The following is a 111,135-nucleotide window of genomic DNA, read 5'->3' as shown; positions in this document are numbered from 1 at the left end:
ATCTGCCCGGCGGCAGCGCCGGTGTATTCGGTCAGAAACGCCTGCATCGCCTGGGGCTTGGGCGGCAGCACCACGTCGGTTTCGGTGGACATCACCAACTGCGCCGCCTTGGAAATCAGGAAGTGCACCTCGCGGTCTTCTCGCACCAGGCAGTCCAGCAGACGCAGGCCATATTGCGCCCCCGAAGCGCCGGTCATCGCCAGGGTGATGCGTTCCGGCCCGTTCACCGCAGCGCCTCGGCCAGTTTGCCGTGCAGGCCGCCGAAGCCGCCGTTGCTCATGATCACCACCTGGGTGCCGGCGCGGGCCTGGCTTTTGACCCGTTCGATGATGGCTTCGAGGCTGTCGGCGACAATGGCCGGCACAGCGCACTGCGCGGCGGTCGCCGCCAGATCCCAGCCGAGGTTCGGCGGGGCGTACCAGATCACCTGGTCGGCATCGCGCACGCTTTCCGGCAGGCCATCACGGTGGGCACCGAGTTTCATCGAGTTGGAGCGTGGTTCGATCACCGCGATCACCGGTGCATCGCCAACACGCTTGCGCAGGCCGTCGAGGGTGGTGGCGATGGCGGTCGGGTGGTGGGCGAAGTCGTCGTAGATGGTGACGCCGTTGACCTCGGCGACCTTCTCCATCCGCCGCTTGACGCTCTTGAACGCGCTCAGCGCAGCGATGCCCATGGCCGGGACGACGCCAACGTGGCGGGCCGCAGCCAGGGTCGCCAGGGCGTTGGCAACGTTGTGCTGGCCGGTCAGTTCCCACTCCACCACGCCTTGCACCTCGCCGTCGAAGCTCACTTCGAAGCGCGAACCGTCGTCGCTGAGCAGGCGCACCTGCCATTGGCCGCCTGCGCCGGTGGTCTGCACCGGGGTCCAGCAGCCCATCTCGATCACGCGCTTCAATGCGGGCTCGGTGGTGGGGTGGACGATCAGGCCTTCGCTCGGAATGGTGCGCACCAGATGGTGGAACTGCCGCTCGATCGCCGCGAGATCAGGGAAGATATCCGCGTGATCGAACTCAAGGTTGTTCAGGATCGCGGTGCGCGGGCGGTAATGAACGAATTTCGAACGCTTGTCGAAGAAGGCGCTGTCGTATTCATCCGCCTCGACCACGAAGAACGGCGTGCCGCCCAGACGCGCCGACACCGAGAAGTTCTGCGGCACGCCGCCGATCAGGAAGCCCGGGCTCATGCCGGCATGTTCCAGCACCCAGGCCAGCATACTGCTGGTGGTTGTCTTGCCGTGGGTGCCGGCGACCGCCAGGACCCAGCGCCCCTGCAGGACATGGTCGGCCAGCCACTGCGGGCCGGACACATAAGGCAGGCCCTTGTTCAGCACATATTCCACCGCCGGATTACCCCGCGACAGCGCGTTGCCGATCACCACCAGGTCAGGTGCGGGATCCAGTTGCGCGGCGTCATAGCCCTGGGTCAGTTCGATGCCCTGGGCTTCGAGCTGGGTACTCATGGGCGGATAGACGTTGGCGTCGGAACCGGTGACGCGGTGGCCGAGCTCCTTGGCCAGAACCGCCAGCGAGCCCATGAAAGTGCCACAGATACCAAGAATATGAATGTGCATGGTCAACCTCGGAAAACGTGCTGGCAGGGTAGCTTAGGGTTGGAAAAATCTCACCCTGTGTTTCGCTCAGGCACCCCGGGAAAGACCGTGTTTGCGCAGTTTCCGATACAACGTGTTACGACTCACCCCGAGCTGCGCCGCCACCTGGGTCATGTGCCAGCGCTTCTGTTCCAGTGCCGCCAGCAGGGCCTGGCGCTCGGCGTCGTCCAGTGGCGCCCGAGGGTTATCCACAATCGCGCTGGCCACGGCTTTCAATGGCGCGGCGTTGCGCACCAGCGGCGGCAGGTCGAGCACGCCGATATGCCCGTCTTCGCACAGCGCCACCAGGGTTCGCAGCACATTGCGCAATTGGCGCACGTTGCCCGGCCAGGAAAAACCCAGCAGCAGACGGCGCGCGGCCGGCTCCAGTTGCACGGGTTGTCGCCCGGCTTCCTCGGCGAGGATGAAGTCGAGCAACTGGCCCTTGTCGCTGCGTTCGCGCAACGCCGGCAGGGCGATTTCCAGGCCATTGAGGCGGTAATAAAGGTCTTCGCGGAAACTGCCGTCCTCAACCCGGTTCAGCAGATCGCGGTGCGTGGCACTGATGATGCGCACGTCCACCGCCTGCGGCTCGCCGCCGATGGGCACCACCTGGCGCTCTTCGAGCACCCGCAGCAGGCGGGTCTGCAAGGCCAGCGGCATGTCGCCGATCTCGTCCAGCAGCAATGTGCCGCCATCGGCCTGTTGCAGCTTGCCGCGCATGCCTTCCTTGCGCGCACCGGTGAAGCTGCCGCCGCGATAACCGAACAGCTCGCTTTCGATCAGGCTTTCCGGAATCGACGCACAGTTGAGCGCGACAAACGCCTTGCCCGCGCGCTGACTGGCCTGGTGCACGGCCTTGGCGAACGCCTCCTTGCCGGAGCCGGTCTCGCCGTTGAGCAACAGCGGCACATCGCGCTCGAACACCCGCAGCGCCCGACGAAAATCGTTCTGCAGGGCCGGGTCGAGCAGGCAGATATCCGCAGCCTTGCTCGGCGCCGGCACACGCACCGGCGCAATCGGCTGGACCAGCGCCCGGGCCTGCCCGCGCAGGCTGGCGAACAGCAACCGGCCATCACGGGTACGCAGCGGCCAACTGGTGCTGGCCATCGCGGTAGCGCGGCCCAGCAACTCGTCGAGGTGGCAGTCGAAGAACATCTCCACCGGCTTGCCCAGCAGGCCGCCACGGACATTGCCCAACAGATTCAGCCCGCTCTGGTTGACCGCCTGGATCCGCCCTTCGCCGTCGAAGGCCAGCAGCCCCTCGCTGAACAGCCCGACGGATTCGGCCTGCAGGTGAAAGCGCAGCAACCAATGGTTTTCGAAACAGCGCAGGAAATAACAGCTCTCGATCATCTTCGCCGAGAGATTGACCAGGGCCATGGTGTGGAACTGGCTCTGCCGCGAGACCTCCGCCCGCGCCGAGGACACGTCCAGCACCGCCAGCAGTTCACCGTGCGGGTCGAAGACCGGGCTCGCCGAGCAGGTCAGGCCGGTGTGGCGTCCGCGAAAATGTTCTTCCTGATGGATGGTCAGCGCCTGGCGCTCCACCAGGCAGGTGCCGATGCCGTTGGTGCCTTCGCGGGCCTCGCTCCAGTCGGCCCCCAGCCACAGCCCGGCACGCTCGAAAATGCGCCGCTCGGTGGGTGCGGTCACGCAATTGAGGATCACCCCGCGAGCATCCGTCAGCAGGACCGCATGACCGGCGCCGGAGAGTTGCTGGTGCAGGCTGTTCATCTCGCTGTCGGCGATACGCAGCACCTGATGCAGGCGATCGCGGCTTTCCATGACCCGCTCGTGTTCGAGCACGGTGGGCGCCATGGCGAGGGCCGGATCGAGGTGGTAGTCCTCCAGGCAGCGCAGCCAGGAGCGGGCGATCGAAGGATCGCTGCCCGGCCCCTGCAAACCGCCTTTGCCCTGGGTCACCGTAAGCACTTGCCGGGCGTGCCGGCTCAGATGATTGCCCTGCACTTTTATTGTTCTCCGCGGGTGAGAGAAACCCAGCATCCTCCTCGCACTGGCGCTTTGCAATGGCGCCTTGACCACCGGGTCGCTGGCTGTACCGCCAGCGGTACAAAGTGTCACCCAGGCTGTACCGAAGGTGTCGCAGTCTGCGCTGAAACCCTCGGCAAAACTGCGCCAAGTCATTGATCCGACGTGGCCTGCGGGCACTGGCCCGACCTTTGCTCTACGCTTGGAATCCTCCCCAACAAAACACATAAGCCAGGAGAGACACCATGCGTTACGCACATCCAGGTACCGAAGGCGCAAAGGTTTCGTTCAAGAGCCGCTACGGTAACTTCATCAATGGCGAGTTCGTGGCTCCGGTCAAAGGCGAGTACTTCACCAACACCTCGCCGGTGAATGGCCAACCCATCGCCGAATTCCCCCGCTCCACTGCCGAAGACATCGATAAAGCCCTGGACGCCGCCCACGCCGCCGCCGACGCGTGGGGCCGCACCTCGGTTCAGGACCGCTCCAATGTTCTGCTGAAAATCGCCGACCGCATCGAGCAGAACCTCGAAGTGCTGGCCATCACCGAAACCTGGGACAACGGCAAGGCCGTCCGTGAAACCCTGAATGCCGACATCCCGCTGGCGGTCGATCACTTCCGCTACTTCGCCGGCTGCATCCGCGCCCAGGAAGGCGGCGCCGCAGAGATCAACGAAGGCACCGTGGCCTATCACATCCACGAGCCGCTGGGCGTGGTCGGGCAGATCATCCCGTGGAACTTCCCGATCCTGATGGCCGCCTGGAAACTCGCCCCGGCGCTGGCCGCCGGCAACTGCGTGGTACTCAAGCCGGCCGAGCAGACGCCGCTGGGCATCACCGTGCTGGTGGAACTGATCGCTGACCTGCTGCCGCCAGGCGTGCTCAACGTGGTGCAAGGCTACGGCCGCGAAGCCGGTGAAGCGCTGGCCACCAGCAAGCGCATCGCCAAGATCGCCTTTACCGGCTCGACGCCGGTCGGCTCGCACATCATGAAATGCGCCGCCGAAAACATCATTCCGTCCACCGTCGAGTTGGGCGGCAAGTCGCCGAACATCTACTTCGAAGACATCATGCAGGCCGAACCGTCCTTCATCGAGAAGGCTGCCGAGGGCCTGGTGCTGGCGTTCTTCAACCAGGGCGAAGTCTGCACCTGCCCGTCCCGCGCACTGGTGCAGGAATCCATCTATCCGAAGTTCATGGAAGTGGTGATGGAGAAGGTGAAGAAGATCAAGCGCGGCGACCCGCTGGACACCGACACCATGGTCGGCGCCCAGGCCTCGCAGCAGCAGTTCGACAAGATCCTGTCGTACTTGGAAATCGCCGAGCAGGAAGGTGCTGAACTGCTCACCGGCGGCAAGGTGGAAAAACTCGAAGGCGACCTGTCGACCGGCTATTACATCCAGCCGACCCTGCTCAAGGGCAACAACCGCATGCGCGTGTTCCAGGAAGAAATCTTCGGCCCGGTGGTCAGCGTCACCACCTTCAAGGACGAAGCCGAAGCCCTGGCGATCGCCAACGACACCGAGTTCGGCCTGGGTGCCGGCGTCTGGACCCGCGACATCAACCGCGCCTACCGCATGGGCCGCGGGATCAAGGCTGGCCGCGTGTGGACCAACTGCTACCACCTGTATCCGGCGCATGCCGCGTTCGGTGGCTACAAGAAGTCCGGCGTTGGCCGTGAAACCCACAAGATGATGCTCGATCACTATCAGCAGACCAAAAACCTGCTGGTGAGCTACGACATCAATCCATTGGGCTTCTTCTAAACCCGTGATCGCGAGCGAGCTCGCTCCTACAGAGAAAAACGCGCCGCCCCTGTAGGAGCGAGCTTGCTCGCGATCTGAACACCCTAAAACCCAGAGCAACCCCTCTGGCCCGCTTCATGCACCGCATTCACCACTCAAAAAAAACAACAGGTGACTTCATGCCAAGCGATCACTCCGCCGGGACACCGGCAGGTTCTTCCGTCGACTTCGAAAAGGTCGGCTCCGACTACTTCCAACAACGTGAACTGAAAAAAGGCGCCGCCGGCTGGGTCCTGCTGGTCGGCCTCGGTGTGGCCTACGTGATTTCCGGCGACTATGCCGGCTGGAACTTCGGCCTGGCCCAAGGCGGCTGGGGCGGGATGTTCCTCGCCACGCTGCTGATGGCAACGATGTACCTGTGCATGTGCTTCTCGCTGGCCGAGCTGTCCTCGATGATCCCCACCGCCGGCGGCGGCTACGGCTTCGCCCGCAGCGCCTTCGGCCCCTGGGGCGGTTTTCTCACCGGCACCGCGATCCTCATCGAATACGCCATCGCCCCGGCGGCGATCGCCGTGTTCATCGGCGCCTACTGCCAGTCGCTGTTCGGCATCGGCGGCTGGATCATCTACCTGGTGTTCTACATCATCTTCATCGGCATCCACATCTTCGGGGTCGGTGAAGCGCTGAAGCTGATGTTCGTCATCACTGCGGTGGCGGCCATTGCCCTGGCGGTGTTCCTGATCGCGATGGTGCCGCACTTCGAGACGAAGAACCTGTTCGATATCGTCCCGACCCAAGCCGTGGGCGCCAGCGACTTCCTGCCGTTCGGTTACGTCGGCGTCTGGGCGGCGATTCCCTATGCGATCTGGTTCTTCCTCGCCGTCGAAGGCGTGCCGCTGGCGGCCGAGGAAACCAAGAACCCTCGTCGCGACCTGCCGCGCGGCCTGATCGGCGCGATGCTGGTGCTGCTCGGTTTCGCCCTGTTGATCCTGATCATTGGCCCGGGCGCTGCTGGCGCCGAAGCGCTGAAAAGCTCCGGCAACCCGCTGGTCGAAGCCCTGGCCAAGGCCTACGGCGGCTCGACCTGGATGGGCAGCTTCGTCAACCTGGTGGGCCTGGCTGGCCTGATCGCCAGCTTTTTCTCGATCATCTACGCCTATTCGCGGCAGATCTTCGCCCTTTCCCGCGCCGGCTACCTGCCGCGCGTGCTGTCGCAGACCAACAAGAGCAAGGCCCCGGTACTGGCGCTGATCATCCCCGGCATCATCGGCTTTGGTCTGTCGCTGACCGGCCAGGGCGACCTGCTGATCCTGGTGGCGGTGTTCGGCGCTACGCTGTCCTATGTGTTGATGATGGCGGCGCACATCACTCTGCGTATTCGTCGCCCCAAAATGGAGCGTCCGTATCGCACACCGGGCGGTATCTTCACCTCCGGCGTGGCCCTGGTGCTGGCCTGCCTGGCCGTGGTGGCGGGCTTTCTGGTGGATCCGCGGGTGGTGATCGGCGCCGCGATCATCTATGGCATCTTGATTGCGTACTTCGCCCTGTATAGCCGCCATCACCTGGTGGCCGGTACGCCGGAAGAAGAGTTCGCCGCAATCCAGAAGGCCGAAGAAGCCTTGCACTGACCGCCTCACCGCGCCGCCGGCCGGCCCGGCGGCGCTCTGGAGATTCCGAATGGCAAGTTTCGTACACACGGCAGGCAACCAGACCTACCGTTTCGACAGCCTCAAAGAGGTCATGGCCAAGGCCAGCCCGGCCCGTTCCGGCGACTTCCTCGCCGGGGTCGCCGCCAGCAACGACGGCGAACGGGTCGCCGCGCAGATGGCCCTGGCCGATATTCCACTGAGTCATTTCCTCAATGAAGCGCTGATTCCTTACGAAGATGACGAAGTCACCCGGCTGATCATCGACACCCATGACAAACAAGCCTTCGCAGCGGTCAGCCACCTGACCGTCGGCGGCCTGCGCGACTGGCTGCTCGGCGATCAGGCCGACGAAAACAGCCTGCGTGCCTTGGCACCGGGCCTGACGCCAGAAATGGCGGCGGCGGTATCGAAAATCATGCGGGTGCAAGACCTGGTGCTGGTGGCGCAGAAGATCCGCGTGGTCACGCGCTTTCGCGGCACCATGGGCCTGCGCGGCCGGCTCTCGACCCGGCTGCAGCCCAACCACCCCACCGACGAACCGGCCGGCATTGCCGCGAGCATCCTTGACGGCCTGCTCTACGGCAACGGCGACGCCATGATCGGCATCAACCCGGCCACCGACAGCATCGCCTCGATCTGCGCGCTGCTGGAAATGCTCGACGCCATCATCCAGCGCTACGACATCCCCACCCAGGCCTGCGTGCTGACCCACGTCACCACCTCCATCGAGGCGATCAATCGCGGCGTGCCGCTTGACCTGGTGTTCCAGTCCATCGCCGGCACCGAGGCGGCCAACGCCAGTTTCGGCATCAACCTCAATGTGCTGAAGGAAGGCTACGAGGCAGGCCTGAGCCTGAACCGCGGCACCCTCGGGCAGAACCTGATGTATTTCGAGACAGGGCAAGGCAGCGCGCTGTCGGCCAACGCCCACTTCGGCGTCGACCAGCAGACCTGCGAAACCCGCGCCTACGCCGTGGCCCGGCACTTCAAGCCATTTCTGGTCAACACCGTGGTCGGATTCATCGGCCCCGAGTACCTGTACAACGGCAAGCAGATCATCCGCGCCGGCCTCGAAGACCACTTCTGCGGCAAGTTGCTGGGCGTGCCCATGGGCTGCGACATCTGCTACACCAACCACGCCGAAGCCGACCAGGACGACATGGACATGCTCCTGACCCTGCTCGGCGTCGCCGGGATCAACTTCATCATGGGTATCCCCGGCTCCGACGACATCATGCTCAACTACCAGACCACCTCCTTCCACGACGCCCTCTACGCCCGCCAGACCCTGGGCCTGAAGCCGGCACCGGAGTTCGAGGCCTGGCTGGCGCGCATGGGCATCTTCACCCAGGCCGACGGCCGCGTGCGCTTCGGCGACAACCTGCCACCGGCCTTCCGCCAGGCCCTGGCGCAACTGGGATAAGCGAGCGACCTCATGGACAAGCAACCGACGCCCACCGACAACCCCTGGCTGGAACTGCGCCGCCTGACACCGGCGCGCATTGCCCTCGGCCGTTCCGGCACCAGCCTGCCGACCCAGGCGCAACTGGACTTCCAGTTCGCCCACGCCCAGGCCCGCGACGCCGTGCACCTGCCCTTCGACCATGCCGGCCTGCGCGAGCAACTGCAGGCCCGCGGCCGCGACAGCCTGCTGCTGCGCAGCGCCGCCAATGACCGCCATCACTACCTGCAGCGCCCGGACCTCGGGCGGCGCCTGCATGAAGACTCCGCGCAGGTACTGCGCGAGCATGCTCTGGGCAATCCCGGCGGGGTCGACCTGGCCATCATTGTCGCCGACGGCCTGTCGGCATTGGCCGTGCACCGCCACACCTTGCCGTTTCTCAATCGCCTTGAAGAGCAGACCGCCGCCGATGGTTGGTCCACCGCGCCCGTGCTGCTGGTGGAACAGGGCCGGGTCGCCGTGGCCGATGAAATCGGCGAGCTGCTGGGGGCGCGCATGACCGTGATCCTGATCGGCGAACGCCCCGGCCTCAGCTCGCCGGACAGCCTGGGGCTGTATTTCACCTACAACCCGAAGGTCGGGCTGACCGATGCCTACCGCAATTGCATCTCCAACGTTCGCCTGGAAGGCCTGAGTTACGGCATGGCCGCGCACCGCTTGGTCTACCTGATGCGCGAAGCCTGTCGCAGACAGCTTTCCGGGGTGAACCTCAAGGACGAAGCGCAGGTCCAGACCCTTGATTCGGAAACGGACGTGCAACAAAACGGAAACTTCCTGCTTGGAAAACCCTGAATGACGGCCGCTTTTTCGACGATTGCGATTTTTTTCCGCTTTAGGCAGCATCTGGGGCGACGGCTGCCCGAGATTCGCCGCCATTCCCTTCGAAACACGAGGCCTGCTTATGCGAATCATCCAAGCCACCCTTGAGCACCTGGACCTGCTTGCCCCGCTGTTCGTGAAGTACCGCGAGTTCTACGGGCAACTGCCCTACCCGGACTCGTCCCGCGCTTTCCTGGAAAAACGCCTGGAACGCGGCGAATCGATCATCTACCTGGCGCTGCCGGATGATGACGACAGCAAGCTGATGGGCTTCTGCCAGCTCTACCCGAGTTTTTCTTCGCTGTCGCTCAAACGCGTGTGGATCCTCAACGACATCTACGTTGCCGAAGATTCGCGGCGCATGCTGGTGGCCGACCACCTCATGCGCGAAGCCAAACGCATGGCCAAGGAAACCAACGCCGTGCGCATGCGGGTATCCACCAGCAGCGACAACAAAGTGGCGATGCAGACCTACGAGTCCATCGGTTTTCGCGAGGACACCGAGTTCAAGAACTACGTTCTGCCGCTCAACTGACGACAACACGATCACTGTGGGAGCGCCGCCCGGTCAGCTCCCACAGTGGTTTGCCGCTCAGCACATTCAGCTACAAACTGCGTAAGCAGAAATCTCTCGTCGCCGTATAATGGCGCCCTTCGTATTGTGTGAATTCTTACCCTTCCTTGTGGGGTAACTTTGCGCTCCTCGCACTGCCAGCCAACGTATTGAACACAGGTGTCGTACATGGACTTCAACCCGCTGGACCTCATTCTGCATCTCGACGCTTACCTCGATTTGCTGGTCAACAACTATGGTCCATGGATCTACGCCATCCTCTTCCTGGTGATCTTCTGCGAAACCGGTCTGGTGGTGATGCCGTTCCTGCCGGGTGACTCCCTGCTGTTCATCGCCGGCGCCGTGGCCGCAGGCGGCGGCATGGACCCGGTACTGCTTGGCGGCCTGCTGATGATCGCGGCCATCCTCGGCGACAGCACCAACTACGTGATCGGGCGAACAGCCGGGGAACGCTTGTTCAGCAACCCGAACTCGAAGATCTTCCGCCGCGACTACCTGCAGCAGACCCACGACTTCTATGAGCGCCATGGCGGCAAGACCGTGACCCTGGCGCGCTTCCTGCCGATCCTGCGGACCTTCGCACCGTTCGTCGCGGGCCTGGCGAAAATGCCTTACCCACGCTTCTTCGGCTTCAGCGTCGCCGGCACCATCCTCTGGGTGGGCGGCCTGGTGACCCTCGGTTACTTCTTCGGCAACGTGCCCTTCATCAAGCAGAACCTGTCGCTGATGATCGTCGCCATTATTCTGCTGTCGCTGGTGCCGGTGATCATCGGTGTAGTCCGCGGCCGCATGAACCGCGGTCCGGCCAAGGCGCACTGATCCGCCGACATGTGGAGCCTGAGCGACTGGCGTCGCCGCCGGACCCTGGCCCGGCACCCGATCGATCCACAACTGTGGCAGCAGGTGCGCGAGCGCCTGCCGATCCTCGACGGCCTGAACGACGAGGAAGACCAGTGGCTGCGCGAGGCCTGCATCCTGTTTCTGCGGGACAAGCACCTCACCACACTGCCCGGCGTCGAGTTGAACGACGGCGAGCGCCTGTTCCTCGCCGCCCAGGCGCAATTGCCGCTGCTGCACCTGGGGCCGCTGAACTGGTACCAGGGTTTTCACGAAATCATTCTTTACCCGGATGACTTCCTCAGCCCCCAGCGTCACCGCGACAGCAGCGGCATCGAACATGAATGGGACGCCGAGCACAGCGGCGAAGCCTGGCAGCAAGGGCCGGTGATCATGGCCTGGCCCGGCGTGCAGGCCAGCGGCGTGTGGGAAGGCTACAACCTGGTCATCCACGAGCTGTCGCACAAGCTGGACATGCTCAATGGCGACGCCAACGGCCTGCCGCCGCTGCACGGCGACATGCGCGTCAGCGACTGGGCCGAGGCCATGCAGCACGCCTACGACGACCTCAACCGCCAGCTCGACCGCAACCCCGATGCCGAGACCGCCATCGACCCCTACGCGGCGGAAAACCCCGCCGAATTCTTCGCCGTGACCAGCGAATACTTCTTCAGCGCTCCCGATCTGCTGATGCAGGCGTACCCTGCGGTTTACGCGCAGCTTCGCGGCTTTTATCGCCAGGATCCCCTGGCGCGCCTTCAGCAACTCCAGCTCAGCCACCCGCACTACAAAGATGCGGTGGAGTGAATCGGTCAAGCATCGGGGCGGGCATGGCAAGCGTTTCCGAATGTGCCTATAATCGCGGCCAATTTTTGGTCAAACACGGGGGCAACGCCCAATGAGCTACAGCAAGATTCCAGCTGGCAAAGACCTGCCGAACGACATCTACGTCGCCATCGAGATCCCGGCCAACCACGCGCCGATCAAATACGAGATCGACAAGGACAGCGACTGCCTGTTCGTCGACCGTTTCATGGCCACCCCGATGTTCTACCCGGCCAACTACGGTTTCATTCCGAACACCCTGGCCGACGACGGTGATCCCCTGGACGTGCTGGTCGTGACCCCTTACCCGGTTGCTCCAGGTTCGGTAATCCGCGCCCGTCCAGTCGGCATCCTGAACATGACCGACGACGGCGGCGGCGACGCCAAAGTCATCGCCGTACCGCACGACAAGCTGTCGCAGCTGTACGTCGACATCAAGGAATACACCGACCTGCCAGCCCTGCTGCTGGAACAGATCAAGCACTTCTTCGAGAACTACAAAGATCTGGAGAAAGGCAAGTGGGTCAAGATCGATGGCTGGGGCAACGCTGACGCTGCCCGCGCAGAGATCACCAAAGCAGTTGCCGCCTACAAAGGCTAAGCACCTCGCTTGACGAAAAAGCCCCGCACTTGCGGGGCTTTTTCATGGGTGTGTGGAAAGTGAGCCGTGGAGAGTTAGCGACAATTCCTACGCAGTCATAGGCAATTACTGTAATTCCGACCATCAACATGCCGAAATATCTCAACCCAATGTTTATAGGAAGCCGTGTTCCTGCCCTCTAGAATCAGTCCCCATGAATACATCCGGTGATCGACTGAAGACACTGCTGAACGAGTGCAACCTGAGCGCTTCGGACTTCGCAGCCCAGCGCAAGGTGACTCCTCAACACGTGAACAACTGGTTCCATCGCGGAGTGCCCCAGGCCCGGCTCGATGAAATCGCCGAACTGCTGTGCGTACGCAGCAAATGGCTGCGCACGGGCGAAGGTCCCAAGCACATCAACCCATTACCGCGAATACACCGCCCCCGCACGCAGCCAAGAAGCGAGGTGCCGGACCACAGCGCCCTCACCACCTATGGCGAAGGCGATGCGCAACTGCCATTTCACAGCCTGCGCAACCGCCAGCTTGAACCCATCGACAACCGCTACCTGCGCCTGCCGCGCCAGGCCCTCGACCGCCTCGGCGTCGACCCGACCCAGGCGCTGTGCCTGAGCATGCCGGACTACAACATGATGCCGCTGATCCCGTTCGGCGCCCCACTGGCCATCGACCGTGGCCTGACGCGTGTGGTCGAGGGCGAGCTGTACGCGGTCCTGCACAACGGACGCTTGCGCATTCACAGCCTGAGCAAACGCACCAACGGCGTCTTGCGCCTGCACAGCCATGACAGCGAAGGGTTTCCCTGCGAAAGCTACAGCGTCAGCCAGGCTCGCAGCCAGCAACTGGAGATCCTCGGCTGGGTGTTCTGGTGGGCCCAATACCGCAGCGAAAGGCCCGACTGACGCACAAAAGCGTGCATTTTCCGCTGGGCATTGCGAGCCATTCCCAGTATGCTACGGCCCACCTCCACCCTGGCTGCCGCTTGCATGCCATGGGCGGGCGAGGCCTCACACAGCCCTCGCCTATCGACACCTCGTGTCGACCAACGATTTGAAGGCGGTTGCGGCTTACCAAAAGTCAGCCAAGACTGTCCCCGAGAAGCCGGCCACAAGCCGGCTTTTTAATCCCCGCCCTGCCCAACAATTCCCGCCGCCGCCGCTCCAAGTTCACCTGCCGCTTGGCAATATCCGCCGCCAGAATCTCCAGTCGTCGTTCGCCTTCGGCAATGGCTTCGTCCTTTGACGGATAGAGCTCGCTGATCGGGTAGTTGTGCCCGGTTTCGGTGCGGTCGTAGGCGCTGCCGTAGATGCCGCCCGCCACCAGTTCGACCTTCACGACCTGGAATGTGCGGGTCAGTCGCCAGGCGACGTAGGGGTATGTGCGTTGCTGCATCGGGGAAATCCTGCTGCTCGATCAGACTGCGGTGGTCACCGCCGGCAGAAGGCTACGCGCTTCGTTATATAGAATTCAATACAGCGGACTCGCACCAGCGCTGTATATTTTTGTATATTCCGAATCCCGACTCCAACGCGGACCTCTCGCCGGGCTTGGGCACAACAAGGAATTCGCGATGTACATCATGCCGTTCGATCCCCGCCTCGATACGCCGCGGGGCGCCAGAAAACCTCGGCCCCGCACCGACGACGCGCCAGACTCGGTGTGCCGGACCATTCTCGACGCGGCGAGCGAAGCCTTCGCCGAGAAGGGCTACGCCGCCACCACCGTTGCGACCATCGCGCAACGGGCCGGCTTGCCCAAATCCAACGTGCACTACTACTTCAAGTCCAAGGAAAACATCTACGCCAAGGTGCTGGAGGACATCGCGCCCTCGTACCTGAGCGCCTGCATGCCGTCGCTGGACGACGATGAGACGCCGATCGAGGCGCTGACCCAGACGCTGATCCGCATGATCCGTCTGTTCGAGCGCCAGCCCTGCGCCTCGAAAGTGTTCATGGCTGAACTGCGTGAAGGTGCGCGGCGCCTGCCTCGGGAGTTTTTTGCCCGCTGGACGACGCAGACCCAGCAAAGCCTCGCCGGCATTCGCCAGTGGGTCGATCGCGGCCTGCTGGCGCCCATCGACCCGGAACACGCGCTGCTGACCATCTGGGCCATCGCGCAATCCTGCGTCAGCCGTGGCTGGCAACTTCCGGGCCTGCGCAGCGAAGCGATGGACTACGACATCGCGGTCAGCAACGCCGCGCGCCTGCTGCTCAGCGGTCTGGCACCGGCAGGCCGGGCAGCCCGCTGAGACGGGCTTCAGGGCCTCCGATCAGACGGCACTCAGGTGCTCATAGAGAATCGTCGCGCCCACCAGCATCAATACGACACCGCCAACAATCTCCGCACGTTTGCCCACTACCGAACCGAGTACACGGCCGAGCATCACACCGAGGGTGACCATGACGCAGGTGGCCAGGCCGATGCAGGCGGCGGCAACCAGGATGTTGACGTTGACGAACGCCAGGCCCACACCGACCGCCATCGCATCAATGCTGGTGGCAAATGCGGTCACCGCGAGAATCAAGAAGGAATGCTGGCTGGTTTTTTCTTCGGCTTCGTCTTCGTCCTTGAGGCCGTTCCAGATCATGTGCAGACCCAGCACCAGCAGCAGGCCGAAAGCGATCCAGTGATCCCAGTTCTCGACGAACTGGACGGCAACCTGGCCGATGCCCCAGCCGATGATCGGCGTAATGGCTTCGATCACGCCGAAGATCAGACCGGTGCGCAGGGCCTCGGTGAAACGCGGTTTATGCAGGCTGGAGCCTTTGCCTATCGCTGCCGCAAAGGCATCGGTCGACATGGCGAGCGCGAGGAAGAGGAGGGAAATGGGATTCACGGTTACAGTCCAGTCGGGCTATGAGTCAACGACGCAACCACACGCCCGACTTTAGGCATGGATGCATCGTTGGTCTCGCCAACCAGAAAGGTGTTCACGCCACGGCTGCTGCCGAGAATGTTGACGTGAACGCTCGCTGACCGGGGTCAGGAGCAGGCTACTCCCCAACAAGGGCGGCCACTATAGTGGCAAAAACGTGAAAAAAACATCACGCGCTGTCAGTTTTTTCCCGCGGGCACCCAGCCTTCTCCCGATACGCCATCGGAAAACTCAGGCCCGCAAAGGGCCGCAGCGCGGCCCCAGGTCAACGCGAAATCAGAGATTCTCGTCGAGGAAGTTCACCACGGTGCCCATGCACGCGACCCGCTCTTCCACATGCGGCATGTGGCTGGAGTTCTCGAAGATCGCACTCTGGATACCCGGAATCAGGTCCAGGAATGGCTGGATCACCCGCGGCGTGGCCTCATCATAGCGACCGGAAATCAGCAGGCAGGGCGCGTTGATCTCAGGCAGGTAGTTGGCGATGGTCCAGTCTTTGGTGCTGCCGGTGATGGTGAATTCATTCGGGCCGGTCATCGCGTGGTACACGGTCGGGTCGGCGTCGACCTGGGCAAAGGTGCGCTCGACCTCTTCCGGCCATGGGCTTAGGCGGCATACGTGCTTGTTGTAGAAGAAGCGGGTCGCCGCCAGATAGTCAGCAGCAAGGTAATCACCGGTGGCTTCGTGCTTGAGCAAGGTGGCCTGAACGTCCTCGGGCAGTTCTCCGCGCAGGCGATTGGCTTCTTCCATCCAGGTGCCCATGTCGACCGGCGAGTTGGCGATTATCAGGCAGCGCAGGCCGGCCGGCCTTCTCGCGGCATGAACACTGCCGAGCATGCCGCCCCAGGATTGACCGAGCAGCGCGTAGCGCTCGCTGATGCCAAGGTGCTCCAGCAGGTTGTCGAGTTCTTCGAGAAACAGGCTCACCGTCCAGAACGACGGCGGCATATCGGGCAGGTGCGTCGAATGGCCGTTGCCCAGTTGGTCATAGTGAATGACCGGATACCCGCCGGCAGCGACATCCTTGTAAGCGTCGACGTAGTCATAGGTGCAGCCTGGCCCGCCGTGGAGGATGACCAGGGGAGTGCGACCGCTTTCGAGATCACCGGTAATGCGGTACCAGGTCTGGTGGCTGCCAAACGGGGCAAAACCTTCACGCGATTTGATGAGTTCCATTTCATCCGGCTCCGTGCGAATTGTGGCACTCACCATAACTGCTGCCCCGTCGGCGCATAACTAGAGAATTCTCTAGGTTTTCGGGATTTTTCCGGCAGCTAACCCTCCAAAAGCCGGTAATGCACGGCACGGGCCACCGCTTGCACACGGTTTTTTGCACCCAGCTTGTGCATCGCCGAGGTCAAATGCAGGGAAATCGTGGCCAGTGAGCGGTTCAATTGCTCGGCGATCTGCGCGGCGGTCAGGCCATCGGCGGCCCAACGCAGGCATTCACGCTCACGCCGCGTCAGGCGAACGGTCTGCACGGCCGCTTCCTTGCCAAGCAAGGGATACGCCGCCTCCTGAAAGGCATGGGCGATCAGGCCAAAATCGGCAAGGCTGTGGCGCGCCTCCTCCAGGTCGCTGTCGCGGACCTCCGAGCGCAGCGCAGTCATGGTCGCCAGCCCGCCACGCGGCATGTGGATGGGCACGGTAACGCCGCAGGTGAGTTGGGCATCTCTGAGGTAACTGGCCACCGGGGCGTGGCGACGGTCGATGTGCTGCTGCAGGACCGTCTTTCGCTTCGCCTCATAAGACCAGACGAACGGCGCGATGGCGGAAAGGGCGAGGTGCTGGACCGGATCGATCTGGTAGAAGCCTGAAACCCAGAGGTCTTCCCAGTCTTTCGGTGTATGACGCACGCGCACGACGGCGGGGGTGATCAATTCGCCGACGTGATCCAGCGGAACCGCGCTGTAGTCATACACCAGCGTATCGAAACCGAGTTGCGTCGCCATGTCGGCAACGCTGTCTATCTGTTCGTCCAGGCTCCTGCCAGACAACAGACGGGTATTGAGGTCAGCCAGCTTGGCCTGCATTCCTTGCACTCCCTGTGTGTATACCCCTGTTGGATTTCCATCTTGAAGTCCGGCAAGTAGAATGCCACGGCTCGGCGCGGGACTGCCAGATGAAACCTATAAGAAATACTAGCTTGTAGGCGGCGCATTCTCCTGCGCAGGGTATAGCGGTAAGCCATTGCCAACAGGAGAGTAGCGATGTGGCGTGAGATGCAACCGGACCAGCAGTTCAACCTTTCGGTCGATGGCCACAATCTCGTGGTGTACAGCTATGGCGAGGGCGACGAGGTGCTGTTGTGCCTCAACGGCGGGCCCGGCCTGCCCTGCGACTACCTTCGTGATGCCCATTCCTGGCTCAAGGACAAAGGCCTGCGGGTCGTGGCGTTCGACCAACTGGGCACCGGCGCCTCCGACCGGCCCGACGATCCTTCCCTGTGGGACATCACCCGCTACGTCGCCGAAGTCGAAACAGTGCGCGAAAGCCTCGGCCTGGGCCGCGTGCACATGCTCGGCCATTCCTGGGGCGGCTGGCTGGCGATCGAATACGCCATCCATCACCCGCAGGCACTGAAATCTCTGATCCTGGAAAACACCGTCGGCGACATCCCGCACCTGTCCAGCGAGCTGGATCGCCTGCGCAACGCCCTCGGCAGCGAAACCGTGGCGATGATGCAGCGTTATGAAGCCATCGGTAACCTCGATCATCCCCAGTACCAGGCTGCCATCACCCTGCTCAACTACCGCCATGTCTGCCGCCTGGAAGAATGGCCGGCGCCGGTCCAGCGTTCGCTGGGCGACTGGAACATGGCGCCGTACGTCGCCATGCAGGGGCCCAACGAGTTTCTCTATACCGGCAACCTCAAGGACTGGAATCGCCTGAAGGAAATGGCCGACTTCCGCATGCCGGTGCTGATCCCCCCCGGCCAGCCCGACGAACCCCCCCCCGCCTGTGCCCTGCGCATGAAGCTCGCGCTCGACAACGCGGCCGAGCTGCATGTGTTCCCCAACAGCAGCCACATGCCGTTCTACGAAGAACCCCAGGCCTATTTCCCGGTGTTGCTGGATTTCCTGCAACGTCACCGGGGCTGATCGATGAATCTGGCGCGCTACCGGTTTGTCCTGACCCGTCCGTTGCAACTGCTGCCCGTGCTGCTCGGTATCAGCCTCATCACCTTCGTGCTGGTCCGTTCGATTCCCGGCGACCCGGCGCGGGCGCTGCTCGGCGCCCGCAGCACGCCGGACGCGATCCAGAAGATCCGCGCCCAGTACGCGCTGGACGAGCCGATCTGGACCCAATACCTGTACTTCCTGAAAAACCTGCTCAACGGCGACCTCGGCCAGTCCCTGCTGTACAAGATCGACGCGCTGAAGCTGATCACCACGCGCATCGAGCCGACCCTGATGCTGGTGTTCGGCAGCGTGCTGCTGGCGCTGATCATCGCCGTGCCGCTGGCCACCATCGCCGCACGCAACAAGGGCGGCTGGGCCGACAACCTGATTCGCCTGTTCACCACCGCCGGCCTCGGCCTGCCGGCGTTCTGGCTGGGGCTGATGCTGATCCTGCTGTTCAGCGTGCACTGGGGGCTGTTTCCGGTGTCCGGTTATGGCCGCACCTGGGACGACAAACTGCACCACCTGGTGCTGCCCTGTCTGACCATCGCTTTGGCGCTGTCCGCCGTGCTGGTGCGCAACCTGCGCGCCAGCATGCTGCTGGAAATGCAGGCTGATCACGTCACCGCCGCCCGCGCCCGCGGCCTCTCGGAAAATGCGGTGTTTCGCCGCCACGTCCTGCCCAACTCCATGGTGCCCACGGTCAACCTGCTGGCGGTCAACATCGGCTGGCTGATCAGCGGCACGGTGGTGATCGAAAGCCTGTTTTCCCTGCCCGGCATCGGCCAGTTGCTGGTCCGCGGGATCTTCACCCGCGACTACATGGTGGTTCAGGGCGTGGCGATGGTGCTGGCCTGCGCCACGGTGGCGGTCAACTTCATCGCCGACGTGGTGACCACCGCCATCGACCCAAGGGTGACGATCCAATGAGCGGCAGCCCGAGCGTCGCCGCCCCCGCTCGCTGGCGCCTGCGCTGGCAACTCGGCAATGGCCGCCTGACCTTGTATTTCGGCCTCGCCATCGTACTCGGCTGGATCCTGTTAGCGCTGTTCGCGCCCTGGGTCGCGCCCTACGACCCGCTGCTGCAAAACGGCGACATGCGCCTTGCCGCGCCAAGCCTGGCGTACCCCTTCGGCACCGACAATTTTGGCCGCGACATCCTTTCCCGGGTGATCTGGGGCGCGCGCATCGACCTGCAAATGGCGTTGATCGGGGTGATCTTCCCGTTCCTGCTCGGCACCTGCATCGGCGCCATCTCCGGTTATGTCGGCGGGCGTCTGGACGCGCTGTGCATGCGCCTGATCGATATCGTCCTGGCCTTCCCTTTTCTGGTGCTGATGCTGGCGATCATGGCCATTCTCGGCCCTGGATTGAGCAGCTTCTATATCGCCATGGCGCTGGTCGGCTGGGTGTCCTACGCGCGGCTGATCCGCTCGCAGATCCTCGTGCTCAAGGAAAGCGACTTCGCCCTGGCGGCCAAGAGCCTGGGTTTCAGCCACCGGCGCATCCTTTTCGGCCACCTGATGCCCAACGCCCTGTTCAGCTCGGTGGTGTTCTGCATGTCCGACGCCGTGCTGGTACTGCTCAATGGCGCGGCGGTCAGCTACCTCGGCCTCGGCGTGCAACCGCCCACCGCCGAGTGGGGCACGATGGTTGCAGAAGGACAGAGCTTCATCACCAGCGCCTGGTGGATCTGCACCTTCCCGGGCCTGGCCGTGGTGACCCTGGCGATGGGCTTCAGCCTGTTGGCCGACGGCGTCGCCGAACGTCTGGGAGACCGTTCATGAGCGCACCGCTGCTTCAGGTCGAAGACCTCAGCGTGATCGCCCGCCTCGAGGGGCGTGATGTCGCGGTGGTCGATCGGCTGTCGTTCAGCCTCGGCGAAGGCGAGATTCTTGGTCTGGTGGGCGAAAGCGGCTCGGGCAAGACCATGGCCTGCCGCGGCCTGATGCGCCTGCTGCCGTCGCCGAAGCTGCGGGTCGAAGGCAAGGCCGTGCACCTGGCCGGAAACAACCTGCTGCACCTGGACGAGGCCGGCATGCGCCGCATGCGCGGGCGCGAGTTGGGGATGATTTTCCAGAACCCCAGCAGCCACCTCGACCCGCTGATGCGCATCGGCGAGCAGATCGCCGAAGGCATCCGCCTGCACCAGGGCGCCTCGCGCCGCGAAGCGCGGGCGCAGGCCATCGACGTGCTGCGCCAGGTCGGCATTCCCGATCCGCAGTCGCGGGTCGACAACTACCCGCACGAATTCTCCGGCGGCATGCGCCAGCGGGCGATGATCGCCGTGGCCCTGGGTTGCAACCCGAAAGTGCTGATCGCCGACGAGCCGACCACTGCGCTGGACGTAACGGTGCAGGCGCAGATCCTCCGCCTGCTGCTGGAGCTGCGCGACAGCCGCGGCTTGTCGATCATCCTCATCAGCCACGACCTCGGCGTAGTGGCGCAAACCTGCGACAGCATCGCCGTGATGTACGCCGGCCGCCTCTGCGAACTCGGCAGCAAGCAAGACCTCCTGGCAAACCCGCAGCATCCGTACAGCGCCGGCCTGCTCGCCTGTCACCCGGCGGCCGAGAGCACTCAGCGGCTGATGAACACCATTCCCGGACAACCGCCCTTGCTCGACGCCATGCCCCAAGGCTGTCGCTTCGGCCCGCGTTGCGCGCACGCCGCGCCTACCTGCCGCGAGCAGTTGCCGGAACTGCGGGAAACCGCGCCCGGCCACCGTCTCGCCTGCCACACGCCGCTGTTTGCCGGAGGTCTGTCATGACCACGCTGTTGCAGGTCAAGGACCTGCACGTGCAGTTTCCCGCCGCGGGCAGCGGCCTGTTCGGCTTGCGCCAGCGCAAGGTCAGCGCGGTCAACGGCGCCTCGCTGGAACTGAGGGCCGGCGAAACCCTCGGTCTGGTCGGCGAGTCCGGCTGCGGCAAAAGCACCCTGGCCCGGGCCATCCTGCACCTGAACCAGACGGCCGGCGGGCAGATCCTCTTCGACGGCATCGACATGGCCCACGGCAGCAAGGCCGACATCGCCCGCCTGCGCCATGAAACCGCGATGATTTTCCAAGACCCGTACACCGCCCTGAACCCGCGCCAGAGCATCGGCCAGATTCTCGCCGAAGTGCTGCGGGTGCAGCGCAAAGTGCCGGCGCAGCAGGTCGAGGCGCGAGTGGCCGAACTGCTCAATCTGGTCGGCCTGCGCCCGGAACTGGCCGATCGCAAACCGCGCTCGCTCAGTGGCGGCCAGTGCCAGCGGGTCGGCATCGCCCGGGCGCTGGCCATCGAGCCGCGGCTGATCGTCGCCGATGAATGCGTCGCCGCGCTGGACGTGTCGATCCAGGGCCAGATCATCAACCTGCTGCTGGAACTGCGCGAACGCATGGACCTCGCGCTGCTGTTCATCACCCACGACCTGACCGTGGTGCGCCGGCTGTGCGACCGGGTGGCGGTGATGTACCTCGGGCGCATCGTCGAGGAAGGTCCGGTCCGCGACGTCTTCGACGCGCCGCGTCACCCGTATACCGCCGCGCTGATCCAGTCGATCGCCGATATCGACCCGGCGCGCCGCCTGCCCGAGCAACCACTGCCGGGCGAACCGCCAAGCCCGCTGCACCTGCCGTCGGGTTGCGCGTTCCATCCGCGGTGCCGGCACGCCCTGCCGGCGTGCCGCGAAACCTCTCCACCCACCCATTCGCTGGGCGCACGACGCTACACCTGCGTCCACCCGGAGCCGTTGTACTGAAGAAATAACCATCATCAAAAGGAGCTTGAGCATGAAACCCGGAGCACTGAAGTTACTCACCGCAGCATTGCTGGCCGCCAGCGCCCTGACCAGTGGCCTGGCCCACGCGGCGGGGGTATTGACCATCGGCTGCCGTGAAGAAAGCACCACCTTCGATCCGATTCGGAGCGCGCAGAACCGCGACAGCTGGGTCTTCGCCAACGTCTACGACGTGCTGATCCGCGTGGACAACAGCGGCACCAAGCTGATCCCGGGGCTGGCGGAAAGCTGGAAGGTCTCCGATGACGGCCTGACCTACACCTTCAAGATCCGCGATGCCAAGTTCTCCGACGGCTCGCCGCTCACCGCCAGCGACGCCGCCTTCTCGCTGCTGCGCATCCGCGACAACCCCGCGTCCTTGTGGGCCGACTCCTACAAGATCATCGACAAGGCCGAAACGCCGGATGACCGCACCCTGGTCGTGACCCTGAAGAACAAGTCGGTGCCGTTCCTTGCGCAACTGGGCACCGCCAACGTCTCGATCCTGTCGAAGAAAGCCATGGACAAGATCGGCGAGGAAGCCTACGCCCAGGACCCGGTGACCTCCGGTGCGTTCAAGGTCAAGGAATGGCTGCGTGGTGACCGGGTAACTCTTGAAAAGAACCCCAACTACTGGGAAGCCGACAAGGTCAGTCTGGATGGCGTGGAGTGGATTTCCATCCCTGACGACAACACCCGCATGCTCAAGGTGCAGGCCGGTGAGCTGGACACGGCGATCTTCGTGCCGTTCTCCCGCGTCGACGCGCTGCAGAAAGACCCGAACCTGAACATCCACATCGACCCATCGACCCGTGAAGATCACCTGCTGATCAACCACTCGAAAGGCCTGCTGGGCAAAACCGAAGTGCGCGAGGCGATCGACCTGGCGATCGACAAGAAAGCCCTGGTCAGCACCGTGACCTTCGGCCATGGCGAAGTGGCGTATTCCTACATTCCGAAAGGCGCGCTGTACCACAACGCCAACAACCTGCAACGCCCGTACGACCCGGCCAAGGCCCGCGAGCTGCTGAAAAAGGCCGGCGCCGAAGGGCTGAAGGTCAACTACGTGGTCAACGCCGGCAACGAGGCCGACGAGCAGATCGCCGTGCTGGTACAGAAGCAACTGGCGGACGTCGGCATCACCGCCACCCTGCAGAAGGTCGACCCGACTGCAAGCTGGCAGATGCTGGTGGACGGCGACTACGACCTGTCGGTGATGTACTGGACCAACGACGTACTCGACCCGGACCAGAAGAGCACCTTCGTGCTGGGCGATGACACCAACCAGAACTACATGACCCGCTACAAGAACGAGAAGGTCAAGGACCTGGTCGCTGCGGCGCGGGTCGAGACTGATCCGGTCAAGCGTGGACAGATGTATCAGGAACTGCAGAAACTGGCGAAACAGGACGTGCACTGGATCGACCTGTACTACAGCCCGTACATCAACATCTCACGCAGCAATATCCAGAACTTCCTGCAGAACCCGTTGGGGCGGTTCACTCTGGAAGAGACGGTGAAGCTGGAGTCTGGGGTTAAAACGGCGAAGAACTGAGGCAGGGCCTCATGGCTGCATGACGGCCATGAGGCGCCAGTCCGGAGATCGGGTAGTGGCTACCAGGTGCTAGCCGACAGTTTTTCAGCGTGCTTGGGATCGAGCGCCGCCCGCGCGGCGCATCGCGAGCAAGCTCGCTCCTACATCGGTTGCAACGTGCCATGGCCTTTGAGAGTTGGGTTGCCAGCCCTTGGCGCCTGACGAAGAATCGCTGGGAAGCTGTTGAGGTCGACTCGATACCGCGTCGTACAAACAAGGCGCCAACCATGGCCTGACAGACATAGGTACGTTGCAAACCACTGTAGGAGCGAGCTCGCTCGCGATGCGCCGCGCGGGCGGCGCTCGATCTGAAGGACGCTGGAAAGCTTACGACATGCACCTGATAGCCATTGCCCGGCTTTATGACAAGCGCCTTCCAATCACCACATGATCGAAAGATGCGAGCCAGCGATGCTTCACCTCACCCCAAGCTGCGCCCGCAAGAACCCATACAACCCGCCCGCACTGCGCCGATACCCTTCGGCGCTCAGGTGAATCAGATCGCCCCGCGCCAAGCCGCTTGCCTGCCACTGCAGGATCGAGCACTCGCCGCCCATGAACGCCTGCCAATCCCAGAACAACGCCCCGGACGCCTTGGCCACCTCCCGCTGAATGCCGATGATTGCCGGCAACGGCCCCGGCATCCGCGCCGCGCAGCCTTGGGCATTGCGCTGTTTGATGGAGTCAGGCGGGCCGACCAGCAGCAACACCGCCCGCGGCATCTGCCGGCGCAGTTCGGCGAGGGTGTGGGTCAGTTGCTGGCGGTACTGGTCCAGGTCCAGCCGAGGGTCAAAGGCCTCGTTGGTGCCGTAGGCCAGAATCACCAGATCCGGCCGCAGCGCCTTGAGGCTCTCCTGCCAGCCGGCCTGCCACTTGTTCATCACCTCCAGTTGCGCGCCATTGATACCCAGCGCGGACAGGGTCACCCCGGCATTCTTCTGGCCCTGGATATACCAGCCGCCCAGCGCCTCGCCCGCTGGCGCCTCGACGGACAGCTCCAGCGGCAGCCGTGCGTTGTTCAGCACCGGACTGAAACGCCATTGCCCGCCGGTGGCGGCGAGCATCAGACGGCGGTCGGGGTTGGTGCCGTCGCGGGCGTTGAGGCTGGCATGTTGTTGCGCCTGGTACAGCGCCGAGACCCGGTAACGCTTGTCGTCCGGCTGGCGCGCTTCGATGCGCACCTTGGCCTTCGATGCCTGCGGCAGTGACAAGTAACCGCCCAGCGGGAACTGCTCACTGTGCTGATTGCGTGCCGACACCAGTTGCCACTGCGACTCCGCCGCCTTGAGCACCACCTGCTCGTAACGGGTGCCGGGCACCGGCGTCGCCGCCACCAAGCCAATCCCGCCATCGCCATACTCGGCCTGGAACAACCGGCGCAGCTCGCCACTGAAGATATCGGCGGCCGTGTGCGAGTCGCCGAACTGGACGATGTTCACCGGCGACCGCGCCGCGGAACGCAGCTTGCCGGCCAGCACGCCGAGGTTGCCATCGCGGCTGACCGGCGCGGCGCGCGGTACGTCCATCGCCGCCTTCGGGCTGCAACCCGGCAACAGGCAACTGAGCACGAGCAGGGCGAAAAAACAGGGGGCTCGGCGCATCTCAATGTCCCGTCACGGTGGGGCCGGGAAACGCGATCAGCGACAACACCTGGTTGGCGATCAGCTTTTGCCCGGGAATGGTGAAGTGAATCCCGTCGTCAGCGCGAGTGCGGAGCTGGCCGCCCTGGCTGTTCTGCACGGTATAGGAAAATTCGTCAGCCCTGTAACCCAGCACGGCATTGGCCGACACATAGTGCTGGCGGTGCAGCAGCGCCTGCTGTCGGTACAGGCCGCTGAGATAGCTCATTGCCGTGGACAGCCGCGCCTGCTGCATGTTCGGCGGTCCGACCCAGATCACTTGCACGCCATGGGCCTGCGCCTGTTCGAACATCGTGTCGATGCGCTGGCGGTAGGCCTGCTCCCAGGGCGCCGTCCTGAAACGCAGAAACGGTTTGCCCTTGCCTTGCGGCATGTCCCACGGATCGTTGGGACCGAGGAACACCACCATCAGACGGATCTTCGGGCGTTCATTCAAGGTCCGGCTCACCGTCTGCGGCCAGTTGAAGAAGCCCGGATAGGCCAGCCCCGTACTCTGCCGGCTAAGGTTGACGCTGCGAATGCCGTAGCGCTTGAGCAAGGTGTTGGACAGGTGCGGCGCCACACCCTGCATCATCGAGTCACCCACCAGAAACACTTCATCAGCGCTGCTCAGGGTGACGACCGGCGACCCCGTCGGAACGGGCATCGGCACGGGCATCGCGGGCGCCGGCGCTACAGGCGGCGCCTTCACGGCTGGCGGCGCAACCGCAGCGGCGACCACCACTGGCCTGGCTTTTGCCGGTGGCGGCGAGGGCAGCGGCGCAGGCGCGGGCTTCGGGGCTGTCGTCGCGATATCCACGGTCACCACCGGCATGGTCGGCGGCAGTTCGACCATCACCGGCGCTTCCACCACGGGCGCTGACGGTGCTGGCGGCGCCTCGGCCAGTTGCTCGCGGAGGCTGTCGACAAAGCGCTCGCGGGCGTCGGCCAACGCCTGGTTCAGGTTGCCGCCCAAACGCCACAACGTGCTTTGTCCAACACCGGGCAGTTCACAGCTCTGATGGTATTTCTGCTGGCAATACAGAGCGATGGATTGCTGGTTCAGCCAGACCAGCAGCACGCTGGTCAACAGCAGCGCATACAGCACCCGCGCCGCGCCCAGTTGCGTGTTGAACAGGTGACGGATATCAGAAGCCGGCATAGATGAACCCCGGCACACCCGACGGCGCGGCGAAGATGACCAGCGCGAGGAACAGCGCCAACGGCAGCGGATAAAACTGCCACGGCAAGCGGCTGCTGGCGGCGAAGCCCCGGCGCATCAGCAGCAGTGCCTGTGGATAAATCGCCAGCGCGGCAATGCAGGCCAGCAACAGCGCGCCGGTAGCGCCGGACAAACCAGCAACGGACAGGCCGCCAAGTCCGGCGAGCATATCCAGCGCGCCATCCAGGCTGGTGCTGCGGAAGAAGATCCAGGCGAACGCCACGTAATGAAACGTCAGCAGCCGCGCCAGCAAACCCGCGCCCGGCCAGCGCGGCGCCTGCGGCAGCCAGTGATGCGAGAGCTTGTACACCGCCAGCCCGACACCGTGCAGCGCGCCCCACACCAGGAAGTTCACGCTTGCGCCATGCCAGAGCCCGGAGATCAGCATGGCCAGGAACATGTACAGCGTGGCGAACCAGGCGCCGTGGCGGTTGCCGCCCAGCGGGATATAGATGTAGTCGCGGATGAAGGTGGACAGGCTGATATGCCAGCGGCTCCAGAACTCCCGCAGGTTGCGCGCGGCATACGGAGCATCGAAGTTGACCGGCAGACGAAAGCCCAGCAGCAGGGCGATGCCGGTGACCAGATGGGTGTAGCCGCTGAAGTTGAGATAGATCTGCACGCTGTAGCCATACACCGCCAGCAGGATGCGCTCGGCGGAGAAATTACCGGGTGTCTCGAACACCGGGTCCACCCACTCGCTGGCCAGCCAGCCGCTGAGCAGGAACACCTTGACCACCGCCAGGGCGATCAGCCCGAGGGCGCGCTGCGGTTCCAGCAACTGGCGCATCTGTGGCGGACGAATCTGCGGCAGCAGGTGCGTGGCGCGATTGACCGGCCCGGCCACCAGGCTGGGGAAGAACGCCAGGTACAGCGCAAGGTCCAGCAGCGGAGCCGGCGCCAACTCGCGGCGGTTGATCGACACCAGGTAGCTGACCGAATGGAAGGCATAGAAGGAAAAGCCGATCGGCACCAGCAACTGCAACACCGGCAGCGAGACGCTCAGGCCAAGCCCAGTCAGCGCGGCCTGCACGCCACCGACGAAGAACTCCTGGTACTTGAACCAATAGAAGCCGCCAAGCACCAGCACCAGGAGCAACAGCGTGTTGAAGCTGCGCCCCGGATAACGCCCCGCCAGGCGCCCGAGCAACCACACCGCCGCCGTATACCCCAGCAGCACATAAAGCGCCCACGGGCTGAAACTGAAGACCAGGCCGTAGCTGGCCGCCAGCAACACGGCGTTCTGCAACCGGAGATTCCAGCACAGGCTCCAGTACAGGGCGAAGAACAGAATGAAGGCGAGACCGAACTCGATCGAAAGAAAGCTCACAACGTAGTCCATTACGCAACGACGGGAGGGGCGCGGACACGACAGGAACGTCTGGGCGCAGAGCGGCGGCGATTATGGCAGAGAGCCATAAGCCCCCACAACGCGCCGGACGGTGTTCGAATACGACAAAAGAAGCGGCCCCTGATTTGCCCCCACTGCCCTGCTCTGCTAGTGTCGCGCCGTTCCGACAGCCACCGAGACAGCCGCCATGGCCCGAAAAAAAGCCGCCATCGATTTCGAGCAATCCCTCGCTGACCTGCAAGCCCTGGTCGAGCGTCTGGAGAACGGCGAACTGTCGCTGGAAGACTCGTTGACCGCCTTCGAACAAGGCATCCGCCTGACCCGTGACTGCCAGGGCGCCCTGACCCAGGCCGAGCAGAAAGTGCAGATCCTGCTGGAGCGCGACGGCGAACTCGCCGCGGAGCCCTTCGACGCGGAACAAGAACAATGATCAAGGCGTACCAGGACAGTTGCCAGGCCCGTGTCGATGGCGCATTGGAGCATCTGTTCCAACCACCTTCGGTCGAACTGACCCGCCTCTACGAAGCCATGCGCTACAGCGTGATGAACGGCGGCAAGCGGGTCCGCCCGCTGCTCGCCTACGCGGCCTGCGAAGCGCTGGGCGGCGCGGCCGAACAGGCCAACGGCGCGGCCTGCGCGGTTGAACTGATCCACGCCTACTCCCTGGTCCACGACGACCTGCCGGCCATGGACGACGACGACCTGCGCCGTGGCCAGCCGACCACCCACAAAGCCTTCGATGAAGCCTGCGCGATCCTCGCCGGCGACGGCCTGCAGAGCCTGGCCTTCAGCGCCCTGCTCGACCCGCGCCTGAGCCCGCAGAGCGATGCCATCCGCATCGCCATGGTGCAGACCCTGGCCAGCGCCGCAGGCCCTGCCGGCATGGTTGGCGGCCAGGCCATCGACCTCGGCTCGGTGGGTTTGAAACTCGACCAGACTGCCCTCGAATTCATGCACAGGCACAAGACCGGCGCGCTGATCGAAGCCAGCGTGCGCGTTGGCGCACTGGCCAGCAACCGCGCTGGCGAAGCTGAACTGCAGGCCCTGCAGCAGTACGCCCAGGCGATCGGCCTGGCCTTCCAGGTGCAGGACGATATCCTCGACGTCGAAAGCGACACCGAGACCCTCGGCAAGCGCCAGGGCGCCGATATCGCCCGTGACAAACCGACCTACCCGGCCCTGCTCGGCCTCGACGCGGCCAAGGCCTACGCTCTGGAACTGCGCGACCAGGCCCTCGACGCCTTGCGGCCGTTTGACGCAGCCGCCGAGCCGCTGCGGGCGCTGGCACGGTATATCGTCGAACGACGTAACTGACGCGCTGAGCCAATCGCCGGCTCCCACAGGTATCGCGCACACCGCTGAACCCTGTGGGAGCTGGCGTTGCCAGCGATGAGGCCCTCGCGTCCAACCGAACCCTACACCTGGCCCGCTGAATGGGCAGTCACTCCCCAATGGGGTAAACTTCCGCGTCTTCAAACCTATAACGACTCGCCTGATGCCCACGACGTTTCAAGAGATCCCCCGCGAACGCCCGGTCACGCCGCTGCTTGACCGTGCCGATACGCCAGCCGGCCTGCGTCGTCTGGCCGAAGCCGACCTGGAGAACCTGGCTGACGAACTGCGTCAGGAGTTGCTCTATACCGTTGGTCAGACCGGTGGCCACTTCGGTGCCGGCCTGGGCGTCATCGAGCTGACGGTTGCCCTGCACTACGTCTTCGATACCCCGGACGACCGCCTGGTGTGGGACGTCGGGCATCAGGCCTACCCGCACAAGATCCTCACCGGCCGTCGCCAGCGCATGAACACCCTGCGCCAGAAAGACGGCATCGCCGCCTTCCCGCGCCGCAGTGAAAGCGAGTACGACACCTTCGGCGTCGGTCACTCCAGCACCTCGATCAGCGCTGCGCTGGGCATGGCCATCGCCGCCCGCCTGCGCAACGAGTCGCGCAAGTCCATCGCGGTGATCGGCGACGGCGCCCTGACCGCCGGCATGGCCTTCGAGGCGTTGAACCACGCCCAGGAAGTCAACGCCGACATGCTGGTGATCCTCAACGACAACGACATGTCGATCTCGCGCAACGTCGGCGGGCTGTCCAACTATCTGGCCAAGATCCTCTCCAGCCGTACTTACGCGAGCATGCGCGAAGGCAGCAAGAAAGTGCTGTCGCGCCTGCCTGGCGCCTGGGAAATCGCCCGCCGCACCGAAGAATACGCCAAGGGCATGCTGGTCCCCGGCACCCTGTTCGAAGAGCTGGGCTGGAACTACATCGGCCCGATCGACGGCCACGACCTGCCGACCCTGATCGCCACCCTGCGCAACATGCGTGACCTCAAGGGCCCGCAGTTCCTGCACGTGGTGACCAAGAAGGGCAAGGGCTTCGCCCCGGCCGAGGTCGATCCGATCGGCTACCACGCCATCACCAAACTGGAACCTGCCGACAAACCGGCCGCGCCGAAAAAGGCTGGTGGTCCGAAGTACTCGGCGGTGTTCGGTCAGTGGCTGTGCGACATGGCCGCCGCTGACGAGCGCCTGGTGGGCATCACCCCGGCGATGAAGGAAGGCTCCGACCTGGTGGCCTTCAGCGAACGTTATCCACAGCGCTACTTCGACGTCGCGATCGCCGAGCAGCACGCCGTGACCCTGGCCGCGGGCATGGCCTGCGAGGGCTCCAAGCCGGTGGTGGCGATCTACTCGACGTTCCTCCAGCGTGCCTACGACCAGTTGATCCACGACGTCGCGGTGCAGAACCTCGACGTGCTGTTCGCCATCGACCGCGCCGGTCTGGTGGGCGAAGACGGCCCGACCCACGCCGGCAGCTACGACCTGTCCTTCCTGCGGTGCATCCCCGGCATGCTGGTGATGACCCCGAGCGACGAAAACGAGCTGCGCCGCATGCTCAACACCGGCCACCTCTACAACGGCCCGGCGGCGGTGCGCTACCCACGCGGCAGCGGCCCCAACGCCACCATCGAGAACAGCCTCGAACCGCTGGAAATCGGCAAGGGCGTGATCCGCCGCCAGGGCAGTAAGGTCGCCCTGCTGGTGTTCGGCGTGCAGTTGGCCGAAGCCCTCAAGGTCGGCGAAACCCTCGATGCCACCGTGGTCGACATGCGCTTTGTCAAACCGCTGGATGAAGCACTGGTGCTGGAACTGGCCGCCGGCCACGACCTGCTGGTGACCATCGAAGAAAACGCCATCATGGGTGGCGCCGGTGCTGCGGTCAGCGAATTCCTCGCCCGCGAAGCCGTGCTCAAGCCGGTGCTGCATCTGGGCCTGCCGGACATTTATGTCGAGCACGCCAAGCCGGCGCAGATGCTCGCTGAATGCGGGCTGGATGAGGCCGGAATCGAAGATGCGGTGCGCCAGCGTCTGCAACGGCTCGGTCTGTAAGGACCTCATCGCTGCATGGGTATCTACACATCCCGCAGACAATCGCTAGCCGTCAGTAACTTGCAATCCTGTGGGAGCGGATTCATCCGCGAAGGGCCGCAAAGCGGCCCCAAATCCATCCAGCACCCTGTTCCTGCCTGGCCCGGATCTCACATTCATGCGTCTGGGCAGGCAAAAGAAATGCCGGACATAGACAGCCACCTCGTGCGGGATGGTTTTGGGGCCGCTTTGCGGCCCTTCGCGGATAAATCCGCTCCCACAGTACGTGACCTGACGCCGTGGATTGCCTACGAGATGTGATACCCATGAACATCCCCCGCCTTGCCCCACTCCTGCTCTGCCTCCCCCCCGCTCCTCGCCGAACCGCTGAACCGCGACGCCGCCCTGCAACTCCCTGACGTGGTTATCAGCGCCAACCGCCAGGTCGAGGACCGCAATCAGTCCGCCAGCGCCAGCACCGTCTTCACCCGCGACGACATCGAGCGCTTGCAGCCAGCAACGTCACCGACCTGCTGACCCGCGTCCCCGGCGTGCAAGTTGCCCGCACCGGCGGTCGCGGCAGCCTGCCGGGGATCTTCATTCGCGGCACCAAGTCGGCCCAGAGCCTGGTGCTGGTAGATGGCCAGCGCATCGCCAACACCTCGTCCGGCGACAGCGGCCTGCAATACCTGGATATCGGCCAGATCGAGCGGGTGGAGGTGCTGCGCGGGTCGCGTTCGGCGATCTACGGCAGCGATGCCATGGGCGGGGTGATCCAGATCTTCACCCGTCGCGGCAGCGAGCAGAACCTGCACGCCAACATGCGTCTGGCCGTGGGCAGCCAGCAGACTGTCCAGCACAGCCTCGGCCTGTCCGGCGGCGACGAGCGCACCCGCTTCAGCCTCGGCGCCAGCCTCGATGAAAGCGCCGGCATCGACGACACCCGGCAGTCCTACGCGAGCGACAGCGACCACGATGCCTACCGCAACCGCTCCGTCAGCCTGAGCCTGTCGCACCAGCTCGGCGAGAACCTCGAAGTCGGCGCCAACCTGCTGGACAGCCGTGGTCGACGGGAATTCGACAATCCCTTCGGCCGCTACATCGAGGAAACCGGCGCGGTCGTGCCGCAGGCCCCGTACAGCGACTTCACCGTCAGCAGCGCCGGCACCTGGCTCGCCGCCCAGATCACCGAGCAATGGCACAGCCGCGTGGACCTGGCCCACAGCGAAAACCGCGACCGCAGCCGCGACAAACTCAGCAGCCAGTCCGACGTGCTCAACACCTACCGCGACGCCATCACCTGGCAGAACGACCTGAACCTCAACGACCGGCACAGCCTGATGCTCGGCGGCGACGCCTATGTCGACCGCCTGCACGCCAACGTGGACTTCGCGGAAGACAGCCGCTGGAACCGCGCGGCCTTCGTCCAGCACCGCTACCAGGGCGAACACTTCTCGACGGAACTGGGCGTGCGCCGCGACCGAAACCAGCAGTTCGGCGGGCAAAACACCTGGAGCGCCAGCCTGACGCTACCGGTAAACGTCGATAACGATGTGCTGCTGTCCTACAGCGAAGGCTTCCGCGCACCGACCTTCAACGACCTGTATTACCCGAACTACGGCAACCCGAACCTCAAGCCGGAACACTCGAAAAGCTATGAGCTGCAATGGCGCAGCCAGTTGAGCGAGGACAGCCGCCTGGAAACCTCGCTGTACCGCACCGACCTGCGTGACGCGATCATCTTTCGCGACATTCCCTACAACGTCAGCCAGGCGCGAATCATCGGTTTCGAAGCTGCTCTGAAGCAGGACTGGGACGGCTGGCAGAGCCAGTTGGCCGTGGCGCTGATGGACCCGCGCGACCGCGACAGCGGCCACACCCTGGAGCGCCGTGCGCGGCGCACCCTGAGCCTGGATCTGGACCGCCAGTTCGACCGCCTTGGCCTTGGCGCTTCGTGGCAGGCGGTGAGCAGCAGCTACGCCGACGACAAGAACCAGCGCCAGCTCGGCGGCTACGGCCTGCTGGGTGCGCGGGCCAGTTGGCGGCTGACGCCGGAAATTCGTCTGGAACTGAAAGCCGACAACCTGCTGGACAAGGACTACGCCCGCGCCCAGTACAACCACTTCGGCACGGACTACGGCTATCGCGAGGAAGGCCGAACCTGGCTGCTGGCGATCAACTGGACGCCGGCGCTGTAGCCAGCGTTCGGCACAGCTTGGCCGTGGCCTCGATCATCTGACCACTGGGGCGTTCCAGGCCCTTGTCCGGCACACGCAGCAACTGTCCGGCGCGAACCGCCGAGAGCTGCGTCCAGCTTTTCCAGGCGGCCAGTTGCGCCGCATCGCTGGCGAGAATCACCTGCGGATCACGCAACAACACACTTTCGATACTGACCTGCGGGGCCGGCAGTTGCAGGTCGTCGAACACGTTGCGTGCACCACAGACCTTCAAGGCATCGCTGATGATTTGCCCGGCACCCACGGTGTACAGCGGCTTGTCCCAGACCTGGTAGAACACTCGCAATGGTTGTTCGCGACGGTACTGAACGCGTAGCGCCTGTAGCCGGCCGCGCAATTGGCTGGCGTATCGACGGGCAACGTCGGCCCGACCCAGCCGCTCGCCGATGGCTTCGATCTGCGCGATCAGGCTGTTGAGGTCGTGGGGTTCGGCGGTGTACAGCGGGATGCCAAGGCGTTCGAGCTGGGCGCGTTGGGCCGGTGGCACGCTGGCGGGCCAGAGCAGAATGAGGTCGGGCTTGAGGCTGAGCAGGCGTTCCAGATCGAGTTGCCCGTAACGCCCCACCGAAGGAACCTGCGCCAGGGCCGCCGGGCGTTCGCCGGCATCGAGCACGCCCACCAGCAGATCGGCGGCCTGCAGTTCAACGACGATTTCCGTCAGCGAAGGCGCCAGGCTGACCACCCGTGGCGCGGCTGCCAGTGGCCAGGCAAACGCCAGCGCCACCAGCAACAAAAGCGCGCGCATCAGGCGAGTTGGCGGGGAATGCGGTAGAGGTAGAGGATGACCACGCTGGAGATCGCCAGCAGAATCTGCGGCACCGTCTCCAGACCCACCAGTACCGACAACGCGGCGATCCACGCCGGCAGGCAGGCGAACAACATGCCCAGGCGTCGCACCCGCGCCAGTTCGATCCAGGCGGCGGGTTCTTCTTCGGTATTGAGGGCTTTGCCGGTGGCGATCAGCGCGTGCTTGTAGACGGTGAAACGCGGCAGGGTCAGGAACATCGATGCCACGCCGGCAATGAACATCGGCATGGCCAGAACCGGAATGACCGGTTCACTGCCACCGAACGCCCAGGAAAACACCAGCAGCGGCGCCAGCGCCACCGCCAGGTACTGCAACCAGGCGATGGTCAGGCGACGACGAACCTGGCCGCGGGTCACGCCCGGCCGGCCTCACCCTGGTGCTCGTTGCCCATCATGTGGCCGAGCTTGCCGGCCTTGGTGGCCAGGTAGTGTTTGTTGTGCGGGTTGTGGCCGGTGTGCAGCGGCACACGCTCGGCGACCACGATGCCCATATCGGTCAATGCCTTGACCTTGCGCGGGTTGTTGGTCATCAAGCGCAGCGAGGTGATGCCCAGATGCTCCAGCATTGGCCGGCACATGGCGTAGTCACGCAGGTCAGCGGCAAAGCCCAGACGCTCGTTGGCCTCGACGGTGTCGGCGCCGCCGTCCTGCAGCTCATACGCGCGAATCTTGTTCAGCAGACCAATGCCACGGCCTTCCTGGCGAAGATAAAGCAGCGCGCCACGCCCTTCCCGGGCGATGGCCTGCAGGGCCGCTTCGAGCTGGGAACCACAATCGCACCGCTGGCTGAACAGGGCATCACCGGTCAGGCATTCGGAATGCAGGCGACCCAGAACCGGCTGGCCATCGGCAATATCGCCGAGGCTGAGCACGACGTGCTCGCGGCCAGTGGCTTCGTCGAGAAAGCCGTGCATGGTGAAAGTCGCGAAAGGAGTAGGCAGCTTGGAAGCAGCAACAAAAACGACGGGCACCTTGTGCTCCTGAATATGCATGAAAATTGACGTGGGCCGATTGTAACAGCAGCTTGCCGCACCTGCTTATGCTGAATTACTGGGCCAACAGATCGAAAAGTTCGATGCCAAGCCGCCGCACCATTGCCCCAAAGCCCCTACTTGCCCGACTGATCGAACGGGTATGGCTGCTTCCAGCGCTGGAAAATCGGCTTCAGTTCGCCGCTTGGCACCAGCACGTCCATACGCTTGTCGAACAGCTCGCGCAGCGCCCGGCCCTCGGGCGTGTTGCCAAATGCCAGGTACAACGGCAGTTCTGCCACATGGGTGCTGCGGAATTGATCCGGGTGCTCGGCATGGCTGCGCACGTATTCCACTTCGGTCTGCGCATCGATATAGAAATCCACCCGCTCGCGCTCCAGCATCGGCAGGATGCCGTCGCGGCGCTGCACTTCGCGGTAGTTGCCGGTGATATTGGGCAGGTAGTCCTGATAGTCGTAGCCGCGGACCCAGGACAGACGGAACTGGCCGAGGGTTTCCAGGGTAGGCCGCGGATGAGTGGCCAGGCCCAGGGCATAAATATGGTCGGAATCGAAATTCCAGCGCGGGTAGAGGTTGTCGTCGTTTTCGGCGGCGTAGGAACCCACCCAGGCGTCCGCCTCTCCCCGTTTGACCAGGCCGACGGCGCGGGTGTACGGCGCGCTGAGCACCGTCACCTTGACCCCGGCAGGCTCGAAGACCTTGCGCAGGACGTCCCAGGCCAGGCCGCTGCCGTCGGCGTTGGTGTAATCCAGCCAGCTCTCACTGGCCAGGCGGACCTGTGACGGCAGCCCTTCGGCAGCAGCGATTCCCTGCATTCCCGCCGCCATGACCAGCATCAGCAGCCATTGTCGCCATCCACGCATTGCCGACTCCCTTTAAACCAGACTCCATACCAACACTTGCATCGCCAGCCAGGCGAACACCCCGGCCAGCACATCATCGAGCATGATGCCGACACCGCCGTGCACATGCCGGTCGATCCAGCGGATCGGCCAGGGCTTGAGGATGTCGAAAAAGCGGAACATCAGAAAACCTGCCAACAACCATAGCCAACCCTCGGGCACCAGCCAGAGGGTGATCCACATGCCGACCATCTCGTCCCAGACGATGCCTTCATGGTCGTGCACGCCCAGGTCATCGGCGACCTTGCCGCACAGCCAGAAGCCGAACAGCATGGTCAGCCCGAGCATCAGCCAGTAGCCCCAGTCCGGCAGCATCTGCCACAACGGGACGAACGGCAGCGCCACCAGCGAACCCCAGGTGCCCGGGGCCTTGGGCAGCGTGCCGGAGCCGAAGCCGAACGCGAGGAAATGCCACGGGTTGCGCCAGACCGATGGCGGAACGTTTTCCGCTGGCACCTGATTGGGGTGGTCGGTCACGGTGTCCCCCTGAAATGTTGATACCCGCGCACAGCCGGGGTGATGTCATTGCCAGCGGCGTCGTGCAGGCTGACGCCGCTGCCCGCCTCGACCCGGCCGACCACGTGCACCAGCCAGCCGGCGTCCCGCAGCCCGGCCAGTTCGGCGGGCGGCAGGGTGAAGGCGATCACGTAGTCATCGCCGCCGGTCAGCGCCGCCTGACGGGCCTGATCCAGGCCAAGGAAACCCAGCAGCGCCGGACTCAGCGGCAGCCGCTCCAGTTCCAGGCGCAGGGCCACGTTCGAGGCCGTGGCGATATGCCCGCAGTCAGCCAGCAGGCCGTCGGAAATATCCAGCGCCGCCGTGGCCTTGTTCCGCAGTGCCTGACCCAGCGCCAATTGCGGCGAAGGTGACCAATAGTGGGACAACAGTGGCTCGGCCAGGGTTGCATCGGCCTGACGCTCGCCCAGCACCAGCGGCAGCGCGCCCGCGGCATTGCCCAGCTCGCCACCGACGCAGACCAGATCGCCCGCGCGGGCACCGCCACGGGTCAGCGCCTGCCCCACGGGAACACGACCGAACACGGTCATGGTCAGGCTCAGCGGACCGCGCGTGGTGTCGCCACCGATCAGGGTCAGCCCGCACTGGGTGGCCATCCGGTTCAAACCCTGGGCATACGCGAGCAACCAGTCGGGACTGACGTCCGGCACGGTCAAGGCAAGGGTAAAGGCAAGCGGGGTGGCGCCCATCGCGGCCAGGTCGCTGGCCGCTACTGCCAGCGAGCGCTGGCCGAGCAGGAAAGGGTCGCTGACGGCGGGGAAATGCACCCCGGCCACCAGCGTATCGGTGGAGATTGCCAACTGTTCGCCGGGAACCGGCGCCAGCAGCGCGCAATCGTCACCGATACCAAGGGCGATGCCTTCGCCACCCTGCGCACAAGGCGCGGCGGCGAAGTACTGGCGGATCAGCTCGAACTCACCCATGGTCAGGCAGCGCCGGGATCAGCGCTTGAACGCCTTCACTTCGGCTTCGCGAAGCCGTGGCGCGAGCTTGTCGAGCACGCCGTTGACGAACTTGTGGCCATCGGTGGAACCGAAGACCTTGGCCAGTTCGATACCTTCGTTGATGACAACGCGGTATGGCACGTCAACGCGCTTGAGCAGTTCCCAAGTAGACAGACGCAGGACCGCGAGTTCGACCGGGTCGAGCTCTTCCAGGGCCATGTCCAGGCAAGGGGTGAGCGCAGTGTCGATTTCGGTCTTGCTTGCCGGAACCCCGTGCAGGATCTCCCGGAAGTAAGCGCCATCGACATCGCTGAAATCGTTATCGACCCGGAACTGCGCTTCGACCTCGTTCAGCGAATGCTTTGCAATGTGCCACTGATACAGCGCCTGGGTCGCGAGCTTGCGGGCTTCACGACGCTTGGCGCTTTTCGACGGCTTGCCTGCATCAGCGGGCTGCGGGTCGCGCGGGTTGAAACGATCGCTTTCGTCGCTAATCACTTGGCCTCCAACTGCGCCAGCAGACTGACCATTTCCAGAGCGGATAGAGCAGCTTCAGCGCCCTTGTTGCCGGCCTTGGTGCCGGAACGCTCGATGGCCTGTTCGATCGAGTCGACGGTCAGGACACCGAAAGCAACCGGTACGCCGAACTCCATGGACACCTGGGCCAGGCCCTTGGTGCATTCGCCCGCAACGTATTCGAAGTGTGGGGTACCGCCACGGATCACCGCACCCAGGGCGATGATTGCCGAGTATTCACCCTGTTGGGCGACTTTCTGTGCGACCAGCGGAATTTCGAACGCGCCAGGAGCACGGATGACAACGATGTCGCTTTCGCTCACGCCATGACGAACCAGGGCGTCAACGGCACCGCTCACCAGGCTTTCGACGACGAAGCTGTTGAAGCGGCCAACCACCAAAGCATAGCGACCTTTGGGGGCAATGAAGGTACCTTCGATGGTCTTCAGGGACATTGCGGGATTCTCATCTTAAAGAGCCAGGCCGCAAAAACGCGGCCTGTAGGAGTTTTGTTCACGAAAAGAGAGCGGTCAAACACCGCGGGCTCATTCGGAGGGCACGTATTCTACAACTTCCAGATCGAATCCGGATATCGCGTTGAACTTCATCGGCGAACTCATCAGGCGCATCTTGCGCACACCGAGGTCACGAAGGATCTGCGAACCGGCACCGACGGTGCTGTAGGTGGTCGGCGTCTTGGTCTGGGCATCGCCCGCGCTTTCGCGGATATGCGCCAGCAGGACGTCGCCGTCCAGCGGATGACCCAGCAGCAGTACCACGCCGCTACCCGCGTCGGCCACGGCGCTCATCGCGGCGCGCAGGCTCCAGCGGCCAGGCTGTTTGACCAGCAGCAGGTCGCGCAGCGGGTCCATGTTGTGCACGCGGACCAGGGTCGGCTCTTCGGCGCAGATCTTGCCGAGGGTCAGGGCCATGTGCACGTCGCCTTCCACGGAATCGCGGTAGGTGACCAGGTTGAAGCTGCCCAGTTCGCTGTCCAGCGGCTGTTCGGCGATGCGCTGGATAGTGCGCTCGTGGATCATGCGGTAGTGGATCAGGTCGGCGATGGTGCCGATCTTGATGCCGTGCTCGGCGGCGAACACTTCCAGCTCCGGGCGACGGGACATGGTGCCGTCGTCGTTCATCACTTCGCAGATCACACCGCTCGGCTCGAAACCGGCCATGCGCGCCAGGTCGCAGGCGGCTTCGGTGTGGCCGGCACGGGCCAGGGTGCCACCCGGCTGGGCCATCAGCGGGAAGATGTGACCGGGGCTGACGATGTCTTCAGCCTTGGCGTCCTTGGCGGCAGCCGCCTGCACGGTGCGGGCGCGGTCGGCGGCGGAGATGCCGGTGGTCACGCCTTCGGCAGCTTCGATGGACACGGTGAACTTGGTGCCGAAGCCGGAACCGTTGCGCGGCGCCATCAGCGGCAGCTTCAGGGTTTCGCAGCGCTCGCGGGTCATCGGCATGCAGATCAGGCCGCGAGCGTGCTTGGCCATGAAGTTGATGTGCTCAGGCAGGCAGCACTCGGCCGCCATGATGATGTCGCCTTCGTTTTCGCGGTCTTCGTCATCCATGAGGATGACCATTTTGCCCTGGCGGATGTCTTCAACCAGTTCTTCGATCGTGTTGAGCGCCACGCGGCACCCCCTTCTAATCAGGATTTCAGGTAGCCGTTGGCGGCCAGGAAGCTTTCGGTAATTCCGCTGCCTTTGCTCGGCTCGGCGGCTTTGTCGCCCAGGAGCAGGCGCTCCAGGTAACGGGCCAGCAGATCGACTTCGAGGTTGATCCGGCGCCCGGGGCGGTAGTCGGCCATGATGGTCTCGGCCAGGGTATGCGGGACGATGGTCAGCTCGAACTCGGCGCCATCGACCTGGTTGACCGTCAGGCTGGTGCCGTCGACGGTGATCGAGCCCTTGTGGGCGATGTACTTGGCCAGTTCCTTCGGCGCGCGCAGGCGGAACTGGATGGCGCGGGCGTTATCGGCGCGCGAGATGACTTCGCCGACGCCGTCGACGTGGCCGCTGACCAGGTGGCCACCCAGGCGGGTGGTCGGCGTCAGGGCCTTTTCCAGGTTGACCCGGCTGCCGCTCTTGAGGTCGTCGAAGGCGGTGCAGTCGAGGGTCTCGCGGCTGACGTCAGCCCAGAAACCGTCGCCCGGCAGCTCGACCGCGGTCAGGCAGACGCCGTTGACCGCAATGCTGTCGCCCAGCTTCACGTCGCTCAGATCGAGCTTGCCGGTTTCGACATAGACCCGCACGTCGCCGCCCTTGGGGGTGATGGAACGGATGCTGCCGATGGATTCGATGATGCCGGTAAACATTGAGTCCTCCTCGAGAACAGGCCACGCCGGGGGCGCAAGCCGCGAATTATACGCCTGGGGCGGGCACAGGGATGGCAGTGACTCGCCAGTCATCGCCTACCGCGCGCATGTCAGTGATTTTCAGTGCCGGGACGTCGCTCATCCGCGCCAGCGGCCAGTCGAGCAGCGGCCGGGCAGTGGAGCCGAGAAACTTGCCGGCAATGAACAGTTGATATTCGTCCACCAGGCCGAGCTGGGCGAAGGCGCCGGCGAGGCCGGGGCCGGCTTCCACCAGCACTTCGTTGACGCCACGCTGGGCCAATTCCACCAGCAACTGGCGCAGATCGACCTGGCCGGCGGCGCCGGGCAAACGCAGCAACTCCTGGCCGTTGGCGGCGTAACGCGGGTCGTCCTCAGCGGCGGTGACCACCAGCGCCGGACCGGCCTGGTAGAACGGTGCATCCAGCGGCAGGCGCAGGCGCCCGTCGATCAATACGCGCAGCGGCGGACAGCTCAACGCGAGGGCGGCGGTGTCAGCCTCAAGGCCCAGTTCGGCGCCGCGCACGGTCATTCGCGCGTTGTCCGCCAGCACACTGCTGGCGCTGCTCAGTACCACGCTGGAGCGGGCGCGCAGACGTTGCACCGCCGAGCGCGCCGCCGGGCCGGTGATCCACTGGCTTTCGCCGCTGGCCATGGCGGTGCGCCCGTCCAGGCTCATCGCCAGTTTCACCCGCACATACGGCAGGCCGTGTTCCATGCGCTTGAGAAAACCGGGGTTCAGCGCCCGCGCTTCGGCTTCGAGCACGCCACTGGCGACTTCGATGCCGGCGTCGGCGAGGCGCTTGAGGCCGTTGCCGGCGACTTGCGGATTGGGGTCTTGCATGGCCGCGACAACCCGGGCGACCCCGGCCTTGACCAGCGCTTCGGCGCAAGGCGGCGTGCGGCCGTGGTGGCTGCACGGTTCCAGAGTGACGTAAGCACAGGCGCCGCGAGCCCGCTCACCGGCCTGGCGCAGGGCGTGGACTTCAGCGTGGGGCTCGCCGGCGCGCACGTGCCAGCCTTCGCCGACCACCTCGCCGTCGCGGACGATGACGCAGCCAACCCGCGGGTTCGGGTGCGTCGAATACAGGCCCTTGCGCGCCAGCTCAAGGGCGCGGGCCATGTAGTGAGCGTCGAGCACGGCGCGTTCTGTGGACATGTTCACTCTTTGGAAGGCTCGCGGGCCAGGCGGTCGATTTCTTCGCGGAATTCGTTGAGGTCCTGGAAGCGCCGGTACACCGAGGCGAAACGGATGTAGGCGACTTCGTCGAGCTTCTGCAGCTCGGTCATCACCAGCTCACCGACCACCAGCGACTTGACCTCACGCTCGCCCTTGGCGCGCAGCTTGTGCTTGATGTGGGCCAGTGCGGCTTCCAGGCGCTCGACGCTGACCGGGCGCTTTTCCAGCGCACGCTGCATGCCGGCGCGGAGTTTTTCTTCGTCGAAGGGCTGACGGCTGCCGTCCTGCTTGATCAAGCGAGGCAGTACCAGTTCGGCGGTTTCGAAGGTGGTGAATCGCTCGCCGCAGGCCACGCATTCGCGGCGGCGGCGCACTTGCTCGCCCTCGGCGACCAGTCGCGAGTCGATGACTTTGGTGTCGTTGGCACCGCAGAAGGGACAGTGCATGGTGGCAGGCAACAAAAAAAGGGAGGGCCATGGTAGCGCATCCGACTGGCAAGACAAGCCAAAGGGGTTACCATCCAGTGAGGAAATACGCCCCCGAAGGAAAAACACCATGTCGTTTCGAGCGCTCGCCGTGCTCGGCTTCGCTACCCTGCTGGCTGCCTGCAGCAGCGAAGCCCCCAAACCCGTACCACCGCAGCCACCGGCCAATCCGGTCGCCAAACACGTTCACGTACCGACGCCGCTGCCCGCCTACCAGCGCGAGCTGAGCGGCAGTTTCAGCAATATTCCCCGCGGCGCCGAAGTCGAGGTCGCCTTGCTGGTGATCGACGAACGCGGTCGCCCGCAGCGCCTGCTGGCCAGCGACACCCTGGACGGCACCGGCCAGGCCCTGCCGTTCCAACTGCGCTTCAACCCTGAAGTCTTCCCCAATGGTGCCCGCGGGGACCTGCGCGCCCGCGCCAGCCAGTCCGGCCAGTTGATCCTGCACCTCAAGCCACTGTCGGTGACCCGCGCCGAAACCCAGGCCCTCGGCGCCCTGCAACTGGAAAAGGCGCCGTAAATGGCGCTTGTTCACCTGCAGCAGGCGTTGAGTGAGTTGCTGGGCGACGCCCGGCTCGTCGCCAGCGACCTGCCCGACTGCCCGCTGAAACTCTGGCTGATCGACGCCGATAATATGGACCGCGCCTTCAGCCCCGACGAAACCCGCCGCATCCTCGAAGACCCGCCCTACTGGAGCTTCTGCTGGGCCAGCGGCCTGGCCATGGCCCGCTACCTGGCCGAGCGTCCGGAGTGGGTCGAGGGCAAGCGGGTGCTGGATTTCGGCGCCGGTTCCGGCATCGCCGGGATCGCCGCGAAGAAGGCCGGAGCACTGGAAGTGGTGGCCTGCGACCTCGATCCGCTGGCGCTGCACGCCAGCCGCGCCAACGCCGCGCTCAACGGTGTCGAGCTGAGTTACTCCAGCGACTTCTTCGCCGAGGACGACCGCTTCGACCTGATCCTGGTTGCTGACGTGCTTTACGACCGCGCCAACCTGCCGCTGCTCGACCAGTTTCTCAGCCGTGGCCGCCAGGCGCTGGTGGCGGACTCGCGGGTGCGCGACTTCCGTCATCCGCTATACCGGCAACTGGAGACGCTGCACGCACTGACGCTGCCGGACCTGGCCGAGCCCCATGAGTTTCGCCAGGTCAGCCTGTACCACGCCAGCCGCTGAGTCCGTATAGTTGGCGCCATTCATGCGTTCGCGAGAGTCGAGATGAGTCAGGACAACCCGTACATATTCGATACCACCGTCGCCAACTTCGATCAGGTGGTGATCGCCAACTCGCACCACAAGCCGGTGCTGGTGGATTTCTGGGCCGACTGGTGTGCGCCGTGCAAGGCGATGATGCCGGTGCTGGCGAAGATCACCGAGGAGTACCAGGGCGAACTGCTGCTGGCCAAGGTCAACTGCGACGTCGAGCAGGACATCGTCGCCCGCTTCGGCATCCGCAGCCTGCCGACCGTGGTGCTGTTCAAGGACGGCCAGCCGGTGGACGGCTTCGCCGGCGCCCAGCCCGAGTCGGCCATCCGCGCCCTGCTCGAACCCCATGTGCAAATGCCGCCGCCGGCTGCCGCCGATCCGCTGGAACTGGCCCAGGCGCTGTTTGCCGACGGTCGCTACAGCGAGGCTGAAGCCACCCTCAAGACCCTGTTGAGCGAAGACAACAGCAACGCCGGCGCGCTGATTCTCTATGGTCGCTGCCTGGCCGAGCGTGGCGAGCTGGGTGAAGCGCAAACCGTGCTGGACGCGGTCAAGAGCGATGAGCACAAGGCCGCACTGGCCGGTGCCAAGGCGCAACTGACGTTCCTGCGCCAGGCGCAGAGCCTGCCGGAAGTGGCAGACCTGAAAACCCGTCTGGCGCAGAACGCCGAAGACGATGAAGCAGCGTATCAACTGACCATCCAGCAGTTGTCGCGCCAGCAGTACGAAGCCGCGCTGGAAGGCTTGCTGAAACTGTTCAAGCGCAACCGCGGCTATGACAACGGCGTGGCGCACAAGACCTTGCTGCAAGTATTCGACCTGCTGGGCAATGACCACCCGTTGGTGGGCGTTTACCGTCGCAAGCTGTTTGCTGCTCTGTATTGAGTCAGGCGGGGCCTCATCGCTGCGGTTGGGCGATGAGGCCCTAAGATTCAATCACCCAACCCAGTGATACACCGGCGCATCCGCCCCGCTTTCCACCTTCACCTCACTGCTGTGCCGCAACCGCACCAGCAGCCGCTTGCCCGCTCCGGTACTGCCGGACAGCCCTTCCAGTTGTTCCAGCAATGCCGGCCCGTCCAGCGAACCCGCCTTACGTAATAGTTCCTTCGCCGCCAGCCACTGCGCATCGTCGCCCCTCGCCTGCACCACCGGCGCGGCAGTATTGACCGGCGCCTCGGCCGGCTCCGCCACCCGCCCAGCCAGCATGGCCCACTCCGCCGGGTCCAGTTCGAGGGTCAAATCCACCGGCCATTCGCCGATGTGTCCGCGAATTCGCACGTTTCCATCCTCCACACGTCAGAGCCGCCATGCTCCCACGCTCATGAAGGATCGCCAAGGACCCTAGCAACCCACACTTAACTTGTTATAACATTTCAAAACTTTTCCAAGCCCGCCCCGGAGTCCCGCCATGCGTCGCCTGTTGCTTGCGTTGCCTTTCGCCCTGCTGCCCCTGGCCGTGATGGCCCATGACGACCACGATCACGAGCATGACCACGCTCACGGCAGCCTCGGCGCCCACGAACATGGCGTCGCTCATCTCAACGCGGTACTCGACGGCAACGTCCTCGAGCTTGAGCTGGAAAGCCCGGCAATGAACCTGGTGGGCTTCGAGCACGCTGCCGTCAGCGATGCCGACAAAGCCAAGGTCGCCGCGGTGCGTGCGCAGCTTGAACAACCCTTGAAGCTGTTCGGCCTGACCGCCGCCGGCAACTGCAAGGAAAGCGATGAAGAACTGGAAAGCCCGCTGTTCGGCGACAAGCCGGCCAAGGATGACGATGGTGACGGCGACGAGCACGGCCACAGCGATATCCACGCGCACTACCGCCTGGAATGCGCCAACCCCGAGAAGCTCAAGGCGCTCGACCTGGGCCCGCTGTTCAAGACCTTCCCCGCCACCCAGAAAATCCAGCTACAACTGATCGGACCGAATGGCCAGCAAGGCGTGGAAGTCACGCCCGGCAATGCCACGATCAACTTCTAAGTCACCTTTTGCCAGTGAAGCGCCCGGGGTAACCCGGGCGTCCATTTATGAGCCAGGCACTGATTGAACTGACCGACCTGGGCTTCGCCTGGCCGGGACACCCGCCCCTGCTGGACATCCCGGCGCTACGCCTCGAAGCCGGCGAATCGCTGTTTCTCAAGGGCCCCAGCGGCAGCGGCAAGACCACCCTGCTGGGCCTGCTCGGCGGCGTGCAGAAGGCCGACCGCGGTAGCATCCGCCTGCTCGGCCAGGACCTGAGTGAACTGAGCCAGAGCGCCCGCGACCGTTTCCGCGTCGACCACACCGGCTACATCTTCCAGCAGTTCAACCTGCTGCCGTTTCTCTCGGTGCGCGAGAACGTCGAACTGCCCTGCCGCTTCTCCAAAGCCCGCGCCGAGCGCGCCACGCAACGCTTCGGCAGCATCGCAGACGCCGCCGCCGAACTGCTCGCGCACCTGGGTCTGAAAGACCCGGCGCTGCTTGCCCGCCGCGCCGACAGCCTATCGATCGGCCAGCAGCAACGCGTCGCCGCAGCCCGCGCGCTGATCGGCCAGCCAGAATTGGTGATCGCCGACGAACCGACCTCGGCACTAGACGCCGACACCCGCGAAGCCTTTATCCGCCTGCTCTTCGCCGAATGCCGCGACGCCGGTTCCAGCCTGCTGTTCGTCAGCCACGACCAGAGCCTGGCGCCGCTGTTCGACCGCCAGCTATCCCTCGCCGAACTCAACCGCGCGGCGCAGCCTGCCAGCGATACGGAGGCCTGATGTACCTGCTTCGTCTTGCCCTGGCCAGCCTGGCCAACCGCCGTTTCACCGCGTTTCTCACCGCTTTCGCCATCGCCTTGTCGGTCTGCTTGCTGCTGGCCGTCGAGCGCGTCCGCACCGAAGCCCGCGCCAGCTTTGCCAGCACCATCAGCGGCACCGACCTGATCGTCGGCGCCCGCTCCGGCTCGGTGAACCTGCTGCTGTATTCGGTGTTCCGTATCGGCAACGCCACCAACAACATTCGCTGGGACAGCTTCGAGCACTACGCCAACGACCGTCGGGTGAAGTGGGCGATCCCGATTTCCCTCGGCGACTCGCACCGCGGCTACCGGGTGATGGGCACCACCGACGCCTACTTCGCCCATTACCAGTACGGCCGCAAACAGAACCTGCAACTGGCCCAGGGCCGCGCCTTCGCCAGCGACCCGTTCGAAGTGGTGCTCGGCGCCGAAGTGGCCGAGGCCCTGCACTACACGCTTGGCGACAAGCTGGTGCTGGCCCACGGCGTCGCCGCCATCAGCCTGGTCAAGCATGACGATAAGCCGTTCACCGTGGTCGGCGTCCTGCAACGTACCGGCACCCCAGTGGACCGCACGCTGCACATCAGCCTCGGCGGCATGGAAGCCATTCACATCGACTGGCACAACGGCGTGCCGGCCCGCGGTGCCGGACGGGTCAGCGCCGACCAGGCGCGCAACATGGACCTGACGCCCACGGCGATCACCGCCTTCATGCTCGGCCTGAACAGCAAGGTCGCGACCTTCTCGCTGCAACGGGAAATCAACGAATTCCGCAACGAACCGCTGCAGGCGATTCTTCCCGGCGTGGCCCTGCAAGAGTTGTGGAGCCTGATGGGGACGGCGGAACAGGCGTTGTTCGTGGTCTCGCTGTTCGTCGTGCTGACCGGGCTGATCGGCATGCTCACCGCCATCCTCACCAGCCTCAACGAACGCCGCCGGGAAATGGCGATCCTGCGCTCGGTGGGCGCCCGCCCCTGGCATATCGGCGGCCTGCTGGTGCTCGAGGCGTTCGCCCTGGCGCTGGCCGGGATCGGCGCCGGACTGGGCTTGCTGTACGCGGGTATCGCCGTCGCGCAGGGTTACGTGCAGGCCAACTATGGTTTATACCTGCCGCTGGCCTGGCCCAGCAGCCACGAATGGCTGTTGCTCGGCATCATCCTCGGCGCCGCGTTGCTGATGGGCAGCATCCCTGCCTGGCGGGCCTATCGACAGTCACTGGCCGACGGCCTGTCCATCCATCTCTGAGTAACCCTGCAATGCGTCGTGTCCTGCTGCTCCTGCTGTTGATCGCCGCGCCCGTCTGGGCCGGCGAGCCGCGTACCCTGGAATGGCCACAACTGATTCCGCCGGGTGCGCCGGTGATCACGCCGCAGTTGGCGCCGCTGCACAACCTCTCGCAACTCTCGCAGTTGGGCGACGCGCTGGCTGCCGAAGCGGCGCCAGCGGCTCGCCAGGAGGTGCCGGACGCGCCGGTGGTCAAGGAGCTGGACGGCCAGCAGATCAAACTGCCGGGCTATATCGTGCCGCTGGAAGTCAGCGAAGAAGGTCGCACCACGGAGTTTCTCCTGGTGCCGTATTACGGCGCCTGCATTCATGTGCCGCCGCCGCCGTCGAACCAGATCGTGCATGTGTTCAGCGAGATCGGCATCAAGGTCGAGGAGTTGTACCAGCCGTACTGGATCGAAGGGCCGATGCGTGTCCAGTCGTCGGCCAGTGAGCTGGCCGAAGCGGGTTATCAGATGGAGGCCGAGAAAATCTACGCCTACGAACTACAATGATTGCCCGCACCCCGGCGCCTTCGCTTTCATTGAGCTGAATCAAAATTCCCGCGACGCTAGCTCCTTAACATTGGGACCAATGAATCCTAATGTCCCCCCGGAGCTTCCATGAACAAGTCTTTGCTCGGCGCCTCACTCGTTGCCCTCGCGCTGGTAGCACCTGCTGCCCACGCCTACCAGGCCGGTGATTTCATCCTGCGTGCCGGTGCCATCACCACCGCGCCAAACGAAGACAGCGGCGAGCTGAAGTTCGACGGCGCCAAAGCCTCCGGCACCAAAGCGACCCTGACCAGCGACACCCAACTGGGCCTGGCTTTCGCCTACATGCTGACCGATCACTTCGGCCTGGAGCTGCTGGCAGCTACCCCGTTCCAGCATGAAGTTGGCGTGAAAGGCCTGGGCGGCCTGGATGGCAAGATTGCCGACATCAAGCAACTGCCACCGACCCTGTCGCTGCAGTACTACCCGATGGAAGCCAGCTCGAAATTCCAGCCGTACGCCGGTATCGGTGTGAACTACACCCTGTTCTTCGACGAAGATCTGACCAGCGAGCGCAAGGCCCAGGGCTTCAGCAACATGAAGCTGAAAAACTCGGTAGGCCTGGCTGGCCAACTGGGCATGGACTACCTGATCAACGACCACCTGATTGTCAACGCCGCGGTCTGGTACGTCGACATCAACACCGAAGCTACCATCGACGGCCCAAGCGCTCTGTCGATCGGCAAGACCAAGGTCGATGTAGAAGTTGATCCATGGGTCTACATGGTTGGCCTGGGTTACAAGTTCTAAAAGATTCGAAAACAACTGGGGCCGCTTTTGCGGCCCCAGTTGTTTCTAAGGATTCAGCGCCCCAACAACCGCGTCAGCCCCTCAGCCAACGGCGTCACCACCGGAAACGCGAAACGCGCCAGCAAGCGCTGGTTATCCGCCCGCGAATGGCGGATATCACCACTGCGCGCCGGCCCATAGCTGACATCGGGCAACCCGCCCAACACCGTGCGCAGCGCCTCCAGCAACTGATTCAGCGAAGTCGCCTGGTTCAGGCCGATATTCACCGCGCCCTCTTCCACCTGCGCCATCTCCAGCGCCTGCACCATCACCGACACCAGGTCGCCGACATACAAAAAGTCGCGGGTCTGCTCGCCATCACCGAACACGGTAATCGGCGTGCCGCTCAACGCGCGCTCGCAGAAAATGCTGATCACCCCGGAGTACGGCGAAGACGGATCCTGACGCGGCCCGAAGATGTTGAAGAAGCGGAACACCACCGGCTCCAGACCGTGCTGACGACGGTAGAAATCCAGGTACTGCTCGCCGGCCAGCTTGTCCACTGCATAAGGGGTCAGCGGCGCCTTGGGGGTATCTTCAGCGATGGACTGGCCTTCACCGTTGTTGCCGTAGACGGCAGCGCTGGAGGCAAACACCACACGGCGGATGCCATTCAGGCGCATGGCCTCGCAGACATTCAGGGTGCCGATGAAGTTGCTCTGGTGAGTCTTGACCGGGTCTTCCACCGAGGCCTGCACCGAGGCCACCGCCGCCAGGTGCACCACCGCGCGGCAACCGGCGGCCGCCTGGTTGACCAGGGCGGCATCGGCGACGTCGCCTTCGATCAGTTGCAGGTTCGGGTGACCCAGTTGCAGGTTGTCGCGCTTGCCGGTGGACAGGTCGTCCAGCACGCGCACGGCATAGCCTTTTTCCAGCAGCGCGTCACACAGGTGGGAGCCAATGAAACCGGCGCCACCGGTGATCAGAATAGGGGCATCAGCCATGACGGTAGAATCGATCCAGTAGGGTCGGCAGGCCGGAGCGCCAGGCGCGTGGCTTGATGCCGAAGGTGTGGAGAATTTTCTTGCAGGCGAGCACCGCATGTTGCGGTTCTTCGCTGGCATCGGAACGCGCGGCGTGGGCCTGAGGAGTGGGGCTCTCGACCGCCAGCGTGCGCAATTGCGAGGCTTCGCCGAGGATCGCCTGGCCCAGCGCCAGAGGCGTGGTCGCCTCGTTGCCCGCGTAGTGGTAAGTGCCCCACAACGGCGCCGCGCAATCGAGCTGCTTGAGCACCGAGAGAATCACCCGGGCGGCGTCGTCCACCGGGGTCGGATTGCCGCGACGGTCATCGGCCAGCAGCAGTTCCTGAGCCTGTTCGGCACGGGTCAGGAAGCGGCCGAGCACACCGTCGATGCTGTCGTCGAGCACCCAGCCGAAACGCAGCAGCACATGCTGCGGGCAGGTGGCGCGCACGCTCTGCTCGATGCGCCACAGCGCCTGGCCACGCAGGCCCAGCGGCACAGGTTCGTCCTTCTCGCTGTAGGCGGTGGCGCGCGAGCCATCGAACACCCGGTAGCTGGAAGGCTGGACGAGGATGATGTTGTGGTGCTGACACAGCTCGGCGAGGCGCTCGACCGAGCGCTCCTGCGCGGCCAGCCGCTGCTCGCTGACCGACTCCGCCTGGAACCAGTCGAAGTAGTAGGCCAGGTTGACCAGCGCGTCCGGGCGGGTGTCGTCGAGTAACTGGGTCAGGCTGGCGGTGTCCCAGCCCTGCTCTGGCGGACGCGGCGCGAGAAAGCCGATGTCCTCCTCGGCCCCGAGACGAATCAGCGCTTGCCCAAGGGCATTTCCACCACCCAACAGCATCAGGCGCATTCGCATAACGTTTGGCAGGTCCGCTCAGGTTGATTGAAAAAGAAAGCGCGTAGTTTGCGGCTTCCGCCAGGGGAAGTCCAACCCGCCCCGAGACACAGTGTGTTTAACGTCAGGCGCAATATGCCCGCTTTCCCACACCAATAAATAAGAATTAGCTTACAAATCCAAAAGAACCTACTGACTTCTACGGTTGAAAAAACCGCCTTCAATTAGCGCTAACCGGTTACCTGTCCTGCCGTCAGGAGCCATTCGGGGCGTGGAATGCCCTAAACCCCGCCAGATCGCTAAGGAAGGTTCTCCATGCAGGACTCCGAAGTCGCCACCCTCTACTTCGATGACGACCAGCTCGACCAGTTGCACAAAGCCAGCCAGGACCTCGCCAACCACGGCGGTCCGCAGGTACTCGGCGCCGCACTCAAGGCCCGCCTCTGGGCGCGGTTGCTGGAGACGAGCCTGAGCCCGCTGCAACAGGCCATCATCAACCTGTTCGCCGATGGCCGGTTGTCAGTACTGCTGTTTTCCCGCTTGCTGCCACCGCGCAACGATGAACTGCCCGAGCAGTTGCCCGCGCTCGCAGCCCTGGAACGGGACCACCCGTGTCTTTACCTCGCCTCGCGCAATCAGGTGCTGCTGGAGCTGGTCCACTACCGGGCCTTCGCCTTCGATATCGACAACGACGGCAAACACGTGCGGCTGGTCGGCAACTTCAAGGGCGGTGGCCAGCAACCGCGCCCCGATGAAGACCCCTACGAGGCCGTGGAGCTCAGTTCCCACGCCGGCCTGCGCCTCGGGCCGCACACCGAGGCGCCGTACCATTGCTCGGTCGTGGCGCGCGACGGCCATTCGCCCGCCCCTTCCGCGCTGATCCTGAGTGCCCGCTGGAACCCGGCGAACGAGTACACCCAGATTGTTCCGCTGCGCAGCGTCATCGAAGGGCTGGGCAGCCTGGAAGTGTTGGCCCTGGCCTCCAACTCCTTTGATTTCACCCGCAGCGAATGCTTCGTCGACGGCCACGGCGATGCCGGCCACGCCACCTCCATCGTCCAGTTCGATGAACAGGGCGGTTTCAGCGTGCGTTACAACGCTTACCGTTTTTCCGTCAACGAGCAGGCCAGTGACGCCGCCGCCCGGGCGTTCGATGCCTTCAAGGCACGCCTGGCGCAGACCCCACCGCTGGAGTTCGTGCTGCAGCCGGACAGCGTCTTGCTGGTCAACAACAGCCGCGCCCTGCATGGCCGCGAGTTGCTGCAAGACAACCGCCGCCTGCTGGTGCGGCTGTTCGGCTATTCACGTTTCGCCCGCCCCCTGGTCATCAAGGACGATCCGCTGCTGGTTCGCGGCTGAATGGTCTGGAGTTCCTCGCTCATGCTCGAAGTCGATCTGACGCTATTGCTCGCCCTCTCCGGCCTCGCCCTGCTGGCCGGGTTCTTCGATGCCATCGCCGGTGGCGGCGGGCTGATTACCCTGCCCATGCTGTTTCTCGTCGGCATCGACCCGCTGGCGGCGCTGGCCACCAACAAGTTCCAGGCCGCCAGTGCCACCGTCTCGGCCACTGTCGCCTTCTCCCGCCGCGGTATGCTCGACTGGCGCAGCGGCTGGCCGATGGCGCTGATGGCATTTGCCGGCGGCGCATTGGGCGCGCTGTCGGTCAGCCTGGTGCCGAAAGACCTGCTGCAAGCCTGCGTGCCGGTGCTGCTGGTGGTGGTCGCCGCCTGGTTCGCCTTCAGCCCTCGGCTGGACGATCAGCAGATGCGCACACCGCGCATCTCCATCAGCCTGTTCTGCCTGCTGATCGCCCCGCTGATCGGTTTCTATGACGGCGTGTTCGGCCCCGGGGTCGGCTCGTTCTTCATGCTCGCGTTCATGCTGCTGCTCGGCCAGGGCATGCTGCGCGCGGTGGGCAACAGCAAACTGCTGAACGCCGCGTGCAACCTCGGCGCCCTGTCGGTGTTCGCCTCGACCGGCACCATTCTCTGGCCGCTGGCCTTGGCCATGGCGGTCTGCGCCATGTTCGGCGCGCAACTCGGGGCACGCTGCGCGGTGTACTTCGGGCCGCGATTGATCCGCCCACTGGTGGTCTTCGTCTGCTGTGTGATGGCGGTGAAGCTGTTCCTCGATGCCGGCAACCCGCTGGTGGAGTGGGTCGCGCAGCAGTGGCCGTGAGGCTTATTCGATCTCGAACAGGCCGTTGCTGATCGGCCCGGCGGTCAGGCGTTCACGCACATCGTCGTCGATGCGCGGATCGTCCGGGCGATACAGCTTCACCTGGCGATAGGCGTTGATGCGGTTGATCTCCGGGCCCAGGTATTCCCACACCACCCGGGTGCAGGCCGGGGTACGCCGGTCGCCGCTGGAAACACCGGTCTTGAGGCCGTTGAGGCGGGTGATGCGGCTCTTGAAGCTGGGAATCAGGATGGTCTGGCTCATCTCGTTGACGGTCAGCGATTCGTAATCCATCAAAAACAGCCGGTCCTGCAACTGGAACGCGGCGCCCAGGTAACGGCAACGTACCCAGTCCTCGGCCTGCACATCGGTGCTGCTGGAACGCTCCTGGCGCTCCTGGCGTTCAAACAGGAAATTGCCGTTCTCCTCGCGCAAATGCACCAGCGACAGCAGGACATTGCCCGGCACCGACATGCAGTTGGAGTACTCGAAGTAGTAACCGCAGTAGCGCGCCAGGTTGCCACTGTGCTCGCGCAACGGACGCAACAGCTCCAGCAGCGGGTCGCTTTTGGTCGGCACGTTGAGGTTGCTGCTGCGCGCACCAATCAGGCGGGCAAACTGCTCCGGCGGCAGGCACAGCTCGTAATCCTCGACACCGAAAAAATCGCCGATGCGCTTGAGGTTGTAGGCCGTCGGCTGGCTCTGGCCGCTCAGGTACTTGTTGAATTGCGCCCGGTTGATCGAGAGCTGCCGGCAAACCTCGGAAATAGAGCGGTAGTGGCTGCACGCCAATTTGAGGTTGGGGCCAAGGTGTTCACTCATGGGGAAGTCCGGGTTGATGCGATGGGCGCGAGTTTAGCATCAAGTCGCATCAACTGAGAGCAACTGGCGAAATTGTAACCGCCAGTGTCATAGCCAAACATGCGCCCCATGGACCAGCGCGTCGACGCCGGCCTATCTGTCTTTCATGCAAAGAATAAGAATCCGAGGTCACCTCCATGCTCGAAGCGCTCAACGATTTCCTCTCGGGGAAACTCCTCATCGTGCTTATTGTCGGACTGGGCAGCTATTTCACCCTCCGCTCCCGTTTCGTCCAATTCCGTCATTTCGGCCACATGTTCAGTGTGTTCAAGGAATCGTTGCACGGCCAGGCTGGCCAACTGAGCTCGTTCCAGGCGCTGATGCTGAGCCTGGCCGGTCGTGTCGGTGCCGGTAACATCGCCGGTGTCGGTATCGCCGTTACCCTGGGCGGCCCTGGCGCCGTGTTCTGGATGTGGGTCACCGCACTGGTCGGCATGTCCAGCAGCTTCTTCGAATGCACCCTGGCCCAGGTCTACAAGCGCGCCGATGGCGATGGCCTGTACCGCGGCGGCCCGGCGTACTACATCCAGCACGGCCTGAAGCTGAAAAGCATGGCTGTGGTGTTCTCGATCCTGCTGCTGGTGACCTACGGCTTCGCCTTCAACGGCCTGCAGTCCTACACCGTCACCCACTCGCTGCAGAACGCCTTCGGCTTCGATCCAAGCCACACCGGCATCGCCCTCGCCGTGCTGCTGGCCATCGTGTTCCTCGGCGGCATCAAGCGTATCGCTGCGGTGTCCGACCTGCTGGTTCCGGTGAAGACCCTGGCCTACATCGGCGTCACCCTGTACGTGATCGGCAGCCAGATCGACCACGTTCCGGCGATGCTGGAAACCATCTTCAAAAGCGCCTTCGGCCTTGATCCAGCCTTTGCCGGCCTGCTCGGCAGCGCCATCGTCATGGGCGTGAAGCGTGGCGTGTTCGCCAACGAAGCCGGCCTGGGCAGTGCGCCAAACGTCGCCGCCGTCGCCGCCGTGAAACACCCTGGCGCCCAAGGCGTGGTCCAGGCGTTCAGCGTGTTCCTCGACACCTTCGTCATCTGCACCTGCACCGCGCTGCTGATCCTGCTGTCGGGCTTCTACACCCCGGGCTTCGAAGGTGATGGCATCGTCCTGACCCAGAACTCCCTGGCGGCGGTAGTCGGTGACTGGGGTCGTCTGTTCGTCAGCGTCGCGCTGTCGCTGTTCGTCTTCACCTGCATCCTCTACAACTACTACCTGGGCGAAACCAGCCTGCAGTTCCTGACCCGCAACCGCGTAGTGCTGATGGCCTACCGTGGTCTGGTCCTGGCGCTGATCGTCTGGGGCTCGGTACAGAACCTGTCCACCGTGTTCGCCTTCGCCGACATCACCATGACCTGCCTGGCCTTCGTCAACCTGATCGCCCTGACCCTGCTGTTCAAGATCGGTCTGCGGGTAATGCGCGACTACGACGAGCAGCGCAAGGCCGGCATCAAGCAACCGGTGTTCGACTCGGCGAAGTTCGCTGACCTGGACCTGGACCGTGCCGCCTGGCCTGCCGGCGCTAAAGCCGAAGCTGATCCTGCCGCCGCAGTAGGCGACGCGCAAACCCAGCGCTAAGTCCTCCTGGCTGTCGCTCCACAAGAGAGCCGCCCCTTCGCGGGCGGCTTTTTTTTGCCCAGATTTTTCTTTTCATGCTCCGGAATACGCTTATGCGCGCAGTAAAGAACCTCCTCGTCCTCTACACCGGCGGCACCATCGGCATGCTGGAAACCCCTCAGGGCCTGGCACCGGCGGGTGGCTTCGACGCGCGCATGCGTGCCTGGCTTGAACAGCATCCCGAGACGCCGTGCCCACACTGGACACTGCGCGAAATGGCGCCGCTGCTCGACAGCGCCAACATGCAGCAAGCGAACTGGCTGGCGATGCGCGATGCCATCGTCGAGGCGGTGAAACAGGATGGCCACGATGGCGTCCTGCTGCTGCACGGCACCGACACCCTGGCCTACAGCGCCGCCGCGCTGTCGTTCCTGCTGCTCGGGCTGGAGGTGCCGGTGGTGCTGACCGGCTCGATGCTGCCGGCCGGCGCACCGGACAGCGATGCCTGGAACAACCTCGGCGGTGCCCTGGCGCTGTTCGCTGCGGGCGTGGAGAGCGGCGTGCAATTGTTCTTCGCCGGCAAGCTGATGCCCGGCGTGCACGCCAGCAAATTACGCAGCGAAGCCTTCGAGGCGTTCGCCGCCCTGCCGCGTCATCGCGAAGGCGAGCGCGCCGCGGAAGTGCCCGCGGTGCTGAGCTACTGCCAGCCGCGCGTCGCCGTGAACCTCGCGGTGGCGCCGGTGTACCCGGGCCTGCAGGCAGCGCACGTCGAGGCGCTGCTGAACACCGGCGTGAAGGGGTTGCTGCTGGAGTGCTACGGCAGCGGCACCGGTCCGTCGGATGACGAGGCGTTGCTCGATGTCCTGCGCAAAGCCGGCGAACGCGGCGTGCTGGTCGCGGCAATCAGCCAGTGCGCGGAAGGCAGCGTGGTGTTCGACACCTACGCCGCCGGCAGCCGGCTGCGGGATACCGGGCTGGTTTCAGCCGGTGGCATGACCCGCGAGGCGGCCTTGGGCAAACTGTTCGCCCTGCTCGGCGCCGGGCTGGACCTGGCCACGGCGCGGCATTGGTTCGAGCTGGATCTGTGCGGCGAGCGGGCCTGATTCCCAGACGTGCGCGACGGCTCGGCACACCGAACCGTCGCGCTCAGCCAGAAGCCCTTCACCACAGCGCAATCGTGTAATCCACATTCACCCGCAGTTCATTGCCATCCCTGAAGGTCGCCGCCGGGGCGAAGTCATTGCGGTACCAGGCATGTCGCACCCGCAATCCCACACCCTTGAAGGTTCCGGACTGCAGCACGTAGGAGACTTCGACATCAGTCTCCCGCTCGTGCCGGTCATCGCCGCCCAGCGCCGTAGGCAGGCTGATGTTGCTGCCATCGATGTAGCGCAGCATGCCTTTCAGGCCCGGCACGCCTACTCCGACGAAGTCATAGTCGTACTTCACCTGCCAACTGCGCTCATCCGCGTTGATGAACTCCGAACTCAGCGAGCCCTCGGTAATCACCAGCGGCTCGGTGCCCGCCACATAAGGCATGGCGCTGTCGCCACTGAGGTGCATGTAGCCGGCACCGAAGGTGTGGGCGCCCAGCGCATAGCTGAACATCGCCGCCAGATTGCGGTTATCCACACGCCCCGCCTTGGCTGCACCGTCCTCGCCAGCCATGAAATAACGCACATCACTCTTCAGCTTGCCGGCGCCCACCGGCGTCACGTGCTCGAAGCCGACGAAGTCCTTGCGATACAGATCCTGCAAGGCTGCGTGGTAGTACTTCAGGGTCAGCGCATCAGACCAGCGCCAATCCGCGCCGAGAAACAGGAACTGGTCCGACTCGGCCTTGCCATTGAAGCGGCCATTGGGCGCGGCGACGGTGAATTTCTGATAGTTGCTGGAATCCCGCTGGTTCATCCGGTCGAGCCAGCCGGCGTGCAGGGTGAAGCCGTCGATGTCCTCGGAGCGCAGATAGGTGCCGCGCAAGGTCTGCGGCAGCAGGCGACTGGGGCTGGCGAACATCACCGGCAACAGGGTGCTGATGGTGCCGGCCTGCAACTCGGTCTTCGAGACTTTCATCTTGGCGGTGAGGCCGAGCTCCGCATAGTTGTCGTCGGGCTCGCGGGTCACCGGGTCGTAGGGCAGCAAACCGGTGCCGGTGCGGTCAGGCGAGGAATCCAGCTTGATCCCCAGCATGCCCTGGGCATTGAGCCCGAAGCCCACCGGGCCTTCGGTGAACCCCGAGTTGAAGCGGACGATAAAACCCTGGGCCCACTCGCGCGCGGCGGACTGGGCCGACGTGCCTTTGTAGTCGCGGTCGAAGTAGTAGTTGCGGGCGGTCAGGCTGGCTTTGCTGTCCTCGACGAAACCGGCGGCGCAGGCGTTGGAAATCAGGACGAACGGCAACCACAGGCCGAACGCCCGGAGCAGAAATGCAGGCATGGTCATTCACTTTATTGTTGTTGTAAGCGAACCCGCGCCAGCGACCTGGCGCGAGAAATGGAGTGAGGTAATCAGTCGGCCTGTCGGCTGCGTTGCGACAGGCAGAACATCGCTGCCGCGGCGAGCACGATGCCCGGCGCCGAGGCCAACATCACCCCCGCCGTGCCGGTGCCCAGCGCCAGCATCTTGCCGGCGATCAGCGGACCGCTCATGGCGCCGAGCCGCCCCACCGCGACCGCAGAACCCACGCCAGTGGCGCGCATGCGGGTCGGATAGAACAGCGGCGTAAAGGCATAGAGCACGCCTTGCCCACCCGTGGCGAACAGCCCGGCGACGAAGCCGGCCATCAGCATGCCGGGCAAAGTATTGGCCAGACCCAGCGCCGCCAGCGAACAGAGGATGCCGACATAAATCAGCACCGCCATGGCCCAGGCCGGCAGACGGTCCATCAGCGCACCCAGCGCCAGGGTGCCCACCGCCGCGCCCAGTTGCAGCGCCAGCATCACCCAACTGGCCTGACGCGAATCGAAGCCTTGGGCGACCAGCAGGCTCGGCAGCCAGTTGACCAGGATGTAGACCACCATGAGGGTGAAGAAATAGCTCAGCCACAACAGCAATGTGGCCGGCGCCGCGCCGTTGCGAAACAGGCCGTGCCAGACGCCATGCTCCTCGGCACTGACCGTCTCGGACTGCCGGGCCTGGAACTGCGCCGACTCCGGCAGGTAGCGTCCGAGCAGCGGCACGATCAGCAGCGGCACCAGGCCGCCGACATAGAACACCACTTTCCAGCCGCCGGAAAAACCGATGATGCCGATGACCGCAGCCAGTGCCGCGCCCAGCGGCACGCCGCAATACATCATGCTCACCGCCGTGCCGCGCAGGCGTGGGCCGGCGGCTTCGGACGTGAGTGCGATGAGGTTGGGCAGTGCTGCACCGAGGCCGATGCCCGTCAGGCAGCGAGCGGCCACCAGGCTATGGAAATCCCAGGCCACGGCGGTGACCAGCGAGAACAGGCCGAACAGCGCCACGGCGGCCATCAACACCCGCTTGCGACCAATCCGGTCGGCCAGCCAGCCGCCGACGAAAGCGCCGGGCAACAGGCCGAGAATCCCGGCGCTGAATACCCAACCCATTTTCATCTTGTCCAGCCCGAAGGCCGCGGCCATGCCTTGGGCGGCGATGCCGGCGGCCTGCAGGTCGAGGCCTTCCATCAGTGCCACCAGGAAGCACAGGGCGATGGTGGTGGCGAGTTGCACGCGGTTTGTTGCGGTTATCCCGGTCATGGGATGTACCTCGATTTATTGTTGTAGAGGTCTTTGTTTTTGGCCTGCAGCGATGAGGCCCTAACGGCTACGAAGAAGATCCAGCGCCACATCCACAATCATGTCCTCCTGCCCTCCCACCATCCGCCGCTTGCCCAGCTCCACCAGAATGTCCACGGTCTTCAACCCATACCGCGCCGCCGCGATTTCCGCATGACGCAGGAAGCTCGAATAAACCCCCGCATACCCCAGCGCCAGCGACTCGCGGTCCACGCGCACCGGCCGGTCCTGCAACGGACGCACGATGTCATCCGCCGCATCCATCAAGGTGTAGAGATCAGTGCCATGGTTCCAGCCCAGCCGCTCGGCAGCCGCGATAAACACCTCAAGCGGCGCATTACCCGCGCCCGCCCCCATGCCCGCAAGGCTGGCGTCGATCCGATCACAGCCCTCTTCCACCGCCGCAATCGAGTTGGCAACGCCAAGACTCAGGTTGTGATGTGCATGCATGCCGGTCTGGGTTTCCGGGTTCAGCACCGCCTTGAACGCCCGCATCCGGTCGCGGATGTCCTGCATGTTCATCGCGCCACCCGAATCAGCCATGTAGATGCACTGCGCTCCGTAGCTCTCCATCAACTTGCCCTGCGCCGCCAACTGCTCGGCCGGGACCATGTGGCTCATCATCAGGAAGCCGACGGTGTCCATGCCCAGCTCGCGGGCGTATTCGATGTGCTGTTTCGATACGTCCGCTTCGGTGCAATGAGTGGCGACGCGGACCACACGGGCGCCGGCGTCATAAGCAGCTTTCAAGTCATGAACCGTGCCGATGCCCGGCAACAGCAGCGTGGCGATCTTGGCGTGGCTGACCACGTCCGCCACTGCCTCGATGTACTCAAGATCAGTGTGCCGGCCAAAGCCATAGTTGAAGCTGGACCCTTGCAGGCCATCGCCGTGGGCAACCTCGATGGAGTCGACCTTGGCCTTGTCCAGCGCCCGGGCGATATCCCGAGCGTTATCGAGGGTGTACTGATGGCGCACTGCATGGCTGCCGTCGCGCAGGGTGACGTCGGAGATGTAGATCTTTTGCATGGTCGTTCCTCAGCCGTTGATCATCGACAGGGCCATGCGCTCGGCGGTGGCCATGGCGGCGGACGTCATGATGTCGAGGTTGCCGGCGTAGGCCGGGAGGTAATGGGCGGCGCCTTCGACTTCGAGGAACACCGAGGTCTTCAGGCCGGAGAACACGCCAAGACCGGGAATTCTCAGGTCGCTGACTGCTTCGAACTGGACCTTCTGCTTGAGTCGGTAGCCGGGCACATAGGCCTGGACAGCCTGGGCCATTTCGATGATCGAAGCCTCGACCTTCGCCTGATCGACCGCCTCGGAAAGGACGAACACCGTGTCACGCATGATCAACGGCGGCTCGGCCGGATTCATCACGATGATCGCTTTACCCTTGGCCGCACCACCGATCACTTCGATGGCACGGGAGGTGGTTTCGGTGAACTCGTCGATATTGGCGCGGGTGCCGGGGCCGGCGGATTTGCTGGCGATCGAGGCGACGATTTCGGCGTAGAGAACCTTGGCGACACGGGACACCGCCGCAACCATCGGGATCGTCGCCTGGCCGCCACAAGTGACCATGTTGACGTTGAGCTGAGCGAGGTTCTGCTCCAGGTTCACTACCGGCACGCAGTACGGACCGATGGCGGCTGGCGTCAGGTCAATCAGGCGGATGCCGGGTTTGATCGAGCGCAGGAAGGCGTCGTTCTTGACGTGGGCGCCGGCGCTGGTGGCATCGAAGACGAAATCGATGTGCTGGAACTCCGCCATACGGGTCAGGCCTTGCACGCCTTCGTGGGTCGTGGCCACGCCCATGCGAGCGGCTCGCGCCAGTCCATCGGAGTTCGGGTCGATGCCGACCATCACCGACATTTCCAGGTGCTGCGCGTTACGCAGGATCTTGATCATCAAATCGGTGCCGATGTTGCCGGAGCCGATGATGGCGACTTTGAGTTTTTTCATTGTGTTCATCTCTTGTGCACGCAGGTCGCAATCACTCGACCGTGAATTCCACGGCCACTTGGCCAATACCGTCGATCTCGGCTTCGAAGCGATCACCGGCGGCGACCGCAACCATCGGCCCGAGGGCGCCGGTGAGGATCACGTCGCCAGCACGCAACGGTTCGCCCAACCGGGCCATGGTCCGCGCCAGCCACACCGCAGCGTTGAGCGGATGGCCCAGGCACTGGGCGCCGCTGCCACTGGAGACTTGTTCGCCGTTGCGGGTCATGCGCATGGCCGCGTTGCGCAGGTCCAGGCCATCAATGCGCCGCACCGGCCCGCCGAGCACGAAGCAGCCGCTGGAGGCGTTGTCGGCGACGGTGTCGACGAAGCGGATATTCCAGCCCGCCACCCGGCTGCCGACGATCTCCAGCGCCGGCATCACCCAACCGGTCGCCGCGAGGACCTCGGCAAAAGTGGTGTCCACGGCCGGTAGATCGCGCTTGAGGACCAGGGCGATTTCCGCCTCGATCTTTGCTTGCTGCACACGGCCAAACGGCACGGTTTCGTTGTCGCCGTAGCACATGTCGGCGAACAGCGTGCCGAAGTCGGGCTGGTCGACCCCCAGTTGGGCCTGCACCTTGGGATTGGTCAGGCCGATCTTGCGCCCCACCACCCGGCGCCCGCCGGCCACCGCATGGGCGATGTTCAGGCGCTGGATGGCGTAGGCCGCGTCGCCGTTGTCTTCGCCGATGCGCTCGCGCAACGGGGCGATGGCTTCACCGCTGGCTTCGGCTTGGCGCAGTTCGGCGGCCAGTTGGTCCAGGGTCTGTTGGGAAATTGTCATGCTCGACTCCAGGTCAGTGGCTGAGGAAATCCAGGACCATGCGGTTGAAAGCGTCGGCGTGTTCCCACTGCGCCCAGTGGCCGCAACGGTTGAACACATGCAGTTGCGCGTTGGGCAGACCCGCGAGCAGACGCAGGCCGGCGTCCATGGGCACGAAGCGGTCTTCGCGGCCCCAGATCACTAGGGTCTGGGCGCTGATTTCGTGCAGCCGTGGGCCGAAGTCGGGGAACTGCTTCGGATTGGCGGCCAGGCTGGCGACGAAGTTTTCCAGGTGGTCGCGGCGCGCCAGCATGTTGTCGAGGCGGGTCTGGAACAGTTCTTCGGTGAGGCTGCTGGCATCGAAGACGAAGACATTCATCATCTTCTTCAGGTTGTCGATGGTCGGTTCGCGGTACAGGCCGTTCAGCAACTTGATGCCCTCGGTGGGCATCGGCACGAACGGACTTGCGCCGCCGGTCCCGCCGCCCATCAGCACCAACTTGCCGACCCGCGGCGGGTTGGCGAGGGCAAAGGCGACGGCACTGTGGCCGCCCATGGAGTTGCCGAGAATGTGCACGCGGTCGAGATCGAGGGCATCGAGCAGGCCCTTGAGGGCGCGAGCGTTGAGGTCCGAGCGCGAGCCGCGGCAGACGATCGGATCGCTTTTGCTCCAGCCCGGGCAGTCCATCAGGATCACCCGGTAACCGGCGGCGGTCAGCGGTTCGATGTTGCGGTTGAAGTTGGCCCAGCCGCTGGCGCCAGGGCCGGAACCATGCAGCATGACCACGGTTTCATCACCCTGGCCAACGTCGTTGTAATGCAGTTGCAGATCGAGATCGCCTTCCTGGATTCGAACCAGACGGCTGCTGGAGGCTTCGGTTGCGGTAGTCATGTTCAGGCTTCCTTCGATGCGGTGGATACGGGGCGCGCCGCAAGGGCGCCGAAGCCGGCGATCCATTCCGGGATCGGCCGGTAATAGCGGTCGCTGGCCGCATAGGGACCGAACGCCGACAGCGCGGCGAACGCGGCGACCCAGGTCTTCACTTCGTGGGTGGACTTGCCGGCCAGGGCGGACAGTTCGGCGTTGCTCAAGCCATCCAGCTCGGCCAGCCGGCATTCGCTGAGGGCGTCGAGGAACTGCTGGTCCCAGACCGGGTTGAGCGGGTGCAGCGAATGCTGGTCCTCGACGAAGCGCCGAGCGGCCTGAATGACCCGCTGCTGGCGCGCTTCGCGTTCATCGGCCGGCAGGTTGCGGCCGCTGCCCATGAGGCGGTCGGCCATGCGCGCGTCGACTTTCGCCAGCTCCGGCACCGGCGGCTGGTGCGACAGGCCGCCGGAACCGATGAACAACACGCGTTTGTTCAGCGTCCGGGCGTACCGGCCAATCGCCTCGCCGAACAGGCGAGCGCGCTGGAAACCCGGCAACGGCACCGCGACCGAATTGATGAACACCGGGATCACCGGGCACCGCTCGATGCCGCCGAGCAGCAGTTCCAAAGGCTGGGCGAAACCGTGATCGACCTGCATGCAGTAGGACACCGCAGCGTCCACGCCCGCCTCCAGCACCGCATCGGCGCAGGCTTCGGCGAGGTCTTTCGGTACGTTCAGCGGACCGGCTGCGGTGTCGAAATCGCCGATCGCCTGCGCCGACATGCCGATGCAGAACGACGGCATGACGTCATAGAAAAAACCGTTGTAGTGGTCCGGCGCGAACAGGAACACCAGCTCCGGGTCAAAGGCCTCGACCTGGGCCCGGGCGTTGGCGATCACAGCGTCCACTTCATCCAGCACTGCCTGCGCGGGATCGACAAACCCCACCAGCGGCGTGTGCGACAGGCATTGCACCAGGGCGGCCATCTCAAGCCACCTTGCTGGCGACAGGCTGGTTGACCAGCGGCGCAGTAGCATGAACCGCCTGCGCCAGCGCATCGCAGGCCTTGTCCAGCGTCTGTGGAATGGCCAGCGCCGCGAGGAAGCGGTCCGGGCGCACCACGGCGACGGAGGCGGGATAACGTCCAAACCACTCCTTCAAACTTCCGCTGCAATCGCCGACGCGGATCACGCCGTCGATGGCCTCGCGTCCAGCCTCCAGTTGCACGGCCGGCAGCACTTGAATGAAGCGGGTGCCGAGGCGTTGCCAGAACGCCACCTGCGCCGCACTCAGGCCCCAGATCGGATTGGTGCCCCAGGCGATGATCGCGAAGTTGTCGCCGATCACGTCGTCCAGCAACACCTGGCGGCCATCTTCGGTCTGCACCTTGGGCTGGATGAACATGCGGCCCACCGGCGAGTTCGCCAGTTGCGGCGTGCTGGCCACCAGGGCGCCGGCGCTGTACTGCGGCATCGGCTTGAAGCGCATTTCCAGGAAGTAGCGTTTGACCGGCGGCAGGTAGTTGAGCAGCCAGGAAATCCCGTCGCGTAACGCGCCCTGCCAACGCTTCGGCGGCGCCAGCACGTGGCCCGCCAGCACCGACAGATTGATCATCGCCCGGGCATGGTCGCGGCGCTCCAGTTCATAAGTGTCCAGTAGCCCCTCACCCGCCAGGCCCTTGACCACCATCGCCAGTTTCCAGCCGAGGTTGCTGGCATCGCGCATGCCGCTGTTGTAACCCTGCCCCTGCCAGACCGGCATGATGTGCGCGGCATCGCCGGCAAGCAGGACCCGCTTGCTGCGGAACTGCCCGGCGAGACGCGCGTTGTGGGTGTAGACGCGGCTGCGGATAAGTTCGATGCGGTCCGGGTCCGGCAGCACCTTGGCCAGCAGGCGGCGCATGTTTTCCGGCTTGCTCAGTTCCGCCTCGGTTTCACCAGGCATCACCATGAATTCGAAGCGGCGCACGCCGTGGGGCAATGCGGCGGACACGTAGGGGCGCACCGGGTCACAGCACAGGTACACGTTCGGCGTGCCCAGAGGATCGTTGGCGATATCGACGACGATCCACTGGTTCGGCGCGGTCTTGCCGTCGAACGAAATACCGAGGGTGCGACGCACGTAGCTGTTGCCGCCATCGCAAGCCACAAGGTAGTCGCCGCGCACGGTTTCCTGGACTGCGCCGGGACCTTCCATACGCAGGCTCACACCGCTGTCATCCTGGGTGAACTCGGTGACGTCACGGCTGAACAGGATGCGCACATTAGCGAAGCGCTTCAGGCCGTTAAGCAACACGGCATCCACCTGCGGCTGGATAAAGGCATTGCGCCGCGACCAGCCGAATTCCTCCGTCAGCGGCTGAATATCGGCGAAGCAACGCCCTTTGGGCGTGAGGAAACGCATGGCGTGCCACGGCGTGGTGTGCGGCAGCACCTGGTCCACCAGACCGATGGCCTGCACGGTGCGTAGCGACTCATCATCGATGCCGATGGCGCGCGGGTAGTCGATCAGCTTGTCGAGTTTCTCCACCACCAGCACGTCAATGCCGGACTGGCCGAGGTAGTTGGCGATCGCCAGGCCCACCGGGCCGGCACCCAGCACCACGACTTGGGCCTTGTGGTCAGTCTGCGAGGAAAAGGTATGGGTTGTTTTCATTGTTTTTCACCGTATCGGACAGCGTCACGGCGGCCGGCTGCACAAACATCAGACAAGCCGGGGCCAGCCCCCGAACCTGGAAAAGTTCGTGGGTGTGAAGGTTGCAAAAGGGTTCGGTGGGCGACCTTGCTCAGAGGTGGCAGGGCCGGGCCGTCAGAGCGTCAAGACGGCGCGTCGGGCAGAGAGGGGGCGCGGGCAGGCAGCATGGTGGTTTCCCTTGTAAGGGTGTTCGTTCTTGTTGGCGCTAGTATAAGAACGCCATTTCTTGCCCTACAATCAAAAACCGCCGCGCCGTGCACCTAGTGCACAGCACTGATTTACAAAGAATTTCTGGTGAATTCATGGCATCTGAAGGCGAATCCGACTACAAGACCGTTCGCGGACTGACCCGCGGTCTGCTGCTGCTCAACACCCTCAACCACCTCGGCGGTGGCGCCAGCCCGACCCGTCTGGCCGATCTGACGGGCCTGCACCGCACCACCGTGCGACGCCTGCTGGAGACCTTGCAGGAAGAAGGTTACGTACGTCGCAGCGAATCGGACGACAGCTTCCGCCTGTGCCTGAAGGTACGCGAACTGAGCGAAGGCTTCCGCGACGACCAATGGATCTCCGCCCTCGCCGCTCCACTGCTGGCCGAGCTGCTGCAGGAGGTGGTGTGGCCGACCGACCTCTGTACCCTGGACGTCGATGCCATGGTGGTGCGTGAATCGACCCACCGCTTCAGCCGCCTGTCGTTTCACCGCTCCATCGTCGGCCGACGCCTGCCCATCCTGCTCACCGCCACGGGCCTGGCCTACCTCGCCTTCTGCCCGGATGCCGAACGCGAGCGCATCATCGAGTTGCTGGCCAGCCGCGACGACGAAGACAGCCGTCTGGCACGCAATCCCGACGCACTGGACAACCTCCTGCGCAAAACCCGTCACCGGGGTTACGGGGAAAACTTCATGACCTGGGACCAGGAAGAAAAGATCGCCTCCATCGCCGTACCCATCCGCGGCAAGCAGCAACTGCTGGGGTGCCTGAATCTGGTGTATGTGGCGAAGGCGATGAGTATCGAGCAGGCGGTTGTGCGGTATTTGCCGGCGTTGCAGAGGACGGCGTTGCGGATTGAGCAGGAGGCGGGGGCATGACCGAAACTGGCTGCCGCTGAAGGGTTATCCGCCTATCCCGTTTTAAAGCGGCGCTTCACAAGAAAGTGGCTCTCACCCAGATATTGAAGAGAGTATGCGGTATCAGGCAGCACACTTTCCTCGCCGACCAACTCATATTCTTCGGCCAGAAACCGCTCCGCAGAGATACCTGCCCCTTCCTTGAACAGAGCCATGCCAATCAAACAAATAGATGCGCCAACAAGGAATACAAACACTACCTGGACGCTAACGTATGGACTAAAGAAGAGGCTGCTGGATAGTTTGAATACGATAAGTCGGTACCCCATAAGCCAGGACAACACCCCATTAATCGCTGCGAGGCCTCCAACGATTATAAGCAGCAACGCGATCAAGTTGAGGTGGGCCTTGCTGGAGGGGTTGGCACGAAGGAATTCTTCATATTTTTCATCGAACCCTTCAACCTGGAACTCACCATCGACAGCAGGGAGCTGGACCGAGAATTTACCCATTCTGGAAAGCTCCCGCTTTTTGAACTAGCAAAATAAGGCCGCCTCTGGAGCGAATAATTTTTATCGAGTGTTGTTCTTTCGAAAAATCATATGCCAGTGCTCAGTTAGAACTTAACCAGAAACGTACTATCAGCCTGGTACTTAACAGAGAACGCTCCTTCTATTGGCACTCCACCCTGCGCCACCAGATCGTATTCATCTAGCAGAAACTGCTCAGGGGAAACGCCCCTTGCGTCGTTGAGTAATTTCAAACCAAAGAAAAGTATAAGAGTGCCTATGCCCGTTGCGACTTTAGCGCCTGTAGCGGTACCAAAGCCGAACAGTGTGCTAGAGATCCCGAACAGCATTACAACACCCCCCACACCACCCAGGAGCGCGCCACTGGAATCTTGCTGGGGTCTCTTGGATGGATTGTCTCCGAGAAATTTTTCATAAGCCTCTGCAAAGCCGTCAACTATGAACGCCTCGTTATTATCAGGGATCTCAACCTGTACCTTTGTCTGTTCCAAGCTCTCATTTTTCATCTTTCGCCCCCCAACAAAAGAACCGATACTACATGCAGGAGCACGCTTTCTATCAGGACCAAGGCACGCCCTTGAAAATTCAGAAACCGCATACAGATAGCGTTGAAAAATCCTACAAATAAAAACTTTATTTCCACGCCAGCATCGAACCGATAAACCTCACCAAAAATATTACTGCACAGCGCTGGTTACTGAACGACAGAAAAATTTCCATCTCCCAAGTGCTTGATAGATTCATGTCCGCCAGGCACCCAACCTTCGCCCCCAACCAGTTCATATTCACTGCAGAGAAACTTCTCTGGCGAAATTTTCATTTCATTACTGCAAGCTCTCCCACCAACCATACTCAGAAGAACGCCTACAAAAGACATATAATTGGACTCGGTAGCGAAGCGAGCAGGGCCGAATATGAAAGTCAGCAGCCCGACCATTGTCGTAACACCTCCAATCACAACCAGAAGTACACCGGAAGGGTACGACTGGCCTTGGGGAAACGGGTTCTCACGAATGAACGCTTCATAGGCTTCTGCAAAACCTTCAACCTTGAATTCCTCATTGACACCAGGGACCATTATCGAAATCTTGTTTTTTTCATCGGTAACTTTTTCCACAAATTGACTCCAAAAAAAAGAACAGGACGCTACAAGCACCAATATATATGCGAAACGTAAAAAGCACTTTTTGAAAACTCGGAATTCTCGTACGGCAAAGTTAAGAAAAATCCTAATACCTAAAGGCCCGCCGTTTTCCAAACTCACCGAGCGGCTAAAGACCCCGCGACACAGTTCCGATGGGATGAGACCTTCTTCAAGATTTAGTAATTTCTACCCTGCTAACCAACGGAAGCTCTTTCAGCAGAGTGCATCCTCTCCAATCGAAACATGCCCTTCCCCAGATGCTCAACAGAGACCTTTCCAGATAAGTCTTCTCCATCCTCCCCGACGATAGAATAGTTTTCCAAAAAAAATTGCGCTGCGCTCTTTGGGTTCCAGAGCCATATCAATGCCCCACCTATCAGCATCATCAACGCCCCGGAAATTATGACAGCGCCTGGCGCAAGCTCGTTTAATATCGGCTCACATATACGAAGATAAAATCCATGAAGAAATAGAACCAACCCAAACGCGACAACGGTCCCGCTAGCGAACTGCAAATATATATTGTCCATATGGCCGGACTCTATGTAGCACGCATAGTCTCCAGGAAACTCATCGATCTTATATTTCTGCACTGAAGACGAAACAACGATTTTCTGCCTTTCCAAGTCAACGCTCTGCCCCATGACTTCTCTCCTGAAAAATCCAATATTACATCGAGCAGCCGCCCCATTAGGGCCAGAGGTGATTAGGAAAATAAAAATCAGAAAACACTTACAAGGCAAGAAGATTTCTACTGTAAGAAAATTTCAAATACAAATATACAAATAGCTCAGGGTATGTAATCCGAAATAACCCTCCCTTGAAATGATCAGCCCGCGCGCATCATTCTCTTCGGACCAATAGCCGTGGCTATCACGGGCTACCCGGTCGCCGTCGCCCGAAAATACAAAACCCCCGCATAGCGGGGGTTTTGTGAGGCAACTCTATAAAGAGTCTCTACAGCTGATATCAGAACGGAATATCGTCATCAAAGCTGTCGAAGTCCGGAGCCGGCTGCGGCGCTGGCTGCTGAGGAGCCGGACGCTGAGGAGCCTGCTGCGGACGAGGCGCTTGCTGGCGTGGAGCCTGCGGCGCCTGGTTGTAGTTGCCTTGCGGCGCACCGCCACCATCCTGGTTCTGCGGACGGCCGCCCAGCAACTGCATGGTGCCTTGCATGTCGACGATGATTTCGGTGGTGTAACGCTTGATGCCGTCTTTTTCCCACTCGCGGGTTTGCAGCTTGCCTTCGATGTACACCTGAGAACCCTTGCGCAGGTACTCACCAGCAATCTCGGCGACCTTGCCGAACATCGAGACGCGGTGCCACTCGGTGCGCTCGACCTTCTGGCCGGTCTGCTTGTCGGTCCACTGCTCGCTGGTGGCCAGGCTCAGGTTAGTCACGGCGTTGCCGTTCGGCAGGTAGCGTACTTCAGGATCCTGGCCACAGGTGCCGACCAATATGACTTTGTTAACCCCACGGGCCATAACGTTCTCCTAGGCTTCGCACGCCGCGGACGCCGGATTGACCAAGCGTTCCAGGGTCGAACGATCCAAAATTTGTGTATCCAGTTTGATATAGATGGCGGCTTCATCTGCCACCACCACTGCGTCGGTCACACCCGGCACGGCCTTCAGGCGCTCGGTCAAGCCCGCCTCGCGTAGCGCTTCGGGCGACAACGGCATGCGCAGGCTTGTCACATAAGGTGGTTCGCGCATGGTAACAGCTACGGCAAGCCAGAGCCCGCACAAACCCGCGCAGCCGAGGAACACCGTGGTCAAGCCACCATGCTGGAACATCCATCCACCCAATATCCCGCCCAGCGCCGCTCCGAGGAACTGGCTGGTGGAATAGACCCCCATCGCCGTGCCCTTGCCGCCGGCAGGCGACACCTTGCTGATCAACGACGGCAACGACGCTTCCAGCAGGTTGAAGGCGGTGAAGAAGATCACGGTCCCGATCACCAGGGCCGACAGGCTGTTCCCCCACTCCCAGAAGAATAGCTCCGTCAGCAGCAAGACACTGACCGCGCCCAGAAGGACACGTTTCATCTTGCGCTTTTTCTCACCATAGATAATGAAGGGAATCATTGCGAAGAATGAAATCAGCAGAGCGGTCAGGTACACCCACCAGTGCTCTTCCTTGGGCAGCCCGCCGCGTTCAACGAACGCCAGTGGCAGGGCAACGAAGCTGGCCATGAGGATGGCATGCAGGACGAAAATACCAACGTCCAGGCGCAGCAGATCAGGGTGTCGCAAGGTCGGGCCGAGCACTTGCTTCGCCACCCCGGACTCGCGGTGGTGCAGCGGTCCGCTGGAAGCAGGTACGACGAACGCGATCAGAGCGATACCCACCAGTGCCATCGCCGCCGTCGCCAGAAACAGTCCGGACAGACCAAAGCTACGGGTCAACAAAGGCCCGACAACCATAGCCACGGCAAACGACAAACCGATGCTCATGCCAATCATGGCCATGGCCTTGGTGCGGTGCTGCTCACGGGTCAGGTCCGACAGTAACGCCATTACCGCCGCCGAAATCGCCCCGGCACCTTGCAGGATCCGTCCGGCAATCACGCCCCAGATCGAGTCGGCCTGAGCCGCCAGCACACTCCCCAGCGCAAAGATCACCAACCCCAGGTAGATCACCGGACGCCGGCCGATGCGGTCGGATATGACGCCGAATGGAATCTGCAATACCGCCTGGGTCAGCCCATAGGCGCCAATAGCCAGACCAATGAGTGCCGGCGTCGCGCCCGCCAGGTCCATGCCATAGGTAGCCAGTACCGGCAGGACCATGAACATGCCCAGCATACGGAAGGCGAACACCAGGGCCAGGCCGCCTGCGGCGCGGGTTTCGCTGCCACTCATGCGTTCGCTGTGGGGATCGTGCATGGATTAACCTCGTGTGAACCGGCGGCGATTCTACCAGTCCCATCGTTTAACAGCATCTACGCGACGCTTTGCCGCGCACCGGCGGCGAGCCGTATACTGCTCCGTTTAAGCCCGCCAAGCGAGGCCGTAGTGGACAAGATCCTGATTCGTGGGGCACGTACCCACAACCTGAAGAACATCGACCTGACTCTGCCCCGCGACAAGCTGATCGTCATCACCGGCCTGTCCGGCTCCGGCAAGTCATCCCTGGCATTCGACACGCTCTATGCCGAGGGCCAGCGTCGCTACGTCGAGTCGCTGTCGGCCTATGCGCGACAGTTCCTGTCGATGATGGAAAAGCCGGACGTCGATACCATCGAAGGCCTCTCGCCAGCGATTTCCATCGAGCAGAAGTCCACTTCGCACAACCCTCGCTCCACCGTCGGCACCATCACCGAAATCTACGACTACCTGCGCCTGCTGTATGCCCGCGTCGGTACGCCGCGCTGCCCGGACCACGACATTCCGCTGGAGGCCCAGACCGTCAGCCAGATGGTCGACCTGGTCCTGGCGCAGCCGGAAGGCAGCAAGCTGATGCTGCTGGCCCCGGTGATCCGTGAGCGCAAGGGCGAGCACCTGGCGGTATTCGAAGAGCTGCGCGCCCAGGGCTTCGTCCGTGCCCGTATCAACGGCAAGCTCTGCGAGCTGGACGAGTTGCCCAAGCTCGACAAACAGAAGAAGCACAGCATCGATGTGGTAGTGGACCGCTTCAAAGTCCGCGAAGACCTGCAACAGCGTCTGGCCGAGTCGTTCGAAACCGCGCTGAAACTGGCCGACGGCATTGCGCTCGTCGCGCCGATGGATGATGAAGGCGGCGAAGAGATGATCTTTTCCGCACGCTTCGCCTGTCCGATCTGCGGCCACGCCATCAGCGAGCTGGAGCCGAAGCTGTTCTCCTTCAACAACCCCGCCGGCGCCTGCCCGACCTGCGACGGCCTGGGGGTCAAGCAGTTCTTCGACGCCAAGCGCCTGGTCAATGGCGAGCTGACCTTGGCCGAGGGCGCGATCCGCGGCTGGGACCGACGCAACGTCTATTACTTCCAGATGCTCGGGTCGCTGGCGGCACACTTCGGCTTCAGCCTGGAAGTCCCGTTCAACGAACTGCCCGCCGACCGCCAGAAGATCATTCTCAGCGGCAGCGGTAACCAGAACGTCGACTTCAAGTATCTCAACGACCGTGGCGATATCGTCAAGCGCTCGCACCCCTTCGAGGGCATCGTGCCGAACCTGGAACGCCGCTATCGGGAAACAGAGTCGGCTACGGTACGCGAGGAGCTGGCCAAGTTCCTCAGCACCCAGCCGTGTCCGGACTGCCGCGGCACCCGCCTGCGCCGCGAGGCTCGTCACGTCTGGGTTGGCGAGAAGACCTTGCCCGCAGTGACCGGCCTGCCCATCGGCGATGCAAGCCAGTATTTCGGTGGCCTGAAGCTGACCGGACGCCGTGGCGAAATCGCCGACAAGATTCTCAAGGAAATCTGCGAGCGTCTTCAGTTCCTGGTGAACGTCGGCCTCGACTACCTGACCCTTGATCGCAGTGCCGACACACTGTCCGGCGGCGAAGCCCAGCGCATCCGCCTGGCCAGCCAGATCGGCGCCGGCCTGGTCGGGGTGATGTATATCCTCGACGAGCCCTCCATTGGATTGCACCAGCGCGATAACGATCGTCTGCTGGCCACCCTCAATCACCTGCGCGACATCGGCAACACGGTGATTGTGGTAGAGCACGACGAGGACGCAATCCGTCTCGCGGACTATGTGGTCGACATCGGTCCCGGCGCCGGAGTACACGGCGGCCAGATCGTTGCCGAAGGTACGCCCGCAGAAGTGATGGCGCATCCTGACTCACTGACCGGGAAATACCTGTCCGGGCGGATCAAGATCGCGGTGCCGGCCAAGCGCACGCCACGCAACAAGAAGCTGTCGATCAAGCTCAAGGGCGCACGCGGCAACAACCTGCAGAGCGTCGACCTGGAGATTCCAATCGGCCTGTTGACCTGCGTGACCGGTGTGTCCGGTTCTGGCAAGTCGACGCTGATCAACAATACCTTGTTCCCCCTCGCGGCCACCGCACTCAACGGTGCCACGACCCAGGAAGCCGCCGCGCACGACAGCTGCGACGGCCTGCAGCACCTGGACAAGGTGGTGGATATCGACCAGAGCCCGATCGGCCGTACGCCACGTTCCAACCCGGCGACCTATACCGGTCTGTTCACGCCGATCCGCGAATTGTTCTCCGGCGTCCCGGAATCGCGCTCGAGGGGCTACGGCCCGGGCCGCTTCTCCTTCAACGTCAAGGGCGGACGCTGCGAAGCCTGCCAGGGCGACGGGCTGATCAAGGTGGAGATGCACTTCCTGCCAGACATCTACGTCCCTTGCGACGTCTGCAAGAGCAAGCGCTACAACCGCGAGACACTGGAGATCAAGTACAAGGGCAAGAACATCCACGAGGTGCTGGAAATGACCATCGAGGAAGCCCGCGAGTTCTTCGATGCGGTGCCAGCGCTGGCTCGCAAGCTGCAAACGTTGATGGATGTGGGTCTGTCCTACATCAAGCTCGGGCAGTCGGCTACAACGCTGTCAGGCGGCGAGGCGCAACGGGTCAAGCTGTCCCGCGAGCTGTCCAAGCGCGATACCGGCAAAACCCTGTACATCCTCGACGAACCCACCACAGGCCTGCACTTCGCGGATATCCAGCAGTTGCTCGATGTACTGCACCGACTGCGCGACCACGGTAATACCGTTGTGGTGATCGAGCACAACCTGGACGTGATCAAGACCGCAGATTGGCTGGTCGATCTTGGTCCGGAAGGTGGTTCCAAGGGCGGTCAGATCATCGCCTGCGGCACGCCAGAAGAAGTGGCGAACATGAAGCAGTCCCACACCGGGCACTACCTCAAGCCGCTGCTGGAAAGAGACCGAGCCTGATCCGGCACTGAAATGAAAAAGCCCCTGTCGCTCTCACGACAGGGGCTTTTTTGTAGCAGAGCTGATTACATCTGCGATTGCAGGTAATTCTCCAACCCCAGCGACTTGATCAAGCCTTTCTGCTTTTCCAGCCAGTAGGTGTGATCTTCTTCGGTGTCAGCCAGTTGCAGACGAAGGATGTCGCGGCTGATGTAGTCCTTGTGCAGCTCGCACAGCTCGATGCCTTTGCACAGTGCAGCGCGGACTTTGTATTCCAGGCGCAGATCGGCGGCGATCATGTCTGGCACGGTAGCACCGATATCCAGATCGTCCGGACGCATGCGCGGCGTACCTTCCAGCATCAGGATGCGGCGGATCAAGGCATCAGCGTGTTGGGCTTCTTCTTCCATCTCGTGATTGATGCGTTCGTAGAGCTTGCTGAAGCCCCAGTCTTCGTACATCCGCGAGTGAATGAAGTACTGATCACGTGCCGCCAGTTCGCCCGTCAGCAACGTGTTGAGATAGTCGATTACGTCCGGGTGACCTTGCATCGTCCCGCCTCTCCCTGTGTTAAAGCCATAGTTTGAACCAGGATGACTGGGAGGTCACTGTGATTTACGCATAAATGTCGAAAAAAGCGGGCGAACAGTAGTGATTTTCATTGAAAAGCGTCCAAATGAGGGAGTTTCTCCTTATCACTTCGAGTTAAGCGCAATGTTTCTTCAAAACGGCGCAACAGCGGACCGCATATCGCCTGGCCAATAAGAAAACCAATCAATAGAAAACAAAAAACCGGGCACTAGGCCCGGTTTTTTGTTCAAGACTGTTCGTCTTACTCAGCAGCTTCTACCGAGCCACCGACAGGACGATCAACCAGCTCGACGTACGCCATAGGCGCGTTGTCGCCAGCGCGGAAACCGCACTTGAGGATACGCAGGTAGCCGCCCTGACGGGTGGCGTAGCGCTTGCCCAGATCGTTGAACAGCTTGCCGACGATTTCTTTCGAACGAGTACGGTCGAAAGCAAGGCGACGGTTAGCTACGCTGTCTTCCTTGGCCAGGGTGATCAGCGGCTCGGCAACGCGGCGCAGTTCCTTGGCTTTTGGCAGGGTAGTTTTGATCAGCTCGTGCTCGAACAGCGACACCGCCATGTTCTGGAACATGGCCTTGCGGTGAGAGCTGGTACGGCTCAGGTGACGTCCACTTTTACGATGACGCATGATTCATTCCTTACCAAACACTACGTTCGGTGATTACGACGATCAGGCAGTCGCCTTGTCGTCTTTCTTAAGACTTGCAGGCGGCCAGTTGTCGAGGCGCATGCCGAGGGACAGACCACGGGAAGCCAGAACGTCCTTGATTTCAGTCAGGGACTTCTTGCCGAGGTTCGGAGTTTTCAACAGCTCTACTTCGGTGCGCTGAATCAGATCGCCGATGTAGTAGATGTTCTCCGCCTTCAGGCAGTTGGCCGAACGCACGGTCAATTCCAGATCGTCAACTGGACGAAGCAGGATCGGATCGATCTCGTCTTCCTGCTCGACTACCACGGGTTCGCTGTCACCTTTGAGGTCGACGAACGCAGCCAACTGCTGTTGCAGGATGGTTGCAGCACGACGGATAGCCTCTTCAGGATCCAGGGTACCGTTGGTTTCCAGATCAATAACCAGCTTGTCCAGGTTGGTACGCTGCTCGACACGGGCGTTTTCCACCACGTATGCGATACGGCGAACCGGGCTGAACGAAGAGTCAAGCTGCAAGCGACCAATGCTGCGGCTTTCGTCTTCATCGCTCTGACGCGAATCGGCCGGCTCATAACCACGACCACGAGCTACGGTGAGCTTCATGTTCAAAGCGCCGTTGGACGCCAGGTTAGCGATTACGTGATCGGGGTTAACGATCTCGACATCATGATCCAGCTGAATATCGGCAGCGGTAACCACCCCCGAACCCTTCTTCGACAAGGTCAGCGTAACTTCGTCACGACCATGCAGTTTGATAGCCAGGCCTTTAAGGTTCAACAGGATTTCAATAACATCTTCCTGTACACCTTCGATCGCGGAGTACTCATGGAGTACACCGTCAATCTCGGCCTCGACTACTGCACAGCCAGGCATAGAGGACAACAGGATGCGGCGCAGCGCGTTGCCCAGGGTATGGCCGAAACCACGCTCGAGAGGCTCGAGCGTGATCTTAGCGCGGGTTGGACTGACGACCTGCACATCGATGTGGCGGGGCGTCAGGAACTCATTTACCGAAATCTGCATGGATGCACCTATTTTCTAGCCCTTACTTGGAGTAGAGCTCGACAATCAGGTTTTCGTTGATGTCGGCAGACAGGTCGCTGCGAGCAGGAACGTTCTTGAAAACGCCCGACTTCTTGGCAGCATCCACTTCTACCCACTCAACGCGGCCACGCTGAGCGCACAGTTCAAGGGCTTGAACAATGCGCAGCTGGTTCAGCGATTTCTCGCGAACTGCGACCACGTCACCCGGACGAACTTGGTAGGACGGAACGTTTACAGTCTTGCCGTTTACGCTGATCGCTTTGTGCGAAACCAGCTGACGGGATTCGGCACGAGTAGCGCCAAAGCCCATACGATAAACGACGTTATCCAGACGGCATTCGAGCAGTTGCAGCAGGTTCTCACCAGTAGCGCCTTTCTTGGAAGCCGCTTGCTTGTAGTAACCGCTGAACTGACGCTCGAGCACGCCGTAGATACGACGGACTTTTTGTTTCTCACGCAGCTGGGTGCCGTAGTCGGACTGACGGCCACGGCGCTGACCGTGGATACCTGGGGCTGCTTCGATGTTGCACTTCGATTCCAGAGCGCGAACGCCACTCTTCAGGAACAGATCGGTGCCTTCACGACGAGACAGTTTGCATTTTGGACCAATGTAACGTGCCATTTATCTGTCTCCTGATTACACGCGACGCTTCTTCGGCGGACGGCACCCGTTATGCGGGATTGGCGTCACGTCGGTGATGCTGGCGATCTTATAGCCGCAGCCGTTCAGTGCACGAACAGCGGACTCACGACCTGGACCTGGACCCTTGACGTTGACGTCGAGGTTCTTCAGGCCGTATTCCAGCGCAGCTTGACCAGCACGTTCTGCAGCTACCTGAGCGGCGAACGGGGTCGATTTGCGGGAACCACGGAAACCCGAACCGCCGGAGGTAGCCCAGGACAGAGCGTTACCTTGACGATCGGTGATGGTCACGATGGTGTTATTGAAAGACGCGTGGATGTGGGCGATGCCATCAACCACTGTCTTTTTGACTTTTTTACGAGGACGAGCAGCAGGTTTTGCCATGTCTAAATTCCTGTCGATTCGCTGGTGCGATTACTTGCGGATCGGCTTGCGCGGACCTTTACGGGTACGGGCATTGGTCTTGGTACGCTGACCGCGTACTGGCAGACCCCGACGATGACGCAGGCCGCGGTAGCAACCCAGGTCCATCAACCGCTTGATTTTCATGTTGATGTCGCGACGCAGGTCACCTTCAGTGGTGAACTTCGCAACTTCGCTACGCAGCTGTTCAATCTGCTCGTCGCTCAGATCCTTGATCTTTGCGGCTGGGTTTACCCCAGTGTCTGCACAGATTTTCTGTGCAGTGGTGCGACCAACACCGTAGATGTAGGTCAGCGAGATAACAGTATGCTTGTTATCTGGAATGTTAACGCCTGCAATACGGGCCATTCAGTGGGACTCCAATTGACAGCTACCTACGCCCCGGAAGCCAAGAAATAGGGCGCGAGATAATATCGCTGTAGAAACAATTAATCAACCCAGCAGCACACTAGCTGCTGGGCTTGAAGCGCAGATCACACTCAGCCTTGGCGCTGTTTGTGACGTGGTTCCGCGCTGCAAATTACTCGAACGACACCTTCGCGGCGAATAATTTTGCAGTTACGGCACAGTTTTTTCACCGATGCACGAACTTTCATCACCAACTCCTCGAACCTTAGGGGTTTCAGCGCAGCAGACCGCTGCCGCCGTAGCCTTTCAGGTTGGCTTTCTTCATCAGGGATTCGTACTGGTGCGAAACGAGGTGCGATTGTACTTGGGACATAAAGTCCATCACAACCACTACCACAATCAGCAACGAGGTCCCGCCAAGGTAGAACGGAACGTTTGCTGCGACCACCAGGAACTGGGGAAGCAGGCACACGGCCGTCATATAAAGAGCACCGAACATGGTCAAACGGGTCAGAACGCCATCAATGTAGCGCGCCGACTGCTCGCCAGGACGGATACCCGGAATAAAGGCACCGGACTTCTTCAGGTTTTCCGCTACGTCTTTCGGATTGAACATCAACGCCGTATAGAAGAAGCAGAAGAAAATGATCCCTGCACTAAACAGCAGAATATTCAACGGCTGACCAGGAGCGATCGACTGCGAGATGTCCTGCAACCAGCCCATACCCTCAGACTGACCGAACCAGGCACCCAGCGAAGCCGGAAACAGCAGAATGCTGCTTGCGAAAATAGCCGGAATAACACCGGCCATGTTCACTTTAAGCGGCAAGTGGCTCGTCTGCGCAGCAAAGACCTTGCGGCCCTGCTGACGCTTCGCGTAGTGAACAGCAATACGACGCTGACCACGCTCGATGAAGACCACAAAACCGATAATCGCTACTGCCAGCAAACCGATAGCGACCAGGGCGAAGATGTTGATATCGCCTGTACGCGCAGACTCGAAAGACTGCCCGATTGCTCTCGGAAGACCGGCAACGATACCCGCGAAAATAAGCATCGAGATACCGTTGCCCACACCGCGCTCGGTAATCTGCTCGCCCAGCCACATCATGAACATTGCGCCGGCCACAAACGTGGAAACCGCAACGAAATGGAAGCCGAAACCAGCAGCAAACGCCACACCCTGACCAGCCAGACCAATGGACATGCCAATGGCCTGGACCAACGCCAGGGTAACGGTGAGGTAGCGGGTGTACTGGCTGATCTTGCGACGGCCAGCTTCACCTTCCTTCTTCAACTGCTCCAGCTGTGGGCTGACAGCGGTCATGAGCTGCATGATGATCGATGCCGAAATATACGGCATGATCCCCAGTGCAAATACGCTCATACGCTCCAGCGCACCGCCGGAAAACATGTTGAACAAGCTAAGAATGGTCCCCTCATTCTGTCGAAACAGTTCCGCCAGCCGCTCAGGGTTAACGCCTGGAACCGGGATGTGTGCGCCTATTCGATAGACGATGATCGCCAGGAACAGAAAACGCAGACGAGCCCAGAGTTCAGACATTCCGCCTTTGCCGAGCGAAGAGAGAGCACCTTGCTTAGCCATTTATTCCTCGAACTTGCCGCCAGCTGCTTCGATAGCCGCACGTGCACCTTTGGTGACGGCGATACCCTTGATGGTGACCGCGCGAGTAACTTCGCCCGACAGCATGATTTTCACACGCTGTACGTTCTGGTTAATCACGTTGGCGTCCTTCAGGGACTGAACGGTAACAACGTCGCCTTCCACTTTGGCCAACTCGGACAGACGCACTTCTGCGCGGTCCATGGCTTTCAGGGAAACGAAGCCGAACTTCGGCAGACGACGGTGCAGCGGCTGTTGACCGCCTTCAAAGCCAGGAGCGATGGTGCCACCGGAGCGGGAGGTTTGACCTTTGTGGCCGCGGCCACCAGTCTTACCCAAACCACTACCGATACCACGACCCGGACGATGCTTCTCGCGACGGGAACCCGGCGCTGGACTCAGATCATTGAGTTTCATCGATTAACCCTCGACGCGCAGCATGTAGTAAGCCTTGTTGATCATCCCGCGATTCTCGGGAGTATCCAGGACTTCTACAGTGTGACCGATGCGGCGCAGACCCAGGCCTTTAACACACAGTTTGTGGTTAGGCAGACGGCCGGCGGTGCTTTTGATCAGCGTTACTTTAACGGTAGCCATGATCAGAGAATCTCCTCAACGCTCTTGCCGCGCTTGGCAGCAATGGACTCAGGAGATTGCATAGCCTTCAGACCCTTGAAAGTGGCGTGAACCACGTTTACAGGGTTAGTCGAGCCGTAGCACTTGGCCAGGACGTTCTGAACGCCAGCAACTTCCAGGACAGCACGCATGGCGCCACCGGCGATGATACCGGTACCTTCGGAGGCAGGCTGCATGTAAACCTTCGACGCGCCATGGGCGGACTTGGTTGCATACTGCAGAGTGGTGCCATCCAGGTCAACCTGAATCATGTTGCGGCGAGCAGCTTCCATAGCCTTCTGGATCGCAGCAGGTACTTCACGCGACTTACCACGGCCGAAACCAACGCGACCTTTGCCATCACCCACCACGGTCAGCGCGGTGAAGGTGAAGATACGGCCGCCTTTTACGGTCTTGGCAACGCGGTTAACCTGAACCAGCTTCTCAATGTAGCCTTCGTCGCGCTTTTGATCGTTATTTGCCATAACTTAGAACTCCAGCCCGCCTTCACGAGCAGCATCAGCCAGCGCTTTGACGCGGCCGTGATACTTGAAGCCGGAACGGTCAAAGGCAACTTGAGATACACCGGCGGCTTTCGCACGCTCAGCTACCAGCTTGCCAACCTTAGTGGCCGCGTCGATGTTGCCGGTGGCGCCATCACGCAGTTCTTTGTCCAAAGTCGAGGCACTGGCCAAGACTTTGCTGCCGTCGGCCGAGATGACCTGGGCGTAGATATGCTGCGAGGAGCGGAACACGCAGAGACGCACGACTTCGAGTTCGTGCATTTTCAGGCGTGCTTTGCGAGCGCGACGCAGACGAGTAACTTTTTTGTCGGTCATTTGCTATGCCCTACTTCTTCTTGGCTTCTTTACGACGGACTACTTCGTCCGCGTAACGCACACCCTTGCCTTTATAAGGCTCTGGTGGACGGAAGTCGCGGATTTCAGCGGCCACCTGACCTACCAGCTGCTTATCGATACCCTTGATCAGGATATCGGTCTGGCTTGGAGTTTCAGCGGTGATACCGGCTGGCAGTTCGTAGTCCACTGGATGCGAGAAGCCGAGCGCCAGGTTGAGCACGGTGCCTTTGGCTTGTGCTTTGTAACCAACACCGACCAGCTGGAGCTTGCGCTCGAAGCCTTGGCTTACGCCTTGGACCATGTTGTTTACCAGGGCACGGGTAGTACCGGCCATAGCGCGGGTCTGTTGATCGCCGTTGCGAGCAGCGAAACGCAGCTCACCAGCTTCTTCGATCACTTCTACAGACGAGTGAACATTCAGTTCGAGAGTGCCCTTGGCACCCTTCACCGAAAGCTGTTGGCCGGCGAATTTTACTTCGACGCCAGCTGGCAGCTTAACGGGGTTCTTAGCGACGCGAGACATGCTTATCCCCCCTTAGAACACTGTGCAGAGAACTTCGCCGCCAACACCGGCAGCGCGCGCAGCACGATCCGTCATCACACCTTTGTTGGTGGAGACGATAGACACGCCCAGACCGCCACGTACTTTCGGCAGTTCATCGACGGACTTGTACTGACGCAGACCTGGACGACTTACGCGCTTGACTTCCTCGATGACCGGACGGCCTTCGAAGTATTTCAGCTCGATGGAGAGCGATGGCTTTACATCGCTGCTGACTTGGTAGCCAGCAATGTAACCTTCGTCTTTCAGAACTTTGGCGACCGCAACCTTCAGAGTTGACGAAGGCATGCTTACGACGGACTTTTCAGCCATCTGGGCATTACGGATGCGAGTTAGCATGTCCGCTAACGGGTCCTGCATACTCATGGGCTAGACGCTCCTGATGCAAAAAAAATTAGCCTTTCGGCTACTACTGTCGCCCGAAGCCGCACGGAAAAACCCGGGCTCAGGCGAGCCGGTCATTCTAGACACATACCAAAAACGAAACAAGCCCCAAAAGGGGCTTGTTTCGATGCCGGGTCACCGGTGGTCGGAAGATCGCTCTTCCACCACCGCGACACCGCAGGTACGTCTTACCAGCTGGCTTTGACCAGACCTGGAACGTCACCGCGCATTGCTGCTTCACGCAGCTTGTTACGGCCGAGGCCGAACTTGCGGTAAACGCCGTGTGGACGACCAGTGATGCGGCAGCGGTTACGCAGGCGCGAAGCGCTGGCGTCACGTGGCTGCTTCTGCAGAGCTACAACCGCAGCGAAACGCTCTTCTGGAGTTACTTCCAGATTAACGATGATCGCTTTGAGCTCAGCACGCTTCTTGGCGAACTTAGCAACCGTCAGCTGACGCTTCAGCTCGCGGTTTTTCATGCTCTTCTTGGCCATTTTCCTACTCCAATCAGTTGCGGAACGGGAATTTGAAAGCACGCAGCAGAGCGCGGCCTTCGTCATCCGTACGAGCAGTGGTGGTCAGGGTAATGTCCAGACCGCGCAGAGCATCGATCTTGTCGTAGTCGATTTCCGGGAAGATGATCTGCTCTTTCACGCCCATGCTGTAGTTGCCACGACCATCGAAGGACTTGGCATTCAGGCCGCGGAAGTCGCGAACCCGAGGCAGGGAGATCGCCAGCAGGCGGTCCAGGAACTCGTACATACGATCACGGCGCAGAGTGACTTTGACGCCGATCGGCCAACCTTCACGGACTTTGAAGCCTGCGATGGATTTCCGAGCGAAAGTCACAACGGCTTTTTGACCGGTGATCTTTTCCAGGTCAGCAACAGCGTGCTCGATGACTTTCTTGTCGCCGATCGCTTCGCCCAGACCCATGTTCAGGGTGATCTTGGTAACGCGCGGAACTTCCATCACGTTCGCCAGCTTAAGTTCTTCCTTAAGCTTCGGAGCGATTTCCTTCCGATAAATCTCTTTCAGTCGTGCCATGGTCTTCTACCTAGCAGTGTTCAAGCATCAACCGCTTTTTGGGTCGACTTGAAGACACGAATTTTTTTGCCTTCTTCTACTTTGAAACCAACGCGGTCAGCCTTGTTGGTTTCGCCGTTGAAAATGGCGACGTTGGAAGCGTGCAGAGGCGCTTCTTTCTCGACGATACCGCCTTGTACGCCCGACATCGGGTTAGGCTTGGTATGACGCTTCACCAGGTTGATCCCACCAACGACCAGACGGTCGTCAGCGAGCACCTTCAGCACCTTACCGCGCTTACCTTTGTCTTTGCCGGCGATCACGATGATCTCGTCGTCACGACGAATCTTTTGCATGTCGGATCTCCTTACAGCACTTCTGGGGCGAGCGAGACGATCTTCATGAACTTCTCGGTACGAAGTTCACGGGTCACTGGCCCAAAGATACGGGTGCCGATCGGCTCTTGCTTGTTGTTCAACAGAACAGCAGCGTTGCCATCAAAGCGAATGATGGAGCCGTCAGCGCGACGAACACCATGGCGAGTGCGGACTACAACAGCAGTCATCACTTGGCCTTTTTTCACTTTACCGCGCGGAATTGCTTCCTTGACGGTTACTTTGATGATGTCACCGATACCGGCGTAACGGCGGTGCGAACCGCCGAGAACCTTGATGCACATGACGCGACGAGCGCCGCTGTTATCGGCCACATCGAGCATGGATTGAGTCTGAATCATAAAATTTCTCCGACCCTTAGCCCTTAGACTTCAACAGCGCGTTCGAGAACTTCAACCAGCGCCCAGGACTTGGTCTTGGCCAGCGGACGGGTTTCACGGATGGAAACCTTGTCGCCGATATGGCATTGGTTGTTTTCGTCGTGCGCGTGCAGCTTAGTCGAACGCTTAACGTATTTACCGTAGATCGGGTGCTTTACGCGACGCTCGATCAGAACGGTGATGGTCTTGTCCATCTTGTCGCTGACGACACGGCCAGTCAGCGTACGGACGGTTTTTTCAGCTTCAGCCATGATCACTTACCTGCCTGCTGGTTGAGCACAGTTTTCACGCGAGCAATGTCACGCTTAACTTGCGAGAGCAGGTGCGACTGCCCCAACTGGCCAGTTGCTTTCTGCATACGCAGATTGAACTGGTCACGCAGCAGGCCGAGCAGTTGCTCGTTCAGCTGCTGTGCTGATTTTTCACGAAGTTCATTCGCTTTCATCACATCACCGTCCGCTTAACAAAGGAGGTGGCGAGAGGCAGCTTTGCAGCAGCCAGGGCGAAAGCCTCACGCGCCAGCTCTTCAGAAACACCCTCGATCTCGTACAGGACTTTGCCTGGCTGAATCTGGGCAACCCAGTACTCAACGGAACCCTTACCTTTACCCATCCGCACTTCGAGAGGCTTCTTGGTAACCGGCTTGTCCGGGAATACACGGATCCAGATCTTGCCGCCACGCTTTACGTGACGAGTCAGAGCACGACGTGCCGACTCGATCTGGCGAGCGGTGAGACGACCGCGAGCAACAGCTTTCAGGGCGAACTCGCCGAAGCTGACCTTGCTACCGCGCAGTGCCAGACCACGGTTGTGGCCAGTCATCTGCTTGCGGAATTTTGTACGCTTTGGTTGCAACATTTGGCGTACCCCTTACTTAGCAGCTTTTTTACGAGGCGCTGGTGCTTGTGGTTTCAGTTCTTCTTGGCGACCACCAATAACTTCGCCTTTGAAGATCCAAACCTTGACACCGATCACACCGTAAGTGGTGTGAGCTTCGTAAGTGGCATAGTCGATATCGGCACGCAGGGTGTGCAGTGGCACACGACCTTCGCGATACCATTCAGTACGTGCGATTTCAGCACCGCCGAGACGACCGCTCACTTGGATCTTGATGCCCTTGGCACCAATACGCATGGCGTTCTGTACGGCGCGCTTCATAGCACGGCGGAACATGACACGACGCTCCAGCTGCTGAGCTACGCTCTGAGCAACCAGCATACCGTCGAGCTCCGGCTTGCGGATCTCTTCGATATTGATGTGCACAGGCACACCCATTTGCTTGGTCAGGTCCTGACGCAGTTTCTCAACATCTTCACCTTTCTTCCCGATAACGATACCTGGACGAGCGGTGTGGATGGTGATGCGTGCAGTTTGGGCCGGACGATGAATATCGATACGGCTCACGGACGCGCTTTTTAGTTTGTCTTGGAGGTACTCACGGGTTTGCAGATCCTTCAACAGGTAATCTGCGTAAGTCCTACCGTCGGCGTACCAGACGGAGGTGTGCTCCTTGACGATTCCCAGGCGAATGCCAGTGGGATGTACTTTCTGACCCATCTGTATCGACTCCGTTACTTGTCCGCAACCTTGACAGTGATATGGCAAGACCGCTTGACGATGCGATCAGCGCGGCCTTTGGCACGCGGCATGATGCGCTTCAGCGAACGCCCTTCGTTGACGAAAACGGTGGAGACCTTCAGGTCATCAACGTCTGCGCCTTCGTTGTGTTCGGCGTTGGCTACGGCCGACTCGAGGACTTTCTTCATGATTTCAGCAGCTTTCTTGCTGCTGAAGGCCAACAGGTTGAGCGCTTCGCCCACCTTCTTCCCGCGGATCTGGTCGGCGACCAAGCGGGCTTTCTGGGCGGAGATTCGAGCGCCCGACAACTTAGCGGCTACTTCCATTTCCTAACCCCTTAACGCTTGGCTTTCTTGTCAGCCACGTGCCCGCGGTAGGTGCGGGTACCGGCAAACTCGCCCAGTTTATGGCCGACCATGTCTTCGTTCACGAGAACTGGGACATGTTGACGACCGTTGTGTACCGCGATGGTCAGACCGACCATTTGTGGCAGGATCATCGAACGACGCGACCAGGTTTTAACTGGTTTGCGATCGTTCTTTTCCGCCGCCACTTCGATCTTCTTCAGTAGGTGAAGATCGATAAAAGGACCTTTTTTCAGAGAACGTGGCACTGTCGTATCCCTCTATTTACTTGCGACGACGGACGATCATTTTGTCGGTACGCTTATTACCACGAGTCTTCGCACCCTTGGTCGGGAAGCCCCATGGCGATACCGGATGACGACCACCGGAGGTACGACCTTCACCACCACCATGTGGGTGGTCAACCGGGTTCATGGCAACACCACGAACGGTTGGGCGAACGCCACGCCAGCGTTTGGCACCAGCTTTACCCAGCGAACGCAGGCTGTGCTCGGAGTTCGAGACTTCGCCCAGGGTCGCACGGCACTCAGCCAGTACTTTACGCATTTCGCCAGAGCGCAGACGCAGGGTCACGTAGACACCTTCGCGAGCGATCAGCTGAGCCGAAGCACCAGCGGAACGAGCGATTTGCGCACCTTTACCCGGCTTCAGTTCGATGCCGTGAATGGTGCTACCGACTGGGATGTTACGCAGCTGCAGCGAGTTGCCCGGCTTGATAGGAGCCAGAGCACCTGCGATCAGCTGGTCACCAGCGCTCACGCCTTTAGGGGCGATGATGTAGCGACGTTCGCCGTCCGCATAGCACAGCAGAGCGATATGAGCAGTACGGTTTGGATCGTATTCGATACGCTCGACAGTGGCGGCGATGCCGTCCTTGTCGTTGCGACGGAAGTCGACCAGACGGTAATGCTGCTTATGACCACCACCAACGTGACGAGTGGTAATACGGCCATTGTTGTTACGACCACCAGACTTCGATTTTTTCTCGAGCAGCGGTGCGTGAGGAGCGCCTTTATGCAGCTCCTTGTTGACCACCTTGACCACAAAACGGCGGCCAGGGGAAGTCGGTTTGCATTTAACGATTGCCATGATGCACCCCTTCCTTACTCAGCACTGCTGCTGAAATCGAGATCTTGGCCTGGCTGAAGGGAGATGATCGCCTTCTTCCAGTCATTACGCTTGCCCAGGCCGCGAGCGGTGCGCTTGGACTTACCCAGAACGTTCAGGGTAGTTACGCTTTCCACTTTCACGCTGAACAGGCTTTCGACGGCCTTCTTGATTTCCAGCTTGGTTGCGTCAGTAGCAACCTTGAAAACGAACTGGCCTTTCTTGTCAGCCAGAACCGTGGCCTTCTCGGAAACATGCGGGCCAAGTAGAACTTTAAATACGCGTTCCTGGTTCATCCCAGCAGCTCCTCGAATTTCTTCACGGCCGACACAGTGATCAACACTTTGTCGTATGCGATCAGACTGACCGGATCGGAGGCCTGTACATCGCGCACGTCAACGTGCGGCAGGTTACGGGCAGCCAGGTACAGATTCTGATCAACAGCATCAGAAACGATCAGTACGTCGCTCAGACCCATGCCATTCAGCTTGTTCAGCAGGTCTTTGGTTTTCGGTGCTTCAACAGCGAAGTCTTGAACCACGACCAGACGGTCGGTACGCACCAGCTCAGCGAGGATGGAACGCATTGCTGCGCGGTACATCTTCTTGTTGAGCTTCTGCGAGTGATCCTGAGGACGAGCTGCGAAAGTGGTACCACCGCCACGCCAGATTGGGCTACGGATAGTACCGGCACGAGCGCGACCAGTACCCTTCTGACGCCAAGGGCGCTTACCGCCACCAGACACGTCGGAACGGGTTTTCTGCTGCTTGGTGCCTTGACGGCCGCCGGCCATGTAGGCCACGACTGCTTGGTGAACCAGCGTCTCGTTGAATTCGCCACCGAAAGTCAGTTCGGAAACTTCGATCGCTTGAGCGTCATTTACATTTAGTTGCATGTCAGCTTCCCCTTAACCGCGAGCCTTGGCAGCCGGACGCACAACCAGATTGCCACCAGTGGCGCCTGGAACGGCACCCTTGACCAGCAACAGATTGCGTTCAGCGTCGACGCGCACTACTTCCAGGGACTGAACGGTCACGCGCTCGGCGCCCATGTGACCGGACATTTTTTTGCCCTTGAATACACGACCAGGAGTCTGGCACTGGCCGATAGAGCCCGGGACGCGGTGGGAAACGGAGTTACCGTGGGTGTTGTCTTGACCGCGGAAGTTCCAGCGCTTGATGGTACCGGCAAAGCCTTTACCCTTGGACTGACCGGTAACATCTACCAGTTGGCCTGCAGCGAAGAGCTCAGCGTTGATCAAGTCGCCAGCCTGGTATTCGCCGTCTTCAAGACGGAATTCCCAGACACCACGACCAGCGGCAACGTTTGCTTTAGCGAAGTGGCCTGCTTGAGCAGCAGTCACACGCGAAGCACGACGCTCACCGACAGTGACTTGCACTGCACGATAGCCATCGGTTTCTTCAGTTTTGAACTGGGTGACGCGATTCGGCTCGATCTCAATGACCGTGACCGGAATGGAGACACCTTCTTCGGTGAAAATGCGGGTCATACCGCACTTACGACCGACTACACCAATAGTCATGTTGTAAACCTCATGAGTGTACGGGGCTTTCACCCGCTATGGCCGCCCATTTCAGAGCGTTACACGACTAAGACCCAAGTCTTAGCCGAGGCTGATCTGCACTTCCACACCTGCTGCAAGATCAAGCTTCATAAGTGCATCAACGGTTTTATCCGTTGGCTGGACGATGTCCAGAACGCGCTTATGAGTACGGATCTCGTACTGGTCGCGCGCGTCTTTGTTGACGTGCGGGGAGACCAGAACGGTGAACCGCTCTTTACGGGTAGGCAGTGGAATTGGACCACGTACCTGAGCACCAGTACGTTTCGCGGTTTCCACGATTTCCTGGGTGGATTGGTCGATCAGGCGATGGTCAAAAGCCTTCAACCTGATACGGATTTGCTGATTTTGCATTGGATTTCAGACTCCAGGCTGCTATTCCCACCGGGCGCACTACGCCCGTTAAAAGGAGGCGTGATTCTATAGACGCCCCCATTAGGTGTCAACCCAATAAAAAAACCCCCGCTAAGCGGGGGTTTTTTCATCGATCGAAATTACTCGATGATTTTGGCTACGACGCCGGCGCCGACGGTACGACCGCCTTCACGGATAGCGAAGCGCAGACCATCTTCCATCGCGATGGTTTTGATCAGGGTAACAGTCATCTGAATGTTATCGCCTGGCATTACCATTTCAACGCCTTCTGGCAGCTCGCAGTTACCGGTCACGTCAGTAGTACGGAAGTAGAACTGTGGACGGTAGCCTTTGAAGAACGGAGTGTGACGACCGCCTTCTTCCTTGCTCAGAACGTAAACTTCTGCGGTGAACTTGGTGTGCGGCTTGACCGAACCTGGCTTGACCAGAACCTGGCCACGCTCAACGTCGTCACGCTTGGTGCCACGCAGCAGAACGCCGCAGTTCTCGCCAGCACGACCTTCGTCCAGCAGCTTGCGGAACATCTCAACACCAGTACAGGTAGTGGTGGTGGTGTCACGCAGACCAACGATTTCCAGCGGATCCTGAACGCGGACGATACCACGCTCGATACGACCGGTAACAACGGTACCACGACCCGAGATCGAGAATACGTCTTCGATTGGCATCAGGAACGGCTTGTCGATAGCACGCTCAGGCTCTGGGATGTAGCTGTCCAGAGTCTCAACCAGCTTCTTGACAGCGGTGGTGCCCATTTCGTTGTCGTCTTTGCCTTCCAGCGCCATACGAGCCGAACCGATGATGATCGGAGTGTCGTCGCCTGGGAAGTCATAGGTGGACAGCAGGTCGCGAACTTCCATCTCGACCAGTTCCAGCAGCTCAGCGTCGTCTACCAGGTCAGCCTTGTTCAGGAAGACCACGATGTACGGAACGCCAACCTGACGGGACAGCAGGATGTGCTCACGGGTTTGTGGCATCGGACCATCAGCGGCCGAGCAAACCAGGATCGCGCCGTCCATCTGGGCAGCACCGGTGATCATGTTCTTCACATAGTCAGCGTGACCTGGGCAGTCAACGTGAGCGTAGTGACGAATCTTCGAGTTGTACTCAACGTGAGCGGTGTTGATGGTGATACCGCGCGCTTTCTCTTCTGGAGCCGAGTCGATCTTGTCGAACTCAACGACTGCCGAACCGAAAACTTCGGAGCAGACGCGAGTCAGAGCTGCAGTCAGAGTGGTCTTACCATGGTCAACGTGGCCGATAGTGCCGACGTTAACGTGGGGAAGGGAACGATCAAATTTTTCTTTAGCCACGACAGTGAACCTCTTGCCTAAAGGGCTGGATTAGCCTTGTTTTTTAACGAGCGCTTCGACGATATTCGCCGGAGCTTCGGAGTATTTGGAGAATTCCATGGAGTAGCTCGCGCGACCCTGAGACATGGAACGAACGTCGGTCGCATAACCGAACATTTCACCCAGCGGCACCTCAGCACGGATCACCTTGCCGGAGACCGAGTCTTCCATACCTTGGATCAGACCACGACGACGGTTCAGGTCACCCATCACGTCACCCATGTAGTCCTCTGGGGTTACTACTTCTACCTTCATGATCGGCTCAAGCACTTTACCGCCACCTTTGGCAGCCAGTTGCTTGGTCGCCATGGAGGCAGCCACCTTGAACGCCATCTCGTTGGAGTCGACGTCGTGGTAGGAACCATCGAACACGGTTGCCTTCAGGCCGATCAGCGGATAGCCGGCAACAATGCCGTTCTTCATCTGCTCTTCGATACCCTTCTGGATCGCCGGGATGTATTCCTTAGGAACCACACCACCTACAACTTCGTTGGTGAATTCCAGACCTTCGGTAATGTTGCCCTGAGCGTCTACGGATGGCTGCGAGAAGCGAATCCAGCAGTGACCGAACTGACCGCGACCACCGGACTGACGAACGAACTTGCCTTCGATCTCGACGTTGTCCTTGCTGATCTGCTCGCGGTACGAAACCTGCGGCTTACCAATGTTGGCTTCAACGTTGAATTCGCGCTTCATGCGGTCAACAAGGATGTCCAGATGAAGCTCGCCCATACCGGAGATGATGGTTTGGCCGGTTTCTTCATCGGTCTTGACGCGGAACGACGGGTCTTCCTGAGCCAGCTTGCCCAGCGCGATACCCATCTTTTCCTGGTCCTGCTTGGTCTTCGGCTCAACAGCTACCGAGATCACAGGCTCCGGGAAGTCCATACGCTCAAGAATGATTGGCTTGTCGGCGTTGCACAGAGTGTCACCAGTGGTGACGTCCTTCATGCCGATCAGGGCAGCGATGTCGCCCGCCAGAACTTCCTTGATTTCTTCACGCTGGTTGGCGTGCATCTGCACCATACGACCAACGCGCTCTTTCTTGCCCTTGACCGAGTTGATCACGGAGTCGCCAGACTGCAACATGCCCGAGTAAACGCGCACGAAGGTCAGGGTACCCACGAACGGGTCAGTAGCAATCTTGAACGCCAGAGCCGAGAACGGTTCGCTGTCATCTGCATGACGCTCGTCGTAGTCAGCCTCGACCAGCTCGTCCTTTGGCTTCTCGATCAGGTCTGGGTGGATACCCTTGATCGCAGGAATCTCGGTCGGAGCAGGCAGGAAGTCGATAACAGCATCGAGAACCAGAGGAACGCCCTTGTTCTTGAAGGAAGAACCACAAACAGCCGGAACGATCTCGCTAGCCAGGGTGCGCGCACGCAGGCCTGCCTTGATCTCTTCGACGGTCAGCTCACCTTCTTCAAGGTACTTGTTCATCAGTTCTTCGTTGGCTTCGGCAGCAGCCTCAACCATGTTGGCACGCCATTCTTCAGCCAGGTCCAGCATATCAGCAGGAATTTCTTCCTCGCGATAGGTGGTGCCTTTGTCGTCGTCGTTCCAGTAGATAGCCTTCATCTTGATCAGATCGACCTGACCCTGGAAGTTCTCCTCCGAACCGATGGCCAGCTGAACAGGAACCGGAGTGTGACCCAGACGGTTCTTGATCTGACCTACGACGCGCAGGAAGTCGGCACCGGCACGGTCCATTTTGTTCACGTAAACAACGCGTGGAACACCGTATTTGTTGGCTTGACGCCATACGGTTTCGGACTGCGGCTCAACGCCGGAGGTACCGCAGAACACAACGACCGCACCGTCAAGTACGCGCAGCGAACGCTCAACTTCAATAGTGAAGTCAACGTGGCCAGGGGTATCGATGACGTTTACGCGATAGTTGTCGTACTGACCACGGGAACCCTGCCAGAAAGTGGTAACAGCAGCGGAGGTAATGGTAATACCCCGCTCCTGCTCCTGCACCATCCAGTCGGTGGTCGCGGCGCCATCATGCACCTCGCCCATTTTGTGGCTCAGGCCTGTGTAGAACAGGATCCGCTCGGTAGTGGTAGTTTTACCCGCATCAACGTGCGCGCAAATACCAATGTTACGGTAGCGGTTGATTGGTGTAGTACGAGCCATAAAGCCCTCGCGAAAATAGTGATGCCAGAATTAGAAGCGGTAGTGCGAGAACGCTTTGTTGGCTTCGGCCATACGGTGTACGTCTTCACGCTTCTTGACTGCAGCACCTTTGCCTTCAGCAGCATCCAGCAATTCGCCGGCCAGGCGCAGAGCCATGGACTTCTCGCCACGCTTGCGGGCGTAGTCTACCAACCAGCGCATTGCCAGAGCGTTACGACGGGATGGACGAACTTCAACAGGAACCTGGTAAGTAGCACCGCCAACACGGCGCGACTTCACTTCGACCAGCGGAGCGATGGCGTCGAGAGCTTTCTCGAAGATTTCCAGGGGATCGCTGTTCTTGCGCTCTTTGACCTTGTCCAGCGCACCGTAAACGATACGCTCGGCAACGGCCTTTTTGCCGCTTTCCATCACGTGGTTCATGAACTTGGCGAGGATCTGGCTTCCGTATTTCGGATCGTCCAGAATCTCACGCTTGGCTGCTACACGACGTCTTGGCATTGATAAGCCCTCAAACGGTCTTCAGGTTAGCCCGGGACATCCACCCTCTTGAGGTTTTGCGCCCGACCTTACTCTTATCGACTCAAAAAAATGAATGAACTACTACAAGCGACCAATTACTTCGGACGCTTGGTACCGTACTTCGAACGACCCTGGTTACGGCCTTTAACGCCCGAGGTATCCAGAGAGCCGCGAACAGTGTGGTAACGAACACCTGGCAAGTCTTTTACACGGCCGCCGCGAATCAGTACGACGCTGTGCTCTTGCAGGTTGTGGCCTTCACCGCCGATGTACGAGGAAACCTCGAAACCGTTGGTCAGACGCACACGGCATACTTTACGCAGTGCCGAGTTAGGTTTTTTCGGCGTAGTAGTGTACACACGGGTGCACACGCCACGACGTTGCGGGCAGTTCTGCAGCGCAGGTACGTCGGATTTCTCGACGGTACGCTTACGCGGCTGACGTACCAGCTGGTTGATAGTTGCCATCTACTAGCTCCACTGTTGTCTTGCGACGCTATTGTCTTGCAAGAAAGCATAAATTGGCAGGGCAGAGCCCTACCAAATTTAGGGGTACAAGAGTCTAAAGAGGATCTTGTACTCAGTCAAGACAAGGCCCCGGCTTACCGACTCCGGTCATCGGTGACAATTCATGTCACCGATGACTGAAGAAGATCCGCCGAGGCCCTGCTCTACTGTCAGTTACCGCTGGAATTCAGCGCTTCGGTCAGTGCGGCTTCCACCTCACTGGCACTTACGCGCAGCGGCTTGTCGGCATCACGGCGACGCTTGCGCTCGCTGTGGTATGCCAGACCAGTACCGGCCGGGATCAGACGACCCACGACCACGTTTTCTTTCAGGCCGCGCAGGTAATCGCGCTTGCCGGTTACCGCCGCCTCGGTCAGAACTCGGGTGGTCTCCTGGAAGGAGGCCGCCGAGATGAACGATTCGGTGGACAGCGAGGCCTTGGTGATACCCAGCAGCACGCGCGAGAACTTGGACACGAACTTGTCGTCGGCAGCCAGACGCTCGTTTTCGACCAGCACGTGAGTCAACTCCATCTGGTCACCTTTGATGAAGGTGGAGTCGCCAGACTCGCTGATCTCAACTTTACGCAGCATCTGACGCAGAATGGTCTCGATGTGCTTGTCGTTGATCTTCACGCCTTGCAGACGATAAACGTCCTGAATCTCGTTGACGATGTACTTGGCCAGCGCGCTCACACCCAGCAGACGCAGGATGTCATGCGGATCGCTCGGACCGTCGGAGATAACTTCGCCGCGGTTCACTTGCTCGCCTTCGAAGACGTTCAGGTGACGCCACTTCGGAATCAGCTCTTCGTACGGATCGGTACCGTCGTTCGGAGTGATGACCAGACGGCGCTTGCCTTTGGTCTCCTTGCCGAATGCGATGGTGCCGCTGACTTCCGCAAGAATCGAAGCTTCTTTCGGACGACGCGCTTCGAACAGGTCAGCAACACGCGGCAGACCACCGGTGATGTCACGGGTCTTCGACGTTTCTTGCGGGATACGCGCGATAACGTCACCAACACCGATCTGAGAACCGTCCGCCACACCGACCAGGGCGTTCGCCGGCAGGAAGTACTGTGCCGGTACGTCGGTACCTGGCAGCAGCAGATCCTTGCCATTGGCGTCGACCATCTTGATTGCAGGACGGATTTCCTTACCTGCAGCCGGACGGTCTTTGACGTCCAGAACCTCGATGTTGGTCAGGCCAGTCAGTTCGTCTGTCTGACGCTTGATCGTGATGCCTTCTTCCATGCCCACGAAGGTCACGGTACCTTTCATTTCGGTAACGATCGGGTGGGTGTGCGGGTCCCACTTGGCGACGATTGCGCCAGCGTCGACCTTGTCGCCTTCCTTGACCGAAATCACCGCACCGTAAGGCAGCTTGTAACGCTCACGCTCACGACCGAATTCGTCGGCAATGGCCAGCTCACCGGAACGCGACACCGCGACCAGGTTGCCATCAGCACGCTCAACCTGCTTCAGGTTGTGCAGACGGACCATACCGCCGTTCTTCACCTGGACGCTGTCGGCAGCCGAGGTCCGGCTTGCAGCACCACCGATGTGGAACGTACGCATGGTCAGCTGGGTACCCGGCTCACCGATCGACTGCGCAGCGATAACGCCGACAGCTTCACCGATGTTCACCTGGTGACCACGGGCCAGATCACGGCCGTAGCACTTGGCGCAGATGCCGTAGCGGGTTTCGCAACTGATTGGCGAGCGGACGATTACTTCGTCGATGCTGTTCAGTTCGATGAACTCAACCCACTTCTCGTCGACCAAGGTACCGGCCGGAACGATCACGTCGTCGGTGCCTGGCTTGAACACGTCGCGGGCGATAACACGGCCCAGTACGCGCTCACCCAGCGGCTCGACCACGTCGCCGCCTTCAATGTGCGGCGTCATCAGCAGACCCTGCTCGGTGCCGCAGTCGATCTCGGTCACGACCAGATCCTGGGCAACGTCTACCAGACGACGGGTCAGGTAACCGGAGTTCGCGGTTTTCAACGCGGTATCCGCCAGACCTTTACGAGCACCGTGAGTCGAGATGAAGTACTGGAGTACGCTCAGACCTTCACGGAAGTTCGCGGTGATCGGCGTCTCGATGATCGAGCCGTCCGGCTTGGCCATCAGACCACGCATACCCGCCAACTGACGGATCTGAGCAGCCGAACCCCGGGCACCGGAGTCAGCCATCATGTACATCGAGTTGAACGATTCCTGCTCGACTTCGTTACCTTCGCGGTCGATGACTTTCTCTTTCGAGAGGTTGGCCATCATCGCCTTGGAAACTTCGTCGTTCGCCTTCGACCACAAGTCGATGACCTTGTTGTACTTCTCGCCCTGGGTAACCAGGCCGGAGGCGTACTGACTCTCGATTTCCTTCACTTCATCAGTTGCGGTACCGATGATGCGGGCCTTCTCATCCGGGATAACGAAGTCGTTAACACCGATGGAGACGCCGGAAATGGTCGAGTAGGCAAAACCGGTGTACATCAGCTGGTCAGCGAAGATCACGGTCTCTTTCAGACCAACCACGCGGTAGCACTGGTTGATCAGCTTGGAGATCGCCTTTTTCTTCATAGGCTGGTTGACCACGTCGTACGACAGACCTGGCGGCACAACCTGGAACAGCAGCGCACGGCCGACAGTGGTGTCGACGATACGGGTGTTCTTGACGCTGCCACCATCACGGTCGTTCACGGTTTCGTTGATACGAACCTTGATCTTCGCGTGCAGGGCAGCTTCGCCGGCGCGGAATACGCGGTCGACTTCCTGCAGGTCAGCGAACACGCGACCTTCGCCCTTGGCGTTGATGGCTTCACGGGTCATGTAGTACAGACCCAGTACAACGTCCTGCGAAGGAACGATGATTGGCTCACCGTTGGCTGGCGACAGGATGTTGTTGGTCGACATCATCAGCGCGCGCGCTTCCAGCTGGGCTTCCAGCGTCAGCGGCACGTGCACGGCCATTTGGTCACCGTCGAAGTCGGCGTTGTACGCGGCGCAGACCAGAGGGTGCAGCTGGATAGCCTTACCTTCGATCAGAACCGGTTCAAAGGCCTGGATACCCAAACGGTGAAGGGTCGGTGCACGGTTGAGCAGTACGGGGTGTTCGCGAATCACTTCAGCGAGAACGTCCCAGACCTCTGGCAGCTCGCGCTCGACCATCTTCTTGGCAGCCTTGATGGTGGTCGCCAGACCACGCATTTCCAGCTTGCCGAAGATGAACGGCTTGAACAGTTCCAGGGCCATCTTCTTCGGCAGACCGCACTGATGCAGACGCAGGGTCGGGCCTACGGTAATTACCGAACGACCGGAGTAGTCAACGCGCTTACCGAGCAAGTTCTGACGGAAACGACCCTGTTTACCCTTGATCATGTCAGCCAGGGACTTCAGAGGACGCTTGTTCGAACCAGTGATTGCGCGACCGCGACGACCGTTGTCCAGCAGGGCGTCGACCGCTTCCTGCAGCATGCGCTTTTCGTTGCGCACGATGATGTCCGGAGCGGACAGATCGAGCAGGCGCTTCAGACGGTTGTTACGGTTGATTACGCGGCGATACAGGTCGTTCAGGTCGGAAGTCGCGAAGCGACCGCCATCCAGCGGAACCAGAGGACGCAGATCTGGCGGCAGAACCGGCAGAACGGTCAGGACCATCCACTCAGGCAGGTTGCCCGAGCCCTGGAAGGCTTCCATCAGTTTCAGACGCTTGGACAGCTTCTTGATCTTGGTTTCCGAGTTGGTCTGCGGAATTTCTTCGCGCAGGCGGCCAATCTCGTGCTCCAGGTCGATAGCGTGCAGCAGCTCGCGGACAGCCTCGGCACCCATACGGGCATCGAAATCGTCACCGAACTCTTCCAGCGCTTCGAAGTACTGCTCGTCGTTCAGCAGCTGGCCTTTTTCCAGGGTGGTCATGCCCGGGTCGATAACGACATAGCTCTCGAAATAGAGAACGCGTTCGATATCACGCAGGGTCATGTCCATCAGCAGGCCGATACGGGACGGCAGGGACTTCAGGAACCAGATGTGGGCAACCGGAGAAGCCAACTCGATGTGAGCCATGCGCTCACGACGAACCTTCGCCAGCGCGACTTCAACGCCGCACTTCTCACAGATCACACCACGGTGCTTCAGGCGCTTGTACTTGCCGCACAGGCACTCGTAGTCTTTGACTGGGCCAAAGATCTTGGCGCAGAACAGGCCGTCACGCTCAGGCTTGAACGTACGGTAGTTGATGGTTTCCGGCTTTTTTACTTCACCGAACGACCACGAACGGATCATCTCAGGCGAGGCCAGTCCGATACGGATGGCGTCGAACTCTTCGACTTGACCCTGGTTTTTCAGCAAATTCAGTAGGTCTTTCAAGGCCTTTCCTCCTGGCGGAGCAGGGAGCGGGCTTTTCAGCCACGCCCCCGATTCGCGTCACGTGTTATTCGGTTTCCAGATCGATATCGATACCGAGCGAACGGATCTCTTTGATCAACACGTTGAAGGACTCGGGCATGCCCGGCTCCATACGGTGATCGCCGTCCACGATGTTTTTGTACATCTTGGTCCGGCCGTTCACGTCGTCCGACTTCACTGTGAGCATTTCTTGCAGGGTGTATGCCGCGCCGTATGCTTCCAGCGCCCACACTTCCATCTCCCCGAAACGCTGACCACCGAACTGCGCCTTACCACCCAGCGGCTGCTGGGTAACCAGGCTGTAAGAACCAGTGGAACGCGCGTGCATCTTGTCGTCCACCAAGTGGTTCAGCTTGAGCATGTACATGTAACCAACGGTCACTGGACGCTCGAACTTGTTGCCGGTACGACCGTCGAACAGCACCATCTGGCCGCTCTCTGGCATGTCAGCCAGCTTGAGCATGGCCTTGATCTCGCTCTCTTTGGCACCGTCGAAGACCGGGGTGGCCATAGGCACGCCCTTCTTCAGGTTGCCAGCGAGCTCGAGGATCTCCTGGTCGGTAAATTCTTCCAGGTTTTCCTGACGACCGCCGATCTCGTTGTAGATCTCAGTCAGGAAGCCACGCAGTTCTGCGACCTTGCGCTGCTCTTCGAGCATGCGGTTGATCTTCTCGCCCAGACCTTTGGCTGCGAGGCCCAGGTGGGTTTCGAGGATCTGACCAACGTTCATACGCGAAGGTACGCCCAGCGGGTTCAGAACCACGTCGACCGGAGTACCGTCGGCGTCGTGCGGCATGTCTTCGACCGGCATGATCACGGAGACCACACCTTTGTTACCGTGACGACCGGCCATCTTGTCGCCCGGTTGAATGCGACGACGGATCGCCAGGTAGACCTTGACGATCTTCAGCACGCCTGGAGCCAGGTCATCGCCTTGCTGCAGTTTGCGCTTCTTGTCTTCGAACTTGTCGTCCAGCAGACGGCGGCGATCAACGATGTAGGCCTGAGCTTTTTCCAGCTGTTCGTTCAGCGCATCTTCAGCCATGCGCAGTTTGAACCACTGGCCGTGCTCCAGACCGTCCAGGACTTCGTTGGTGACCACGGTGCCTTTCTTCAGGCCCGCACCACCATCGACTACCTGACCGTTCAGCGCGGAACGCAGACGCTCGAAGGTTGCGCCTTCAACGATACGGAACTCTTCGTTCAGGTCCTTGCGGATCTCGTCCAGCTGCATCTTCTCGATGGACAGCGCACGGCTGTCGCGCTCGACGCCATCACGGGTGAAGACCTGTACGTCAATGACGGTACCCTTGGTGCCGGTCGGCACGCGCAGGGAGGTGTCTTTAACGTCGCTAGCCTTCTCACCGAAGATTGCGCGCAGCAGCTTCTCTTCCGGAGTCAGTTGGGTCTCGCCTTTTGGCGTGACTTTACCGACCAGGATGTCACCGGCGCCGACTTCGGCACCAACGTAGACGATACCGGCTTCGTCCAGCTTGTTCAGCGCAGCTTCACCCACGTTCGGGATGTCCGCGGTGATTTCCTCTGGGCCAAGCTTGGTGTCACGCGCCACACAGGTCAGTTCCTGGATGTGGATCGTGGTGAAGCGGTCTTCCTGAACAACACGCTCGGACAGGCAGATGGAGTCTTCGAAGTTGAAGCCGTTCCACGCCATGAACGCGATACGCATGTTCTGACCCAGTGCCAGTTCACCCATGTCGGTGGACGGGCCGTCGGCCATGATGTCGCTGCGCTTGACCACATCACCTTTGCTGACCAGCGGACGCTGGTTGATGCAGGTGTTCTGGTTCGAGCGGGTGTACTTGGTCAGGTTGTAGATGTCGACACCAGCTTCGCCGGTTTCAACTTCGTCATCTGCAACACGAACAACGATACGACTGGCATCAACGGAGTCGATCACGCCGCCACGACGGGCCACGACGCAAACGCCGGAGTCGCGAGCAACGTTACGCTCCATGCCGGTACCTACCAGCGGCTTGTCTGCACGCAGGGTTGGTACAGCCTGACGCTGCATGTTCGAACCCATCAACGCACGGTTGGCGTCGTCGTGCTCGAGGAACGGAATCAGCGACGCAGCAACCGAAACTACCTGCTTCGGCGAAACGTCCATCAGGGTCACATCTTCTGGTGCCTTGACGGTGAATTCGTTCAGGTGACGAACAGCTACCAGCTCATCGATCAGCTGCTTCTTCTCGTTCATCGCGGCCGAAGCCTGTGCGATGACGTGATCAGCTTCTTCGATCGCCGACAGGAACACGATCTCGTCGGTAACCACGCCCTCTTTAACCACACGGTACGGGCTTTCCAGGAAGCCGTACTGGTTGGTGCGAGCATAGGCCGCCAGGGAGTTGATCAGACCGATGTTCGGACCTTCAGGGGTCTCGATCGGGCAAACGCGACCGTAGTGAGTCGGGTGTACGTCACGGACTTCGAAGCCTGCGCGCTCACGAGTCAAACCACCAGGGCCGAGTGCAGAGACACGACGCTTGTGGGTAATCTCGGAAAGCGGGTTGTTCTGGTCCATGAACTGCGAGAGCTGGCTGGAGCCGAAGAACTCTTTGACCGCGGCTGCAACTGGCTTGGCGTTGATCAGGTCCTGAGGCATCAGGCCTTCACTTTCGGCCATCGACAGACGCTCTTTGACCGCGCGCTCAACACGCACCAGGCCAACGCGGAACTGGTTCTCGGCCATCTCGCCTACACAGCGAACACGACGGTTACCCAGGTGGTCGATGTCGTCGACGATGCCTTTGCCGTTACGGATGTCGACGAGAGTCTTCAGAACCTCGACGATATCTTCCTTGCTCAGCACGCCCGAACCTTCGATCTCGGTACGACCGATACGACGGTTGAACTTCATGCGGCCTACGGCAGACAGGTCGTAGCGCTCGGCACTGAAGAACAGGTTGTTGAACAGGGTTTCTGCGGCGTCCTTGGTTGGCGGCTCGCCAGGACGCATCATGCGATAGATCTCGACCAGCGCTTCCAGTTGGTTGCTGGTGGAGTCGATCTTCAGGGTATCCGAGACGAACGGACCGCAGTCGATGTCGTTGGTGTACAGCGTCTGGATGAGGACAACTTGAGCCTTGGCGATCTTGATCAGCAGCTCAGTGGTCAGCTCGACGTTGCACTCGGCAAGGATTTCGCCGGTAGCCGGGTGCACGATCGCCTTCGCGGTGGTGCGGCCCAGCAAGTACTCCATCGGCACTTCCAGTTGCTTGACGCCAGATTTTTCCAACTGGTTGATGTGGCGGGCAGTGATCCGACGACCTTGCTCGACAATGATCTTGCCGTTCTCGTCCTGGATGTCCATCACCGCGATTTCACCACGCAGGCGCTGAGGCACCAGCTCCAGGCTCAGCTTCTCGCCGGACACATGGAATACGTTGGTGGTGTAGAAGGCGTCCAGCACTTCTTCAGTGCTATAGCCCAGCGCACGCAGCAGCACCGACGCCGGCAGCTTGCGGCGACGGTCGATACGGACGAACACGCAGTCTTTCGGGTCGAACTCGAAGTCCAACCACGAACCGCGGTAAGGAATGATACGCGCGGAGTACAGCAGTTTGCCGGAGCTGTGAGTCTTGCCACGGTCGTGGTCGAAGAACACACCTGGCGAGCGGTGCAACTGGGAAACGATTACACGCTCGGTACCGTTGATAACGAAGGTACCGTTCTCAGTCATCAGGGGAATTTCACCCATGTAGACTTCTTGCTCTTTGATGTCCTTGATCGCTTTGTTCGACGATTCTTTGTCGAAAATGATCAGACGGACCTTTACCCGCAGCGGAACGGCATAGGTTACGCCACGCAGTACGCATTCTTTGACATCAAAGGCCGGTTCGCCCAGACGATAGCCAACGTACTCCAGGGCAGCATTGCCGGAGTAGCTGATGATCGGGAAAACCGATTTGAAGGCCGCATGCAGGCCCACGTCGCGGAACTGATCTTTGGTCGCTCCCGCTTGCAAGAATTCACGATACGAATCCAGCTGGATGGCCAGGAGGTAAGGCACATCCATGACGTCCGGCAACTTGCTAAAGTCCTTGCGGATACGTTTTTTCTCAGTGTATGAGTAAGCCATCAGCGTTCCCCAGCTTGGTCACCTGCTTGTTTGGCCCCCCCGGCGGGAGTAGCCAGAAAATCGTGCAAACCCCTTGGTTTGCGCCACCATCGTCGGTGGTTGCATCTCGTTATCGGCGCCGGCCTGACCGGCAGCCAATAACGGAAAAAGGCCGGTGGCAAGAGCCACCAGCCATCAGCCGTTTGCTTAACGCTTGGGCTGGAGTCGCAAAGTCGAAATTACTTAACTTCGACTTTAGCGCCTGCTTCTTCCAGCTTCTTCTTAGCGTCTTCAGCAGCTTCTTTCGAAACGCCTTCAGCTACGACTTGAGGAGCGGTGTCAACTTTCTCTTTGGCTTCTTTCAGGCCCAGACCGGTCAGTTCACGAACGGCCTTGATCACGTTGACTTTCTTCTCGCCGGCTTCAACCAGAACAACGTTGAACTCGGTTTGCTCTTCAACAACGGCAGCAGCAGCAGCTGGGCCAGCAGCGGCAACAGCAGCGGTAACGCCGAAGGTTTCTTCCATTGCTTTGATCAGCTCAACAACTTCCAGAACGGTTTTCTGGCCGATTGCTTCGATGATTTGTTCGTTAGTCAGAGACATGACTTGAATCCTGTATTGGGGTGACAGCCTACGCAGCCATCAAATTAAACGTATGATTTTGAAAGCGCTTTCGGTGCCTTAGGCAGCAGAAGCTTCTTTCTGGTCGCGAATGGCCGCCAGAGTACGAGCCAGCTTGCTGGTAGCGCCTTGAATCACGCTCATCAGCCTTGCAATGGCTTCGTCACGGGTCGGCAGCGATGCCAACACGTCGATCTCGTTTGCTGCGAGGTACTTGCCCTCGAACGCAGCTGCCTTGATCTCGAACTTGTCCTGACCCTTGGCAAACTCTTTGAACAGACGAGCAGCAGCGCCCGGGTGTTCGTTGGAGAAAGCAATCAGGGTCGGGCCGGTGAAGGCGTCGTTGAGGACACTGTATTCAGTGTCAGCAACAGCGCGCTTGAGCAGGGTGTTACGTACTACACGTACGTATACGCCAGCTTCACGAGCCTCTTTACGGAGTCCGGTCATTGCGCCTACAGTCACGCCACGGGCATCAGCCACGACAGCAGACAGAGCGACTTTGGCAGCCTCGTTGACTTCAGCGACGATGGCCTTCTTGTCTTCGAGTCTAATTGCCACGGGTTTAACTCCTGCTTGTTACCGTTTCATCTGGCCGAAGCCGGATGTCGTTTTGGTGTCTGATTCGGTAAGGAACCGGGAGCACCATCTGCGTAGGCTTTGGGTTTAAGGCTTGCGCCGCCTACGGTCTTGGATAGCCCCCGCCAGGCAGGGACCCCAATTTTTTCAACGATGGGGTGATTACTCACCCCGCCGTTTCATTACGCGTCCAGCGAGCTCTGATCGATGACCAGACCTGGGCCCATAGTGGTGCTCAGGGTAACGCGCTTGACGTAGATACCTTTCGAGGAAGCTGGCTTGATACGCTTCAGATCAGCGATCAGTGCTTCAACGTTTTCCTTCAGCTTGTCAGCTTCAAAGCCGACTTTGCCAACGGAGGTGTGGATGATGCCGTTTTTGTCGGTGCGATAACGAACCTGACCAGCCTTGGCGTTTTTGACAGCGCCAGCGACGTCTGGAGTCACGGTACCAACTTTCGGGTTAGGCATCAGGCCGCGAGGACCCAGAACCTGACCCAGTTGACCTACAACACGCATTGCGTCCGGGGAAGCAATAACGACGTCATAGTTCAGGTCGCCGGCTTTCATTTCGGCAGCCAGATCGTCCATACCTACACGGTCAGCGCCGGCAGCCAGAGCGGCTTCAGCAGCAGGACCCTGGGTGAAGACAGCTACGCGTACAGTCTTGCCAGTGCCGTGAGGCAGCACGGTAGCGCTACGAACGACCTGGTCGGATTTACGCGGGTCAACACCGAGGTTGACAGCAACGTCGACGGACTCGCTGAACTTTACAGTAGAGAGTTCAGCCAGCAGCTTTGCTGCGTCTTCGAAGTTGTAGGCTTTGCCCGCTTCTACTTTAGAAGCGATCGCCTTTTGACGCTTGGTCAGCTTAGCCATTACACACCCTCCACGTTGAGGCCCATGCTGCGAGCAGAACCGGCGATGGTACGCACGGCTGCATCCAGGTCAGCAGCGGTCAGATCGGCAGACTTGGTCTTGGCGATCTCTTCCAGCTGAGCACGGGTCACAGTACCCACCTTGACGGTGTTAGGGCGCGCAGAACCGCTGGACAGGCCGGCGGCCTTTTTCAGCAGAACCGAAGCAGGGGTGCTTTTGGTTTCGAAAGTGAAGCTGCGGTCGCTGTAAACGGTGATGATTACAGGGGTCGGCAGACCTGCTTCCTGACCCTGAGTACGGGCGTTGAAAGCCTTGCAGAACTCCATGATGTTCACGCCGTGCTGACCCAGAGCTGGACCGACGGGTGGACTTGGGTTGGCCTGGCCGGCCTTAACCTGCAGCTTGATGTAAGCCGTAATTTTCTTAGCCATGAGCTACTCCAATATCGGGTACAAGCGCCAAATGGCTCCCCGGTTTACTTGCGTTTTATCCCAGTGACGAAAAAACCCCGCAGCTCGCTGGCTGCGGGGTGTGGGATGCGTCGCTCAACTAGACCTTTTCGACCTGGCTGAACTCGAGCTCTACCGGAGTAGAGCGACCGAAAATGAGCACTGCAACCTGCAGACGGCTCTTCTCGTAGTTAACCTCTTCGACCGTACCGTTGAAGTCAGCAAACGGACCGTCGACAACACGAACCACTTCACCCGGCTCGAACAGAGTCTTCGGCTTCGGCTTGTCGCTGCCATCAGCAACGCGGCGCAGAATAGCCTCAGCTTCTTTATCGGTAATCGGGGCCGGCTTATCCGCCGTTCCGCCGATGAAGCCCATGACACGAGGGGTATCCTTGACCAAGTGCCAAGTCCCTTCGTTCATTTCCATCTGAACCAGCACGTAGCCAGGGAAGAATTTACGCTCGCTTTTGCGCTTCTGGCCATTACGCATTTCAACCACTTCTTCAGTGGGAACCAGAATCTCGCCGAAGCCTTCTTCCATACCAGCCAGCTTCACACGCTCAACCAGGGAGCGCATAACATGCTTCTCGTAGCCCGAGTAAGCATGCACAACATACCAACGCTTAGCCACAGGACACCCTTAGCCAACAATCAAGGAAATCAACCAGCCGAGCAGGGAGTCAAGCCCCCACAACAGCAGCGCCATGACCAGAACAACAGCCACTACAATAAGCGTGGTCTGCGTAGTCTCTTGGCGGGTTGGCCATACGACTTTACGAATCTCGGTGCGAGCTTCCTTAGCCAGCGCAAAGAACGACTTGCCCTTCACCGTCTGCAGCGCAACGAAGGCAGCAGCAGCAGCAAGGACGAGCAGGACGATTACGCGATACAGGACTGGAGAGGCTGAGTAATACTGATTACCCACAACGCCCACGACCACCAAAGCAACAACAGCAAGCCACTTGAGCAAATCAAAACGAGAGTCTTGGGCTTCAGACTTGGAAGTCATACGGAAAGGTCCTGTGAAAAGAAAGCCAGATGCACGAGGCGAATCTGGCAGGTCAGGAGGGAATCGAACCCCCAACCTACGGTTTTGGAGACCGTCGCTCTGCCAATTGAGCTACTGACCTAAAAGCTTAATCAGGCCGACCAATATACCGGCCTGATAGAGTTAAATCAACTACTTATTCGATTACTTTAGCTACGACGCCGGCGCCGACGGTACGACCGCCTTCACGGATAGCGAAGCGCAGACCATCTTCCATCGCGATGGTTTTGATCAGGGTAACAGTCATCTGAATGTTATCGCCTGGCATTACCATTTCAACGCCTTCTGGCAGCTCGCAGTTACCGGTCACGTCAGTAGTACGGAAGTAGAACTGTGGACGGTAGCCTTTGAAGAACGGAGTGTGACGACCGCCTTCTTCCTTGCTCAGAACGTAAACTTCTGCGGTGAACTTGGTGTGCGGCTTGACCGAACCTGGCTTGACCAGAACCTGGCCACGCTCAACGTCGTCACGCTTGGTGCCACGCAGCAGAACGCCGCAGTTCTCGCCAGCACGACCTTCGTCCAGCAGCTTGCGGAACATCTCAACACCAGTACAGGTAGTGGTGGTGGTGTCACGCAGGCCAACGATTTCCAGCGGATCCTGAACGCGGACGATACCACGCTCGATACGACCGGTAACAACGGTACCACGACCCGAGATCGAGAATACGTCTTCGATTGGCATCAGGAACGGCTTGTCGATAGCACGCTCAGGCTCTGGGATGTAGCTGTCCAGAGTCTCAACCAGCTTCTTGACAGCGGTGGTGCCCATTTCGTTGTCGTCTTTGCCTTCCAGCGCCATACGAGCCGAACCGATGATGATCGGAGTGTCGTCGCCTGGGAAGTCATAGGTGGACAGCAGGTCGCGAACTTCCATCTCGACCAGTTCCAGCAGCTCAGCGTCGTCTACCAGGTCAGCCTTGTTCAGGAAGACCACGATGTACGGAACGCCAACCTGACGGGACAGCAGGATGTGCTCACGGGTTTGTGGCATCGGACCATCGGCGGCCGAGCAAACCAAGATCGCGCCATCCATCTGGGCAGCACCGGTGATCATGTTCTTCACATAGTCAGCGTGACCTGGGCAGTCAACGTGAGCGTAGTGACGCACTGCCGAATCATATTCCACGTGCGCAGTGTTAATGGTGATACCACGAGCTTTCTCTTCCGGAGCGCTGTCGATCTTGTCGAACTCGACCTTGGCCGAACCGAAAACCTCGGAGCAGACACGAGTAAGCGCTGCAGTCAACGTAGTCTTGCCATGGTCAACGTGACCAATGGTACCAACGTTAACGTGCGGCTTATTACGCTCAAACTTTTCCTTAGCCATCGACACCATCCTCTAACAGAAGAATTTAGCTGTGATACCAACCATTAAAACAAAGGCAGATATTTTCATATCTGCCTTGTTATATGGAGCTCTTGAGCGGATTTGAACCGCTGACCTCACCCTTACCAAGGGTGTGCTCTACCAACTGAGCTACAAGAGCGAAACACATGTTGCAAAAACAGCAAACTTGGAGCGGGTAGCGGGAATCGAACCCGCATCATCAGCTTGGAAGGCTGAGGTTCTACCACTAAACTATACCCGCGGAGCTTGCGGCTCTCGCTAAAATGGTGGAGGGGGAAGGATTCGAACCTTCGAAGTCGTAGACGTCAGATTTACAGTCTGATCCCTTTGGCCGCTCGGGAACCCCTCCTGAGCTTGGTCGGCATTTTCTATCTTTGCCCACCTACTGTCAAGCTTTTTCTCTTTAAAATCTTGAGGTTAGCTATTTGACAGCTACTTCTTAGGTCAACCACTTAGTGGTTATCCCTGTGAAGCGGGCGCCATTCTATGCAAACTATTCGACGGTTGCAATACCCTCGCACTGCATTATTTTACTCTTTAAGTCTTTGAAATCGCGGGAAAGAGTCGCAACCAGGGTTTCATCCAGTAAACGCTGGCTCTCAGGCCTGACTTGAAGCCACCAACCCGGATTGTCAATTATCCTCCCCACCACTTTTCGGGATGAGATATCCAGGGCAGTCAACCGCTGCCGCAGCACCTCCAGCACTTCTGGCGTCTCCAGACCGCCGAGATACATGCACTGCTTTTCCGACTTGAGCTGCTCAGCCTCGCTCAAGAGACGGATATCCTGCTGGCTGCCCTTATAAAGAGAGAGCGACTCGACCTCTTTCGCCCTAAGCGGCGCTTCCTGCTGGTGCCAGATGTAATAGAAGACGTTCAGAACCAGGAATAAAAGAAACAGCCAACGCATACGCACCTCAGTCCAACGGACAAGCAATGGCAAGCCCAACAAAGACCAGATCGGGCACGATCCGAGCCAGCGGTGCCACCTGGTGCACCAGTGCCGCATCACCGCCCGTTATGAACAACGCGAAGTCATCCCCCCAAAGCCGATGCGCCTCCTGAAGCTGCGTCAGGACAAATCCCTGCAGCATCAAGGTGCAGCCACGCTCGACCGCCTCTACTGTAGAACGGCCCGGCTCAAGACATTCCAGCGCCTGCTGGGCCGAGGCACCGTCGTAGCGAATTCTACGAGTATGCGTGCGTAGCTGATTTCGCATCAAAGGCATGCCCGGACAAATGAATCCACCGAGATGCTCACCTGCAGCGGTGACAAAGTCCGAGGTGACAGCCGTCCCGAGATCAATGACTACACTGGCAGTCTTGGCGAGATGATAGCCACCCAGCAGTGCGAGCCAGCGGTCGAGCCCCAGGCGCTCATAGTCCACATAACCATTCCGAACACCAGCCAGGCTTTTCGCCGGAACAGCCTTCTTGACCGTCAAGCCGAATGCCGCGACCAGAGCCGACACCAGGAGCGACGTCTCTTCTTCACTACGCACACTCACCAAGCGGCAATGTTCTGGAGCCAGACCTGCCTCGCGAACAGCGAGGAGCAAGGCTTCGTCCGAGTCAACCACGCCACCAAGGAGAACCGCACCGCTCCCCTGAATAACGCGCCACTTGATAAAGCTATTCCCACAATCAAGCTCAAGAATCATCGCGCAACCTCAAGCTGAGTTCACCACCACTAAAGCTCTTTTCCACACCAGCAACCTGAAGGCGCAAAGCTCCCTGGCCATCAATACCCACCACAACCCCGTCGATACTGTTCACCCCAGCAACCAGCGACACAGCCCGACCCTGCCATAGGTGAGCCGCCTCCCACTCCTCTCGCATACTGGAAAAACCCTTCTCGCGGTGCCGGGCCAAATAGCGCTCGAGGTTATCGCAAAGCAATGCAGCCAAGGTGTTTCGGTCACTCATCCGCCCCGTCTCCAGGTTGACTGACGTCCAGGCCTGATCAACTTCCGCCTCGCGCATGTTGACGTTGATCCCGATGCCAAGCACGACATGACAGACGTCAGCAGGATCACCCACCAGCTCCAGAAGGATTCCGGCTATTTTACGATCATCTACCAGTACATCGTTTGGCCACTTCAAACCAGCCGACGCAACACCAATAGATAACAACGCCTGCCTGACCGCGAGCCCTACCACCAGACTGAGCCCTTCCAACTGGCGCATACCGCCCTCTATTCGCAAAACCAGGCTGAAATAGAGGTTTTCCGCAAACGGGCTTACCCAGGAACGACCACGACGCCCGCGGCCTGCGGTCTGCCGCTCGGCCAGCACCAGGAAGGGCGCGGCTTGCCCGGCAGCAATCAATCGCAATGCCTCGGCATTGGTCGAGTCGATTTCATCATGAATCAATACCGGCCAGCTAATTCCGGCCGACGCCTGAGCAATGCTTTCTGCATCCAGCAGCAACAAAGGCGTCGACAGCCGATAGCCCCGTCCCCGGACTTTGTAGACCGTCAGGTTCAACTCGGACTCCAGGAGCTGCAACTGTTTCCACACCGCGCTCCGACTCACCCCCAACGCCGCCCCCAAGGCTTCGCCCGAATGAAATCGACCATCTTTCAGGAGTTTTAACAACTTCAGCATGCCAATCTCGACTCACAATGAGGCAGGCATGATAGCCATGCACAAGGAGATTGCATAGAAAACAGAAGAGCACTAGATGGCGCAAAGAAGCAGCAAATGAAATGCGTACTCGGAACTGGGCAAATAGCAGTCCTGAGATAAAAAGCCGGAAAAGACAAAACCCCTACCTGCATACGCAGATAGGGGTTTCGGAATTTAATCTTGACGATGACCTACTCTCACATGGAGAAGCTCCACACTACCATCGGCGATGCATCGTTTCACTGCTGAGTTCGGGATGGGATCAGGTGGTTCCAATGCTCTATGGTCGTCAAGAAATTCTGTGTGCTCGTCCGCCTTTCGACGTCCGTGCAAATCGGGTATGTGATGTTTTGTGGGTTCACGAATTTTCGAGCGTTTCGTCTTCACCACCACAATTCGGTGCTCTGTCTCCAGAAGCAGTCAAATTGCTTGGGTGTTATATGGTCAAGCCTCACGGGCAATTAGTATTGGTTAGCTCAACGCCTCACAGCGCTTACACACCCAACCTATCAACGTCGTAGTCTTCGACGGCCCTTCAGGGAGCTCAAGGCTCCAGTGAGATCTCATCTTGAGGCAAGTTTCCCGCTTAGATGCTTTCAGCGGTTATCTCTTCCGAACATAGCTACCCGGCAATGCCACTGGCGTGACAACCGGAACACCAGAGGTTCGTCCACTCCGGTCCTCTCGTACTAGGAGCAGCCCCTCTCAAATCTCAAACGTCCACGGCAGATAGGGACCGAACTGTCTCACGACGTTCTAAACCCAGCTCGCGTACCACTTTAAATGGCGAACAGCCATACCCTTGGGACCGGCTTCAGCCCCAGGATGTGATGAGCCGACATCGAGGTGCCAAACACCGCCGTCGATATGAACTCTTGGGCGGTATCAGCCTGTTATCCCCGGAGTACCTTTTATCCGTTGAGCGATGGCCCTTCCATACAGAACCACCGGATCACTAAGACCTACTTTCGTACCTGCTCGACGTGTCTGTCTCGCAGTCAAGCGCGCTTTTGCCTTTATACTCTACGACCGATTTCCGACCGGTCTGAGCGCACCTTCGTACTCCTCCGTTACTCTTTAGGAGGAGACCGCCCCAGTCAAACTACCCACCATACACTGTCCTCGATCCGGATAACGGACCTGAGTTAGAACCTCAAAGTTGCCAGGGTGGTATTTCAAGGATGGCTCCACGCGAACTGGCGTCCACGCTTCAAAGCCTCCCACCTATCCTACACAAGCAAATTCAAAGTCCAGTGCAAAGCTATAGTAAAGGTTCACGGGGTCTTTCCGTCTAGCCGCGGATACACTGCATCTTCACAGCGATTTCAATTTCACTGAGTCTCGGGTGGAGACAGCGCCGCCATCGTTACGCCATTCGTGCAGGTCGGAACTTACCCGACAAGGAATTTCGCTACCTTAGGACCGTTATAGTTACGGCCGCCGTTTACCGGGGCTTCGATCAAGAGCTTCGCGTTAGCTAACCCCATCAATTAACCTTCCGGCACCGGGCAGGCGTCACACCCTATACGTCCACTTTCGTGTTTGCAGAGTGCTGTGTTTTTAATAAACAGTCGCAGCGGCCTGGTATCTTCGACCGGCATGGGCTTACGGAGCAAGTCCTTGACCCTCGCCGGCGCACCTTCTCCCGAAGTTACGGTGCCATTTTGCCTAGTTCCTTCACCCGAGTTCTCTCAAGCGCCTTGGTATTCTCTACCCAACCACCTGTGTCGGTTTGGGGTACGGTTCCTAGTTATCTGAAGCTTAGAAGCTTTTCTTGGAAGCATGGCATCAACCACTTCGCGCTCTAAGAGCGCTCGTCATCAGCTCTCGGCCTTAAGATCCCGGATTTACCTAAGATCTCAGCCTACCACCTTAAACTTGGACAACCAACGCCAAGCTGGCCTAGCCTTCTCCGTCCCTCCATCGCAATAACTAGAAGTACAGGAATATTAACCTGTTTTCCATCGACTACGCTTTTCAGCCTCGCCTTAGGGACCGACTAACCCTGCGTCGATTAACGTTGCGCAGGAAACCTTGGTCTTTCGGCGTGGGAGTTTTTCACTCCCATTGTCGTTACTCATGTCAGCATTCGCACTTCTGATACCTCCAGCAAGCTTCTCAACTCACCTTCACAGGCTTACAGAACGCTCCTCTACCGCATCACCTAAGTGATACCCGTAGCTTCGGTGTATGGTTTGAGCCCCGTTACATCTTCCGCGCAGGCCGACTCGACTAGTGAGCTATTACGCTTTCTTTAAAGGGTGGCTGCTTCTAAGCCAACCTCCTAGCTGTCTAAGCCTTCCCACATCGTTTCCCACTTAACCATAACTTTGGGACCTTAGCTGACGGTCTGGGTTGTTTCCCTTTTCACGACGGACGTTAGCACCCGCCGTGTGTCTCCCATGCTCGGCACTTGTAGGTATTCGGAGTTTGCATCGGTTTGGTAAG

118 protein-coding genes, 4 tRNA genes, 2 rRNA genes, 1 pseudogene and 1 riboswitch (2 of these 126 cut by a window edge) are annotated in these 111,135 nt (G+C 60.9%); of the genes and pseudogenes, 34 read left to right on the top strand and 91 right to left on the bottom strand.

What is annotated here, in order from left to right:
- The 3 genes from ubiX to HWV67_RS27600 all read right to left on the bottom strand — a co-directional run.
- Window positions 1-227 carry the 5' end (the start) of a flavin prenyltransferase UbiX gene (ubiX, locus tag HWV67_RS27610; protein ID WP_110969055.1) on the bottom strand. 403 nt of this gene lie to the left of the window's left edge, so the window shows 227 of its 630 coding nt (coding positions 1-227); it begins with the start codon at window positions 225-227; its stop codon lies beyond the left edge, outside the window.
- Complete coding sequence (gene mpl / locus HWV67_RS27605; protein ID WP_175653531.1) at window positions 224-1,573, bottom strand: UDP-N-acetylmuramate:L-alanyl-gamma-D-glutamyl-meso-diaminopimelate ligase; 1,350 nt, start codon at window positions 1,571-1,573, stop codon at window positions 224-226. The genes ubiX and mpl overlap by 4 nt, the downstream gene beginning before the upstream one ends.
- 66 nt (window positions 1,574-1,639) lie before the next feature.
- Window positions 1,640-3,562 (bottom strand): sigma-54-dependent Fis family transcriptional regulator, encoded by a 1,923-nt coding sequence (locus HWV67_RS27600; protein WP_175653598.1) that lies wholly within the window; start codon window positions 3,560-3,562, stop codon window positions 1,640-1,642.
- 266 nt (window positions 3,563-3,828) lie between these two features.
- Here HWV67_RS27600 and exaC point away from each other — a divergent pair, with 266 nt between their 5' ends.
- From exaC to HWV67_RS27555, 9 genes are all read left to right on the top strand, one after another.
- Window positions 3,829-5,349 carry an acetaldehyde dehydrogenase ExaC gene (exaC, locus tag HWV67_RS27595; protein ID WP_095159340.1) on the top strand — a complete coding sequence of 507 codons (1,521 nt, stop codon included), beginning with the start codon at window positions 3,829-3,831 and terminating at the stop codon, window positions 5,347-5,349.
- Window positions 5,350-5,507: 158 nt separating this feature from the next.
- Window positions 5,508-6,956 carry an ethanolamine permease gene (eat, locus tag HWV67_RS27590; protein WP_175653530.1) on the top strand — a complete coding sequence of 483 codons (1,449 nt, stop codon included), beginning with the start codon at window positions 5,508-5,510 and terminating at the stop codon, window positions 6,954-6,956.
- Between the two features lie 49 nt (window positions 6,957-7,005).
- Window positions 7,006-8,400: an ethanolamine ammonia-lyase subunit EutB gene (locus tag HWV67_RS27585; protein WP_175653529.1), complete on the top strand. Its 1,395-nt coding sequence runs from the start codon at window positions 7,006-7,008 to the stop codon at window positions 8,398-8,400.
- Window positions 8,401-8,412: 12 nt separating this feature from the next.
- The gene (gene eutC, locus HWV67_RS27580) at window positions 8,413-9,231 is read left to right on the top strand and encodes an ethanolamine ammonia-lyase subunit EutC (protein ID WP_175653528.1); all 819 of its coding nucleotides are present in this window, start codon (window positions 8,413-8,415) and stop codon (window positions 9,229-9,231) included.
- 109 nt (window positions 9,232-9,340) lie between these two features.
- A complete protein-coding gene (locus HWV67_RS27575; RefSeq protein ID WP_095159344.1) occupies window positions 9,341-9,793 on the top strand; it encodes a GNAT family N-acetyltransferase in 453 nt (150 codons plus the stop codon).
- A 207-nt stretch (window positions 9,794-10,000) separates the two neighbouring features.
- Window positions 10,001-10,651 carry a DedA family protein gene (locus HWV67_RS27570; protein ID WP_095159345.1) on the top strand — a complete coding sequence of 217 codons (651 nt, stop codon included), beginning with the start codon at window positions 10,001-10,003 and terminating at the stop codon, window positions 10,649-10,651.
- Between the two features lie 9 nt (window positions 10,652-10,660).
- A complete protein-coding gene (locus tag HWV67_RS27565) occupies window positions 10,661-11,476 on the top strand; it encodes a M90 family metallopeptidase (RefSeq protein WP_175653527.1) in 816 nt (271 codons plus the stop codon).
- Window positions 11,477-11,567: 91 nt separating this feature from the next.
- Window positions 11,568-12,095, top strand: a complete 528-nt coding sequence (gene ppa / locus HWV67_RS27560; protein WP_095159347.1) for an inorganic diphosphatase — start codon at window positions 11,568-11,570, stop codon at window positions 12,093-12,095.
- A 193-nt stretch (window positions 12,096-12,288) separates the two neighbouring features.
- The gene (locus HWV67_RS27555; protein WP_175653526.1) at window positions 12,289-12,999 is read left to right on the top strand and encodes a LexA family transcriptional regulator; all 711 of its coding nucleotides are present in this window, start codon (window positions 12,289-12,291) and stop codon (window positions 12,997-12,999) included.
- Between the two features lie 175 nt (window positions 13,000-13,174).
- Here the strand turns inward: HWV67_RS27555 and HWV67_RS27550 are convergent, their stop codons facing one another.
- Window positions 13,175-13,489, bottom strand: coding sequence for a hypothetical protein (locus tag HWV67_RS27550; protein WP_175653525.1), 315 nt, complete (start codon window positions 13,487-13,489; stop codon window positions 13,175-13,177).
- 178 nt (window positions 13,490-13,667) lie between these two features.
- Here HWV67_RS27550 and HWV67_RS27545 point away from each other — a divergent pair, with 178 nt between their 5' ends.
- Window positions 13,668-14,345: a TetR family transcriptional regulator C-terminal domain-containing protein gene (locus tag HWV67_RS27545; protein WP_175653524.1), complete on the top strand. Its 678-nt coding sequence runs from the start codon at window positions 13,668-13,670 to the stop codon at window positions 14,343-14,345.
- Window positions 14,346-14,366: 21 nt separating this feature from the next.
- Here the strand turns inward: HWV67_RS27545 and mntP are convergent, their stop codons facing one another.
- The 3 genes from mntP to HWV67_RS27530 all read right to left on the bottom strand — a co-directional run bounded on the left by mntP (window position 14,367) and on the right by HWV67_RS27530 (window position 17,005).
- Window positions 14,367-14,933: a manganese efflux pump MntP gene (gene mntP / locus HWV67_RS27540; RefSeq protein WP_175653523.1), complete on the bottom strand. Its 567-nt coding sequence runs from the start codon at window positions 14,931-14,933 to the stop codon at window positions 14,367-14,369.
- Between the two features lie 4 nt (window positions 14,934-14,937).
- Window positions 14,938-15,106, bottom strand: a riboswitch (yybP-ykoY riboswitch).
- A gap of 142 nt (window positions 15,107-15,248) precedes the next feature.
- Window positions 15,249-16,148, bottom strand: a complete 900-nt coding sequence (locus tag HWV67_RS27535) for a proline iminopeptidase-family hydrolase (protein ID WP_175653522.1) — start codon at window positions 16,146-16,148, stop codon at window positions 15,249-15,251.
- Window positions 16,149-16,246: 98 nt separating this feature from the next.
- Entirely contained in the window at window positions 16,247-17,005 is a 759-nt protein-coding gene (locus tag HWV67_RS27530) for a LuxR family transcriptional regulator (protein WP_095159351.1), read from the bottom strand.
- A 177-nt stretch (window positions 17,006-17,182) separates the two neighbouring features.
- On the opposite strand from HWV67_RS27530, the gene HWV67_RS27525 reads away from it, so the two are divergent.
- From HWV67_RS27525 to HWV67_RS27500, 6 genes are read left to right on the top strand one after another with little or no spacing between them, the layout of a single operon-like run.
- The gene (locus tag HWV67_RS27525; RefSeq protein WP_175653521.1) at window positions 17,183-18,073 is read left to right on the top strand and encodes a proline iminopeptidase-family hydrolase; all 891 of its coding nucleotides are present in this window, start codon (window positions 17,183-17,185) and stop codon (window positions 18,071-18,073) included.
- A 3-nt stretch (window positions 18,074-18,076) separates the two neighbouring features.
- Window positions 18,077-19,024 (top strand): ABC transporter permease, encoded by a 948-nt coding sequence (locus tag HWV67_RS27520; protein ID WP_110969074.1) that lies wholly within the window; start codon window positions 18,077-18,079, stop codon window positions 19,022-19,024.
- The gene (locus HWV67_RS27515; protein ID WP_175653520.1) at window positions 19,021-19,881 is read left to right on the top strand and encodes an ABC transporter permease; all 861 of its coding nucleotides are present in this window, start codon (window positions 19,021-19,023) and stop codon (window positions 19,879-19,881) included. Before HWV67_RS27520 ends, HWV67_RS27515 begins: the two co-directional genes overlap by 4 nt.
- The gene (locus tag HWV67_RS27510; RefSeq protein ID WP_175653519.1) at window positions 19,878-20,864 is read left to right on the top strand and encodes an ABC transporter ATP-binding protein; all 987 of its coding nucleotides are present in this window, start codon (window positions 19,878-19,880) and stop codon (window positions 20,862-20,864) included. The genes HWV67_RS27515 and HWV67_RS27510 overlap by 4 nt, the downstream gene beginning before the upstream one ends.
- The gene (locus tag HWV67_RS27505; RefSeq protein ID WP_175653518.1) at window positions 20,861-21,835 is read left to right on the top strand and encodes an ABC transporter ATP-binding protein; all 975 of its coding nucleotides are present in this window, start codon (window positions 20,861-20,863) and stop codon (window positions 21,833-21,835) included. Before HWV67_RS27510 ends, HWV67_RS27505 begins: the two co-directional genes overlap by 4 nt.
- A 31-nt stretch (window positions 21,836-21,866) precedes the next feature.
- Entirely contained in the window at window positions 21,867-23,408 is a 1,542-nt protein-coding gene (locus HWV67_RS27500) for an ABC transporter substrate-binding protein (protein WP_175653517.1), read from the top strand.
- Between the two features lie 455 nt (window positions 23,409-23,863).
- Here the strand turns inward: HWV67_RS27500 and HWV67_RS27495 are convergent, their stop codons facing one another.
- From HWV67_RS27495 to HWV67_RS27485, 3 genes are read right to left on the bottom strand one after another with little or no spacing between them, the layout of a single operon-like run.
- Complete coding sequence (locus HWV67_RS27495) at window positions 23,864-25,048, bottom strand: SGNH/GDSL hydrolase family protein (RefSeq protein WP_175653516.1); 1,185 nt, start codon at window positions 25,046-25,048, stop codon at window positions 23,864-23,866.
- A 1-nt stretch (window position 25,049) separates the two neighbouring features.
- Entirely contained in the window at window positions 25,050-26,228 is a 1,179-nt protein-coding gene (locus HWV67_RS27490; RefSeq protein WP_175653515.1) for an SGNH/GDSL hydrolase family protein, read from the bottom strand.
- Window positions 26,215-27,618, bottom strand: coding sequence for an MBOAT family O-acyltransferase (locus HWV67_RS27485; RefSeq protein ID WP_256680220.1), 1,404 nt, complete (start codon window positions 27,616-27,618; stop codon window positions 26,215-26,217). The genes HWV67_RS27490 and HWV67_RS27485 overlap by 14 nt, the downstream gene beginning before the upstream one ends.
- 208 nt (window positions 27,619-27,826) lie before the next feature.
- On the opposite strand from HWV67_RS27485, the gene HWV67_RS27480 reads away from it, so the two are divergent.
- The 4 genes and pseudogenes from HWV67_RS27480 (at window position 27,827) to HWV67_RS27465 (ending at window position 33,207) form a co-directional block, all read left to right on the top strand.
- Window positions 27,827-28,069, top strand: a complete 243-nt coding sequence (locus tag HWV67_RS27480) for an exodeoxyribonuclease VII small subunit (RefSeq protein ID WP_095159361.1) — start codon at window positions 27,827-27,829, stop codon at window positions 28,067-28,069.
- The gene (gene ispA / locus HWV67_RS27475) at window positions 28,066-28,953 is read left to right on the top strand and encodes a (2E,6E)-farnesyl diphosphate synthase (RefSeq protein ID WP_110969082.1); all 888 of its coding nucleotides are present in this window, start codon (window positions 28,066-28,068) and stop codon (window positions 28,951-28,953) included. The genes HWV67_RS27480 and ispA overlap by 4 nt, the downstream gene beginning before the upstream one ends.
- Window positions 28,954-29,134: 181 nt before the next feature.
- Entirely contained in the window at window positions 29,135-31,030 is a 1,896-nt protein-coding gene (gene dxs / locus HWV67_RS27470) for a 1-deoxy-D-xylulose-5-phosphate synthase (RefSeq protein WP_175653513.1), read from the top strand.
- A 321-nt stretch (window positions 31,031-31,351) separates the two neighbouring features.
- A pseudogene (locus tag HWV67_RS27465) lies at window positions 31,352-33,207 on the top strand (TonB-dependent receptor domain-containing protein).
- Here the strand turns inward: HWV67_RS27465 and HWV67_RS27460 are convergent.
- The 12 genes from HWV67_RS27460 to nrdR all read right to left on the bottom strand — a co-directional run bounded on the left by HWV67_RS27460 (window position 33,185) and on the right by nrdR (window position 41,887).
- The gene (locus tag HWV67_RS27460) at window positions 33,185-33,991 is read right to left on the bottom strand and encodes a cobalamin-binding protein (RefSeq protein ID WP_175653512.1); all 807 of its coding nucleotides are present in this window, start codon (window positions 33,989-33,991) and stop codon (window positions 33,185-33,187) included. The pseudogene HWV67_RS27465 and the gene HWV67_RS27460 overlap by 23 nt on opposite strands.
- Complete coding sequence (locus tag HWV67_RS27455) at window positions 33,991-34,410, bottom strand: MFS transporter (RefSeq protein ID WP_175653511.1); 420 nt, start codon at window positions 34,408-34,410, stop codon at window positions 33,991-33,993. The genes HWV67_RS27460 and HWV67_RS27455 overlap by 1 nt, the downstream gene beginning before the upstream one ends.
- Window positions 34,407-35,024 carry a GTP cyclohydrolase II gene (gene ribA, locus HWV67_RS27450; RefSeq protein ID WP_175653510.1) on the bottom strand — a complete coding sequence of 206 codons (618 nt, stop codon included), beginning with the start codon at window positions 35,022-35,024 and terminating at the stop codon, window positions 34,407-34,409. Before ribA ends, HWV67_RS27455 begins: the two co-directional genes overlap by 4 nt.
- Window positions 35,025-35,161: 137 nt before the next feature.
- Window positions 35,162-35,881: a substrate-binding periplasmic protein gene (locus tag HWV67_RS27445; RefSeq protein ID WP_371929350.1), complete on the bottom strand. Its 720-nt coding sequence runs from the start codon at window positions 35,879-35,881 to the stop codon at window positions 35,162-35,164.
- 39 nt (window positions 35,882-35,920) lie between these two features.
- On the bottom strand, window positions 35,921-36,424 hold the full coding sequence (locus tag HWV67_RS27440) for a phosphatidylglycerophosphatase A family protein (protein ID WP_110969088.1): 504 nt from the start codon (window positions 36,422-36,424) through the stop codon (window positions 35,921-35,923).
- Window positions 36,421-37,386, bottom strand: coding sequence for a thiamine-phosphate kinase (gene thiL, locus HWV67_RS27435; RefSeq protein WP_175653508.1), 966 nt, complete (start codon window positions 37,384-37,386; stop codon window positions 36,421-36,423). Before thiL ends, HWV67_RS27440 begins: the two co-directional genes overlap by 4 nt.
- A gap of 18 nt (window positions 37,387-37,404) precedes the next feature.
- Window positions 37,405-37,905, bottom strand: coding sequence for a transcription antitermination factor NusB (gene nusB, locus HWV67_RS27430; RefSeq protein ID WP_095159371.1), 501 nt, complete (start codon window positions 37,903-37,905; stop codon window positions 37,405-37,407).
- On the bottom strand, window positions 37,902-38,378 hold the full coding sequence (gene ribH, locus HWV67_RS27425) for a 6,7-dimethyl-8-ribityllumazine synthase (protein ID WP_095159372.1): 477 nt from the start codon (window positions 38,376-38,378) through the stop codon (window positions 37,902-37,904). The genes nusB and ribH overlap by 4 nt, the downstream gene beginning before the upstream one ends.
- Before the next feature lie 90 nt (window positions 38,379-38,468).
- Window positions 38,469-39,560, bottom strand: a complete 1,092-nt coding sequence (gene ribBA, locus HWV67_RS27420) for a bifunctional 3,4-dihydroxy-2-butanone-4-phosphate synthase/GTP cyclohydrolase II (RefSeq protein ID WP_110969090.1) — start codon at window positions 39,558-39,560, stop codon at window positions 38,469-38,471.
- 17 nt (window positions 39,561-39,577) lie between these two features.
- On the bottom strand, window positions 39,578-40,243 hold the full coding sequence (locus HWV67_RS27415) for a riboflavin synthase (protein WP_110969091.1): 666 nt from the start codon (window positions 40,241-40,243) through the stop codon (window positions 39,578-39,580).
- 46 nt (window positions 40,244-40,289) lie between these two features.
- On the bottom strand, window positions 40,290-41,420 hold the full coding sequence (gene ribD, locus HWV67_RS27410) for a bifunctional diaminohydroxyphosphoribosylaminopyrimidine deaminase/5-amino-6-(5-phosphoribosylamino)uracil reductase RibD (RefSeq protein ID WP_175653507.1): 1,131 nt from the start codon (window positions 41,418-41,420) through the stop codon (window positions 40,290-40,292).
- Window positions 41,421-41,422: 2 nt separating this feature from the next.
- Window positions 41,423-41,887, bottom strand: a complete 465-nt coding sequence (gene nrdR / locus HWV67_RS27405) for a transcriptional regulator NrdR (protein WP_110969093.1) — start codon at window positions 41,885-41,887, stop codon at window positions 41,423-41,425.
- 109 nt (window positions 41,888-41,996) lie between these two features.
- Between nrdR and HWV67_RS27400 the strand changes: the two genes are divergently transcribed.
- The 3 genes from HWV67_RS27400 to trxA are packed head-to-tail and all read left to right on the top strand — an operon-like array spanning window position 41,997 to window position 44,012.
- On the top strand, window positions 41,997-42,446 hold the full coding sequence (locus HWV67_RS27400; RefSeq protein WP_175653506.1) for a YbaY family lipoprotein: 450 nt from the start codon (window positions 41,997-41,999) through the stop codon (window positions 42,444-42,446).
- On the top strand, window positions 42,447-43,097 hold the full coding sequence (locus HWV67_RS27395; protein WP_175653505.1) for a class I SAM-dependent methyltransferase: 651 nt from the start codon (window positions 42,447-42,449) through the stop codon (window positions 43,095-43,097).
- A 42-nt stretch (window positions 43,098-43,139) separates the two neighbouring features.
- On the top strand, window positions 43,140-44,012 hold the full coding sequence (trxA, locus tag HWV67_RS27390) for a thioredoxin (protein ID WP_110969096.1): 873 nt from the start codon (window positions 43,140-43,142) through the stop codon (window positions 44,010-44,012).
- Between the two features lie 51 nt (window positions 44,013-44,063).
- Here the strand turns inward: trxA and HWV67_RS27385 are convergent, their stop codons facing one another.
- Window positions 44,064-44,408, bottom strand: coding sequence for a hypothetical protein (locus HWV67_RS27385; protein WP_175653504.1), 345 nt, complete (start codon window positions 44,406-44,408; stop codon window positions 44,064-44,066).
- 130 nt (window positions 44,409-44,538) lie between these two features.
- Between HWV67_RS27385 and HWV67_RS27380 the strand changes: the two genes are divergently transcribed.
- The 5 genes from HWV67_RS27380 (at window position 44,539) to HWV67_RS27360 (ending at window position 48,465) form a co-directional block, all read left to right on the top strand.
- Entirely contained in the window at window positions 44,539-45,111 is a 573-nt protein-coding gene (locus HWV67_RS27380) for a DUF2796 domain-containing protein (RefSeq protein WP_175653503.1), read from the top strand.
- Between the two features lie 47 nt (window positions 45,112-45,158).
- Window positions 45,159-45,878, top strand: coding sequence for an ABC transporter ATP-binding protein (locus tag HWV67_RS27375; protein ID WP_175653502.1), 720 nt, complete (start codon window positions 45,159-45,161; stop codon window positions 45,876-45,878).
- Entirely contained in the window at window positions 45,878-47,143 is a 1,266-nt protein-coding gene (locus tag HWV67_RS27370; protein WP_175653501.1) for an ABC transporter permease, read from the top strand. The genes HWV67_RS27375 and HWV67_RS27370 overlap by 1 nt, the downstream gene beginning before the upstream one ends.
- 11 nt (window positions 47,144-47,154) lie before the next feature.
- Window positions 47,155-47,676 carry a DUF3299 domain-containing protein gene (locus HWV67_RS27365; RefSeq protein ID WP_095159384.1) on the top strand — a complete coding sequence of 174 codons (522 nt, stop codon included), beginning with the start codon at window positions 47,155-47,157 and terminating at the stop codon, window positions 47,674-47,676.
- Between the two features lie 108 nt (window positions 47,677-47,784).
- Entirely contained in the window at window positions 47,785-48,465 is a 681-nt protein-coding gene (locus tag HWV67_RS27360; protein WP_175653500.1) for an OmpW/AlkL family protein, read from the top strand.
- A 53-nt stretch (window positions 48,466-48,518) separates the two neighbouring features.
- Here HWV67_RS27360 and HWV67_RS27355 read toward each other — a convergent pair whose 3' ends face one another.
- Window positions 48,519-49,448 (bottom strand): NAD-dependent epimerase/dehydratase family protein, encoded by a 930-nt coding sequence (locus tag HWV67_RS27355; RefSeq protein ID WP_175653499.1) that lies wholly within the window; start codon window positions 49,446-49,448, stop codon window positions 48,519-48,521.
- Window positions 49,441-50,325, bottom strand: coding sequence for a sugar nucleotide-binding protein (locus HWV67_RS27350; protein WP_110969104.1), 885 nt, complete (start codon window positions 50,323-50,325; stop codon window positions 49,441-49,443). Before HWV67_RS27350 ends, HWV67_RS27355 begins: the two co-directional genes overlap by 8 nt.
- Before the next feature lie 294 nt (window positions 50,326-50,619).
- On the opposite strand from HWV67_RS27350, the gene HWV67_RS27345 reads away from it, so the two are divergent.
- A complete protein-coding gene (locus tag HWV67_RS27345) occupies window positions 50,620-51,663 on the top strand; it encodes a TauD/TfdA family dioxygenase (RefSeq protein WP_175653498.1) in 1,044 nt (347 codons plus the stop codon).
- Window positions 51,664-51,684: 21 nt separating this feature from the next.
- On the top strand, window positions 51,685-52,482 hold the full coding sequence (locus HWV67_RS27340; RefSeq protein ID WP_175653497.1) for a TSUP family transporter: 798 nt from the start codon (window positions 51,685-51,687) through the stop codon (window positions 52,480-52,482).
- Between the two features lie 3 nt (window positions 52,483-52,485).
- Here HWV67_RS27340 and HWV67_RS27335 read toward each other — a convergent pair whose 3' ends face one another.
- Complete coding sequence (locus HWV67_RS27335) at window positions 52,486-53,304, bottom strand: helix-turn-helix domain-containing protein (protein ID WP_175653496.1); 819 nt, start codon at window positions 53,302-53,304, stop codon at window positions 52,486-52,488.
- Window positions 53,305-53,480: 176 nt separating this feature from the next.
- Here HWV67_RS27335 and HWV67_RS27330 point away from each other — a divergent pair, with 176 nt between their 5' ends.
- Window positions 53,481-54,923, top strand: a complete 1,443-nt coding sequence (locus HWV67_RS27330) for an alanine/glycine:cation symporter family protein (RefSeq protein WP_175653495.1) — start codon at window positions 53,481-53,483, stop codon at window positions 54,921-54,923.
- 92 nt (window positions 54,924-55,015) lie between these two features.
- Entirely contained in the window at window positions 55,016-56,005 is a 990-nt protein-coding gene (locus HWV67_RS27325; RefSeq protein WP_175653494.1) for an asparaginase, read from the top strand.
- A 58-nt stretch (window positions 56,006-56,063) separates the two neighbouring features.
- Here the strand turns inward: HWV67_RS27325 and HWV67_RS27320 are convergent, their stop codons facing one another.
- From HWV67_RS27320 to HWV67_RS27285, 8 genes are all read right to left on the bottom strand, one after another.
- Window positions 56,064-57,338: an OprD family porin gene (locus HWV67_RS27320; protein WP_175653493.1), complete on the bottom strand. Its 1,275-nt coding sequence runs from the start codon at window positions 57,336-57,338 to the stop codon at window positions 56,064-56,066.
- A gap of 71 nt (window positions 57,339-57,409) precedes the next feature.
- On the bottom strand, window positions 57,410-58,621 hold the full coding sequence (gene mhpT, locus HWV67_RS27315; RefSeq protein WP_175653492.1) for a 3-(3-hydroxy-phenyl)propionate transporter MhpT: 1,212 nt from the start codon (window positions 58,619-58,621) through the stop codon (window positions 57,410-57,412).
- 60 nt (window positions 58,622-58,681) lie between these two features.
- A complete protein-coding gene (gene dmpG, locus HWV67_RS27310) occupies window positions 58,682-59,689 on the bottom strand; it encodes a 4-hydroxy-2-oxovalerate aldolase (protein ID WP_175653491.1) in 1,008 nt (335 codons plus the stop codon).
- Window positions 59,690-59,698: 9 nt separating this feature from the next.
- Window positions 59,699-60,625, bottom strand: coding sequence for an acetaldehyde dehydrogenase (acetylating) (locus tag HWV67_RS27305; protein WP_175653490.1), 927 nt, complete (start codon window positions 60,623-60,625; stop codon window positions 59,699-59,701).
- Between the two features lie 31 nt (window positions 60,626-60,656).
- A complete protein-coding gene (gene mhpD, locus HWV67_RS27300; RefSeq protein WP_175653489.1) occupies window positions 60,657-61,451 on the bottom strand; it encodes a 2-keto-4-pentenoate hydratase in 795 nt (264 codons plus the stop codon).
- 13 nt (window positions 61,452-61,464) lie between these two features.
- A complete protein-coding gene (locus tag HWV67_RS27295) occupies window positions 61,465-62,322 on the bottom strand; it encodes an alpha/beta fold hydrolase (RefSeq protein WP_175653488.1) in 858 nt (285 codons plus the stop codon).
- A gap of 2 nt (window positions 62,323-62,324) precedes the next feature.
- Complete coding sequence (mhpB, locus tag HWV67_RS27290) at window positions 62,325-63,287, bottom strand: 3-carboxyethylcatechol 2,3-dioxygenase (RefSeq protein WP_175653487.1); 963 nt, start codon at window positions 63,285-63,287, stop codon at window positions 62,325-62,327.
- A 1-nt stretch (window position 63,288) separates the two neighbouring features.
- Complete coding sequence (locus HWV67_RS27285; RefSeq protein WP_175653486.1) at window positions 63,289-64,956, bottom strand: bifunctional 3-(3-hydroxy-phenyl)propionate/3-hydroxycinnamic acid hydroxylase; 1,668 nt, start codon at window positions 64,954-64,956, stop codon at window positions 63,289-63,291.
- 341 nt (window positions 64,957-65,297) lie between these two features.
- On the opposite strand from HWV67_RS27285, the gene HWV67_RS27280 reads away from it, so the two are divergent.
- A complete protein-coding gene (locus tag HWV67_RS27280) occupies window positions 65,298-66,086 on the top strand; it encodes a DNA-binding transcriptional regulator (RefSeq protein WP_175653485.1) in 789 nt (262 codons plus the stop codon).
- Window positions 66,087-66,118: 32 nt separating this feature from the next.
- Here the strand turns inward: HWV67_RS27280 and HWV67_RS27275 are convergent, their stop codons facing one another.
- From HWV67_RS27275 to HWV67_RS27250, 6 genes are all read right to left on the bottom strand, one after another.
- A complete protein-coding gene (locus HWV67_RS27275) occupies window positions 66,119-66,577 on the bottom strand; it encodes a hypothetical protein (RefSeq protein WP_175653484.1) in 459 nt (152 codons plus the stop codon).
- Window positions 66,578-66,681: 104 nt separating this feature from the next.
- Complete coding sequence (locus HWV67_RS27270; RefSeq protein ID WP_175653483.1) at window positions 66,682-67,101, bottom strand: hypothetical protein; 420 nt, start codon at window positions 67,099-67,101, stop codon at window positions 66,682-66,684.
- Window positions 67,102-67,289: 188 nt separating this feature from the next.
- Window positions 67,290-67,712, bottom strand: coding sequence for a hypothetical protein (locus tag HWV67_RS27265; protein WP_175653482.1), 423 nt, complete (start codon window positions 67,710-67,712; stop codon window positions 67,290-67,292).
- A gap of 221 nt (window positions 67,713-67,933) precedes the next feature.
- Window positions 67,934-68,383: a hypothetical protein gene (locus HWV67_RS27260; protein ID WP_175653481.1), complete on the bottom strand. Its 450-nt coding sequence runs from the start codon at window positions 68,381-68,383 to the stop codon at window positions 67,934-67,936.
- Between the two features lie 325 nt (window positions 68,384-68,708).
- A complete protein-coding gene (locus HWV67_RS27255; protein ID WP_095159993.1) occupies window positions 68,709-69,224 on the bottom strand; it encodes a single-stranded DNA-binding protein in 516 nt (171 codons plus the stop codon).
- Window positions 69,225-69,233: 9 nt separating this feature from the next.
- Window positions 69,234-70,628 (bottom strand): MFS transporter, encoded by a 1,395-nt coding sequence (locus HWV67_RS27250; protein ID WP_175653480.1) that lies wholly within the window; start codon window positions 70,626-70,628, stop codon window positions 69,234-69,236.
- Between the two features lie 129 nt (window positions 70,629-70,757).
- Here HWV67_RS27250 and uvrA point away from each other — a divergent pair, with 129 nt between their 5' ends.
- Window positions 70,758-73,592: an excinuclease ABC subunit UvrA gene (uvrA, locus tag HWV67_RS27245; RefSeq protein WP_175653479.1), complete on the top strand. Its 2,835-nt coding sequence runs from the start codon at window positions 70,758-70,760 to the stop codon at window positions 73,590-73,592.
- A 65-nt stretch (window positions 73,593-73,657) separates the two neighbouring features.
- Here the strand turns inward: uvrA and bfr are convergent, their stop codons facing one another.
- From bfr to HWV67_RS26990, 51 genes are all read right to left on the bottom strand, one after another.
- A complete protein-coding gene (gene bfr / locus HWV67_RS27240; protein ID WP_095159994.1) occupies window positions 73,658-74,122 on the bottom strand; it encodes a bacterioferritin in 465 nt (154 codons plus the stop codon).
- 281 nt (window positions 74,123-74,403) lie between these two features.
- Complete coding sequence (rplQ, locus tag HWV67_RS27235) at window positions 74,404-74,790, bottom strand: 50S ribosomal protein L17 (protein WP_002555463.1); 387 nt, start codon at window positions 74,788-74,790, stop codon at window positions 74,404-74,406.
- A gap of 42 nt (window positions 74,791-74,832) precedes the next feature.
- Window positions 74,833-75,834 carry a DNA-directed RNA polymerase subunit alpha gene (locus HWV67_RS27230; RefSeq protein WP_003186012.1) on the bottom strand — a complete coding sequence of 334 codons (1,002 nt, stop codon included), beginning with the start codon at window positions 75,832-75,834 and terminating at the stop codon, window positions 74,833-74,835.
- 22 nt (window positions 75,835-75,856) lie between these two features.
- Window positions 75,857-76,477 carry a 30S ribosomal protein S4 gene (rpsD, locus tag HWV67_RS27225; RefSeq protein WP_095159995.1) on the bottom strand — a complete coding sequence of 207 codons (621 nt, stop codon included), beginning with the start codon at window positions 76,475-76,477 and terminating at the stop codon, window positions 75,857-75,859.
- Between the two features lie 15 nt (window positions 76,478-76,492).
- Window positions 76,493-76,882: a 30S ribosomal protein S11 gene (rpsK, locus tag HWV67_RS27220; protein WP_002555466.1), complete on the bottom strand. Its 390-nt coding sequence runs from the start codon at window positions 76,880-76,882 to the stop codon at window positions 76,493-76,495.
- Between the two features lie 30 nt (window positions 76,883-76,912).
- Window positions 76,913-77,269, bottom strand: a complete 357-nt coding sequence (gene rpsM, locus HWV67_RS27215; protein WP_095159996.1) for a 30S ribosomal protein S13 — start codon at window positions 77,267-77,269, stop codon at window positions 76,913-76,915.
- Between the two features lie 131 nt (window positions 77,270-77,400).
- A complete protein-coding gene (gene rpmJ, locus HWV67_RS27210) occupies window positions 77,401-77,517 on the bottom strand; it encodes a 50S ribosomal protein L36 (RefSeq protein WP_002555468.1) in 117 nt (38 codons plus the stop codon).
- Window positions 77,518-77,543: 26 nt separating this feature from the next.
- The gene (gene secY / locus HWV67_RS27205) at window positions 77,544-78,875 is read right to left on the bottom strand and encodes a preprotein translocase subunit SecY (RefSeq protein ID WP_095159997.1); all 1,332 of its coding nucleotides are present in this window, start codon (window positions 78,873-78,875) and stop codon (window positions 77,544-77,546) included.
- The gene (gene rplO, locus HWV67_RS27200) at window positions 78,876-79,310 is read right to left on the bottom strand and encodes a 50S ribosomal protein L15 (RefSeq protein ID WP_095159998.1); all 435 of its coding nucleotides are present in this window, start codon (window positions 79,308-79,310) and stop codon (window positions 78,876-78,878) included. It abuts the gene before it with no gap.
- A 3-nt stretch (window positions 79,311-79,313) separates the two neighbouring features.
- Window positions 79,314-79,490, bottom strand: coding sequence for a 50S ribosomal protein L30 (gene rpmD / locus HWV67_RS27195; protein ID WP_010220317.1), 177 nt, complete (start codon window positions 79,488-79,490; stop codon window positions 79,314-79,316).
- A gap of 2 nt (window positions 79,491-79,492) precedes the next feature.
- Complete coding sequence (gene rpsE, locus HWV67_RS27190; RefSeq protein ID WP_042123536.1) at window positions 79,493-79,993, bottom strand: 30S ribosomal protein S5; 501 nt, start codon at window positions 79,991-79,993, stop codon at window positions 79,493-79,495.
- A 3-nt stretch (window positions 79,994-79,996) separates the two neighbouring features.
- Window positions 79,997-80,347: a 50S ribosomal protein L18 gene (gene rplR, locus HWV67_RS27185; RefSeq protein ID WP_009397496.1), complete on the bottom strand. Its 351-nt coding sequence runs from the start codon at window positions 80,345-80,347 to the stop codon at window positions 79,997-79,999.
- A gap of 10 nt (window positions 80,348-80,357) precedes the next feature.
- Window positions 80,358-80,891, bottom strand: coding sequence for a 50S ribosomal protein L6 (gene rplF, locus HWV67_RS27180; RefSeq protein ID WP_095159999.1), 534 nt, complete (start codon window positions 80,889-80,891; stop codon window positions 80,358-80,360).
- 12 nt (window positions 80,892-80,903) lie between these two features.
- Entirely contained in the window at window positions 80,904-81,296 is a 393-nt protein-coding gene (rpsH, locus tag HWV67_RS27175) for a 30S ribosomal protein S8 (protein ID WP_095160000.1), read from the bottom strand.
- A 206-nt stretch (window positions 81,297-81,502) separates the two neighbouring features.
- On the bottom strand, window positions 81,503-81,808 hold the full coding sequence (rpsN, locus tag HWV67_RS27170) for a 30S ribosomal protein S14 (RefSeq protein WP_095160001.1): 306 nt from the start codon (window positions 81,806-81,808) through the stop codon (window positions 81,503-81,505).
- 13 nt (window positions 81,809-81,821) lie between these two features.
- A complete protein-coding gene (gene rplE, locus HWV67_RS27165) occupies window positions 81,822-82,361 on the bottom strand; it encodes a 50S ribosomal protein L5 (protein ID WP_009397500.1) in 540 nt (179 codons plus the stop codon).
- Between the two features lie 20 nt (window positions 82,362-82,381).
- Entirely contained in the window at window positions 82,382-82,696 is a 315-nt protein-coding gene (rplX, locus tag HWV67_RS27160) for a 50S ribosomal protein L24 (RefSeq protein WP_008374158.1), read from the bottom strand.
- Window positions 82,697-82,707: 11 nt separating this feature from the next.
- Window positions 82,708-83,076: a 50S ribosomal protein L14 gene (gene rplN, locus HWV67_RS27155; RefSeq protein ID WP_002555479.1), complete on the bottom strand. Its 369-nt coding sequence runs from the start codon at window positions 83,074-83,076 to the stop codon at window positions 82,708-82,710.
- 23 nt (window positions 83,077-83,099) lie between these two features.
- Window positions 83,100-83,366, bottom strand: coding sequence for a 30S ribosomal protein S17 (gene rpsQ / locus HWV67_RS27150; RefSeq protein ID WP_031303185.1), 267 nt, complete (start codon window positions 83,364-83,366; stop codon window positions 83,100-83,102).
- 2 nt (window positions 83,367-83,368) lie between these two features.
- The gene (gene rpmC / locus HWV67_RS27145; RefSeq protein ID WP_002555481.1) at window positions 83,369-83,560 is read right to left on the bottom strand and encodes a 50S ribosomal protein L29; all 192 of its coding nucleotides are present in this window, start codon (window positions 83,558-83,560) and stop codon (window positions 83,369-83,371) included.
- The gene (gene rplP / locus HWV67_RS27140) at window positions 83,560-83,973 is read right to left on the bottom strand and encodes a 50S ribosomal protein L16 (protein WP_009397508.1); all 414 of its coding nucleotides are present in this window, start codon (window positions 83,971-83,973) and stop codon (window positions 83,560-83,562) included. The genes rpmC and rplP overlap by 1 nt, the downstream gene beginning before the upstream one ends.
- 12 nt (window positions 83,974-83,985) lie before the next feature.
- Window positions 83,986-84,672: a 30S ribosomal protein S3 gene (gene rpsC, locus HWV67_RS27135; RefSeq protein WP_095160002.1), complete on the bottom strand. Its 687-nt coding sequence runs from the start codon at window positions 84,670-84,672 to the stop codon at window positions 83,986-83,988.
- A 14-nt stretch (window positions 84,673-84,686) separates the two neighbouring features.
- Window positions 84,687-85,019, bottom strand: coding sequence for a 50S ribosomal protein L22 (gene rplV / locus HWV67_RS27130; protein ID WP_003103908.1), 333 nt, complete (start codon window positions 85,017-85,019; stop codon window positions 84,687-84,689).
- A gap of 11 nt (window positions 85,020-85,030) precedes the next feature.
- The gene (gene rpsS, locus HWV67_RS27125) at window positions 85,031-85,306 is read right to left on the bottom strand and encodes a 30S ribosomal protein S19 (protein ID WP_002555486.1); all 276 of its coding nucleotides are present in this window, start codon (window positions 85,304-85,306) and stop codon (window positions 85,031-85,033) included.
- Window positions 85,307-85,322: 16 nt separating this feature from the next.
- On the bottom strand, window positions 85,323-86,147 hold the full coding sequence (gene rplB / locus HWV67_RS27120; RefSeq protein ID WP_095160003.1) for a 50S ribosomal protein L2: 825 nt from the start codon (window positions 86,145-86,147) through the stop codon (window positions 85,323-85,325).
- Window positions 86,148-86,161: 14 nt separating this feature from the next.
- Complete coding sequence (gene rplW / locus HWV67_RS27115) at window positions 86,162-86,461, bottom strand: 50S ribosomal protein L23 (protein WP_095160004.1); 300 nt, start codon at window positions 86,459-86,461, stop codon at window positions 86,162-86,164.
- Window positions 86,458-87,060 (bottom strand): 50S ribosomal protein L4, encoded by a 603-nt coding sequence (rplD, locus tag HWV67_RS27110; protein WP_095160005.1) that lies wholly within the window; start codon window positions 87,058-87,060, stop codon window positions 86,458-86,460. Before rplD ends, rplW begins: the two co-directional genes overlap by 4 nt.
- A gap of 12 nt (window positions 87,061-87,072) precedes the next feature.
- Entirely contained in the window at window positions 87,073-87,708 is a 636-nt protein-coding gene (rplC, locus tag HWV67_RS27105) for a 50S ribosomal protein L3 (RefSeq protein ID WP_095160006.1), read from the bottom strand.
- Window positions 87,709-87,789: 81 nt separating this feature from the next.
- On the bottom strand, window positions 87,790-88,101 hold the full coding sequence (rpsJ, locus tag HWV67_RS27100) for a 30S ribosomal protein S10 (RefSeq protein ID WP_003186070.1): 312 nt from the start codon (window positions 88,099-88,101) through the stop codon (window positions 87,790-87,792).
- A gap of 140 nt (window positions 88,102-88,241) precedes the next feature.
- A complete protein-coding gene (tuf, locus tag HWV67_RS27095) occupies window positions 88,242-89,435 on the bottom strand; it encodes an elongation factor Tu (RefSeq protein WP_095160007.1) in 1,194 nt (397 codons plus the stop codon).
- A 30-nt stretch (window positions 89,436-89,465) separates the two neighbouring features.
- A complete protein-coding gene (gene fusA, locus HWV67_RS27090) occupies window positions 89,466-91,613 on the bottom strand; it encodes an elongation factor G (protein ID WP_175653478.1) in 2,148 nt (715 codons plus the stop codon).
- A 30-nt stretch (window positions 91,614-91,643) separates the two neighbouring features.
- The gene (gene rpsG, locus HWV67_RS27085; RefSeq protein ID WP_008089143.1) at window positions 91,644-92,114 is read right to left on the bottom strand and encodes a 30S ribosomal protein S7; all 471 of its coding nucleotides are present in this window, start codon (window positions 92,112-92,114) and stop codon (window positions 91,644-91,646) included.
- Between the two features lie 116 nt (window positions 92,115-92,230).
- On the bottom strand, window positions 92,231-92,602 hold the full coding sequence (gene rpsL / locus HWV67_RS27080; protein WP_003257088.1) for a 30S ribosomal protein S12: 372 nt from the start codon (window positions 92,600-92,602) through the stop codon (window positions 92,231-92,233).
- A 209-nt stretch (window positions 92,603-92,811) separates the two neighbouring features.
- Complete coding sequence (gene rpoC / locus HWV67_RS27075) at window positions 92,812-97,011, bottom strand: DNA-directed RNA polymerase subunit beta' (protein ID WP_095160009.1); 4,200 nt, start codon at window positions 97,009-97,011, stop codon at window positions 92,812-92,814.
- Window positions 97,012-97,075: 64 nt separating this feature from the next.
- A complete protein-coding gene (rpoB, locus tag HWV67_RS27070; RefSeq protein WP_095160010.1) occupies window positions 97,076-101,149 on the bottom strand; it encodes a DNA-directed RNA polymerase subunit beta in 4,074 nt (1,357 codons plus the stop codon).
- 218 nt (window positions 101,150-101,367) lie between these two features.
- Window positions 101,368-101,733, bottom strand: coding sequence for a 50S ribosomal protein L7/L12 (gene rplL / locus HWV67_RS27065; RefSeq protein WP_054916699.1), 366 nt, complete (start codon window positions 101,731-101,733; stop codon window positions 101,368-101,370).
- Between the two features lie 78 nt (window positions 101,734-101,811).
- Window positions 101,812-102,312 (bottom strand): 50S ribosomal protein L10, encoded by a 501-nt coding sequence (gene rplJ, locus HWV67_RS27060; RefSeq protein WP_110973399.1) that lies wholly within the window; start codon window positions 102,310-102,312, stop codon window positions 101,812-101,814.
- A 200-nt stretch (window positions 102,313-102,512) separates the two neighbouring features.
- Window positions 102,513-103,208 carry a 50S ribosomal protein L1 gene (gene rplA / locus HWV67_RS27055; protein WP_095160012.1) on the bottom strand — a complete coding sequence of 232 codons (696 nt, stop codon included), beginning with the start codon at window positions 103,206-103,208 and terminating at the stop codon, window positions 102,513-102,515.
- The gene (rplK, locus tag HWV67_RS27050; RefSeq protein WP_110973397.1) at window positions 103,208-103,639 is read right to left on the bottom strand and encodes a 50S ribosomal protein L11; all 432 of its coding nucleotides are present in this window, start codon (window positions 103,637-103,639) and stop codon (window positions 103,208-103,210) included. Before rplK ends, rplA begins: the two co-directional genes overlap by 1 nt.
- Before the next feature lie 118 nt (window positions 103,640-103,757).
- Entirely contained in the window at window positions 103,758-104,291 is a 534-nt protein-coding gene (nusG, locus tag HWV67_RS27045; protein ID WP_095160014.1) for a transcription termination/antitermination protein NusG, read from the bottom strand.
- A gap of 9 nt (window positions 104,292-104,300) precedes the next feature.
- Entirely contained in the window at window positions 104,301-104,669 is a 369-nt protein-coding gene (gene secE / locus HWV67_RS27040) for a preprotein translocase subunit SecE (RefSeq protein WP_175653477.1), read from the bottom strand.
- Window positions 104,670-104,714: 45 nt separating this feature from the next.
- Window positions 104,715-104,790 (bottom strand) — tRNA-Trp (locus tag HWV67_RS27035).
- Window positions 104,791-104,844: 54 nt separating this feature from the next.
- Window positions 104,845-106,038 (bottom strand): elongation factor Tu, encoded by a 1,194-nt coding sequence (tuf, locus tag HWV67_RS27030; RefSeq protein ID WP_175653476.1) that lies wholly within the window; start codon window positions 106,036-106,038, stop codon window positions 104,845-104,847.
- An 84-nt stretch (window positions 106,039-106,122) separates the two neighbouring features.
- A tRNA-Thr gene (locus HWV67_RS27025) sits at window positions 106,123-106,198 on the bottom strand.
- A gap of 28 nt (window positions 106,199-106,226) precedes the next feature.
- A tRNA-Gly gene (locus HWV67_RS27020) sits at window positions 106,227-106,300 on the bottom strand.
- Window positions 106,301-106,323: 23 nt separating this feature from the next.
- Window positions 106,324-106,408 (bottom strand) — tRNA-Tyr (locus HWV67_RS27015).
- A gap of 144 nt (window positions 106,409-106,552) precedes the next feature.
- Window positions 106,553-106,969 (bottom strand): hypothetical protein, encoded by a 417-nt coding sequence (locus HWV67_RS27010; protein WP_110973502.1) that lies wholly within the window; start codon window positions 106,967-106,969, stop codon window positions 106,553-106,555.
- Between the two features lie 7 nt (window positions 106,970-106,976).
- Entirely contained in the window at window positions 106,977-107,720 is a 744-nt protein-coding gene (locus HWV67_RS27005) for a pantothenate kinase (protein ID WP_175653475.1), read from the bottom strand.
- Window positions 107,710-108,666 (bottom strand): bifunctional biotin--[acetyl-CoA-carboxylase] ligase/biotin operon repressor BirA, encoded by a 957-nt coding sequence (gene birA / locus HWV67_RS27000; protein ID WP_175653474.1) that lies wholly within the window; start codon window positions 108,664-108,666, stop codon window positions 107,710-107,712. Before birA ends, HWV67_RS27005 begins: the two co-directional genes overlap by 11 nt.
- Before the next feature lie 199 nt (window positions 108,667-108,865).
- A 5S ribosomal RNA gene (gene rrf / locus HWV67_RS26995) occupies window positions 108,866-108,981 on the bottom strand.
- 146 nt (window positions 108,982-109,127) lie between these two features.
- A 23S ribosomal RNA gene (locus HWV67_RS26990) occupies window positions 109,128-111,135 on the bottom strand (it continues 882 nt past the right edge of the window).

This window comes from Pseudomonas sp. Marseille-P9899 (assembly GCF_903166565.1).
GTDB classification, from domain to species: Bacteria; Pseudomonadota; Gammaproteobacteria; order Pseudomonadales; family Pseudomonadaceae; genus Aquipseudomonas; species Aquipseudomonas huaxiensis.
This window is presented reverse-complemented; position numbering and strand designations above follow the sequence as displayed.

What these genes read in the sequence shown, in the direction of transcription:
- mpl (WP_175653531.1), bottom strand. Translation starts at nt 1,573, where the DNA reads ATGCACATTCATATTCTTGGTATCTGTGGCACTTTCATGGGCTCGCTG.
- exaC (WP_095159340.1), top strand. Translation starts at nt 3,829, where the DNA reads ATGCGTTACGCACATCCAGGTACCGAAGGCGCAAAGGTTTCGTTCAAG.
- eat (WP_175653530.1), top strand. Translation starts at nt 5,508, where the DNA reads ATGCCAAGCGATCACTCCGCCGGGACACCGGCAGGTTCTTCCGTCGAC.
- HWV67_RS27585 (WP_175653529.1), top strand. Translation starts at nt 7,006, where the DNA reads ATGGCAAGTTTCGTACACACGGCAGGCAACCAGACCTACCGTTTCGAC.
- eutC (WP_175653528.1), top strand. Translation starts at nt 8,413, where the DNA reads ATGGACAAGCAACCGACGCCCACCGACAACCCCTGGCTGGAACTGCGC.
- HWV67_RS27575 (WP_095159344.1), top strand. Translation starts at nt 9,341, where the DNA reads ATGCGAATCATCCAAGCCACCCTTGAGCACCTGGACCTGCTTGCCCCG.
- HWV67_RS27570 (WP_095159345.1), top strand. Translation starts at nt 10,001, where the DNA reads ATGGACTTCAACCCGCTGGACCTCATTCTGCATCTCGACGCTTACCTC.
- HWV67_RS27565 (WP_175653527.1), top strand. Translation starts at nt 10,661, where the DNA reads ATGTGGAGCCTGAGCGACTGGCGTCGCCGCCGGACCCTGGCCCGGCAC.
- ppa (WP_095159347.1), top strand. Translation starts at nt 11,568, where the DNA reads ATGAGCTACAGCAAGATTCCAGCTGGCAAAGACCTGCCGAACGACATC.
- HWV67_RS27555 (WP_175653526.1), top strand. Translation starts at nt 12,289, where the DNA reads ATGAATACATCCGGTGATCGACTGAAGACACTGCTGAACGAGTGCAAC.
- HWV67_RS27550 (WP_175653525.1), bottom strand. Translation starts at nt 13,489, where the DNA reads ATGCAGCAACGCACATACCCCTACGTCGCCTGGCGACTGACCCGCACA.
- HWV67_RS27545 (WP_175653524.1), top strand. Translation starts at nt 13,668, where the DNA reads ATGTACATCATGCCGTTCGATCCCCGCCTCGATACGCCGCGGGGCGCC.
- HWV67_RS27535 (WP_175653522.1), bottom strand. Translation starts at nt 16,148, where the DNA reads ATGGAACTCATCAAATCGCGTGAAGGTTTTGCCCCGTTTGGCAGCCAC.
- HWV67_RS27530 (WP_095159351.1), bottom strand. Translation starts at nt 17,005, where the DNA reads ATGCAGGCCAAGCTGGCTGACCTCAATACCCGTCTGTTGTCTGGCAGG.
- HWV67_RS27525 (WP_175653521.1), top strand. Translation starts at nt 17,183, where the DNA reads ATGTGGCGTGAGATGCAACCGGACCAGCAGTTCAACCTTTCGGTCGAT.
- HWV67_RS27520 (WP_110969074.1), top strand. Translation starts at nt 18,077, where the DNA reads ATGAATCTGGCGCGCTACCGGTTTGTCCTGACCCGTCCGTTGCAACTG.
- HWV67_RS27515 (WP_175653520.1), top strand. Translation starts at nt 19,021, where the DNA reads ATGAGCGGCAGCCCGAGCGTCGCCGCCCCCGCTCGCTGGCGCCTGCGC.
- HWV67_RS27510 (WP_175653519.1), top strand. Translation starts at nt 19,878, where the DNA reads ATGAGCGCACCGCTGCTTCAGGTCGAAGACCTCAGCGTGATCGCCCGC.
- HWV67_RS27505 (WP_175653518.1), top strand. Translation starts at nt 20,861, where the DNA reads ATGACCACGCTGTTGCAGGTCAAGGACCTGCACGTGCAGTTTCCCGCC.
- HWV67_RS27500 (WP_175653517.1), top strand. Translation starts at nt 21,867, where the DNA reads ATGAAACCCGGAGCACTGAAGTTACTCACCGCAGCATTGCTGGCCGCC.
- HWV67_RS27495 (WP_175653516.1), bottom strand. Translation starts at nt 25,048, where the DNA reads ATGCGCCGAGCCCCCTGTTTTTTCGCCCTGCTCGTGCTCAGTTGCCTG.
- HWV67_RS27490 (WP_175653515.1), bottom strand. Translation starts at nt 26,228, where the DNA reads ATGCCGGCTTCTGATATCCGTCACCTGTTCAACACGCAACTGGGCGCG.
- HWV67_RS27480 (WP_095159361.1), top strand. Translation starts at nt 27,827, where the DNA reads ATGGCCCGAAAAAAAGCCGCCATCGATTTCGAGCAATCCCTCGCTGAC.
- ispA (WP_110969082.1), top strand. Translation starts at nt 28,066, where the DNA reads ATGATCAAGGCGTACCAGGACAGTTGCCAGGCCCGTGTCGATGGCGCA.
- dxs (WP_175653513.1), top strand. Translation starts at nt 29,135, where the DNA reads ATGCCCACGACGTTTCAAGAGATCCCCCGCGAACGCCCGGTCACGCCG.
- HWV67_RS27460 (WP_175653512.1), bottom strand. Translation starts at nt 33,991, where the DNA reads ATGCGCGCGCTTTTGTTGCTGGTGGCGCTGGCGTTTGCCTGGCCACTG.
- HWV67_RS27445 (WP_371929350.1), bottom strand. Translation starts at nt 35,881, where the DNA reads ATGCTGGTCATGGCGGCGGGAATGCAGGGAATCGCTGCTGCCGAAGGG.
- thiL (WP_175653508.1), bottom strand. Translation starts at nt 37,386, where the DNA reads ATGGGTGAGTTCGAGCTGATCCGCCAGTACTTCGCCGCCGCGCCTTGT.
- ribH (WP_095159372.1), bottom strand. Translation starts at nt 38,378, where the DNA reads ATGTCCCTGAAGACCATCGAAGGTACCTTCATTGCCCCCAAAGGTCGC.
- HWV67_RS27415 (WP_110969091.1), bottom strand. Translation starts at nt 40,243, where the DNA reads ATGTTTACCGGCATCATCGAATCCATCGGCAGCATCCGTTCCATCACC.
- ribD (WP_175653507.1), bottom strand. Translation starts at nt 41,420, where the DNA reads ATGTCCACAGAACGCGCCGTGCTCGACGCTCACTACATGGCCCGCGCC.
- nrdR (WP_110969093.1), bottom strand. Translation starts at nt 41,887, where the DNA reads ATGCACTGTCCCTTCTGCGGTGCCAACGACACCAAAGTCATCGACTCG.
- HWV67_RS27400 (WP_175653506.1), top strand. Translation starts at nt 41,997, where the DNA reads ATGTCGTTTCGAGCGCTCGCCGTGCTCGGCTTCGCTACCCTGCTGGCT.
- HWV67_RS27395 (WP_175653505.1), top strand. Translation starts at nt 42,447, where the DNA reads ATGGCGCTTGTTCACCTGCAGCAGGCGTTGAGTGAGTTGCTGGGCGAC.
- trxA (WP_110969096.1), top strand. Translation starts at nt 43,140, where the DNA reads ATGAGTCAGGACAACCCGTACATATTCGATACCACCGTCGCCAACTTC.
- HWV67_RS27380 (WP_175653503.1), top strand. Translation starts at nt 44,539, where the DNA reads ATGCGTCGCCTGTTGCTTGCGTTGCCTTTCGCCCTGCTGCCCCTGGCC.
- HWV67_RS27375 (WP_175653502.1), top strand. Translation starts at nt 45,159, where the DNA reads ATGAGCCAGGCACTGATTGAACTGACCGACCTGGGCTTCGCCTGGCCG.
- HWV67_RS27370 (WP_175653501.1), top strand. Translation starts at nt 45,878, where the DNA reads ATGTACCTGCTTCGTCTTGCCCTGGCCAGCCTGGCCAACCGCCGTTTC.
- HWV67_RS27365 (WP_095159384.1), top strand. Translation starts at nt 47,155, where the DNA reads ATGCGTCGTGTCCTGCTGCTCCTGCTGTTGATCGCCGCGCCCGTCTGG.
- HWV67_RS27360 (WP_175653500.1), top strand. Translation starts at nt 47,785, where the DNA reads ATGAACAAGTCTTTGCTCGGCGCCTCACTCGTTGCCCTCGCGCTGGTA.
- HWV67_RS27355 (WP_175653499.1), bottom strand. Translation starts at nt 49,448, where the DNA reads ATGGCTGATGCCCCTATTCTGATCACCGGTGGCGCCGGTTTCATTGGC.
- HWV67_RS27350 (WP_110969104.1), bottom strand. Translation starts at nt 50,325, where the DNA reads ATGCGAATGCGCCTGATGCTGTTGGGTGGTGGAAATGCCCTTGGGCAA.
- HWV67_RS27345 (WP_175653498.1), top strand. Translation starts at nt 50,620, where the DNA reads ATGCAGGACTCCGAAGTCGCCACCCTCTACTTCGATGACGACCAGCTC.
- HWV67_RS27340 (WP_175653497.1), top strand. Translation starts at nt 51,685, where the DNA reads ATGCTCGAAGTCGATCTGACGCTATTGCTCGCCCTCTCCGGCCTCGCC.
- HWV67_RS27335 (WP_175653496.1), bottom strand. Translation starts at nt 53,304, where the DNA reads ATGAGTGAACACCTTGGCCCCAACCTCAAATTGGCGTGCAGCCACTAC.
- HWV67_RS27330 (WP_175653495.1), top strand. Translation starts at nt 53,481, where the DNA reads ATGCTCGAAGCGCTCAACGATTTCCTCTCGGGGAAACTCCTCATCGTG.
- HWV67_RS27325 (WP_175653494.1), top strand. Translation starts at nt 55,016, where the DNA reads ATGCGCGCAGTAAAGAACCTCCTCGTCCTCTACACCGGCGGCACCATC.
- HWV67_RS27320 (WP_175653493.1), bottom strand. Translation starts at nt 57,338, where the DNA reads ATGCCTGCATTTCTGCTCCGGGCGTTCGGCCTGTGGTTGCCGTTCGTC.
- mhpT (WP_175653492.1), bottom strand. Translation starts at nt 58,621, where the DNA reads ATGACCGGGATAACCGCAACAAACCGCGTGCAACTCGCCACCACCATC.
- dmpG (WP_175653491.1), bottom strand. Translation starts at nt 59,689, where the DNA reads ATGCAAAAGATCTACATCTCCGACGTCACCCTGCGCGACGGCAGCCAT.
- HWV67_RS27305 (WP_175653490.1), bottom strand. Translation starts at nt 60,625, where the DNA reads ATGAAAAAACTCAAAGTCGCCATCATCGGCTCCGGCAACATCGGCACC.
- mhpD (WP_175653489.1), bottom strand. Translation starts at nt 61,451, where the DNA reads ATGACAATTTCCCAACAGACCCTGGACCAACTGGCCGCCGAACTGCGC.
- HWV67_RS27295 (WP_175653488.1), bottom strand. Translation starts at nt 62,322, where the DNA reads ATGACTACCGCAACCGAAGCCTCCAGCAGCCGTCTGGTTCGAATCCAG.
- mhpB (WP_175653487.1), bottom strand. Translation starts at nt 63,287, where the DNA reads ATGGCCGCCCTGGTGCAATGCCTGTCGCACACGCCGCTGGTGGGGTTT.
- HWV67_RS27285 (WP_175653486.1), bottom strand. Translation starts at nt 64,956, where the DNA reads ATGAAAACAACCCATACCTTTTCCTCGCAGACTGACCACAAGGCCCAA.
- HWV67_RS27280 (WP_175653485.1), top strand. Translation starts at nt 65,298, where the DNA reads ATGGCATCTGAAGGCGAATCCGACTACAAGACCGTTCGCGGACTGACC.
- HWV67_RS27275 (WP_175653484.1), bottom strand. Translation starts at nt 66,577, where the DNA reads ATGGGTAAATTCTCGGTCCAGCTCCCTGCTGTCGATGGTGAGTTCCAG.
- HWV67_RS27270 (WP_175653483.1), bottom strand. Translation starts at nt 67,101, where the DNA reads ATGAAAAATGAGAGCTTGGAACAGACAAAGGTACAGGTTGAGATCCCT.
- HWV67_RS27260 (WP_175653481.1), bottom strand. Translation starts at nt 68,383, where the DNA reads ATGGGGCAGAGCGTTGACTTGGAAAGGCAGAAAATCGTTGTTTCGTCT.
- HWV67_RS27255 (WP_095159993.1), bottom strand. Translation starts at nt 69,224, where the DNA reads ATGGCCCGTGGGGTTAACAAAGTCATATTGGTCGGCACCTGTGGCCAG.
- HWV67_RS27250 (WP_175653480.1), bottom strand. Translation starts at nt 70,628, where the DNA reads ATGCACGATCCCCACAGCGAACGCATGAGTGGCAGCGAAACCCGCGCC.
- bfr (WP_095159994.1), bottom strand. Translation starts at nt 74,122, where the DNA reads ATGCAAGGTCACCCGGACGTAATCGACTATCTCAACACGTTGCTGACG.
- rplQ (WP_002555463.1), bottom strand. Translation starts at nt 74,790, where the DNA reads ATGCGTCATCGTAAAAGTGGACGTCACCTGAGCCGTACCAGCTCTCAC.
- HWV67_RS27230 (WP_003186012.1), bottom strand. Translation starts at nt 75,834, where the DNA reads ATGCAGATTTCGGTAAATGAGTTCCTGACGCCCCGCCACATCGATGTG.
- rpsD (WP_095159995.1), bottom strand. Translation starts at nt 76,477, where the DNA reads ATGGCACGTTACATTGGTCCAAAATGCAAACTGTCTCGTCGTGAAGGC.
- rpsK (WP_002555466.1), bottom strand. Translation starts at nt 76,882, where the DNA reads ATGGCAAAACCTGCTGCTCGTCCTCGTAAAAAAGTCAAAAAGACAGTG.
- rpsM (WP_095159996.1), bottom strand. Translation starts at nt 77,269, where the DNA reads ATGGCCCGTATTGCAGGCGTTAACATTCCAGATAACAAGCATACTGTT.
- rpmJ (WP_002555468.1), bottom strand. Translation starts at nt 77,517, where the DNA reads ATGAAAGTTCGTGCATCGGTGAAAAAACTGTGCCGTAACTGCAAAATT.
- secY (WP_095159997.1), bottom strand. Translation starts at nt 78,875, where the DNA reads ATGGCTAAGCAAGGTGCTCTCTCTTCGCTCGGCAAAGGCGGAATGTCT.
- rplO (WP_095159998.1), bottom strand. Translation starts at nt 79,310, where the DNA reads ATGAAACTCAATGATCTGAGTCCAGCGCCGGGTTCCCGTCGCGAGAAG.
- rpmD (WP_010220317.1), bottom strand. Translation starts at nt 79,490, where the DNA reads ATGGCTACCGTTAAAGTAACGCTGATCAAAAGCACCGCCGGCCGTCTG.
- rpsE (WP_042123536.1), bottom strand. Translation starts at nt 79,993, where the DNA reads ATGGCAAATAACGATCAAAAGCGCGACGAAGGCTACATTGAGAAGCTG.
- rplR (WP_009397496.1), bottom strand. Translation starts at nt 80,347, where the DNA reads ATGACCGACAAAAAAGTTACTCGTCTGCGTCGCGCTCGCAAAGCACGC.
- rplF (WP_095159999.1), bottom strand. Translation starts at nt 80,891, where the DNA reads ATGTCTCGCGTCGCTAAGAACCCCGTTAAGCTGCCAGCTGGCGTCGAA.
- rpsH (WP_095160000.1), bottom strand. Translation starts at nt 81,296, where the DNA reads ATGAGTATGCAGGACCCGTTAGCGGACATGCTAACTCGCATCCGTAAT.
- rpsN (WP_095160001.1), bottom strand. Translation starts at nt 81,808, where the DNA reads ATGGCCAAGAAGAGCATGAAAAACCGCGAGCTGAAGCGTCAGCTGACG.
- rplE (WP_009397500.1), bottom strand. Translation starts at nt 82,361, where the DNA reads ATGGCACGACTGAAAGAGATTTATCGGAAGGAAATCGCTCCGAAGCTT.
- rplX (WP_008374158.1), bottom strand. Translation starts at nt 82,696, where the DNA reads ATGCAAAAGATTCGTCGTGACGACGAGATCATCGTGATCGCCGGCAAA.
- rplN (WP_002555479.1), bottom strand. Translation starts at nt 83,076, where the DNA reads ATGATTCAGACTCAATCCATGCTCGATGTGGCCGATAACAGCGGCGCT.
- rpsQ (WP_031303185.1), bottom strand. Translation starts at nt 83,366, where the DNA reads ATGGCTGAAGCTGAAAAAACCGTCCGTACGCTGACTGGCCGTGTCGTC.
- rpmC (WP_002555481.1), bottom strand. Translation starts at nt 83,560, where the DNA reads ATGAAAGCGAATGAACTTCGTGAAAAATCAGCACAGCAGCTGAACGAG.
- rplP (WP_009397508.1), bottom strand. Translation starts at nt 83,973, where the DNA reads ATGTTGCAACCAAAGCGTACAAAATTCCGCAAGCAGATGACTGGCCAC.
- rpsC (WP_095160002.1), bottom strand. Translation starts at nt 84,672, where the DNA reads ATGGGTCAGAAAGTACATCCCACTGGCATTCGCCTGGGAATCGTCAAG.
- rplV (WP_003103908.1), bottom strand. Translation starts at nt 85,019, where the DNA reads ATGGAAGTAGCCGCTAAGTTGTCGGGCGCTCGAATCTCCGCCCAGAAA.
- rplB (WP_095160003.1), bottom strand. Translation starts at nt 86,147, where the DNA reads ATGGCAATCGTTAAATGCAAACCGACTTCCCCTGGCCGCCGTTTTGTG.
- rplW (WP_095160004.1), bottom strand. Translation starts at nt 86,461, where the DNA reads ATGAACCAGGAACGCGTATTTAAAGTTCTACTTGGCCCGCATGTTTCC.
- rplD (WP_095160005.1), bottom strand. Translation starts at nt 87,060, where the DNA reads ATGCAACTAAATGTAAATGACGCTCAAGCGATCGAAGTTTCCGAACTG.
- rplC (WP_095160006.1), bottom strand. Translation starts at nt 87,708, where the DNA reads ATGACTATTGGTGTAGTCGGTCGTAAGTGCGGTATGACCCGCATTTTC.
- rpsJ (WP_003186070.1), bottom strand. Translation starts at nt 88,101, where the DNA reads ATGCAAAATCAGCAAATCCGTATCAGGTTGAAGGCTTTTGACCATCGC.
- fusA (WP_175653478.1), bottom strand. Translation starts at nt 91,613, where the DNA reads ATGGCTCGTACTACACCAATCAACCGCTACCGTAACATTGGTATTTGC.
- rpsG (WP_008089143.1), bottom strand. Translation starts at nt 92,114, where the DNA reads ATGCCAAGACGTCGTGTAGCAGCCAAGCGTGAGATTCTGGACGATCCG.
- rpsL (WP_003257088.1), bottom strand. Translation starts at nt 92,602, where the DNA reads ATGGCAACTATCAACCAGCTGGTACGTCAGCCGCGTAAGCGTACCGTC.
- rpoB (WP_095160010.1), bottom strand. Translation starts at nt 101,149, where the DNA reads ATGGCTTACTCATACACTGAGAAAAAACGTATCCGCAAGGACTTTAGC.
- rplL (WP_054916699.1), bottom strand. Translation starts at nt 101,733, where the DNA reads ATGTCTCTGACTAACGAACAAATCATCGAAGCAATCGGCCAGAAAACC.
- rplA (WP_095160012.1), bottom strand. Translation starts at nt 103,208, where the DNA reads ATGGCTAAGCTGACCAAGCGTCAAAAGGCGATCGCTTCTAAAGTAGAA.
- rplK (WP_110973397.1), bottom strand. Translation starts at nt 103,639, where the DNA reads ATGGCTAAGAAAATTACGGCTTACATCAAGCTGCAGGTTAAGGCCGGC.
- secE (WP_175653477.1), bottom strand. Translation starts at nt 104,669, where the DNA reads ATGACTTCCAAGTCTGAAGCCCAAGACTCTCGTTTTGATTTGCTCAAG.
- tuf (WP_175653476.1), bottom strand. Translation starts at nt 106,038, where the DNA reads ATGGCTAAGGAAAAGTTTGAGCGTAATAAGCCGCACGTTAACGTTGGT.
- HWV67_RS27010 (WP_110973502.1), bottom strand. Translation starts at nt 106,969, where the DNA reads ATGCGTTGGCTGTTTCTTTTATTCCTGGTTCTGAACGTCTTCTATTAC.
- HWV67_RS27005 (WP_175653475.1), bottom strand. Translation starts at nt 107,720, where the DNA reads ATGATTCTTGAGCTTGATTGTGGGAATAGCTTTATCAAGTGGCGCGTT.
- birA (WP_175653474.1), bottom strand. Translation starts at nt 108,666, where the DNA reads ATGCTGAAGTTGTTAAAACTCCTGAAAGATGGTCGATTTCATTCGGGC.